The 115,343-nt window shown below is 70.0% G+C and carries 87 protein-coding genes (1 of these 87 running past the window's edge); 45 read left to right on the forward strand and 42 right to left on the reverse strand.

Annotation, left to right across the window (positions count from 1 at the left end; translation table 11 throughout):
• Positions 1-118: 118 nt before the first annotated feature.
• Positions 119-1,087 carry a selenoneine biosynthesis selenosugar synthase SenB gene (gene senB / locus HLB44_RS31995; protein WP_173133205.1) on the reverse strand — a complete coding sequence of 323 codons (969 nt, stop codon included), beginning with the start codon at positions 1,085-1,087 and terminating at the stop codon, positions 119-121.
• A gap of 30 nt (positions 1,088-1,117) precedes the next feature.
• On the opposite strand from senB, the gene senA reads away from it, so the two are divergent.
• The gene (gene senA / locus HLB44_RS32000) at positions 1,118-2,299 is read left to right on the forward strand and encodes a selenoneine synthase SenA (protein WP_173133208.1); all 1,182 of its coding nucleotides are present in this window, start codon (positions 1,118-1,120) and stop codon (positions 2,297-2,299) included.
• On the opposite strand, the gene HLB44_RS32005 is transcribed toward senA, so the two are convergent.
• On the reverse strand, positions 2,293-2,847 hold the full coding sequence (locus HLB44_RS32005) for a hypothetical protein (protein WP_173133211.1): 555 nt from the start codon (positions 2,845-2,847) through the stop codon (positions 2,293-2,295). The genes senA and HLB44_RS32005 overlap by 7 nt on opposite strands.
• A 69-nt stretch (positions 2,848-2,916) precedes the next feature.
• A complete protein-coding gene (locus HLB44_RS32010) occupies positions 2,917-3,702 on the reverse strand; it encodes a sterol desaturase family protein (protein ID WP_173133214.1) in 786 nt (261 codons plus the stop codon).
• 155 nt (positions 3,703-3,857) lie between these two features.
• On the opposite strand from HLB44_RS32010, the gene HLB44_RS32015 reads away from it, so the two are divergent.
• The 7 genes from HLB44_RS32015 (at position 3,858) to HLB44_RS32045 (ending at position 9,721) form a co-directional block, all read left to right on the forward strand.
• Positions 3,858-4,919 carry a helix-turn-helix domain-containing protein gene (locus tag HLB44_RS32015; RefSeq protein ID WP_173133217.1) on the forward strand — a complete coding sequence of 354 codons (1,062 nt, stop codon included), beginning with the start codon at positions 3,858-3,860 and terminating at the stop codon, positions 4,917-4,919.
• Positions 4,920-4,987: 68 nt separating this feature from the next.
• Positions 4,988-5,641 carry an ArsR/SmtB family transcription factor gene (locus HLB44_RS32020; RefSeq protein WP_173133221.1) on the forward strand — a complete coding sequence of 218 codons (654 nt, stop codon included), beginning with the start codon at positions 4,988-4,990 and terminating at the stop codon, positions 5,639-5,641.
• A gap of 16 nt (positions 5,642-5,657) precedes the next feature.
• On the forward strand, positions 5,658-6,413 hold the full coding sequence (locus HLB44_RS32025; RefSeq protein WP_173133224.1) for an MBL fold metallo-hydrolase: 756 nt from the start codon (positions 5,658-5,660) through the stop codon (positions 6,411-6,413).
• 4 nt (positions 6,414-6,417) lie between these two features.
• Positions 6,418-7,701, forward strand: a complete 1,284-nt coding sequence (locus HLB44_RS32030) for an MFS transporter (protein ID WP_173133227.1) — start codon at positions 6,418-6,420, stop codon at positions 7,699-7,701.
• A gap of 60 nt (positions 7,702-7,761) precedes the next feature.
• Positions 7,762-8,256, forward strand: coding sequence for an aminotransferase class V-fold PLP-dependent enzyme (locus HLB44_RS32035; protein WP_173133230.1), 495 nt, complete (start codon positions 7,762-7,764; stop codon positions 8,254-8,256).
• Between the two features lie 193 nt (positions 8,257-8,449).
• Complete coding sequence (locus HLB44_RS32040; protein WP_173133244.1) at positions 8,450-9,247, forward strand: PEP-CTERM sorting domain-containing protein; 798 nt, start codon at positions 8,450-8,452, stop codon at positions 9,245-9,247.
• Positions 9,248-9,373: 126 nt separating this feature from the next.
• The gene (locus tag HLB44_RS32045; RefSeq protein ID WP_173133247.1) at positions 9,374-9,721 is read left to right on the forward strand and encodes a hypothetical protein; all 348 of its coding nucleotides are present in this window, start codon (positions 9,374-9,376) and stop codon (positions 9,719-9,721) included.
• A gap of 30 nt (positions 9,722-9,751) precedes the next feature.
• Here HLB44_RS32045 and HLB44_RS32050 read toward each other — a convergent pair whose 3' ends face one another.
• Genes HLB44_RS32050 through HLB44_RS32065 form a run of 4 tightly spaced genes read right to left on the reverse strand, consistent with a single transcriptional unit; the run spans position 9,752 to position 16,066 of the window.
• Positions 9,752-10,327 carry a TetR/AcrR family transcriptional regulator gene (locus HLB44_RS32050; protein WP_173133250.1) on the reverse strand — a complete coding sequence of 192 codons (576 nt, stop codon included), beginning with the start codon at positions 10,325-10,327 and terminating at the stop codon, positions 9,752-9,754.
• An 11-nt stretch (positions 10,328-10,338) separates the two neighbouring features.
• Positions 10,339-13,431 carry an efflux RND transporter permease subunit gene (locus HLB44_RS32055; RefSeq protein WP_173133253.1) on the reverse strand — a complete coding sequence of 1,031 codons (3,093 nt, stop codon included), beginning with the start codon at positions 13,429-13,431 and terminating at the stop codon, positions 10,339-10,341.
• Complete coding sequence (locus tag HLB44_RS32060; protein WP_173133256.1) at positions 13,428-14,573, reverse strand: efflux RND transporter periplasmic adaptor subunit; 1,146 nt, start codon at positions 14,571-14,573, stop codon at positions 13,428-13,430. Before HLB44_RS32060 ends, HLB44_RS32055 begins: the two co-directional genes overlap by 4 nt.
• Positions 14,570-16,066, reverse strand: coding sequence for an efflux transporter outer membrane subunit (locus HLB44_RS32065; RefSeq protein ID WP_173133259.1), 1,497 nt, complete (start codon positions 16,064-16,066; stop codon positions 14,570-14,572). Before HLB44_RS32065 ends, HLB44_RS32060 begins: the two co-directional genes overlap by 4 nt.
• A 151-nt stretch (positions 16,067-16,217) precedes the next feature.
• On the opposite strand from HLB44_RS32065, the gene HLB44_RS32070 reads away from it, so the two are divergent.
• Positions 16,218-16,790 (forward strand): TetR/AcrR family transcriptional regulator, encoded by a 573-nt coding sequence (locus HLB44_RS32070; RefSeq protein WP_246312592.1) that lies wholly within the window; start codon positions 16,218-16,220, stop codon positions 16,788-16,790.
• Between the two features lie 66 nt (positions 16,791-16,856).
• Here HLB44_RS32070 and HLB44_RS32075 read toward each other — a convergent pair whose 3' ends face one another.
• The 9 genes from HLB44_RS32075 to HLB44_RS32115 form a co-directional block, all read right to left on the reverse strand.
• Complete coding sequence (locus tag HLB44_RS32075) at positions 16,857-17,624, reverse strand: enoyl-CoA hydratase (protein WP_173133265.1); 768 nt, start codon at positions 17,622-17,624, stop codon at positions 16,857-16,859.
• Between the two features lie 30 nt (positions 17,625-17,654).
• Positions 17,655-18,662, reverse strand: a complete 1,008-nt coding sequence (locus HLB44_RS32080) for an NAD(P)H-dependent flavin oxidoreductase (RefSeq protein WP_173133268.1) — start codon at positions 18,660-18,662, stop codon at positions 17,655-17,657.
• A gap of 20 nt (positions 18,663-18,682) precedes the next feature.
• Entirely contained in the window at positions 18,683-19,414 is a 732-nt protein-coding gene (locus HLB44_RS32085) for an SDR family oxidoreductase (protein WP_173133271.1), read from the reverse strand.
• Positions 19,415-19,494: 80 nt separating this feature from the next.
• Positions 19,495-20,568, reverse strand: a complete 1,074-nt coding sequence (locus tag HLB44_RS32090; RefSeq protein ID WP_173133274.1) for an AMP-binding protein — start codon at positions 20,566-20,568, stop codon at positions 19,495-19,497.
• 1 nt (position 20,569) lies between these two features.
• Positions 20,570-21,763 carry an ABC transporter substrate-binding protein gene (locus HLB44_RS32095; protein ID WP_173133277.1) on the reverse strand — a complete coding sequence of 398 codons (1,194 nt, stop codon included), beginning with the start codon at positions 21,761-21,763 and terminating at the stop codon, positions 20,570-20,572.
• Positions 21,760-22,509, reverse strand: a complete 750-nt coding sequence (locus HLB44_RS32100; RefSeq protein ID WP_173133279.1) for an ABC transporter ATP-binding protein — start codon at positions 22,507-22,509, stop codon at positions 21,760-21,762. Before HLB44_RS32100 ends, HLB44_RS32095 begins: the two co-directional genes overlap by 4 nt.
• Before the next feature lie 2 nt (positions 22,510-22,511).
• Positions 22,512-23,357: an ABC transporter ATP-binding protein gene (locus HLB44_RS32105; RefSeq protein WP_246312593.1), complete on the reverse strand. Its 846-nt coding sequence runs from the start codon at positions 23,355-23,357 to the stop codon at positions 22,512-22,514.
• Complete coding sequence (locus HLB44_RS32110) at positions 23,354-24,424, reverse strand: branched-chain amino acid ABC transporter permease (RefSeq protein ID WP_173133282.1); 1,071 nt, start codon at positions 24,422-24,424, stop codon at positions 23,354-23,356. The genes HLB44_RS32105 and HLB44_RS32110 overlap by 4 nt, the downstream gene beginning before the upstream one ends.
• Before the next feature lie 3 nt (positions 24,425-24,427).
• Positions 24,428-25,315, reverse strand: a complete 888-nt coding sequence (locus HLB44_RS32115) for a branched-chain amino acid ABC transporter permease (protein WP_173133285.1) — start codon at positions 25,313-25,315, stop codon at positions 24,428-24,430.
• A 145-nt stretch (positions 25,316-25,460) separates the two neighbouring features.
• On the opposite strand from HLB44_RS32115, the gene HLB44_RS32120 reads away from it, so the two are divergent.
• Positions 25,461-27,089: a 3-(methylthio)propionyl-CoA ligase gene (locus HLB44_RS32120; RefSeq protein ID WP_173133289.1), complete on the forward strand. Its 1,629-nt coding sequence runs from the start codon at positions 25,461-25,463 to the stop codon at positions 27,087-27,089.
• A gap of 51 nt (positions 27,090-27,140) precedes the next feature.
• On the opposite strand, the gene HLB44_RS32125 is transcribed toward HLB44_RS32120, so the two are convergent.
• Positions 27,141-27,959, reverse strand: coding sequence for an acyl-CoA thioesterase (locus HLB44_RS32125; protein ID WP_173133292.1), 819 nt, complete (start codon positions 27,957-27,959; stop codon positions 27,141-27,143).
• 217 nt (positions 27,960-28,176) lie between these two features.
• Between HLB44_RS32125 and HLB44_RS32130 the strand changes: the two genes are divergently transcribed.
• The 5 genes from HLB44_RS32130 (at position 28,177) to HLB44_RS32150 (ending at position 32,839) form a co-directional block, all read left to right on the forward strand.
• Positions 28,177-29,358, forward strand: a complete 1,182-nt coding sequence (locus HLB44_RS32130) for a thiolase family protein (protein ID WP_173133294.1) — start codon at positions 28,177-28,179, stop codon at positions 29,356-29,358.
• Between the two features lie 67 nt (positions 29,359-29,425).
• Complete coding sequence (locus HLB44_RS32135) at positions 29,426-30,091, forward strand: gamma-glutamylcyclotransferase (protein ID WP_173133296.1); 666 nt, start codon at positions 29,426-29,428, stop codon at positions 30,089-30,091.
• A 113-nt stretch (positions 30,092-30,204) separates the two neighbouring features.
• Entirely contained in the window at positions 30,205-31,986 is a 1,782-nt protein-coding gene (locus tag HLB44_RS32140; protein ID WP_173133298.1) for an acyl-CoA dehydrogenase C-terminal domain-containing protein, read from the forward strand.
• Positions 31,983-32,204 carry a hypothetical protein gene (locus HLB44_RS32145; protein WP_173133300.1) on the forward strand — a complete coding sequence of 74 codons (222 nt, stop codon included), beginning with the start codon at positions 31,983-31,985 and terminating at the stop codon, positions 32,202-32,204. The genes HLB44_RS32140 and HLB44_RS32145 overlap by 4 nt, the downstream gene beginning before the upstream one ends.
• Before the next feature lie 68 nt (positions 32,205-32,272).
• The gene (locus tag HLB44_RS32150; RefSeq protein WP_173133302.1) at positions 32,273-32,839 is read left to right on the forward strand and encodes a TetR/AcrR family transcriptional regulator; all 567 of its coding nucleotides are present in this window, start codon (positions 32,273-32,275) and stop codon (positions 32,837-32,839) included.
• 90 nt (positions 32,840-32,929) lie between these two features.
• Here HLB44_RS32150 and HLB44_RS32155 read toward each other — a convergent pair whose 3' ends face one another.
• From HLB44_RS32155 to HLB44_RS32165, 3 genes are read right to left on the reverse strand one after another with little or no spacing between them, the layout of a single operon-like run.
• Complete coding sequence (locus HLB44_RS32155) at positions 32,930-33,319, reverse strand: molybdopterin dinucleotide binding domain-containing protein (protein ID WP_173133304.1); 390 nt, start codon at positions 33,317-33,319, stop codon at positions 32,930-32,932.
• 14 nt (positions 33,320-33,333) lie between these two features.
• Entirely contained in the window at positions 33,334-34,518 is a 1,185-nt protein-coding gene (locus tag HLB44_RS32160) for an acetyl-CoA C-acyltransferase (RefSeq protein ID WP_173133306.1), read from the reverse strand.
• Positions 34,515-35,105 carry a 2-hydroxychromene-2-carboxylate isomerase gene (locus HLB44_RS32165; RefSeq protein ID WP_173133308.1) on the reverse strand — a complete coding sequence of 197 codons (591 nt, stop codon included), beginning with the start codon at positions 35,103-35,105 and terminating at the stop codon, positions 34,515-34,517. The genes HLB44_RS32160 and HLB44_RS32165 overlap by 4 nt, the downstream gene beginning before the upstream one ends.
• 104 nt (positions 35,106-35,209) lie before the next feature.
• Here HLB44_RS32165 and HLB44_RS32170 point away from each other — a divergent pair, with 104 nt between their 5' ends.
• Entirely contained in the window at positions 35,210-35,689 is a 480-nt protein-coding gene (locus tag HLB44_RS32170) for a MarR family winged helix-turn-helix transcriptional regulator (RefSeq protein ID WP_173133310.1), read from the forward strand.
• Between the two features lie 445 nt (positions 35,690-36,134).
• On the opposite strand, the gene HLB44_RS32175 is transcribed toward HLB44_RS32170, so the two are convergent.
• From HLB44_RS32175 to HLB44_RS32215, 9 genes are all read right to left on the reverse strand, one after another.
• Complete coding sequence (locus tag HLB44_RS32175) at positions 36,135-36,533, reverse strand: hypothetical protein (protein WP_173133312.1); 399 nt, start codon at positions 36,531-36,533, stop codon at positions 36,135-36,137.
• A 310-nt stretch (positions 36,534-36,843) separates the two neighbouring features.
• Positions 36,844-39,177 carry a TonB-dependent receptor plug domain-containing protein gene (locus tag HLB44_RS32180; protein ID WP_173133314.1) on the reverse strand — a complete coding sequence of 778 codons (2,334 nt, stop codon included), beginning with the start codon at positions 39,175-39,177 and terminating at the stop codon, positions 36,844-36,846.
• Positions 39,178-39,182: 5 nt separating this feature from the next.
• On the reverse strand, positions 39,183-41,135 hold the full coding sequence (locus HLB44_RS32185) for a sialate O-acetylesterase (RefSeq protein WP_173133316.1): 1,953 nt from the start codon (positions 41,133-41,135) through the stop codon (positions 39,183-39,185).
• Entirely contained in the window at positions 41,132-44,113 is a 2,982-nt protein-coding gene (locus HLB44_RS32190; RefSeq protein WP_173133318.1) for a glycoside hydrolase family 31 protein, read from the reverse strand. Before HLB44_RS32190 ends, HLB44_RS32185 begins: the two co-directional genes overlap by 4 nt.
• On the reverse strand, positions 44,113-45,546 hold the full coding sequence (locus tag HLB44_RS32195) for a glycoside hydrolase family 27 protein (RefSeq protein WP_217283892.1): 1,434 nt from the start codon (positions 45,544-45,546) through the stop codon (positions 44,113-44,115). Before HLB44_RS32195 ends, HLB44_RS32190 begins: the two co-directional genes overlap by 1 nt.
• A gap of 29 nt (positions 45,547-45,575) precedes the next feature.
• Positions 45,576-47,522 carry a glycoside hydrolase family 97 protein gene (locus HLB44_RS32200; protein WP_217283893.1) on the reverse strand — a complete coding sequence of 649 codons (1,947 nt, stop codon included), beginning with the start codon at positions 47,520-47,522 and terminating at the stop codon, positions 45,576-45,578.
• A 2-nt stretch (positions 47,523-47,524) separates the two neighbouring features.
• Positions 47,525-49,435 (reverse strand): beta-L-arabinofuranosidase domain-containing protein, encoded by a 1,911-nt coding sequence (locus HLB44_RS32205; RefSeq protein ID WP_173133320.1) that lies wholly within the window; start codon positions 49,433-49,435, stop codon positions 47,525-47,527.
• Between the two features lie 58 nt (positions 49,436-49,493).
• The gene (locus tag HLB44_RS32210; protein ID WP_173133322.1) at positions 49,494-50,750 is read right to left on the reverse strand and encodes a glycoside hydrolase family 27 protein; all 1,257 of its coding nucleotides are present in this window, start codon (positions 50,748-50,750) and stop codon (positions 49,494-49,496) included.
• Between the two features lie 185 nt (positions 50,751-50,935).
• The gene (locus tag HLB44_RS32215) at positions 50,936-52,054 is read right to left on the reverse strand and encodes a LacI family DNA-binding transcriptional regulator (RefSeq protein WP_343051690.1); all 1,119 of its coding nucleotides are present in this window, start codon (positions 52,052-52,054) and stop codon (positions 50,936-50,938) included.
• A 168-nt stretch (positions 52,055-52,222) separates the two neighbouring features.
• Between HLB44_RS32215 and HLB44_RS32220 the strand changes: the two genes are divergently transcribed.
• Both HLB44_RS32220 and HLB44_RS32225 read left to right on the forward strand, forming a co-directional pair.
• Positions 52,223-53,392: an ROK family transcriptional regulator gene (locus HLB44_RS32220; protein WP_173133328.1), complete on the forward strand. Its 1,170-nt coding sequence runs from the start codon at positions 52,223-52,225 to the stop codon at positions 53,390-53,392.
• Between the two features lie 5 nt (positions 53,393-53,397).
• Positions 53,398-54,486, forward strand: a complete 1,089-nt coding sequence (locus HLB44_RS32225; RefSeq protein ID WP_217283894.1) for a LacI family DNA-binding transcriptional regulator — start codon at positions 53,398-53,400, stop codon at positions 54,484-54,486.
• Positions 54,487-54,511: 25 nt separating this feature from the next.
• Here the strand turns inward: HLB44_RS32225 and HLB44_RS32230 are convergent, their stop codons facing one another.
• The 9 genes from HLB44_RS32230 to HLB44_RS32275 form a co-directional block, all read right to left on the reverse strand.
• Entirely contained in the window at positions 54,512-54,811 is a 300-nt protein-coding gene (locus HLB44_RS32230; RefSeq protein ID WP_173133331.1) for a hypothetical protein, read from the reverse strand.
• A gap of 195 nt (positions 54,812-55,006) precedes the next feature.
• On the reverse strand, positions 55,007-55,822 hold the full coding sequence (locus HLB44_RS32235) for an alpha/beta hydrolase (RefSeq protein WP_173133334.1): 816 nt from the start codon (positions 55,820-55,822) through the stop codon (positions 55,007-55,009).
• Positions 55,819-57,153, reverse strand: a complete 1,335-nt coding sequence (locus HLB44_RS32240; RefSeq protein ID WP_173133337.1) for an MFS transporter — start codon at positions 57,151-57,153, stop codon at positions 55,819-55,821. Before HLB44_RS32240 ends, HLB44_RS32235 begins: the two co-directional genes overlap by 4 nt.
• A gap of 8 nt (positions 57,154-57,161) precedes the next feature.
• On the reverse strand, positions 57,162-58,952 hold the full coding sequence (locus tag HLB44_RS32245; protein WP_173133340.1) for a glycoside hydrolase family 9 protein: 1,791 nt from the start codon (positions 58,950-58,952) through the stop codon (positions 57,162-57,164).
• Between the two features lie 26 nt (positions 58,953-58,978).
• Positions 58,979-59,743 carry a polysaccharide deacetylase family protein gene (locus tag HLB44_RS32250; protein ID WP_173133343.1) on the reverse strand — a complete coding sequence of 255 codons (765 nt, stop codon included), beginning with the start codon at positions 59,741-59,743 and terminating at the stop codon, positions 58,979-58,981.
• Positions 59,740-61,782 carry a glycoside hydrolase family 2 protein gene (locus HLB44_RS32255; RefSeq protein WP_173133347.1) on the reverse strand — a complete coding sequence of 681 codons (2,043 nt, stop codon included), beginning with the start codon at positions 61,780-61,782 and terminating at the stop codon, positions 59,740-59,742. Before HLB44_RS32255 ends, HLB44_RS32250 begins: the two co-directional genes overlap by 4 nt.
• Complete coding sequence (locus HLB44_RS32260; protein WP_246312594.1) at positions 61,779-64,835, reverse strand: glycoside hydrolase family 2 TIM barrel-domain containing protein; 3,057 nt, start codon at positions 64,833-64,835, stop codon at positions 61,779-61,781. The genes HLB44_RS32255 and HLB44_RS32260 overlap by 4 nt, the downstream gene beginning before the upstream one ends.
• Before the next feature lie 2 nt (positions 64,836-64,837).
• Entirely contained in the window at positions 64,838-67,114 is a 2,277-nt protein-coding gene (gene yicI, locus HLB44_RS32270) for an alpha-xylosidase (protein WP_173133363.1), read from the reverse strand.
• An 86-nt stretch (positions 67,115-67,200) separates the two neighbouring features.
• On the reverse strand, positions 67,201-69,483 hold the full coding sequence (locus tag HLB44_RS32275) for a beta propeller repeat protein (RefSeq protein WP_173133365.1): 2,283 nt from the start codon (positions 69,481-69,483) through the stop codon (positions 67,201-67,203).
• A gap of 320 nt (positions 69,484-69,803) precedes the next feature.
• Between HLB44_RS32275 and HLB44_RS32280 the strand changes: the two genes are divergently transcribed.
• The 7 genes from HLB44_RS32280 to HLB44_RS32310 all read left to right on the forward strand — a co-directional run bounded on the left by HLB44_RS32280 (position 69,804) and on the right by HLB44_RS32310 (position 81,167).
• Entirely contained in the window at positions 69,804-71,222 is a 1,419-nt protein-coding gene (locus HLB44_RS32280; protein WP_173133367.1) for a hypothetical protein, read from the forward strand.
• Between the two features lie 50 nt (positions 71,223-71,272).
• Positions 71,273-74,395: a TonB-dependent receptor gene (locus tag HLB44_RS32285; RefSeq protein ID WP_173133369.1), complete on the forward strand. Its 3,123-nt coding sequence runs from the start codon at positions 71,273-71,275 to the stop codon at positions 74,393-74,395.
• A 5-nt stretch (positions 74,396-74,400) separates the two neighbouring features.
• Positions 74,401-75,876 (forward strand): tryptophan 7-halogenase, encoded by a 1,476-nt coding sequence (locus HLB44_RS32290; RefSeq protein ID WP_173133370.1) that lies wholly within the window; start codon positions 74,401-74,403, stop codon positions 75,874-75,876.
• Between the two features lie 60 nt (positions 75,877-75,936).
• Positions 75,937-78,108, forward strand: coding sequence for a glycoside hydrolase family 9 protein (locus tag HLB44_RS32295; protein ID WP_173133372.1), 2,172 nt, complete (start codon positions 75,937-75,939; stop codon positions 78,106-78,108).
• 88 nt (positions 78,109-78,196) lie between these two features.
• Positions 78,197-79,219, forward strand: coding sequence for a D-xylose ABC transporter substrate-binding protein (xylF, locus tag HLB44_RS32300; protein ID WP_173133374.1), 1,023 nt, complete (start codon positions 78,197-78,199; stop codon positions 79,217-79,219).
• Entirely contained in the window at positions 79,219-80,400 is a 1,182-nt protein-coding gene (locus HLB44_RS32305; RefSeq protein ID WP_173133377.1) for a sugar ABC transporter permease, read from the forward strand. Before xylF ends, HLB44_RS32305 begins: the two co-directional genes overlap by 1 nt.
• The gene (locus HLB44_RS32310) at positions 80,397-81,167 is read left to right on the forward strand and encodes an ATP-binding cassette domain-containing protein (RefSeq protein WP_173133380.1); all 771 of its coding nucleotides are present in this window, start codon (positions 80,397-80,399) and stop codon (positions 81,165-81,167) included. Before HLB44_RS32305 ends, HLB44_RS32310 begins: the two co-directional genes overlap by 4 nt.
• Before the next feature lie 6 nt (positions 81,168-81,173).
• Here the strand turns inward: HLB44_RS32310 and HLB44_RS32315 are convergent, their stop codons facing one another.
• From HLB44_RS32315 to HLB44_RS32325, 3 genes are read right to left on the reverse strand one after another with little or no spacing between them, the layout of a single operon-like run.
• Positions 81,174-82,037, reverse strand: coding sequence for a ThuA domain-containing protein (locus HLB44_RS32315; RefSeq protein ID WP_173133383.1), 864 nt, complete (start codon positions 82,035-82,037; stop codon positions 81,174-81,176).
• Positions 82,038-82,069: 32 nt separating this feature from the next.
• Positions 82,070-83,659, reverse strand: coding sequence for a GH39 family glycosyl hydrolase (locus HLB44_RS32320; protein WP_217283895.1), 1,590 nt, complete (start codon positions 83,657-83,659; stop codon positions 82,070-82,072).
• Between the two features lie 31 nt (positions 83,660-83,690).
• Positions 83,691-83,960: a hypothetical protein gene (locus tag HLB44_RS32325; RefSeq protein ID WP_173133386.1), complete on the reverse strand. Its 270-nt coding sequence runs from the start codon at positions 83,958-83,960 to the stop codon at positions 83,691-83,693.
• Positions 83,961-84,133: 173 nt separating this feature from the next.
• On the opposite strand from HLB44_RS32325, the gene HLB44_RS32330 reads away from it, so the two are divergent.
• From HLB44_RS32330 to HLB44_RS32350, 5 genes are all read left to right on the forward strand, one after another.
• A complete protein-coding gene (locus tag HLB44_RS32330) occupies positions 84,134-85,720 on the forward strand; it encodes an ATP-binding cassette domain-containing protein (protein WP_173133552.1) in 1,587 nt (528 codons plus the stop codon).
• Entirely contained in the window at positions 85,717-86,700 is a 984-nt protein-coding gene (locus tag HLB44_RS32335) for an ABC transporter permease (protein ID WP_173133389.1), read from the forward strand. Before HLB44_RS32330 ends, HLB44_RS32335 begins: the two co-directional genes overlap by 4 nt.
• A gap of 66 nt (positions 86,701-86,766) precedes the next feature.
• Positions 86,767-87,717: an ABC transporter substrate-binding protein gene (locus HLB44_RS32340; RefSeq protein WP_173133392.1), complete on the forward strand. Its 951-nt coding sequence runs from the start codon at positions 86,767-86,769 to the stop codon at positions 87,715-87,717.
• A gap of 67 nt (positions 87,718-87,784) precedes the next feature.
• On the forward strand, positions 87,785-88,798 hold the full coding sequence (locus tag HLB44_RS32345; protein ID WP_173133395.1) for an aldo/keto reductase: 1,014 nt from the start codon (positions 87,785-87,787) through the stop codon (positions 88,796-88,798).
• Complete coding sequence (locus HLB44_RS32350; protein ID WP_173133399.1) at positions 88,795-89,685, forward strand: amidohydrolase family protein; 891 nt, start codon at positions 88,795-88,797, stop codon at positions 89,683-89,685. The genes HLB44_RS32345 and HLB44_RS32350 overlap by 4 nt, the downstream gene beginning before the upstream one ends.
• A gap of 108 nt (positions 89,686-89,793) precedes the next feature.
• Here the strand turns inward: HLB44_RS32350 and HLB44_RS32355 are convergent, their stop codons facing one another.
• Complete coding sequence (locus tag HLB44_RS32355) at positions 89,794-91,332, reverse strand: tryptophan halogenase family protein (protein WP_173133402.1); 1,539 nt, start codon at positions 91,330-91,332, stop codon at positions 89,794-89,796.
• A 222-nt stretch (positions 91,333-91,554) separates the two neighbouring features.
• On the opposite strand from HLB44_RS32355, the gene HLB44_RS32360 reads away from it, so the two are divergent.
• The 15 genes from HLB44_RS32360 to HLB44_RS32430 all read left to right on the forward strand — a co-directional run.
• Positions 91,555-92,790 (forward strand): ROK family transcriptional regulator, encoded by a 1,236-nt coding sequence (locus tag HLB44_RS32360; protein ID WP_173133405.1) that lies wholly within the window; start codon positions 91,555-91,557, stop codon positions 92,788-92,790.
• A gap of 35 nt (positions 92,791-92,825) precedes the next feature.
• Entirely contained in the window at positions 92,826-94,286 is a 1,461-nt protein-coding gene (gene xylB, locus HLB44_RS32365) for a xylulokinase (protein WP_173133555.1), read from the forward strand.
• A complete protein-coding gene (gene xylA / locus HLB44_RS32370) occupies positions 94,283-95,602 on the forward strand; it encodes a xylose isomerase (protein ID WP_173133408.1) in 1,320 nt (439 codons plus the stop codon). Before xylB ends, xylA begins: the two co-directional genes overlap by 4 nt.
• A gap of 152 nt (positions 95,603-95,754) precedes the next feature.
• Positions 95,755-98,814, forward strand: a complete 3,060-nt coding sequence (locus HLB44_RS32375; RefSeq protein ID WP_173133411.1) for a TonB-dependent receptor — start codon at positions 95,755-95,757, stop codon at positions 98,812-98,814.
• Entirely contained in the window at positions 98,814-100,487 is a 1,674-nt protein-coding gene (locus HLB44_RS32380) for a DUF5597 domain-containing protein (protein ID WP_173133414.1), read from the forward strand. Before HLB44_RS32375 ends, HLB44_RS32380 begins: the two co-directional genes overlap by 1 nt.
• A gap of 9 nt (positions 100,488-100,496) precedes the next feature.
• A complete protein-coding gene (locus HLB44_RS32385) occupies positions 100,497-101,849 on the forward strand; it encodes a GDSL-type esterase/lipase family protein (protein ID WP_173133417.1) in 1,353 nt (450 codons plus the stop codon).
• Positions 101,849-103,207, forward strand: a complete 1,359-nt coding sequence (locus HLB44_RS32390; protein ID WP_173133420.1) for a GH1 family beta-glucosidase — start codon at positions 101,849-101,851, stop codon at positions 103,205-103,207. Before HLB44_RS32385 ends, HLB44_RS32390 begins: the two co-directional genes overlap by 1 nt.
• A 12-nt stretch (positions 103,208-103,219) precedes the next feature.
• Positions 103,220-104,305, forward strand: a complete 1,086-nt coding sequence (locus HLB44_RS32395) for a LacI family DNA-binding transcriptional regulator (protein WP_217283897.1) — start codon at positions 103,220-103,222, stop codon at positions 104,303-104,305.
• 49 nt (positions 104,306-104,354) lie between these two features.
• Complete coding sequence (locus tag HLB44_RS32400; RefSeq protein WP_173133423.1) at positions 104,355-105,737, forward strand: MFS transporter; 1,383 nt, start codon at positions 104,355-104,357, stop codon at positions 105,735-105,737.
• 83 nt (positions 105,738-105,820) lie between these two features.
• On the forward strand, positions 105,821-108,292 hold the full coding sequence (locus HLB44_RS37630; protein WP_173133426.1) for a glycoside hydrolase family 95 protein: 2,472 nt from the start codon (positions 105,821-105,823) through the stop codon (positions 108,290-108,292).
• A gap of 41 nt (positions 108,293-108,333) precedes the next feature.
• On the forward strand, positions 108,334-109,920 hold the full coding sequence (locus HLB44_RS32410) for a family 43 glycosylhydrolase (protein ID WP_246312595.1): 1,587 nt from the start codon (positions 108,334-108,336) through the stop codon (positions 109,918-109,920).
• 191 nt (positions 109,921-110,111) lie between these two features.
• On the forward strand, positions 110,112-111,653 hold the full coding sequence (locus HLB44_RS32415) for an alpha-N-arabinofuranosidase (protein WP_173133432.1): 1,542 nt from the start codon (positions 110,112-110,114) through the stop codon (positions 111,651-111,653).
• A 73-nt stretch (positions 111,654-111,726) separates the two neighbouring features.
• Positions 111,727-113,367, forward strand: a complete 1,641-nt coding sequence (locus HLB44_RS32420) for a glycoside hydrolase family 5 protein (RefSeq protein ID WP_173133435.1) — start codon at positions 111,727-111,729, stop codon at positions 113,365-113,367.
• Positions 113,368-113,378: 11 nt separating this feature from the next.
• Positions 113,379-114,941, forward strand: a complete 1,563-nt coding sequence (locus HLB44_RS32425; protein ID WP_173133439.1) for an alpha-L-fucosidase — start codon at positions 113,379-113,381, stop codon at positions 114,939-114,941.
• 25 nt (positions 114,942-114,966) lie between these two features.
• Positions 114,967-115,343 carry the 5' end (the start) of a glycoside hydrolase family 2 protein gene (locus HLB44_RS32430; RefSeq protein WP_173133442.1) on the forward strand. The gene runs 2,212 nt beyond the window's last position, so 377 of the gene's 2,589 nt are visible here — the first part of the coding sequence; the start codon lies at positions 114,967-114,969; the stop codon falls past the right edge of the window.

Consider the following 115,343-nt stretch of genomic DNA (forward strand, 5'->3'; position numbering starts at 1 on the left):
GTCACGCGCTCGATCTGATCAAGCAGATCCGGCCGTAGACAGAAACGCGAACCCAGATCTCACGCCAAGTGCCTGTGGCACAAGAACAAACTCGTTCGGCGGGTGCTGGAACTTCGGCCTAGCTTCCGGCCGCCAGCATGTCCGCCACGAGGCGCTGCACGGCAGCGGCTTCCCTTTCCGGCGCGAAGTCCTGCGCCCGCTCGGCGCACTGTCGGCGAAGCCGCGCGGCCCAGGCCGCATCCGCCTGAAATCGACGCAGTGCCGCCGCGAGGGTCTGCGCGTCGCCTGCTGGGAAATAGCCCTCATAGTCCTCGCCCAGCAGGCCCACGTTGCCATCGATGCGGCTGGCGATCACGGGCAGGCCGGCGCGCACGGCTTCGATGACCACATGCGCGCCGCCCTCCAGGCGGCTCATGTGCACGAGCGCCGTGGCACCGGCGATCGCGCTCAGCGTTTGATCGTGCGACAGGCCTCCCAACCACCGGTAATGCGGACAGTCGGACATCGTCTGCCGTGCGGCGTCGGCCAAGCCTGGGTCGAGCGCCGCTCCGATGTGGTCGATGTGCACTCGCTCTTTCGGGTCCAGCGACCGAGCAGCTTCCATCAGCGTCAGCGGGTCCTTCTCTGCGCGCAGATGTCCGACCGCGACGAACACCGGTGGCCGGTCGCCGGCGACCGCCGCGGGCACGCCGAGCGGTGCGGATTGCACGATCACCCGGGCCTTGGCACGTTGCGCTCCGCTCAGGCGCATCAGCCCCAGCGGCTGCAGGACGATGAGGTGGTCTGCAAGGTCGAGCGACCGCTGAGCTTGTGGGGACGTGGCGATGTCGCGATAGAGATCGGTGCCCGTGAGCACCAGTGCAATGGGCCCTCCGGGCCGGGCAGCACGGAAGCGCTCGATCGACGGCGCGGACTTCCGCGCATGCAGCGCAATCAGCGCATCGGCTGGCTCATCCACCCACTGCTGCGTCACGCTGGCCTGCACGGCGGGTTGCAGAAAGTCCCGCCATCTGGCGGCCGTGTACCAGTTGCCGTTGTTGTCGGCAGCGGCGGCCGGTGAGACGATGATCACGCCAGGTCGGACCATGGAGCGATCTTGTCACGTGTTAGCGAAGCGATGAACGCACGTCGCCTTGCCGGGCCTGCGCTGGCCGCTGCGTTGCGCGACAGCCGGCAGCGGCTGCGGCGCCTCGTCGACGATCTCGACGAGTCGCAGTGGCGCATCCCACACCAGGCGGGTATCAATCCGATCGCCTGGGAGCTCGGTCACGTCGCGTGGTTTGCCGAGTTCTGGACCCAGCGCGGCCCGCACCTCGTTGGCAGCGACGGCTTCGTACACGCCGCGCGGCCCGCCCGAATCGCCGGTCCCGACGAGACCTTCGATTCGGCACGATTGCCTCATGCGCAGCGGTGGGACCTTCCCACGCCAGAGCGCGCCGAGCTGTTCGCGCGCCTCGAGGCTCAGCTCGCCGAAACGATCGCCGCGATGCCCACGGGTGACAGCGACGCCGCGCTGTACTTCCACCGCCTCGCGCTGCTGCATGAGGACATGCATGCCGAGGCGTTCTGCTGGCTGCGGGCGACGCTGGGCTACCCGGCGCCGGAAGGTGCGCGTTTGCGAGCATTGCGTGGCGAGGGAGTGATCCGCCTTGACCGAGCAAGCACGTCCCTGGGCTACGTGGCGGACGAAGCGGGTTTCGCGTTCGACAACGAGCGACCCTCGATGGCCGTGCAGCTGGAGCCTTTCGAGATCGACAGCCGTTGCGTGACGGCGGGTGAGTTCTGTCGGTTCGTGAACGCGGGTGGCTACGACGATCCCGACCACTGGCCCGGTGATGCCGGTCTCTGGCGCCGCCAAGCGGCGCGCTCGCATCCGGCTCGCTGGCGGCTGGCAGCGCCAGGCGGCGAATGGCAGCAGCGATGGTTCGACCGCTGGTCGCCGCTCGATCCGAATCAGCCGGTGGTCCACGTCAGTGCCTACGAAGCGCAGGCCTACTGTCGCTGGGTCGGCCGGCGGCTTCCCACGGCGGCCGAGTGGGGGCACGCGGCGGCGACGCTGCCGGCTGACGCCTTCGACTGGGGCGACAGCGTCTGGGAGTGGACGGCTTCCCCCTTCCTGCCGTATCCAGGCTTCGTCGTTGGGCCCTACAAGGACTATTCGGCGCCGTGGTTCGGCGATCACCGCGAACTGCGAGGCGGCGCGTTCGCGACCCACCCACGCCTGCAGGATCGGCGCTACCGAAACTTCTTCCGTCCCGAGCGCTGCGACATCTTCGCGGGATTCCGAACGGCTCACTGAGCAGGCCGCATCCGCTTCAGCTGCGTGCGGCTGTAAACCTGGAAGGGCTTGCCCGGCGGCGCCAGCTCGAAAGTCTCGACGAACTCGTCGTCGCCGGTGAACTCGTAGGTCTCGCGCGCCTTCCAGGCGTTGTTGAAGTTCTCGAAGACCTCGCTCTCGAACACCAGCAGCGCGGCGCCCGGCTCGGACACCTGGCGGTAGGTATTGACGAAACCCTCGATGTGGAAGTGCCGCAGCACCAGCACCTTGCGCGCCTTGTCGTGGCTGAACATGCCGGTGTGCTCGTGCACTTCTCCTGCCTTGTTGCGCTCCTGCGGCGGGTAGGTCGACATGTTCGTCTCGTGGACGAAGCGGCCGCGCAGCACCTGGGCGTAGCGCCGCGACACGCTGGCCGTGCCGGCCTGGCCCTCGGTCGTACCCACCCAGTCGCCGAGCAGTCGCTGGATCGGCCGCCAAGGGTCGGCCGGCCGGTCCTGCGCCTGGCCGCACAGCGGCAACGCGGCGAGGACACAGGCCAGCGACAGGACGAGCAGGCGTAGCAGCTTCATCGTGCAGTCCCCGGGATGGCGTCGGTGAACGCCAGTATGCGGCGCGCCTGCCGGTCTGCAGCCGGCGCATCACATGCCGGCCCGGCGAAGCCACTCATCAAGCCGCTGGCGGTATTCGGGATGCTCCGTGCCGCCCAGGCGGTCCCACCACGTGAAGTACAGCCCCCGGTTGAAGCGGCCGTCGGCATGGTGCATGTCGTGATGCAGCGTCGTCGTCAGCCAGCGTCCCCACCAGCCGGCGAGCCAGGCGCGCGGCATCAGGTCGACGCCGGCATGTCCGAGCACGTTGCGCACGATCATGTGCACCAGGAAGATGCCGATCACCGACGGATGCAACGGCAGCACGGTCAACACGAGCGGCAGGAACACCGCCTGGACCACGGCCTCGGCCGGCGCGAAGCTGTAGGCCGCCCACGGCGTCGGCGCCACCGATTGATGGTGGGTGCGATGGGCCCAGCGGAACACCCGGCGCTGGTGCAGCAGCCGGTGGGTCCAATAGAACCAGGCGTCGTGCAGCACGATCAACGCGGCGAGGCTTGCGATCAGGTAGGGCCAGCCATGGTCAGCAACGTCCTGGTACATGCGCAGCACGCCCGCCTGGACGCCGGCGACCATCAGCGCGCCGACGACCGAGAAGATCAGCACCGTGGACATCGAGAACAGGAACTCGCGGCGCGGCTGGCCGGCCGCGGGTTCGCGCGTGCTCACCCGGCGGCTGGCCACCCAGTCGGCGGGCAGCAGCACCAGCACCCCGGCCAGCGTGGCGGCCGGCAACAGATAGCGCAGGAAGTCGACCAGCAGGATGCCCATCAGGGCATCGAGGCCGAACGCGTGAGTGAGGCAGACGGCAGGCATCGCAGTGCTTTCGTTGATGAGATGCCTGCACCCTAGGAACGGGCGCGCCGCACGTCGCGCCGGTTTGCTGCAGAAGCACGCCGTTTGTTGAAATCGCGCAGGCATTGCAGGATTCGGCAAGACTGCGAAGCGCCGCATCAACCATCGTCCGCCCGATGCCGATTGCCCCTGTCCTCGTCCTGCGTGCGCTCGCCATCGGCGTGGCGCTGGCACTCGCAGTCGCGCTGCTGCGGGCGCCGGCGCGGGCGCGCCGGGTCCTGCTGCCCTTGCTGCTCTGCGTGATGGCCTACCTCTTGCGCGCGGCGCCGGAAATGGCGCAGGCCCCTGTTGCCGTGCTGCTGCCCCTGTCGATCGGTGCGCTGGGCTTTCCGGTGGCGTTCTGGTGGCTGGTGCGCAACGGGTTCGAGGACAAGGCGGATGTGCCGCCGCTGGCCTGGGTGGCCGCCGGGTCGTTGCTGCTCACGGGGCTGATGCGGACGTCGCTGCTGCCGGGGGCTGCGCAAGCGGTGCCGAAGCTGGTCGCCGCGGGTTTCGTGCTGCTGGCCCTGTGGCGGCTGTGGGCCACGCGCAGCGGGGACCTGGTGGCGAGCCGGCGCAAGCTGCGCGGCTGGCTGCTCGGCTACATCGGGCTTCATGGCCTGGCGGTGCTGATGGTCGAGCTTCAACTGCAAGGCACGGCGGCACCGGCGTGGCTGGATAGTCTCAACGTCGCGGTGATCCTGGCCGGCTTGCTGGTCGGCGCGGCCTGCCTGACCGGGGCCGATACGCGCGCGCTCGACACCTTGTTCGGCACAGAGGCCTCAGCGCAGGACAAGCCGGCGCCCGCCATGGAACCGCGGGCCGAGGCCGATGGGACGGATGCGCACCTCCTGCAGCGCCTGGAGCAGCTGATGACGGTGGACTGCCTCTACCGCGATCCCGAGCTGACGCTGGCCGGCCTCGCCCAGCGCCTGGGGCTGCCCGAGTACCGGCTGCGCGAGCTGATCAATCGCCAACTGGGCTACCGCAACTTCGCAGCCTTCATCAACGAACATCGCCTGCTCGAAGTCGAGCAACGCCTCGCCGATCCGGCCTGCGACCGCCGTCCGATCCTGACGCTGGCGCTGGAGGCCGGCTTCGGCTCGATCGGGCCTTTCAACCGCAGCTTCAAGGATCGGCAGGGCATCACGCCACGCGCATTCCGCGAGCAGCGCAGGGCGGCACCGCAGACCGATTGAGCAGCGCGGCGCGATGCCGCCGCAAGGTGTGCTTGCGCAAACGATCTAATGATCGTTAGACTATCGGCATGAGAGAAATCAAGGACCGGCTGTACGAACAGGTCGCGCGCATCGGAAAGGCCGTGGCGAGCCCGAAGCGCCTGGAGCTGATCGAGCTGCTGTGTCAGGGCGAGAAGAGCGTCGAGCTGCTGGCGGCGCAGGCGGAGATCAGCGTCAAGCTGGCCAGCGCCCACCTGCGCGAGCTGCGCCTGGCGCGCCTGGTCGATACCCGCAAGGCCGGCAAGTACGTGGTCTACCGCCTGGCCAGCGACAGCGTGGCCGACCTGTGGGTCTCGCTGCGGGCGCAGGCCGAAGAGCGCCTGGTGGAGCTGCAGGTCGCGCTGTCGGACCTGGTGTCGCAAGGCGGCGAGCTCGAAGGCATCGATCGCAAGACCATGCTGAAGAAGGCGGCCGCCGGCGAGCTGCTGGTGCTGGATGTCCGGCCGGCCGAGGAATACGCCGTCGCCCACCTGCCGCATGCGCGCTCGCTGCCGGTGGACGAGCTGAAGAAGCGCCTCGCCGAGCTGCCGAAGGACATGCCGCTGGTCGCCTATTGCCGCGGCCCGTTCTGCCTGATGGCCAAGAGCGCGGTGGACCTGCTGCGCAAGCGCGGCTACCAGGCCTTTCATCTGAGCGATGGGGTCGCCGAATGGCGCGCCCGGGGCCTGCCCGTCACTACCTGAGCTCGAGGAGATAACGATGTTCTTCCGACAACGCGCGGCCGAGCACGCCACGCTGTCCTACCTGTTCGGCTGCGCCGGCATCGGCAAGGCCGTGGCCGTCGACGTGGTGGCCGGAGACGAGGACTGGTTCGTCGCTGAGGCGGCGCGCATCGGCGTGCCGATCTCGTACGTCATCGACACCCACGTGCATGCCGACCACCACTCCGGCGGCCTCGCGCTGGCGCGCCGCACCGGCGCGCCGTATGCGCTGCACGAGAGCAACCGCGGCCGCGTCGGCTTCGAATTCATGCCGCTGGCCGACGGCCAGCGCCTCGATGTCGGCAACGTCGTGGTCGACGTGCTGCACACCCCTGGCCACACCCCCGACAGCGTGTGCCTGCTGGTGCGCGACCTGCGCCGCGGCGACGAGCCCTGGTTCGTGATCACCGGCGACACGCTGTTCGTCGGCGCTGTCGGCCGGCCGGACCTGGCCGGGCACGAACGCGAGATGGCGGCCCAGCTGCACGACAGTCTGCACGCCAGGCTGCTGCAGCTGCCCGTGGACCTCGAGATCTACCCGGGCCACCAGCCCGGCAGCGCTTGCGGTGCCGGCCTGTCGGGCAAGCCCGCATCGACGATCGGCTTCGAGCGGCGGTTCAACCCGATGCTCAAGTTGCCGCGCGATGTCTTCATCGAAGCGCTTGTCGCCGACATCCCGCCGAAGCAGCCCGGCAGCGATGACATCGTCGCCGCCAACCTGCGCGGCGCGCTGCCTGCAGCCGCGGCGGCTTGAGACCATGCAGTTCGGCCTGCGCGCCAACCTCGGCCAGGTGCTGCAGCAGTTGCTGCAGGTGCTGCTGGTCGGCATGACGATCGGCATGATGCGCAACGTCGTGCCGGCGCGGGCCGAGTCCGAGTTCGGCGTGCCGCGCGGCTCGTTCATGCTGCTGGTGGCGTTCGTCGTCGCCTTCGGCTTCGGCAAGGGCGCGATGAACTTCGTCGCCGGCCGGCTGGCCGAGCGCATCGGCCGCCGCCGCGTGCTGCTGATCGGCTGGCTGGTGGCGCTGCCGATCCCGGTGCTCGTGTACTTCGCGCCGTCGTGGTCCTGGATCGTCGCGGCGACGGTGCTTCTGGGCATCAACCAGGGCCTGACCTGGTCGATGACGCAGACCGCCAAGCTCGACCTCACGCGCGCCGACCAGCGCGGCCTGGTGATCGGCTTGAACGAGTTTGCGGGCTACGTCGGCATGGCGATCGCCGCGGTGGTGACGGGTTACGCAGCGGCGCTGATGGGCCCGCGCGAGAGCCTGCTGTGGTTCGGCGCGGCGGTGATCGGACTGGCCACGCTGCTGAGCTGGCTGGTCGTGGCCGAGACCCTGCCGTGGGCGCAGGCCGAGGTGAAGGCTCCCGCGGCCACGACATCGCTGCGGCCACGTTATCCGAAAGGCGTCAGCCCGCGGCCGGGCACGGCCGAGGTATTCGCGCTGATGAGCTGGAAGGACCGTCGCATGGCCGCGCTGTGCCAGGCCGGCATGGTCGAGAAGTTCGTCGACGCGCTGGTCTGGGCCTTCTGGCCGGTCTACCTGCACCAGCGGGGCGTGAGCCTGGCGGGCATCGGGTGGATCGTCGGCCTCTATGGCTTCACCTGGGGCGGCGCGCAGTTCTTCACCGGCCGGCTCTCCGATCACATCGGGCGTCATCGCCTCAATGCGGCCGGCATGGGGGTGTGCGGCGCCGGCGTGGCGCTGCTGCCGCTGGGCAGCGGCATGGGGTGGTGGGGCGCATCGGCGGCGGTGGCCGGCCTCGGCATGGCGATGCTGTATCCCAACCTGAGCGCCGCGGTGGCCGACATTGCCCACCCGAACTGGCGCGCATCGGCGATCGGCATCTACCGCTTCTGGCGCGACCTGGGCTACGGCATCGGGGCGCTCGGGCTGGGTGCAGCGGCTGCCGTCGGTGGGCAGATCGAAACCGCGTTCTGGTTCGTCGCGGCGGCGATGTTGCTGTCGGGCGCGGCGCTCCACCACTGGGGCGAAGAGACACATCCGCGACTGAACCCGGCGCAGCCGGCACACCCATGAACCGACCGATCTACCTGGACCACAACGCGACCACGCCCGTGCACCCGGACGTGCTCGTATGTGCGCAAGGGCACGTCGATAGCGTCCATACTGCACGGCGCCGACCAGGAGCGCGGCCTGCGCCCGGGAACCGAGAACGTGGCGCTGATCGTGGCGCTGGGCGCCGCGGCCAGGTTGGCGCAGGAAGCGCTGCCCGGACTGACCGACACGCTGCTGCAGCGCCGCGATCGATTGCATCGGCTGCTCGCCGATGCCATCCCCAGCCTGCAGCTGAACGGGCACCCGGACCATCGGCTGCCCAACACCTTGCACCTGTCCTTTCCCGGCGTCAGCGGTCGCGCACTGCTGCAGGAAGCGGCCGGGGTGGCCGCGTCGCTGGGTTCGGCGTGCCACTCGGCGAGCGATGCCGTCAGCGGCGTGCTGGCGGCGATGCAGGTCGATGCCGCCCATGCGGCCGGATCGGTGCGCCTCTCGGTCGGGCGCGCGACCTCCGAGGATGAGGTCGCGCACGCGGCCGCTGCGCTCGTGCAAGCCTGGCGGCAGCTCGCGGCGTAACCGGGCGCGGCTTGTCCGCACGCAGCACATGAACTGTCGGTCCACTTGACACCTCGGCCTGCCCCACCCGCCGCCGGCGCGGACCATTGCGCTGCTTCCTTCCTCTGTGGAGCCTGGTGCCGTTCGTTCATGGAGCGCAACTTGCTTGGTATCGGCCGCACATCGTCGATGCACTACGGGAGCCGTCATGGGGTTGTCAACACTGCACTCGCGTATCGCGGCCTGCCTCCTGGCCGGGATCGGGGTTCTGTTCTCCACCAGCCCCGCGTCGGCGGCGGCCGTCTACACGAGCTCCGCACGGTCGACCTTCACGCTCATTGCCCCGCCGGGGTTCACCGTCACCGATCATCTCCCGTCGACGAGCACGGTGGCCACGGGCACCGCCACGGCGGCTGTGACCAAGCACCTGCGCTCCGCAGACGGCATTCATCCGGCCACGGTCGACGCCGGGGTCACGGGCTCGGCAACATACCCGCCCGATTCGTCCTCCATGGCGGCCGTGCAGAGCGGCCATCACTTCATCGTGCCGCGCGTCGATGCCGACGGCCCGCTGCCGACGGTCGAGATTGACTTCATCTACGAGATCTTCTGGGAAACCGACCTCTCGATCACGAGGCCCGGCTTCGAATTTGCCTCCGGCGGAGCGTATTTCGCCCTCAGCGGATTTCGTGACGGGATCACAGAGCTGACCCTCGATGCCGGTTTCCCTGGAAGCATCGTCACCGGTACGTTCCCGGACGGATCCGACGGATGGGAGTTCAACCCGAAGTACGTCGAGTTCGATGGCTCACCCGTGCACGAGAGCCACTCCCTCACGATCACCGGCACGATCACCGTGTTCTCAGGCAGGTTCGGCGCCTTCAGCGTGATCACCGACGCGGCCGGCAGCGCGGTGTCGATTCCCGAGCCTTCCACTGCCTGGCTGCTGATTGCCGCGCTTCCCCTGTTCTGGCGAGCGAGACGTTCCGCGGGCGCGGTGCGGAACCGTTAGTCGGATCTGCCAGCGCCTGCGCCGGAAAACCTGTCGACGTCAACACCGGCACGTTGCTAGCCCCCCCATCGCGATCTTCCGGCCACCATTCGCGCCGGCACGTTTCGCGATGACCTGTACTACCGGTTGAAGGTCATCAGTCTGAAGATCCCGACGCTGCGCGAACGACAGGGTGACATCCTGCCGCTGGCCGAATCGCTGCTCGACAAGCATGCCGCCGAATCCGGCCGCAGCGCGCCGCGATTGCTGCTCGACGTGCGGCACTCCTCCGCCGCCCCGATCAACCCAACTCCCGCACCAATGCCTGCGGTCGCGCCCGTGACGATGGCCACGGGTCGCTGTGTCTGTTCTATCGACATTTCGATTTCACTTTCCATTGAAGTTTGGCTGGGGGCGGACTCGCGCCGTCGTGCAAACTGCGACTGGAGAGCCGCGTATCAAGCGCGATATGAGGAACGTCATATTCGAGGCTGAGCGAGGACCAGATCTGAGGACCGGCGCCGCTCAACCGCCGGTCAGACCCTTGAATGCCGCGTCCAGCATCGATTGCGAGAGACTCGGATCGTCGACGGCGCGCGCCAGCACGAGGGCGCCCACCATCGTGGCCGTGGTCGCGAATGCGTGCTCTCGACAGCCGGGCTGGCCCAGGATGGGGGAGTGGCGCCCCACCAGGTCAATCAATTGCTTGATGCGGCGCGTAGCCGCATGCCGAACTTCCGGGGCCTGACGGGGAATCTCCGAGCCCAGAGCGGCAATCGGACAGCCGGTTTCAGCGGATTCGAGATGCGTCCTGGAAACGTAGGTCTTCACCAAGGTGCGAAAGGCCTCTTTAGGCCCCGCCGATGCAGCGCGTTGTTCCAGCGCCGCCACGCTTTCGGCGCCCGCCCGATCCGCGGCTTCGGCCAGCATCGCCTCGCGAGAGTCAAAGTGGGCGTAGAAGCCGCCGTGCGTCAGGCCGGCCTCTTTCATGATGCCGGCAATTGCCGCACCGTCATAGCCACTGCGCCGGATGGCGCGGGCAGCAGCTTCGAGGATTCGCTCATGGGAAACCTCCTTGCGGCTTGGCGTTGTCCTTCTCATGTTTGCTGGCCTCAGACGATGGCCGCGGTCGGCGCGGTGGCCGGCGTCGGCGCGGGGCTTTCGCGCCGGACGCGAAACCAGGTGGCGTACAGCGCCGGCACGAAAACGAGGGTCAGCGCCGTGGCCACGACGAGGCCGCCCATGATCGAGATGGCCATCGGTCCCCAGAAGACGCTGCGTGTCAGCGGGATCATCGCCAGCACCGCGGCGGCCGCCGTCAGCACCACGGGGCGCGATCGCCGCACGGTGGCATCGACGATGGCAACCCACGGTGCGACGCCGCGCGCAATGTCCTGATCGATCTGGTCGACGAGGATGATCGAGTTGCGCATGATCATTCCGCCCAGCGCAATCACGCCCAGCAGCGCGACGAAGCCGAACGGCGCCTGGAACAGCAGCAGCGCCGGCACCACGCCGATCAGTGCCAGCGGGCCGGTCAGGAACACCATGGCCAGCCGCGAAAAGCTCTGCAGCTGGATCATCAGCAGCGTCAGCATCACCGCGAACATGGCCGGGAACACCGCGAACAGCGCCTGGTTGGCCTTGTCGCTCTCCTCGATGGCGCCGCCTTCCTCGATGCGGTAACCCGAGGGCAGGTTGTCGACGATGGATTGCAGCGACGGCCGAATCTGCGCCGTGGCGTCCGGCCCCTGCACGCCGTCGACGACGTCGCTGCGCACGGTGAGCGCCATGTCGCGGTTGCGCCGCCACAGCACCGGCTCCTCGAAGCCGGGCTCCACGCGCGCGACCTGGGACAGCGGCACGGTCACGCCGCTGCGCGTGAACAGCTGCAGGTCGCCCAGGCCGATGCTTTTGCGCTCGTCGGGCGTGGCCCGCACGATCACATCCACGAGCTCCTCGCCGCGGCGGATCTGCGTCACGTGGGCGCCGTCCAGCGTGGTCTGCACGAGGCCCTGGATGTCGGCGGTGGACAGGCCCAGGAGCCGAGCCTTGTCCTGGTCGACGTGGACCTGTACCGAGCGAACCTGCTCGTTCCAGTCCAACTGGGTGTCACGCACCAGCGGGCTCTGGCGCACGGCGTCACGCACCCGGTAGGCGATCTCCCGTACCCGGGCCTTGTCGGGGCCGATGACGCGGAACTGGACCGGGAAGCCCACCGGCGGGCCGAACTCGAGACGCAGCACGCGCGCCTTGACGTCGGGCAGGACTTCGTCCCGGTCGAACAGGCCCATCAGCCGCGCACGTACCCGTTCCCGCTCTTCGATGCCCGCCGTCTTGATGACGAACTGCGCGAACCCCGGGTTGGGTAGTTCCGGCTGCACCGACAGGTAGAAGCGCGGTGTGCCCGCACCGGTGTAGGCGGTGAAGAACTCGATGTCCGGGTCCTTCGCCAGCAGCACCTCGAGCCGCTTGACCTGGCGCTCGGTGGCGGCGAACGACGCACCCTCGCGCAGCCGCAGTTCGACCAGCAGCTCCGGCCGCGATGCCGTGGGGAAGAACTGCTGCTGGACCATCAGCATGCCGGCGCCCGCGATGCCGAAGGCCAGCACGGTCGCGCCCAGCACCCAGGCGCGGTGCTGTACCGCCCCGTCGATGAGGGCGCGCAGCCGGCGGTAGAGGGGCCGGTCGTAGACATCGTGGTGCATGCTGGCCGCCAGGTTCTTCGGCAGCAGCAGGACGCCGAGATAAGGCGTGAAGACAACGGCCACCACCCACGACAGGATGAGCGCCAGCCCCACGACCCAGAAAATGCCGCCCGCGTACTCGCCGGCGATCGACTTCGCAAAACCCACCGGCATGAACCCTGCGGCCGTGACCAGTGTGCCGCTCAGCATCGGAAACGCCGTGGACGTGTAGGCATATGAGGCGGCACGCAGGCGGTCCCAACCCTCCTCGAGCTTCACCACCATCATCTCCACAGCGATGATGGCGTCGTCGACCAACAGGCCCAGCGCGATGATCAATGCGCCCAGCGAAATGCGGTCCAGGTTCCAGCCGGCGGCGACCATCACGGCCGCCACCAGCCCGAGCACCAGCGGCACCGAAGCGGCCACCACGATGCCGGTGCGCCAGCCCAGGAACAGAAAGGACACCGCCAGCACGATCGCCAGCGCTTCCAGGAACGAGCGCTCGAACTCCCAGACTGACTCCGCCACCACGCGCGGCTGATCCGCGTACTGCTGGATCTCCACGCCGGCCGGCAGCTCCTGCCGCACTTGCGCGAGCCGCTGTTCGAGCGCGCGCCCGAGGTCCAGCACGTTGCCTTCGCGCTGCATGGTCACGCCGATGGCCAGCACCGGCACGCCGTTGTGGCGGATGGTCAAGCTCGGCGGCTCCTCGGTGCCGGAGCGCACGGTGGCGATGTCCGCCAGTCGCAGCAGTTGGCCGCCCACTTCGAGCGTCACGTTGGCGACGTCCGCGGCACTGCGCAGTCCACCGTCCACCCGCACCTGGACACGGTCGTGCGTGGCGTCGGCCGAACCGGCCGGGGCCACCAGGTTCTGGCGCGCCAGCGCGTCGAACACCGCCGTGGGCGGGATGCCGAGTGCGGCCAGCCGCCGGGTGGACAGCTCCACGAACACGCGCTCGGCCTGCTTGCCCAGCACGTCGACCTTCGCGACGCCAGCCACGCCCTGGATGCGCCGCTTCACGTCTTCGGTAACGACCAACAGCTCGGCCATCGACAGCCCGGGCGCGCTCACCGCGTAGAGCACGCTGTAGATGTCATTGAACTCGTCATTGAAGAACGGCCCGCGCACGCCGTCGGGGAACTCCTGCCGCGCGTCGCCGATCTTCTTGCGCGCCTGGTACCAGGCGTTCTCCAGGTCCGCCTTGCTGGTACCGCCCTTCATCCACAGCGTGATGCCGCCGTAACCCTGGCGAGCAAAGCTTCGCACGTACTCGAAGTGCTCCAGCTCCTGCAGCCTGCGCTCGATGCGGTTGAGCACCTGGTCCTGCACGTCCTGTGCCGTGGCGCCGGGCCACACGACGATGGCCGTCATCGTCGGGGCGGTGAAGTTGGGATCCTCCAGGCGCCCCAGCCGGCTGAAAGAGATGCCGCCGACGATGAGCGTCACGATGATCAGGAACAGCACCATCGGCTGATGCGTGACCGCCCATTCCGAGAGGTTGAAGCGCTTCATGAGCGGCTCTTGGCGACGCGGGTGGGCCCGCCGTCGGGCGTGCGTTCTGGCGTGCGTTCGATGGCGCGCACGGTGATGCCGGCATCGAGCTTCTGTGCACCGACGCTGACCACGCGGCTGCCCGCGGCCAGGCCGGTGACGTGCACCGAGGCGTCGTCGATGGCCACCACCTGGACGGGTGTGAAGACCAGGCCCGTCTCCTTGCCGTCCAACACCCACACGCCTGCCGATCCGCTGGCCTTCACCAGCGCGGTGACCGGCAGCACCGCGGCCGCCGGCCCGGCGGGTTGTCTAGACAGGTTCAACTGCATGGTGCTGCCCAGGGGCAGGTCGGCGACCAGGGCGCGCGATTCCGGGGCCGCGGCGTAGCGCACGCGGAAGGTCCGGCCCTGCGCGCTGGCCACGGGAGAGAGCTCACGCAGCACCAGCCGCAGTGAAGAATTCGTGTCGCGCCAGGGCGTGGCCGTGGCCACGAGCGTGCGCACACGGCCCACCCACTCCTCCGGAAGCTCAGCGACGATCTCGCGCTCGCCCTCTCGGGCCAACGACAGCACGGTCTGGCCTTCGGCCACCACCTGGCCACGCTCGAAGCGCAGCGCGGTGATCACGCCGGCATAGGGCGCCACCAGCGTGGTGTAGCTATGCCGATTGCGTGCCAGGTCGAGGTGGCGGCGCGCCTGCTCCAGCCGGGCCGCGGCCGCGTCGGCGCGCGCCTTCTGGCGCTCGTGGTCGGCACTGCCCACCGAACCGTCGGCCAGCAGGCGGCGCAAGCGCGCCTCGTCCGACGCGGCCTGCTGCGCGTCGACCGACGCCGCCTGCGCCTGGTCGGCAGCGGCACTCATGGCCAACTGGTGGTCGGCCGGATCCAGTCGCGCGAGTGCCTGGCCGGCCTTCACGACGTCGCCGACCTCGACCAGCCGGTCCACCACCTTGCCGCCAGTGCGGAAACCCAAGTCGGTTTCGACACGGGCTCGGATGACCGCGGTGAACGAGCGCGTTTGCGAGGACGCGGTATCGACCACCGTGGTCACGAAGACCGGCTTGACGATGGGGGCAGGGGCGGGAGGTTCGCTGCAAGCGGTCAGCAGGACGCCGGCGGCGGCGATGGCCAGGAGGGAGACGGCGGGAAAAGTCCTGTTCACTGGGGCGTCCTCTCGGCAAGGGAAGTCATGGCAGTGCCGGCTCGGGCCGGCGCGAAGCCGCCGCCCAGCGCCTTGTAGAGCTGCACGTCGGCCAGCACCTGCTGAAGGCGGCTGTCCGACAGCGCGAGTTCGCTGGACAGCACCGATCGCTGCACGTCCAGCAGCACCAGCAGGTCGATCTGCCCTTCACGCTGCAGCGAGTGCGCGCGCTGCAGCGAGCGGCGGCGGTGGTCGACGGTGCTGGCCAGCGCAGCGGCGCGCTCGGCCTCCTGGGCGCGCACGAGCAGGCTGTCCTCGACCTCCTGCACGGCGACCAGCACGGCCTTCTGCCAGACCAGCAACGCCTCCTCGGCCCGCGCCGACTGCGCGCGGATGCCGGCGTCGATGCGGCCGGCGTTGAAGACCGGCGCGGCAAACGCCAGCGCAACGTTCGAGAAGTGCACCGGCGCGAGATCCAGCGCGTTCAGGCGCAGATCCTGGCGGCCGAGCAGGGCGCTCAGGAAGAGCTTGGGCCACCATTGCGCTCGCGCCTCGGCGCCGCGCAGCGTCTCGGCCGCGACGCGCGCCTCGGCAGCGATCAGGTCGGGCCGGCGCCTCAGGAGTTCGCTGGGCTGGCCGGTGCCGATCTCGCGCGCGGCAGGCCATGCAAACCCTGCGTTATCACCGACGACGCGCGCCGACGGGCTGCGGCCCAACAGCACGGCCAGCCGCGTCTGCGAGATGCCGGCCAGCATCCGCAGCGGCGGCAGCTGCGCGTCGAGCGCATCGGCCTCGGCGCGCGCGCGGTCCAGGTCGAAGGCGCTGGCCTCGCCTTCGCGCAGGCGGCTGCCGACGCGAACTGCCGTCTCGCGCTGGGCCGCGGCGAGGTCTTGCACGATGCGCAGTCGCTGCTCGGCGCCACGCAGCAAGAAGTACTGCCGCGCCACCTCGCTGGCCACCAGCAGCCGTGCGCCTTCCACACCGGCCGCTGCGGCGGCGGCTTCGGCCTGCGCCGCGTCGCGCGCCGCACGCACGCCACCCGCCAGGTCGATCTCCCAGGCCACGTCGACGCCGGCGCGCAGTGCACGTGTGTCGGGCATGCCTTGCTTGACCGGTGAGGGAAGTCCGCTGTCGCTGCGCGAGGCCGACGCCTGCACGCCCACGGTGGGCCACAGACGAGAACCCTGGGCATCGCTGCCCGCGCGCGCCTGCGCGACGCGTTGCAGGGCGATTGCCACATCCTGGTTGGCGATCAAGGACTGCTCGACCAGTGTTGTCAGCGTCGGATCGTCGTAGCCGGCCCACCACGCGCCATCAGAGACTTGGACGGCAGCGGCTGCGGGACCGGCTTGCGCGAATGCCGCGGCCAGCGGCACCGAGGCCGCCGGAGGCTGTATCGGCGGCGCCGCGCAGGCAGACAAGATGGCCAGCGCCGTGGTGGCCGCCGCGAGGCAGATGGGCCGGGCGCCGGAGTGGGGATCGCGGTGTACGGCGGGCGGGATGAAGGGCTTCATATACTGTACTTGAGCGTCCACTAAGTGTAGTGGAACATAATGGACTGTCAAGTACAGAAAGCAGCCGATGCCCCCAACCGAGGACGATGTCGCGCCCCTGCCGCCGCCCCGGCGCGGCCGACCGCGCGACCCCGAGCGCTGCCGGCGCATCATGGAAGCGGCGCGCAGCCACTTCTATGCGCATGGTCTGGAGCGGGCCAGCGTCGATGCCATCGCCGCCGAAGCCGGCGTCTCGAAGATGACCATCTACAGCCACTTCGCTTCGAAGGAGGGCCTGTTCGAGGCGGTGGTTCGCGAACGCACCGATCGCGTGATGGGCGGGCTGGCCGGCGTCGAAGCGCTGGACCCGGAGCAGCCGCAGAAGGCGCTGCTGGCCATCGGAGAGCAGTTCCTCACGCTGGCGCGTGAGGAGCAAACGCTGGGGAAATTTCGCTCGCTCTACGGCGCCGCCGCGACGCAGCGCGAGGCGTGCCTTGCTTTCTACAGGCAGGGAGCCGACAGGCTGATCAGCGACCTGGCCGCTTATCTGCGCCGCGCTCATGCGCAGGGCACGCTGCAGGTACGGCACCCGCGTCAGGCGGCAGACTTGTTCCTGTCGATGTTCCTTGGCGATGGCCACATCCGCGGGCTGCTGATGCTCGACATGCCCGATGCGCGGGAGAACAGGGCGCTGCTGCGGGAGGCGGTGCGGGTGTTCATCGCGGCCTACGCCAGGGTCACGTGAAGGCGCGGGGCGCGGTCGGAAGTCGATCCCCCCCGCGCCGGTGTTCGGGATGGCAATGCCTGCGTCTCACTGACGCGACCCATCTGGTGGCCGGCGCCGAGCGAATGCCGTGAATGCCTCGCGCGCCTCCGAACTCTGCAGCCGTCGTGCGAAGACTTCGTTCTCCCGCTCCATTCGCGCCACGAGCGTTTCGGGGTCCCGCATGAGCTTCTTGGTGGCAAGCAATGCACCGGCCGGCTGCTTGGCAATACGGTCCGCGACTTGTCGCGCCTCCTCGTGAAGCGCCTGCAATGGCACGCACCGACTTGCGAGTCCCCAGGCCACGGCCTCGGTCGCACGGACAGGCTCGCCGAGCGCAAACATCTTGAACGCGCGAAGGTGGCCTACGAGAGCGGGCATCAACTGGCTGGACCCGGCCTCCGGCACCAAGGCCAGGTTCACGAACGGAGTCATGAGCACTGCGTTCTCCGCGAGGAGGACGTAGTCGCAGTGAAGGAGCATCGTCGTGCCCACGCCGACCGCGTGACCTTGTACCGCCGCCACCAACGGTCGAGTTGCCGTGACCAACGCACGAAGGAATCGCAGAACCTGCGGCTCCTTGGGGCCGGAACCGGCTGCTTGGGCAGCGAACTCCGCAATGTCGTTGCCTGCCGTGAACGTCTCACCGAGCGCGCGGAACACGATCACCCGAATCGAGGGATCGCTCTCCGCGCCTTCGATCGCGTCGGCCAGCGCGGCGTACATGTCGTTCGACAAGGCGTTCTTCTTGTCGACTCTGGCCAAGGTGAGGGTCAGAACGCCCGCCCTCAGATCCGTCTGCACATGCTCGCTCATCGCTCTTCTGCTCCGTAGTGGCCGTGCATGTCAGGCAAGGAGTTCGGCTTCGCGTTGCGCGTGCGGCTCCAGCATCTCGGCCATGCGCGAGCGGATGATCCGGCGCGCGTCGGCCATGATGCGGTCGATCAGCTCTTTCACGCTCGGGATGTCGTGAATGAGGCCGGCGACCATGCCGCAGCTCCAGGCGCCGGCGTCCATCTCGCCGCCGACCATCACCTTGGGGTAGACGCCGGCCACCTGCTCGTAGACATCGGAGATCTGCAGCGCCTCGCCTTTCTCGCGCTCGATCTCCAGCAGCCTGTCGACCCCCGCGTTCTTCAGCACGCGCTCGGTGTTGCGAAGAGGGCGCATCACCAGGCGCGTGTCGAGCTCGGTGGCCTCGACGATGGCCCGCTTGACGTTCTCGTGCACGGGTGCCTCCTTGGTAGCGACGAACCGCGTACCCATGTTGATGCCGTCGGCGCCCAGTGCGAGCGCTGCCACGAGGCTGCGCGCGTCGGCCATGCCGCCCGAGGCGACGAACGGGATCGACAACTCGTCGGCCGCCCGCGGCAGCAGGATCATGTTCGGGATGTCGTCCTCGCCGGGATGGCCGCCGCACTCGAAGCCGTCGACGCTGACGGCGTCGCAGCCGATCTGCTGCGCCTTCAGTGCGTGCCGTACGGAGGTGCATTTGTGGATGACCTTGATGCCGGCGGCCTTCAGCCCGGGCATGTACGCCTGCGGGCTGCGCCCCGCCGTCTCGACGATGCGCACCCCGCCTTCGGCGATCGCCTGGATGTACTCGGCATACGGGGGCTCCGAGAAGGTCGGCAGGAAGGTGAGGTTCACGCCGATCGGCTGGTCGGTCATCGAGCGGCAGCGCGAGATCTCCCGGGCCAGCAGCTCGGGCGTCTTTTGCGTCAGGGCCGTGATGATGCCGAGCCCTCCGGCGTTGGAGACGGCGGCCGCCAGCTCGGCGAAGCCGACGTAGTGCATGCCGCCCTGGATGATCGGGTGGCGGATGCCGAACAGCTTTGTGATGCGGGTTTGCATTTGGTCTTGGTCCTTGTCGTTCAGAAGCGTTCCATGTAGGGCCGCAGGTCGAGCTCGTGGGTCCAGGCGTCGCGCGGTTGCGTGTGCAGGTACCAGTAGTTCTCGGCGATGTGATCGGGGTCGAGGATGCCGTCCTGGTCCTTCAGCGCGTAGCGCTCGGGGAAGCTGGTGCGGATGAATTCGGTGTCGATCGCGCCGTCGACAACGATGTGCCCGACGTGGATGTTCTTCGGACCGAGCTCGCGCGCCATCGACTGCGCCAGCGCGCGCAGCGCGTGCTTGGCGCCGGCGAATGCCGCGAAGTTGGCCGCGCCGCGCAGGCCCGCCGTTGCGCCGGTGAAGAGGATCGTGCCCCGGCCGCGCGCGACCATGCGCCGCGCGACCTCTCGTGCGTTGAGGAAGCCCGAGAGGCAAGCCATCTCCCAGATCTTGAAGTACTTGCGCGCCGTTTCCTCGAGGATGCTGCACGGCACGTTGGCGCCGATGTTGAAGACGAGGACCTCGATCGGGCCGATCTCCGACTCGATCTTCTCGATCAGCGCCACCACTTCCTCTTCCTTGCGCGCATCCGAGCCGAAGCCTTGGGCGGTGCCACCTGCGTTGCGGATCTGCTCGAGCAGCGGCTCGAGCTTGGCGGCCTCGCGGCGCGTCACGCAGGCCACGTAGCCCTCCTTCGCGAAGCGTCGCGCGATGGCGCCTCCGGTGGCGTCGCCGGCGCCGATGACGAGCGCCACCTTCTTTGTCGATTCCATGGATTGCATCTCCTTTAATAAACGATCGTTCATTCACAATACGACGACGAGCGACGCCTGTCAAGCGCGCCCGTGTGGTGTCAGGCGGCAGGGCGCGACAGCAGCGGTATGTCGAGTGCGCGGTACCACGCGGCCACGTGCGACTCGACGTCGCCCGGGACGACGATGGCCATGCGCATGCGCTGCAGCCCGAGCGAGCGGCTCACACGGCGCAGCAGGGCACGCCTCCACCAGCCGCGGCGCGTGGCGGCCAGGGCGCGGGCGTACGAGCGCCTTGCCCGCGGCGGCGCGTCGTTCATCGCCTGCTCCACCCGGTCGTGCAAGCGCGCCCAGAAGCGTGCCGGCGCGCGCACCATGTGCGGCGCCGCCTCGGCCAGGTCGTTGAACACGGTCGACGAGCTCTCCGGAAAGTGCACCAGGACGCCGAGGGCCAGCATCGCCGCCAGCACGGCCACGCGCTCGCCGACCTGCATCAGCGGCTCGAAGGACAACACGTGGTCGCCGGAATCGAGCTTCATCCACTCGAGCGCCGACCACAACCGCACGAGCAGCTCGCCCTGGGTCACCGGCACCGCCGTTCCAGCGCCCGGCGCGAACAGTGCGATCGCGTCGTCCCGACCTTGGTCGATCCGCTCGTCGAAAAGGCGAGGGTGCTCGCGCGCGAGCCGAGTGCCGCTCGCGAGCCAGTCGTCGTAACGCACGATGCGGTCGTGCTCCGCCGCATGAAGGCCGTGCGACTCGAACGCGACCACCTGGCGCAACTGGAGGTCCGCGGCGTCGCTGCTGCGCACCTTGGCCAGTTGTTCGACCGTGTCGACAAAGACGATGCGCGCCGCGCTGCGCTGCAGCGCCAGCCCGGCCTCGGCCGCCGTCGCATGCGGCTCGATGCCGTGCACGATGCCGCCGAGGGCCTGCGCCGCGAGCTCGACGACCAGCCACTCGGGGCGGTTCTCGGCGAGCACGGCCACCACGTCGCCGGGACCCACGCCGGCGGCGGACATGGCCATCGCGATGGCGCGGGCATCCTCGAAGAACTGCCGCCACGACACCGTCGACCAGATGCCGCGCTGCTTGTAGCGCATCGCGGCGCGATCGCCTTGCTCGGCGCAGCGCTTCCGCCACAACTGCGGCAGGGTCGAAAAGTCGCGCGCCATGTCAGGACACGCCCTTGCTCGGATCGAGCACCGGCGAGCGCGGCACCCAGACACCCTCGACGACCTGCTCGACGCGCGTCCATTCCGGGCCGATGTGGTTGTCGACGAAGCGCTGGGTGTCGTAGGACGCCAGGCCCTTGAAGCTCGACGTCTGCAGCGCCTTGACGAGCTTGTCGGTCGTGACGTCCCGTCCGGCCCGGGTCAGCTCCTGCACGAACCAGCTCGCGTAGTCGTAGAAGGCCACCGAGATGTCGTCCGGCTCGCTGCCGAAGCGCTTGCGGTAGCTGTCGTAGAAGGACTTGAGCGCACCGGTGGCGTGTCGCGGCAAGGTGATGCCCCAGGTGCCGCAGCCGTACATCCCCTCCACGGCCTGCTTGCCGAGCGCGACCGTCAGCCCGGCCCGCCCGGGGCTGGCCGTGAGCACGTTGACGCCGGCGAGGCCGAGCTTCTTCACCTCCGCCGCGACGGCGATGGTCTCGCGGGTGGTCGTGGCGGTGACGATCAGGTCGGCCTTGGCTGCCTGCATGCGCGACACCTGCGACGACAGGTCGATGTCGCCGACCTTGTAGCTCGCTTCGGCCACCAGCGGCAGATTGCGCGCGGCGAGCGCGGCCTTGACGCCACGGGTCACCAGGTCGCCGAACGCGCCTTCCTGGTAGACGATGCCGACGCGGCGGCTGCCCAGATGCTCCACCGCCCAGCGCACGGCGGCGGAGGTCGTCGAGTCATAGTGCAGGTTGGTCGTGAACAGCAGCGGCGTGGTGCCTGCGGCCTGGCGCACGAGGGCGGAGGCGGCATAGGGCCCGAACGTGACCACACCCGCGTCGGCGACCTTCTTCGCCGTGGCCACGCACGGCCCGGAGCCGAACGGGCACAGCATCGCGAAGATCTCGTCCTTGCGCAGCAGCTTGTCGACCGCGCGCACGGCCTGCGGCGGCTGGCTGGCGTTGTCCTCGATCACCAGCCGGAGCTTGCGGCCGTGGATGCCGCCGGCGTCGTTCGCCTCGTCGATGCGCATCTGGATGCCGTTGCGGATGAACGGCATCGCGACCGCCACGGGTCCGGACAGGTCGAGATGCGTACCGAGCACGATCTCCTTGTCGGAGACGCCGGCGGCGAGCGAGCGGGAACTCCACACCGCAGGGGCGGCGATGGCGGCAGTGGCCTTGAGGATCGAGCGGCGGTTCAGGCTCATGCGAGTCTCCGTGGCGAGGTGGGCGGCGACGAAGCGCCGAGGTAGAAGTCCTTGATGTCGGCGCGCTGGCGCAGCGCCTCGCAGGAGGCCGAGGCGGCGACGCGTCCGAGCTCGAGCACGTAGCCGTGGTCGGCGGTGTTCAGCGCGATGGAAGCGTTCTGCTCGACCACGAGCACGGCGATGCCGGCCTGCTCCCGGATGCGCCTGACGATGGCGAACACTTCCTTGGTGAACAGCGGCGACAGCCCGAGCGACGGCTCATCGAGCAGCAGCAGGCGCGGCTTGGCCATGTAGGCACGGCCGATGGCCAGCATCTGCTGCTCGCCACCGGAGAGCTGCCCGGCCGGTTGCCGATGGCGCTCCTGCAGGCGCGGGAACCACTCGTAGATCTGGTCGACGTCGCGCCGCACCGCGGGGTCACTGCGGCGGGCGAAGGCGCCCATCGCGAGGTTCTCCGACACGCTGAGGAACGGAAAGACCTGCCGCCCCTCGGGCACGAGGACGACGCCACTGCGGCAGACGGCATCGGCATCGAGGCCGCCGATCTCCTCGCCGTCGAGCCGGATGCTGCCCTTGTGCGGCGACACCACCCCGGCGATGGTGTTGAGCAGCGTCGTCTTGCCGGCACCGTTGGCGCCGAGCACCGTCACGATCTGGCCCGCGTGCACCTCCAGGCCGACGCCGTGGAGGGCTCGCACCGGGCCGTACCAGGTCTCGACGTCGCGCACTGACAGCAGCGTGGTCATGCTCAGGTTCCCAGGTAGGCGGTGATGACGCGCGGGTCCGACTGCACCTCGGCCGGCGTGCCGATCGTCAGCACGCGGCCCTGGTCCATCACGATCGCGCGCGTGGCGACCGACGACACCAGCGACATGTCGTGCTCGACCATCACCACGGTGATGCCGAGCTCGGCCCGGATGTCGTCGATCCAGCCGGCGAGCTGGCGGGTCTCCTCGGGGTTGAGGCCCGAGGCCGGCTCGTCGAGCAGCAGCAGGCGCGGTTCGGCGGCGAGCGCGCGGCCGAGCTCGACCACCTTGCGGATGCCATAGGGCAGCTCGCCCACCGGACGATGGCGCAAGGGGGCGAGATCGAGCAGGCGCACGACGTTCTCGACCCGCGCGCGGGTTTGTGCCTCCGCGCGCCGCACGGACGGCAGGTTCAGCATCTGCGCCAGCAGGCTGCCGTGCCCGGCGCGATGGCGGCCGAGCAGCAGGTTCTCGAGCACTGTCGCGCCATCGAACAGCTCGATGTTCTGGAACGTGCGGGCGATGCCGTGCCGCACGACGTCGTGCCGCGCCACGCGCGTGATGTCGCGGCCGTCGAAGTGGATGCTGCCCATCGTCGGGTCGAACACGCGCGTGATCAGGTTCAGCACCGAGGTCTTGCCGGCGCCGTTGGGTCCGATGATGGCGAGGACTTCGCCGGGCTCGATCGTGAAGCTCACGTCGCGCACCGCCTGCACGCCGCCGAACGCGAGGCCGATCGAGCGGACCTCGAAGAATGCGGGGACCGCCGGGGACGCCGCAAGGGACGCTGCCGCGGTGACGGCCCGCGGCGCGATGGCGATGCTGCTCATGGCCAGGCGCGTGCTCATCGATTGCGCTCCGATTGCATGTAGACCTTGTTGCGGTGGCTGGCGGAGGCCGTCACGAGTGGGTACTGCGCGAGCCACTTGCGCAGCCGCATCCAGCGCCCGTTCAGACCCGTCGGCTCGAGCAGGACGAAGAAGGTCAGCACGCCGCCGTAGATGAAGAGCTCGAGTCCGAGCTGCGAACCGAGCCGAGCCGGCAGCATTGGCTTGAGCAGCGAGATGAAGGAGGGCAGCAGCGCGATCAGGATCGCGCCGAGGATCGCGCCGCGGAGGCTGCCCAGCCCGCCAATGAACACCATCAGCACCAGCTGCAGCGACAGCGCCAGGCCGAACGTCTCCGGCGTGATGTATTGCGTGTAGTGCGACAGCAGGGCGCCCGCGATGCCGCAGATGGCCGCCGACAGGCCGAAGGCGAGGATCTTCGCGCGCGCCACGCGGATGCCCAGCGCTTGCGCCGCGGCCTCCGAGTCGCGCAGACCGACGAACGCACGGCCGGTGGCCGAGCGCATCAGGTTCAGCAGCACGAGAAGCACCGCAGTGAGCACGGCCAGGCACAGGAAGTAGAACGGCACGGTGCCGCCGAGGCCGAATCCGAACAGCGTTGGCTCCGGCACCGCCAGGCCGTTGTGCCCGCCGGTGACGCCCTTCCAGCGGCCCAGCGCGTGCTCGGTGATGATGGAGAACGCGAGCGTCACCATCGCCAGGTGCAGACCGGACACGCGTATCGCCGGAACGCCGATGGCCAGCCCGGCCAGCGCCGAGGCGACCGCTGCGCCGGCCAGGGACAGCGGAAGCGGCCATCCTGATGCCAGCAGCAGGGTGTGTACGTAGGCGCCGATGGCTACGAAAGCCGCCTGGCCGAGCGATACCTGCCCGGTGAAACCCGTGAGCGTCATGAGGCCCAGGCTCGCGACGCACATGATGAAGACGAAGCTCAGCTCGCCGACGTAGAAGGCCGGCAACACGAAGGGCAGCGCGGCGAGCACGAGGGCGAGTGCGCCGTAGGCGCCGCGCTGCGCCGGTGTGCGCAGGAGTCGGCGCGCCTGGTCGTAATCCGTTTCGTAGGCCATGGCTCAGACCCTCCGCCCGTGCGCGTCGCCGAAGAGGCCCCGCGGTCGCAGCACGAGGGCGCCGATGAGCACGAGATAGGCCATCACGTCCTTGAATCCGTCGGCAAGGTAGACGCCGGCGAACTGCTCGACCAGGCCGATGACCAGCCCGCCGGCGATCGCGCCCGGGGCGCTGCCGAACCCGCCGAGCACGAGCGCGGCCAGCGCCTTGAGCATGACGGTCCACAGGCTCAGGTCCACCAGCGAAATCGGCGCGAGCAGGAGGCCGCACAGCGCGGCGATGGCGCCGGACAGGGCCCACACCAGGGAGTTCAGGCGTTTCACGCGCACGCCGCACAAGTAGGCGGCGAGCTGGTTCTGCGCGCTCGCGTGAACGGCGATGCCGAGCGCCGTGTGACGCAGGAACACGTACAGCAGCAGCGTCACCGCGAGCGCGGCACCGACGATGACCAGACTGAGGCTGGAAAGCACCACGCCGGCGACCTCCGTCGAGCGGTCGGTCCACGGCGTCGCATAGGTGCGCGATTCGGGGCCGAACGACATGCTCACCGCGCCGCGGATCATGAAGCCGATGCCGATCGTCAGCATGATCCCGGCGAACTGCGGCTGGCCGACGATGCGCCGCATGACCCCGGCCTCGAGTGCCCAGCACAGCACGGCCACGAGGGCCATCACGCAGGGCAGCGCGAGCCAGAACGACATGCCGGCCCGGGTGATCAGCCCCCAGGCGACGAATGCCGAGAGCATGACGACGTCGCCATGAGCGAAGTTCATGACCTCCGTGGCCTTGTAGCCCAGGACCAGTCCGAGGGCGACCAGACCGTAGATCGCACCGCTGGCCATGCCCTGGGCGGCCAGCTGCGCTGCCTGTGTCAGAAGGGGGTCCATCATGAAAAAACGATCGTTAGGTGAACGAGACTTGAATATAGGTCGCCGATGTCGAGGCGATACCCGAGAGTTCCCGTGTTGACAGCGGCCGGAACGTGGATTAGCGTCCGTTCAGCAAACGATCGTTATCTAACCAACGGAGACCCGCATGCTCGGATCGATCCAGAACCACCCGCTCCTGATCTCGTCGCTGATCACCTTTGCAGAGCGCCACCATGGCGACGGCGAGGTTGTCTCGCGCCGGGTGGAGGGCGACATCCATCGCAGCAGCTGGAGCGACGTCGCCCGGCGCTCACGCCAGGTGGCGCGCGCGCTGGATGCGCTGGGGCTGCAGTTCTCCGATCGTGTCGCGACCCTGGCCTGGAACGGCTACCGGCACCTGGAGCTGTACTTCGGCGTCTCGGGGTCGGGGCGGGTGCTGCACACCATCAACCCGAGGCTGCCGGCCGACCAGATCGCCTGGATCGCGAACCACGCGGAAGACCGGGTCCTGTGCTTCGACGTGAGCTTCCTGCCACTGGTCCAGGCCATCCATTCGAAGTGCGAAACGATCCAGCACTACGTCGCGCTGTGCGATGACGCCAACCTCCCCGCCGACAGCGGCCTGCCCAACCTGGTGAGCTACGAGCGCTGGATCGGCCGCGAGCCGACCGACTACGACTGGCCAACATTCGACGAGAACGCAGCGTCGAGCATGTGCTACACGAGCGGCACGACCGGGCACCCGAAGGCCGCCCTCTACAGCCATCGGTCCACGATCCTGCATGCGTATGCCGGTGCCGTGCCCGACGTGCTGGATCTGTCCGCGGCCGACTGCATCCTGCCCGTGGTGCCGATGTTCCATGTCAACGCCTGGGGCATCCCCTACGGCGCCGCGCTGACCGGCTGCAAGCTGGTGCTGCCGGGTCCGGCGATGGACGGCAAGTCCATCCACGCGCTGATCGAGACCGAGCAGGTGACCTGTGCGGCCGGCGTGCCGACGATCTGGCAGATGCTGCTGACCCATGTCGATGCGAACAAGCTGAGCTTCTCGACCCTGCGGCGCACGGTGATCGGCGGCGCGGCATGCCCGCCGGCGATGCTCGAGGCGTTTGCGAGACATCACGTCGAGGTGCGGCACGCCTGGGGCATGACCGAGACCAGCCCGATCGGTACGTTGGGCGCGCTCAAGCGCAAGCACATGGGCCTGCCGCCCGAAGAGCGCGCCGGCGTGCTCCTCAAGCAAGGCCGGGCCGTGTTTGGCGTCGACATGCGCATCGTCAGCACCGACGGCCGTGAGGCGGCCTGGGACGGCAAGACCTTCGGCGACCTGCAGGTTCGCGGCCACTGGGTGATCCAGGACTACTTCAAGCACGAAGGGCGCAGCCCGCTCGACGACGGGTGGTTCCGCACCGGCGACGTGGCGACCATCGACCCCGACGGCTACATGCAGATCACCGACCGCACCAAGGACGTCATCAAGTCCGGCGGCGAGTGGATCAGCTCCATCGGCGTCGAGAACATCGCGATGTCGCATCCGGCGATCCAGATCGCCGCCTGCATCGGCGTGCCCCATCCGAAGTGGGACGAGCGGCCGATCATCGTGGCCGTCAGGCGGCCGGGCATGGATTTGAGCGCGGCCGAGCTGATCGGCTTCTACGAAGGCAAGGTCGCGAAGTGGCAGACCCCCGACGACGCCGTCTTCGTCGACGCCATTCCGCTGGGCCCGACGGGCAAGATGCTCAAGAGCAAGCTGCGCGAGATGCTTCGCGACTATGCGCTGCCGGCGTCAGCGTAGCGGGCCGAGCGACATCCTGATCTGCTCGGCAACGATGCCGAGCATGATTCGCTACTCTCGGTAGTAGACCATCTGGTGCGTGCTCGCCAGCAGCCGCTGCTGGTCGTCCCAGAGTTGCGCGGACTGATCGAAGTAGCCGTCGCGGAAATTCTGCGCGCGGGCGACCCCGAGCAACGGTCGATCGCCCAGTGCGATCAGCATTTGCGCGTCGGCGTGGAAGTAGATCGTCAGCGTGACCGTGCCGATCGGCACCCACAGTCGGCGACGGATGAAGATTCGCGGCATGAAGGTGTCGCACAAAGCCGTCAGCGACGCATAGTCCAGCGGGCGCGGCGGGTCGTCGCGTACCCAGAGGCAACTCGTCGAGCTCGCCGCTTCGCCGCCGTCCCAGTCGCTCGGCATCTCGCCGGCCATCGTGCGCATCTCGTAGCGGCTCACCCAGGGCGGGCGGCCGGCGGAAGTTGCGCGTGCCAGCAGATCGAACGGCACGACCGGGGGCGGCGGCTCGGCCTCGGGCCGCGACCAGGTCGGGCGGCGCTTCGCAAAGACGGCGGTCGCCGTCGCGACCACGTCCCCGGACTGCGTTGCGACGATCGACCAGTGCTGCGTCGAGCGGTTGGTGCGCACGGGGTGGGCTGCGATCTCGTACACCCCGTCGGCGATCGCGCTGGCGAAGTTGATCGTGAATGCGACCGGATCCCCGAGGCGCGCCGGGTGCCGGAGCACGGACTGCATCAACGCCGCCGCGATCACGCCGCCGAAGGGACCGACCATGTTCGCGTACTGCGCGCTGGTGCCCGCGGCGAACCGTCCGTCGCCGAGGTCGTCGAGAGCGATCGCGCGATCGAATGGGTGCTCGGCTTCGGTCATGGGGATGTGTTCGTTAGCTTAACGATCTATCAGTATAGAGCCGCTGACCGGGACGTCACCAGCGAGTGGCCCTCTTGACAGACGTGCAGGTTCTTGATTACTGTTCGTTCACCAAACGGTCGTTGTCCAATATCGGGACTGGCATGCCGCACCTGAAGGGCATCCGTGCCTGGTGACTCTCCCCCCCCACCCCTTTCAAGCCACCGGAGGCCTTGCCATGAGCCAAGACATCGTCATCTGTTCCCCCGTCCGCACCGCCATCGCCAGCTTCGGCGGCTCGCTCAAGGGCACAACCGCCGCGGCGTTGGGCGCGCATGTGATCACGGCCGCCGTGCGCCGCGCCAAGCTCGACCCGGTCCGGGTCGACACCGTCGTGATGGGCAACGTCATTCAGGCCGGCAACGGCATGAACGTCGCTCGGCAGGCCGCGGTCAGCGGCGGCCTGCCGGTCAGCGTGCCGGCGATGACAGTGAACCGCGTCTGCGGCTCGGGCGCGCAGGCGATCGCGACAGCCTACGCCGAGATCGCGGCCGGGCTGGCTCGCGTCGCGATCGCCGGCGGCATGGAGAACATGGACCGGGCGCCCTACCTGCTGCCCGGCATGCGCTTCGGCGCGCGACTGGGTCACGCCGAAGCCATCGATGCGCTGCTGACGGACGGGCTGCACGACGCCTTCTCCGGCAAGCACTCGGGCTGGCACACCGAGGACCTTGTGGCCAAGTTCGATATCAGCCGCGAGGCGCAGGATGCGTTCGCGGCGCAGACGCAGCAGCGGTTTGCGGCGGCGCAGGCGGCGGGGCACTTCCAGGCCGAGATCGAGCCGTTCACGATCAAGACAGCGAAGGGCAGCGTGAGCTTCTCTGCGGACGAGTCGCCGCGCCCTGACACGACCGTGCAGACGCTGGCCCGGCTGAAGCCTGCGTTCCGTCCGGACGGCACGATCACGGCGGGCAACGCGCCCGGCCTCAACGGCGGTGCTGCCGCGATGGTGGTATGCGATGCCGCTGCGGCGCGCGACCTGCAGCTCCAGCCGATGCTTGCGATCCGCGGCGTCGGCGTCGCGGCGGTCGAGCCCGGGTTCTTCGGCCTCGGCCCGTTGCCGGCGATCCGGCAGGCGCTGGAGCGCGCCGGCTGGAAGGTGGGCGACGTCGACCGCTACGAAGTCAACGAGGCGTTCGCGGCGATCGCGATTGCCGTGCGCGACGAGCTGAAGATCGATCCGGCCCGGTTCAATGTCGACGGCGGCGCGATTGCGCACGGGCACCCGATCGGGGCGACCGGCGCCATCCTCGTCACCAAGGTCGCACATGCGCTGCAGCGCACCGGCGAGAAGCGGGCCGTCGTGTCGCTGTGCATCGGCGGCGGCCAGGGCATCGCGCTGTGCCTGGAGCGGGTCTGAAGCCGCCATGAGCCCGCCGGGCCGCCCCAAGGGCGAATACCGGAGGGCACAGCCCGAAGGTACCCCAATGAGCACACTCGTGCTGACCCGGGAGCGGCTGCGCGAGACGCCGCTCGACACGCTTTTCGCCGGCCTGCCCCCGGGCTACCGCATCCGCAGCGAAGCGGAGCTGCGCTCGTCGCTCGAGGGCGTGCTCGAAGCTCACGATCGCGGCACGGATGTCCACGTGTTCGGGTACGGGTCGCTGATGTGGAACCCGGCGTTCGAGTTCAGCGATGCGGCTCGGGCACGGGTGCTCGGCTGGCATCGGCGCTTCTGCCTTCGCCTCGTCATCGCGCGCGGGACACCGTCGGTGCCGGGGGCCATGCTCGCACTCGACCGCGGCGGCTCGTGTGACGGCATGCTGTTCCGCATCCCGGCCGCCAAGGCATTTGCAGAGTTGCAGCTGCTGTGGAAGCGCGAGATGGCGACCGGGGCCTACGAGGCGAGGTGGATGGCCGTGCGGGCAGGCGAGCGACCGGTGCGCGCACTGACCTTCGTTGTCAACCGCGCGCATGAGCGCTACATCGGCGGCCTGCCGATCGAGCAGGTCGCCCACATGATCTGCACGGGCCAAGGCGCGCTCGGAACCAATCGCGCCTATTTCGAGGACATGCTGCGCTCGCTGGCCGCGATGGGTGTGAGAGACGCCGGCATGGAGCGGCTGCGACGCGCCATCCTGGCGCGAAGCTAGACAGCCGCGTCCGCTGTCTGAACCTTCTTCGCATCGCCGACGCGACTCCCGGTTGACACGCCGCATGGGTCGACCTATATTGTCTTTACTAAACGATCGTTAGCGAATAAACCATGAGCCAGTACAAGACCCCGCTGCGCGACTTCCAGTTCGTGCTGCACGAGTTGCTCGAGACCTCCGCAGTGATGCAGTCCTGCGGCCGCGACGAGTTCGACCGCGACACGATCGACCAGGTGCTGTCGGCCGCCGGACAGTTCGGCGAGGAGGTCATCTCGCCGCTGAACGCCCGCGGCGACGAGGAGGGCTGCACGCTGCGCGACGGCGTCGTCACGACGCCGTCGGGCTTCCGCGAGGCGTACCAGCAATACATCGAGAACGGTTGGAGCGCGCTCGGCTGCAGCACCGAGCACGGCGGCTCCGCGTTCCCCACGGTGGTGGAGAACGCGGTCAGCGAGATCTTCGGCGCGGCCAACATGGCATTGACCTCGTACCCCGGCATGTCGAATGCCACCTACGTCAACCTACGCGCCAACGGATCGCCGGAACTCAAGGCCATGTACCTGCCCAAGCTGGCATCCGGGCAATGGGCCGGCACCATGTGCCTGACCGAGCCGCACGCCGGCACGGATCTGGGCCTGCTGCGAACGCGTGCCGAGTGGCAGGCCGACGGCAGCTATCGAATCACCGGCTCGAAGATCTTCATCTCCGGCGGCGAGCACGACCTTACCGAGAACATCGTGCATCTCGTGCTGGCCCGGCTGCCTGATGCGCCGACGGGAGTGAAGGGCATCTCGCTGTTCCTGGTGCCCAAGGAGATCCCGAACGCCGACGGCACCCTCGGCCGGCGCAACGCCGTCGTGTGCGGGTCCATCGAGCACAAGATGGGCATCCACGGCAACTCCACGTGCACGATGAACTTCGATGGGGCGACCGGCTGGCTCGTGGGCGATGCGCACAAGGGCCTGGCCGGCATGTTCGTGCAGATGAACCACCTCCGGCTGGGCGTGGGCATCACCGCCATCGGCGTGATGGAGGCGGCCTGGCAGAAGTCGCTGCGCTACGCCAACGAGCGCGTGCAGGGCCGCGCGCCGGGATCCGGCACGGTGTCGGGGGCGGACCCGATCCTGCTGCACGCCGATGTGCGCCGCATGCTGCTGACGCAGAAGGCGTCCGTCGAAGGCCTGCGGGCGCTGGCGCTGTGGGCCTCCCAGCTGATCGACCTGAGCCACGCGCATCCCGACGCCGAACGGCGCCGCGACGCGGGCGCGCTGCTCGCGCTGCTGACGCCCGTGGTCAAGGCCATGGCCAGCGATACCGCACTCGAGTCGACGCTCACGGCGATGCAGGTGCTCGGCGGGCACGGCTACGTGCGCGACAACGGCGTTGAGCAGCACGTGCGCGACGTGCGCATCGTCGGGCTCTACGAGGGCACGAACGGGGTGCAGGCAATGGACCTGCTCGGCCGCAAGGTACTGGCCGACGGCGGGCTGCGCATGGCCGGCTTCATCGAGCATGTCTCCAGGCAGGCAGAGGCCCAGCGGGACCAGCCGGGCCTGCAGGAGTTCGCCGCACCCGTGGTCGAGCTGGCACAGCGCCTCGCGGCGGTGACATCGGAACTGGTGGAGCTGTCGACGGGCGACGTGCATGCCGCCGGCGCGGCCAGCGTGCCGTACCTGCGGCTGGTGGGTCACCTGGCGCTGTCGCACGTGTGGTTGCGCGCGGTGCAGGTGGCGCTGCCGAAGAGCGGCTCGGGCGACCCCTTCTACGCTTCGAAGGTCGCCACGGCACGCTTCTACTTGCGCCGCATGATGCCGCAGTGCCTGGCGCTGTGCGAGGAGATCCGCGCCGGTGCTGCGCCCGTGATGGACCCGTCGATCCTGTTGAGCACGCCATGATCGCCCATGACTTCGTTGCCCGTCCCGTCGCGCTGTGGGCGCTGCAGTTCCCCTCGCTGCGCGCCGATGCCGGCGCCTACGTCTTCCCCTGCGACGAGCAGGGCAACGTGCCGCTGCACGACCTCGGCCGCCGGGCCCTGCTGGACTACCTCTTCGCGAGGCACATGGTGGGCCGCACGCTCGCTCGGCCGCGCCTGCTCGCCGTTGCGCAACACTGAACGATCGAAAGGGTAACGATCGTTTGTCTATGGCATACTGTGCGCCGTAGACCTCACGAAGGAACCCCATGCGCTACTCGGCCACCCACAAGCAGGAAACGCGCGAGAAGCTCATCAACACGAGCCGCGAGATCGCGAAGAAGGACGGGTTCGGCGGCACCGGCGTGGATGCCTTCATGAAGGCCATCGGCCTGACCGGCGGCGCCTTCTACACGCATTTCGAGTCGAAGGCGGAGCTGTTCGCCGAGTTGGTCGAGCACGAGCTCGAGTTCAGCACCGAGATGCTCGCCGGCGACGAGGACGCGCCGGCGGACCACGTGGCGCGCAAGCTCCGCAGCTACCTGAGCAGCGCGCACGCGCTGCACCCCGAAACCGGCTGCGTGCTGCCGACACTCGGCCCGGAGATCGCGCGCGCGTCACCCGAGGTCAAGGCCCGGGTGGAGAAATCGCTCAAGCGGCTGCGCGACGCATGGTCCGAGCGGCTGGACGATGACGACGCCGGTTGGGCGCTGCTCGCGCAGTGCGTGGGCGCCTTGATCCTGGCGCGTGTGGTCGAGAGCGAGCGCACCCGGCGCGAAATCCTCGGCGCGAGCCGCCGCTTTCTCGAACGGGCAGAGAAGGCGCCGCGGAAGTAGCACGGCGATCAGCGGGGCCAACCCGAACGTGCAGCTGCTCGCGTCTTCCACGCCGAGCTCGTTGCGCCACGAACGCCCGCTCGAACGCTCTCATGGCAGCGTTTCGACGGTGCCCACTGCTGCGCCGGGCGCGGCTGCGGAAAGGCGCACGGGCACGACCTTGTGAAACGGCGTGTCTGCGATCGGGTCGCGGTGCGCTGCGTCCGTGAGCCAGTTCAGCGCGGGTCCGCGAAGCACGCGCCGCCCGTCTCGTCCGGATGCGACTGGCCATAGCCGTGAGGAAGGATGAAGTGGCCGCGGCGCATCGAGGCGTTTGCATGGGCGCGAACGACAAGGCGGCGCGCGCCGGCTCTCGACCACCACGCATCCATGGTCGGCAATGCCGAGGTCCGCCAGGTCCTGCGGGTGGACGTACATGGCGCCGTCGGGGTCGGCGCGCTTGGCGGCCGGGTCACGCAGGATCTGGTTCGCGTTCTGCAACCGCCGTTGTCGACCTAGGCTACTTCGAACAGCCCGGCCGCGCCCATGCCGCCGCCGATGCACATCGTGACGACCACGTAGCGGGCGTTGCGGCGCTTGCCTTCGATCAGCGCGTGGCCCACCAGGCGCGAGCCAGTCATGCCGTAGGGATGGCCGATCGAGATGCCGCCGCCATTGACGTTGAGCTTGGCGGGGTCGATGCCCAGTTGATCTCGGCAATGGACGACCTGGCAGGCGTAGGCCTCGTTGAGCTCCCACAGGCCGATGTCGTCGATCTTCAGCCCGTGCGTCTTCAGCAGCTTGGGGACTGCGAACACCGGGCCGATGCCCATCTCCTCGGGCGGGCAGCCGCTCACGGCGATGCCCCGGTAGATGCCCAGCGGCCTGAGCCCGCGCCGCTCGGCCACCGCACGCTCGACCAGCACGCAGGCGCTGGCGCCGTCCGAGAGCTGGCTCGCGTTGCCCGCCGTGACGACGCCGCCGTCGATGACGGGCTTGAGGCTGGTCAGGCCTTCGATGGTCGTATCCGGGCGGTTGCCTTCGTCGCGCGCGAGCGTGACTTCGCGGTACGAGAGCGCGCCGGTGACCTTGTCCGCTACGGCCATGGTCGCCGTGATCGGCACGATCTCGGCATCGAACAGCTTCCTTTCCTGGGCGCGGGCGGTGCGGCGCTGGGCCTCGAGGGAGTATTCGTCCTGCACCTCTCGTGAGATGCCGTACTTGCGCGAGACGAACTCGGCCGTCTGCAGCATCGGCATGTAGGTGTGTTCGACCCGGGCAACCAGCTTCGGGTCGGCCTGTTCGCTCACCAGTTTGAAGTAGGGGCCCTGCACTGCGGAGATGTTCTCCTGGCCGCCGCCGATGGTGACGTCCATGCCGTCGACGATGATCTGCTTGGCCGCGATGGCCACCGCCATCAGGCCCGAGGCGCACTGGCGGTCGACGGTCTGTCCGGGCACCGACAGCGGCAGTCCGGCGGCAAGGGCGGACAGCCGGCCGATGTTCATGCCCGACGTGCCGCCGGGCATGGAGGTGCCGATGACCACGTCGTCGACTTCCGCGGGCTCGATGCCTGCGCGCGCCACGGCGTGTCCGAGCACATGGCCCATCATCGTGGGCGACTTGATGTTGTTCAGCGAGCCGCGAAAGGCGCGGCCGATGCCCGTGCGGGCGGTGGAGACGATGACGGCTTCTCTCACGCGAGCTTCTCCTTGATCAGGTCGAGACGGTCCTGGCCGAAGAACATCTCGTCGCCGACGAAGGTGGTGGGCGCCCCGAAGACGCCGCGGCGTACCGCTTCTTCCGTGGTGGCGCGCAGAGCCGCCTTCACGTCAGGGGCGTTGACGAGCGCGTCCACCTCGGCCGGCGGAAAACCTGCGTCCGCGAGCACCTGGCTGGTCAACTGCGCGTCGTTGAGGTCCAGCGGCTCGATCCACAACGCCTTGAAGGCGGCCGCGAGGAAGTCCTGCAAGCGCTGGGGCATGCGCAACTGAACACCGGTAGCCACGCGCATGAGGTGCAGCGTGATGATCGGGAAGTACGGATTGATCACGAGTGGCACGCCGTAGCGCTTCGCGTAGCGCAGGTAATCCATGTTCACGTAGCGGCCCTTGGCGGGAACGGTCACCGGCGACGCATTGCCGGTCGCCTGGAACACGCCGCCGAGCAGCATCGGCCGATAGACGAGCGTCGCGCCCGCATCGGCACAGATCTTCGGCAACTGCGTCCAGGCCAGGTACGACGCGGGACTGCCGACGTCGAAGAAGAATTCCACGGTCTTGCTCATAGGGTTGGCCTCCATTAAACGAGCGTTTACCAAACGAAGACTATGCTATGGTGTGGCCGATGTCAACGGGATCGACACCTTGCGACTCGGAAATGCACTGCGCCATGGAAGACACCAGCACACGCTGCCCCTATCGGGAACTTCGGGACCTCACGCGTTCGATCGGCCAGGTCTACGAGTCTTCATTCGCCGAGGCCGGGCTGACCGCGACTCAGCACTCGCTGCTTTCGGAGATCAAGCGGCTGCGGGCGGCGCGCAACGTGGATCTGGCGCGCGCCATCGGCCTGGACCCCTCCACGCTCAGCCGCAATCTCAAGCCGCTGCTGGCGGAGGGCTGGGTGAGGATCGAGGAGGGCGAAGACGCGCGAAGCCATCGCGTGGTCCTGACCGAGAGCGGGATGGAGCGGCATGCTCTAGGCCAGCGCCAATGGAAGATTGCGAAGGCGAAGGTGCTCCAGGTGCTGGGTCTGCATCGTGTAGAGCGGCTCTGCGGCCTGGCCCAGGAGTGCCGTTCCGCGCTTACCCTCTTGTCGCCCCGCGGTGGCCCGCCAGCCGCGCCGAGTAGAGGCCGAAGCGGACCGTGATAGACACTTTTGGTCCGGGCACGAATGTGGTCCGGCCCATTGCCGGGCATGGTGGATCTTTGGCTCAGGCGTTGCTCAGGCGGCGGGCTTGCGTCATTCCGCGCCGGGGGTCAGCGTTCCTCCTTTCGCACGAAAGGAGCCACCTCATGTCGACGACCCGCACCCCCGGCATCACGATCGATGCCGATGGCCGCTTCTTCATCGACAAGCGCTATCGCGGCGTGCGCATCGGCATGCGAGTCGGGCCTGTCACGCAGGAGCAGGCAGAGCAGCGCCTGCGAAGAGAGATGGCGCAGGTCGACCTTGCCCTGGCCAATCCTTCACGACCGAGGTTCGCCGACTGTGCCGCGCGCTACCTGCTGCAGTCGCAAGGCCTGCGCAGCCTCGAAGCGATCCGCATCCACGCGCGCCAGCTCGATCCTTATATCGGGCACCTGGAGCCGCATCAGATCCACGACGAGACGCTCGCGCCGTTCGTTAGCGCGCGCATTGCGAGCGGTGCCTGCGCGACGACGATCAACCGCAGCCTGGAGGTGGTGCGGACGATCCTGCACCGTGCGGCGCGCCCGTATCGCGACGAGAAGGGGCGCCCGTGGTTGGACGCACTGCCGCCGCTCATCACGATGCTGCCGGAGTGCAGGCGGCCGCCGTACCCGATCACGTGGGATGAGCAAGATCGGCTCTTCCCCAAGCTGCCGGCGCACTTGGCGCGCATGGCGCTGTTCGCGGTCAACACCGGCTTGCGCAACAGCAACGTGTGCGGGCTGCGCCGGCGTTGGGAAGTCCCTGTTCCGGAGATCGGCCGCAGCGTCTTCGTGATCCCCGTCGAGGCCATGAAGGCCAAGCGTGCACACATGGTCATCCTCAACGACGCGGCGTGGCCGGTCAGCGGTCCGATACGTTCAGCTGAACGTGTCGACGGCGATCGGCTGGCGGCGCGCGTCGAACTTCACGGTGATCGCGTCTCGGACTCGGCCACCGCCGGGCACCTTTGCCGCCTGTTTGTGAAGGCCGGGATCGACGTGTTCCTCTCCATGCCGATGTCCCCGGAAACGCTTCGGGCCCACCTCGGAAAGGAACTCGGTTTGCGATGGATCGCGCCAAGCGAGGGTGCAAGGTGCACTTCAACGCGAGCGACGCGACGGAAGGCTACTTCAGAGTTTCAGCTCCAGCCGCAGTTGCAGGTTGACATGGCTGGGACCGCCGCTGATGTGGCGCGTTCGCTCAGCGGCCAGCGGTCCGCGTCCGTCGGGGTCGAAGTCGCTGAAGCTCTCGTTGGCGTGGTCACGTGGCAGCAGGTTGTGGGCCATCAGGCGCAGGCCCGCCGCAGGGCTGAAGGTCCACAGCGCGAACATGTCCCACTGGCGCTTGGCGGTCGCGCGTGTGGTCTCGTCGGCAGCCCATCGGGTCAGCGTCGACGGCACCCAGTTGAGGTTGCCACCCAGCGTCAGCGGAATGCCGCGCAGGCGGTAGTCGGCGCCCAGGTTGCCGGTGGCCTTGCTCTGCTGGTCCAGCCGGTTGTCGGGCCCGGGCACGCTGTCGACCCGGCTGCGCAACAGCGCCAGGTTGGCGCGCATCTCGACGGGCGCGGAGCCGGCGATCAGCTGATCGAGCCTGAACTTGCTCTCCAGCTCGATGCCCTGCGCGGTGGCGCTGCCGATGTTGCGCGAGCGGCGCACATAACGTGGGAACGGGCTCCAGTGGACGGTGTTCTCGAGCTCGACCGTGCTGCGCATCAGGTCCTTGATGCGGCGATGGAACAGGTTGGCGCTGAGCAGGCCGCCACCCTGCAGGTAACGCTCGAAAGCCAGGTCGATGCCGGTCGCCAGCTCGGGTTCGAGGCTGGGGTTGCCGGCGTTGTCGGGGCTGCTCTCGCCGTTGCTGCCGGTCGCCGGGTCGTAGAGCCGGTTGATGCTGGGCCGGCCGATCAGCGACCCCGTGCCGGGCGCGCGCCAGCTTCGTGTCAGGCTCAACCGCACCTGGTCGCGCACGCTGGGGTCGGGCTTCCACAGCAGGTGGACCAGCGGTGTCATCACGCTGTTGCGGCTTTGCGGGCGCTGGCCCCGGCCGTCGTCGCCGCGCGTCGCGATGCCTTCCCAACGCAGGCCGGCGTGGAAGGACCAGTGTTTGTCAGGCGCCCACTCGTCTTGTGCATAGGCCGCCACGCGTAGGGTGCTGGCCGCGAAGTCTTCGCCCGCATCGGCCAGCGCCGGGTCGGGCACGCCACCGATCAGGGTGGTCCGGGTGTCGTTGCGCCGGGCGCCTTCGGCTTCCATGCCCAGCACCAGGTTGTGTTCCGAGCCATCGCCGCCCAGCATGCGGCTGCCCTTGGCGTTGAGCTGCAGACCCTTCTCCCGTGAACTGCTGCGGTCCTGCTGCGACCGGAGCTCGCTGTGGTCCGCCCTGAACTCCTGGCGGGCGTTGGCATGGCGCGATCGAGAGCTGCGCAAGGTGCCGCCGACCTCGACGCGCCAGTCGGCCAGGCGCTGGCGAACCTGCAGCTGCAGGCGTGGGCCGAAGAAGCGGTAGTCACCGTAGCCGTGGCCAGACTCGGCGTGTTCCGGGCCGGCGCGCTTGTGGCGCTGGTCGATCTCGAAGCGGTAGCGGTGCTCACCCTGGTTGGCGAACAGACCGGGCGAAACGACCAGCGAATCGCCGTCGCCGCCCAGCCGCCATTGCAGCCGCGCGCCGAGGTTCAGCCCTCGGTTCGCGCCCGCATCGTGGCTGCGCGAACCGCGGTCCTCGAGCAGCTCACCCGTGGCGATGTTCGTCACCTGCGTCTCGCTGAAGCTCTCGCCCCGGCGCCGGTTCGCAAACAGCCCGGCCGACAGCGTGTAGGTCAGGTCGCCGGCGCTGTCGTTGTGCGACCAGGCGCTGCCCAGCGACGGTTCACCGTTCGACACGCCCGTCCCGATGCGCCAGTCGTTGAGGCGCTTGCGGAACCCTTCACGGGTGATGATGTTGATCGTCCCGGCGATCGCCTGGGCGCCGGTTTCGGCGGTCGGCGCGCGCAGGATCTCGATGCGCTCGATCTGCTCCGGCGTCAGGCTGTCCAGGCTGAAGCCGGGCGGCAGCCGCTGGCCGTCGATCAACAGTTGCGTGAAGCCGCTGCCCAGCCCGCGCAGCTGCGGCGGGCCGCCGCGCCCGGGCGCGCCGGGCGTCGTGACGCCGGGCAGTCGGCGCAGCACCTCGCCGACCGTGGCATCGCCGAACTTGTCGATCTCTTCGCGGCCGATGACGATCTTCGCCGCCGTCGACTGGCGCCGCTGCTCCGTGTCGGTGCTGCGGCCGCCGATGACCTCGACGCGTTGTTGGCCGGCTGCAGGTGCCGATGCGGCCGAGGCCGCGGGCGTCGACGCCGCGGAGGCAGCGGGCGCTGCGGTGGCGGCGGCGCGGAGGGGTGGTGGGGTCTGCACTTGTGCCGCCACCATCGTCGCCAGCGCCATCGACGGTGCGAGCACGAGGCACAAGCACACAGGCCAGCGCATCGACTTCAGCGCCCGTAGCGCCGCCCGGCCGACTCCAGCGGCCAGTCGTCGGTGCGCAGCGGTGGCAGCGGCAGGCCGTCGCCGCCGACGATGTTGGCGTCGCTGGGGTTGTTGACCCAGGCATAACGCGCCGCCACCGGCATCGGCACGGCGGGGCTGTGCAGCACGATGCGGTCGCCGTCGAAGCGGGCTTGCGCCGGCAGCCAGCGGCGGTCGGCGCCAGCCAGGAGGAAGCCGCGCAGCGGCTCGCCGGCGCGGGCGGTGCGCAGGCCGCCCGCGGTGGCGCCGAAGCGCAGCTGCAGTTCGCTGCCGCTCACTTCGTGACCTAGCAGGCGCGGGCCGCCGGCCGGTGCGGCGCGCAGGCCCTGCTCGTGCAGGGCCAGCGCAGCCAGCCGGTGACCGAGGGTGCGCTTGTCGCGTGGATGGATGTCGACCTCGTCGCCGACGTCGATGGCGGCGGCCATGCCGGTGTGCGGCAGCGCCAGCGCCGCGGCCTGGCTCTCGCGCAGTTCGGGCCAGCCGCCGGCCCCGGGCACGTTGTCGGCCAGCCGCAGAAAGGAGGCGAGCTGGACGAAGAAGAACGGCAGCTTCGGATCGCCGAACTGGCCGCGCCAGTCCTGGATCAGGCGCTTGAAGCCGCCGGCATACGCTTCGGCGCGCCCGACATTGGTCTCGCCCTGGTACCAGAGCACGCCGCGCACCGACAGGCCGTGCAGCGGGGCGATCAGGCCGTTGTGGGCGAGGACCGGTGCATCGTTGGCGCTCGGCTGAGCGGGGGCCGCGATCTGCTCGACGCGCGCGCGCCAGGCGCCGGTCAGCGGGACGGCGCCGGCCGCGGTGTCCAGCCGCATCGAGGCCGCATCGCCGTGGAAGCCGCCACCGCCGCCCGTGTCGGTGACGCGCACCGCGATCCAGTTGGCGCCCACGCGCAGCAGGCCGGGGGGCAGGGCATAGCGGCGCGGCTGCTCCCATCCGCACTGGCCGCCGACCCGCTGGCCATTGACCCAGGTCTCGTCGCAATCGTCCACCTTCGCCAGGTGCAGCTCGGCCGCGCCGACCGCCTGCGCGGTGGTCAGCTCCACCCGCTTGCGCATCCAGACGACACCGTCGAGGTTGGCCAGGCCCTGGCCCTCCCACTCGTGCAGCGCCTGAAGCGTGGGCCAGTCGGCGTCGATCTCGCCGGCGGCGGACCAGCCGCCCGGATCGACGCCGTCCAGCGGCAGGCCGGGTTGCCATGCGGCCACGCGGCCGCGCAGGTGCTCGCGCAGGGCGGCGCCGAATGTCGCGTTGTCGGCCGGCAGCGCACGCACCGCGGGCGCCAGGTCGGGATCCTGCAGCGCCGCGTCGCGGCGCACCCAGGTCTCGAGCATCGAGCCGCCCCAGGCGGTGTTGATGAGGCCGATCGGCACGCCTTGCACCGCCTGCATCTGCCGCGCGAAGTGGTAGCCGACGGCGCTGAACTCGCCGACGCGGCCGGGCTCGGCCACGACCCAGGGCGCGGGTGCGATGTCCGCCTCGGGACGCACGCTGGCACGCAGTGGCACGCGCAGGTGGCGCAGCTGCGCACTCTGAGGCGATCCGATCTCTTGCGGGCCGGTGTCGGTCTGCGCCAGCGGCCACTCCATGTTGGACTGGCCGCCGAGCAGCCAGACGTCGCCGATCAGCACGTCGCGCAGCTCGATGACCTGGTCGCCCTTGACCCGCAGGCGGTGCGGACCGCCGGCCGGCAGCGGGGCAAGCTGCGCGTGCCAGCGGCCGTCGGCGCCGACACGGGTGCCGGCCCGGCGGCCGCCCAGTTCGACCGTTAGCGTCTGGCCCGGGGTGGCCTGGCCCCACAGACGCAGCGGGCGGTCTCGCTGAAGCACCATGTGCTCGCCGAACACAGGGGACAGGCGCACTTCGGCGTGGGCAGTGGCGGCCAGCAGGCTGAGCAGCAGGGGCAGGGCAGTCTTCTTCATCGGGTCGGGTCTGAGGGGTCGAAGCGCAGCGTCGTTGCGCGGCCCTGGTAGTTCACGGTATGGGTCTGTTCAGACCGGCCGGGCGGTGCCATCAGACGCACGCGCAGCTCGCGCCGCGTCACCATGCCGGGATAGCGCCCGTGGCGCGGGCCGATGTGCAGCGTGCGGCGCGCATCGTCCCAGCGCAGGGCGGTGGTGGCGCGCTCGCCGCGTTCGTAGGCGTAGGTCTCGCCGTCGTCCTCGTAGAGCGTGAAGCCGCCGTCGGCACCGGGGTAGACGCGGATCTCCCAGGGCGCCTCCGGGCTCTGGCCGGTGTGCTCCACCACCGGGCCCAGGGGCACGATCGCGCCGGCGCGCACGAACAGCGGGAATTCGTCCAGCGCATAGTCGCGCTCGGTGCTGCGGCCGCCGGCGTGACGCTCGCCGGTCCAGAAGTCGAACCAGTCGTGGCCGGCAGGCAGCAGCGTCGCCTGGCGTTTGTCGAGCTGGCGCTGCGTCCTGGCCAGGTCTCGTTGCTGGCTGGGCGTGCGCCAGGCCAGGCGCAGCACCCGGTTGCCGCCCGCTTGATAGAAGTCGATGCGCAGCTTCAGCGTCTGGCCTTCGCGCAGCGTGAGGCGGTGGCTGGTGAAGCGCGCGCCGCCGATGGCCCAATCGTCGACGACGAGTTTGTCGTCCAGCCACAGGCGGAAGCCGTCGTCACCCTCGACGCCGATCTCGTGCTCGCCCCCTTCGCTGGCGGTGATCTCGCCGGTCCAGCGCGCCGAGAAGCGGTTCAGGCCGCTGAGGCCGGGCGGGAGGCTGCCGAGCGGCGGGTCGGGCCAGTGGTGGTCGACCACCGTGTCGATGGTGCGGCTGGCGGGCTTGTCGAAATCGATGCCCTCGAAGTACTCGAGCACCAGTCCGCGTTGCCCGTCGGGCGTGCGCAACTGGGTCGCCGGCACCGTGGCCGGCGGCGGCAGCACCGGGTGGAACATCGGCCGCGTGATCGGCTGCACCAGGAAGGCCGGGCCGAACATGTAGGTGTCGTCGACCTTTCGCAGTGCGGCCTGGTCGGGGAAGTCCATCGCCAGGCCACGCATCATCGTGTAGCCCTCGTGCGTACAGCGCCAGGCCAGGCCGTAGAGGTAAGGCAGCAGCTGCATGCGCAGGTGCGCCGCGCGCAGCAGCGAACCGTACATCGCCGGGTCCAGCGTCTTGAAGAGATAGGGCTCGCGATCGATCGAAGTGCCGTGGATGCGGTAGACCGGGTTGAAGATGCCGAACTGGTTCCAGCGCGCGTAGAGCTCGCGGTAGGCCGGGTTGCGCTGCCCGTCCGGGAAGTTGACGAAGAAGCCGCCGGTGTCCTGCGTCCAGTACGGCAGGCCGGCCATCGAGACGTTCAGGCCGCCGGCGATCTGCGCGCGCAGCGTGGCCCAGGACGCCGTGGTGTCGCCGGACCACGGCAGCGCGGCATATCGCTGCTGCCCGGCCCAGGCCGAGCGGGTGAGCGTGAGCGCGCGCTTGCCGCCCGGGCCGGCGGCGCGCTGGCCTTCGTAGACGCCGCGGGTCGTCACCAGGCTGTAGACGTTGAGGTAGCGCGTGGTGTCGCCCATCGCGGTGACGCCCAGGGCCTTGATGTCGGCCTCGACTTCCCGCGGGTCCCACGCGGCGCCGCCCACCTCCACTTCGGTGCCGTCCATCCACAGCGCATCGACGCCGACGTCGAGCAGGCCCTGCTTGACGTGCTTGAAGTAGATGCGGCGGCCTTCGGCGCTGAAGGCGTCGTAGATGCGCGCGCGCTTGGAGATCCAGTGCAGCGGCTCGAAGCGCAGGCCCTTCGCATCGAGCTCGCGGGCCAGCGCGGTGTCGTTGCCGACGCCCGGCCAGATCGACGCCATCAGCTTGACCTTGAGCTTGTCGTGCAGTTCGCGCGTCATGGCGGCGGGATCGGGGAAGCGTTCGGCGTCCCAGACCATGCCGCTCCACTTGCCGTCCCATTCGCGACCATTCGGCCCGTCCTGCTCGCCGCCCCAGTACTGCCAGTCCTGCACGATGTAGTCGAGCGGGAAGCGTTCGGCGCGGAAGCGCCGCACCACCTCCAGCAGCTGCTGCTGCGTCTGATAGCGCTCCTTGCTCATGAACAGGCCGAAGGCGGCCTTCGGGAACATCGGCGCGGCGCCGGTGAGCTGGCGATAACCCCGGATGACCGCGTCCATGTCGGCGCCGGCCACCAGGTAGTAGTCGGCGCCGGCCGGCGCGCTTTCGGCGCGGAAGGTGGCGCCGTCGGGCCGGTCGCTGAAGCTCATCTTCGAGTACACGTCCCACAGCAGGCCCCAGCGCCGCGTGGAGACCATGAACGGCACGACGATGCCGATGTTGGTCTGCACCAGCAGCACGTCGCGGCCGCGGTAGTCCATGTAGGGCTGGTCGTACTGGCCCAGGCCGTACAGCGATTCGTCGGGCGTCAGCGTGAAGGTCTGCGTCAGCGCGTAGCTCAGGCTGCCGGCGATCTCGACGCGCTGCAGCTCGGTCGGCGCCTGGCCGCGCTCGCGCGTCAGCAGGCGGCCGTCGGCGCCGAAGAAGGCCAGCGCGCCGCTGCGCTTGTCCACCGTCACCCGCACCGCGGGCCCGGCGATGGTCAGCGTGTCGGCGCTGTCGCTGACCTCGCAGGCGACGGCCTTCGGGCGGACCACCACCACCAGGCTGGGCTGGGTGGTGTGCGCCTCGCCCAGGTGGGCCGCCACGCGCACCAGGCCGGCGCCGTAGAACAGCACGCTCTTGGTCAGGTCGCCCGACCGGAACTGCACGCCCTCGGCCACGCGCCGCCAGGCGAAACCACCCGGCGTGGGCCCCATGCGCAGGGCCCGCAACTGCCCGGCGCCATCCAGGGCGGAAGGCAGCGCCGTCGCCGCATCGGCCGGCAACGCCAGGGGGCCGGCCGAGGCGCAAGCCAGTGCGCCGATGAAGTCGCGGCGTTTCAGTTCAATGGGCTTCGTCATCAGGCCTTGTCCTTGTGAAGTGGCGCCGCACCGCAGCGCACCAGCCGCGCACCGTGCGGCGGCACGGTGAGCGCGCGGGTGCCGCCAGGCAGGTCGGCGCGCGCCCAGCAGTCGCGGCGCGCGTCGGGCAGCCAGCCGGGCAGCGGCGCATGCCACGGCGCCTCGCCCGTGTTGAGCCATGCCGCCCAGGTGCCCTGCGGGCCGTGACAGACGAAGCGGTGGCCGTGGGCGCTGCTGTGCCATTCGCGCGCGCCGGGCACGCGCAGCAGCGCCAGCACTTCGGGGTTGGTGACCACCCGCAGCGTCCAGTCGTCGAGCCGGCGCAGGTCGTTGCCCAGGATCAGCGGGCTGCGCGCGCAGGTCCATGCGGTGAGCATCAGCAGCTGCTCGTCGCGGGTGAATCGGGTCTCGCGCTCGCCGCGGGCCGGCGGTTCGCCATCGAAGTTGCGCAGGCCGATCCTGCCCACCGGCAGCATGTCGGCGTCGGGCCAGGCGCCGGCGCGCGCGTGCGGCGCCCACTTCACCAGGTTCGCCAGGTTGTCGCGCAGTTGCGGCCAGGTGTCCCAGAAGTCGTTGCACACGCGCCACTGGTTGGCGTGAGCCTGCAGGTGCGCCGCCTGCTCCAGCAGCGACGGGCCGGGCGACAGGCTCAGCACCATGGGCCGGCCGGTGGCGTCGATGGAACGGCGGATCAGGGCCACCTCTTTCGCGTGATAGGACGGCGCGGCGATGTCGTCGACCTTGACGAAGTCCACGCCCCATTCGGCGAGCTGCGCGAACCATGCGCGGTACCAGTCGAAGGCGCCCGGGTGCTCCGGGTTGACGCCGCACATGTCGGTGTTCCAGGCGCAGGTGGAACCCGGGTTGGCCGCCTCGTGGCAGCGGAAGGTGCTGCCTGCGATGGGCAGTTCCAGCCCGACCGCCTGGCGCGGGATGCCGCGCATCAGGTGCACGCCGAAGCGCAGCCCGAGGCGGTGCACCTGCGCGGCCAGCGGTGCGAAGCCGCGGCCGCCGGCGGCGCTGGGAAAGCGGTTCGGCGCCGGCTGCGGGCGGCCATGCGCATCCAGCAGCAGCGGCGCGAAGGGCCGGTACCACGACGAGGTGGCACCCGCCTCGTACCACTGGATGTCGACGGTGGCGGTGTCGTAGCCGAAGGGCAGCAGGCGCTCGGCCAGGATGCGCGCGTTGTCCAGGTACTCCGCTTCGGTGACGCTGGCGCCGAAGGCGTCCCAGCTGTTCCAGCCCATCGGCGGCGTCGGCGCCCAGGCGTGGAAAGGCAGCCCCGGCTCGGCCGCAGCGGTGGTCGTGGTCGAGACCGCGGTGGCAGCCGCCGTGGGCAGGCCGGCCATCGCGGCGAGCCCGCCGCCGACCACGGCACGCACGAAGCCGCGGCGGCCGGGTTCGTCAGGGGGCTTGGCAGCAGGGGTGTCCATCGGCGATGCGGTGCAGGTCATGTCGCGGATCACGGGGCGGACCGCGCGTCAGGCCGCGGCAGCGGCTCCAGCACCACCGCGGCGCCGCCGGCGGACGCCAGGCGCAGCGTCAGCACGTCGCCGCGCTTCACGGTGCGCACGCTGCGCCGGAGCTCGCGCGCGACCTCGCCGTCTTCCCACACGGTGGCCCGGTAGGCGCCCGGGGGCAGGAAATTCAGCGGCACGCGCTGCGTGCGCGCCTCGTCGCCGGTCATCGCGCCGACGTACCAGGCCTGGCCATGGCGCCGCGCGAGCACGATGTCGCGGCCGGGCTCGCCGTCGAGGAAGCGCGTCTCGTCCCAGGCCGTGGGCACGCGGCGGATGAAGTCGAAGCCGGGCTCGCCGTGGTAGTTCGAAGGGTCGTCGGAGACCATCTGCAGCGGGCTGTCGTAGACCACGTACATCGCCAGCGCCTGGCCGCGCGTGGTCTGCGTCTGCGGCATCACGGCGCGCACCTCGAAGGCCGAGGCCGTGGCATTGCGGAAGCCGCCGGGCGTGTAGTCCATCGGCCCCACGAGCATGCGCGTGTACGGCAGCATCAGGTTGTGCTGCGGCGTGATGCGCTTATCCATCTTGTTCCACTCTGCGCCGAGCACGCCTTCCTGCGTGATGTAGTTCGGGTAGGTGCGCTGCAGGCCGGCGGGGACGTAGGCGCCGTGCAGGTCGAGCAGCATCCGGCGCCTGGCGGTGGCCTCGGCAACGCGCTGGTAGAAGGCGACCATGTCCTGGTCGTCGCGGTTCATGAAGTCGACCTTGATGCCCTTGATGCCCCAGCGCGCATAGGTGTCGAGCACCTCGTCCATGCGCGGCGCCAGGTGTTCCCAGTGCACCCACAGCAGCAGGCCCACGCCCTTGTCGGCGGCGTAGCGCACCAGCGCTGGCATGTCGATGCCGTCGGCCGCGCGCGTGATGTCGGTGCCGGGCAGCGCGTCGCAGCAAGGGCCGGTGCCGAAGGCCCAGCCGGCATCCATCAGGTGGTAGGGGAAGCCGGATTCGGCGGCGAAGTGAATGAAGCGCTTGTACGCGGCCAGGTCGGGCTTGACGCCCTCGAGCGGACCCGACCACCAGTCCCACGAGGTCTTGCCGGGCTTGACCCAGGAGAAGTCCTGTTGCGGCGGCGGGTTGAGGTGGCCGACCAGGTGCGACTCGATCAGCTCGCCGGCACGGTCGGCCATCATCACGGCGCGCCAGGCGGTCCTGAGGCCGCCGGTCGAGACGAAGGCCGGGCCCGGGCGCTTGGGTACCGCGGACAGCTGCACCCGCAGCGCCGATCCTTCGCGGCGGAACGAAGCGCCGGTGTAGCCCTCGAGGTGGGCCTGGGTGATGGCGTAGTGGGTGCGGCCCGCGGGCGTGGCGCAGACCACCGGCACGTCGTAGGCGGCGTCGGTCTTGAGCTGCGAGATGCGCAGGCGTTCGAAGTTCAGCTCGTGCGCGCCGTAGTCGGTCGGCGTGACCAGGCACGACGGGTCGCCCGCCGGCACGAAGGCCGTGCGCTCGCCGCGCAGCTTCACCGGGGCCGCGTCTTCCAGGCGGTAGCGGAACGCGACGCCATCGTCGTAGGCGCGCGCGTCGATGAGCAGCCGCCGCCCGCCGCCGGCTTCACGGAAGGCGAGGGTGGCGCCGCGGTAGTGGTCGCGCGCGCTGGAGGCCTTGGTGGCGACCAGCGGGATGCTGCGGTTCACCGTCGCGTCCTCGCGCGTCTCCAGCTTCAGCGCACCGAAGGCCGGCGCGCCGTCGAGCTCCAGCCCCAGCGGCGAGGTGGCGATCACGGTTTCGCCGCGCCGCACGATGCTGAAGCTGCTGCCGTCGTCGGCGATGTGCAGCGCGGTGCGTCCGTCGGGCGACGCGATCACGGCGTCGGCGGCTCGGGCCGGGGCCATGGTCAGCGCCGACAAGGCGCAGACCGCGAGGATCGTTTGCAGGTGCTTGTGGTTCATGCTCAGGCGAGTTGCCAGTAGAGGCTGTAGCGTTCGTGCGCGATGCGGTGGAAGGGGGCGAGGTCGATCTCGCGACCGGGCGCGGTGGTGCGGAACTGCAGCGGCGCGCCGGTGGGGCGCACGGCGTCCCGCAGCGAACGGCCTTGCAGCGCGAGCCGAGGCAGGGCCGTGTGCCCGGACGCCAGCACCCCGCCGTAGGCGTATTCGCTGGCGACGAGGTCGGCGCCCGGCTGCAGGCCCTCGGTTCCCAGGCGGGCGGCCAGCACCAGCGGGCCGACCATCACGGCCGCGATGTCGCTCGCGCCGGGCAGCGCCTGCAGGTGCAGGCGCATCGGCAGCGTGACGTCGAGCACGTCGCCCGGACGCCAGAGGCGGTCCAGCTCGACATAGCGGCCGGGCTCGGTGCGCTCGACCAGCGGTCGCCCGTTCAGTTTGATCGTCAGGTGCTGGCACCAGGCGGGGTGGCGCAGGCGCAGCGCGAAGCGCACCGGCGTGCCGGCCTCGATCGCCAGGCGGGTTCCGGCCTCGTCGGGGAAGCGCGTCGTCTGGCGCAGGCGCACGCCATTCTCGGCCCAGTCCAGCGTCGAGGCGATGAACCCGTTGACGTACAGCGCTCGAGCGTCCTCGGCGTCCTGGAAATAGATCGAATCGCCCAGCTTGGCGAAGCTCTCCATGCCGGTGCCGGTGCAGCACCAGAACGAGCGCTCGGGCGTGCCGTACAGCTTGGGATAGCCCGGGCGCGTGGCCTGGAAGTAGGTGACCATGCCGGAGAGCGGGTCCTGCGACGCCAGGATGCCGTTGAGCAGCGCGCGTTCGTAGTAGTCGGCGTAGGCCACCGAGGGCTCGGCGGTGAACAGCGCGCGCGTCAGCCGCAGCATGTTGTGGGTGCAGCAGGTCTCCATCGTTTTCGCCGAGCCGAGCCGCTGGGGCGCCTCGGCCGGCGGGAAGAAGTGCTCGCCCTCGCCGTTGCCGCCGGTGGCGAACGAACGCTGGTGCACGACGTTGCCCCAGAAGTAGCGCGCCGCTTTCGCGTAGCGCGTTTCGCCGGTCGTCTCGGCGAGGCGGGCGAAGCCGATCACCTTGGGGATCTGGGTGTTCGAGTGCAGGCCGTCCAGCGTGTCCCTGCCTTCGGCCAGCGGCTCGAGCAGGGCCCGGTGGTCGAAGCGCTGCGCCAGGTGCAGGTAGCGCGCCTCGCCGGTGAGCCCGTGCAGGTCGGCGAGCACCTCGTTCATGCCGCCGAACTCGATGCCGAGCATCTGCTGGAAGCGTTCGTCGCCGATGCCTTGCGTCGCATCCACCATCCAGTCCGCCAGGCGCGTCAGCACGGGCTGCGCGCGGGGATGGCCGGCATGCACGTGGGCATCGCGCAAGCCCGCCAGGATCTTGTGCATCGTGTACCAGGGCACGCCGGTCACCGGCCGGCCCGCGATCACGTTGCGCAGTTGCGCGTCGCCGTCGGCGAAGGCGCAGACGAGGCCGCTGCGGGCCGCCTGCTGGCAGGCGTGCAGTTCGTCGACGACATGGGCCACGCGCCGGCGGAAGGCCCCCTGGCCGGTGGAGACCCACATCATCGAGCACGCGCTCAGGTAGTGGCCCAGCGTGTGCCCCGGGCAAAGGTCTCCCGATTCCCAGCCGCGGTAGCGCGCGGCCTTCGGCGCCAGCCCGGCGTTGCTGCGGAAGCCGTGCAGCAGCCGGTCGACGTTGAGCGAGAGCAGGTAGCGCTCGTCGAGCGCGCGGGCGTCGTCGAAGGGCCCCGGCAGCAGGCGCACGCGCGACAGCGGCAACGGCCGCGCACCGCCACCGCCACCGCCACCGCGGACGGGCGCTGCGGCGGCGGCCTGCGCGCCGGGTGCGATGGCCGCGAGCAGCGGTGCCGCCGCAGCGCCGGCGAGCAGCCGGCGGCGGTCGGTCACGCGACGACCCCCTGCGACGGCCTCATCGACTGCCTCATCCACTGCCTCAGGGCCGCGTTCACAGATCGGGGGTGATGCGGACCATGATCACGCCGTGCGACGCGACGGTGCCGCCGTAGCTGCCGCGCACGGCGTTCGTGACCTGCTTGGACCACAGGTCCTTGACCTTGGCCTTGAGGCCGGCCGGCAGGTTGAGCTGGTCCCAGGCCACCTTCATCTGCGCCGGTGCCTTGCCGCGGTTGAACAGCACCACCGCGTGCTCGCCGCCCTTGAGCGGCCGCGCCCAGATCTCGAGCTCGCCTTCCTTCCAGATGCGCCGCGCCTGCTGGCCGAGAGCGTCCTGGTCGACGGCGATGACATCGGCGTTGGTCAGGATGCGCCGCGTGTCCGCGTCCATCTTCGACAGGTCGTTGCCGGCGATCAACGGCGCCGCCAGCATCGCCCACAACGAGAAGTGCGACTCGTACTCGGTGCTCGTCATGCCGCCGTTGCCCACCTCCAGCATGTCGGGGTCGTTCCAGGCGTTGGGGCTCGAATGGCGCCAGCGCTCGGCCTGCAGGTCGAGGATGTTGACCATGCCGATCGACCAGTCCTTCTTGCCTTCCCAGGCGTCGAAGATGTCGCCGGTGGTGCGCCACAGGTGGCCGACCGCGGGCGCCCAGCGCTCGGGCTGGTTGACGCCCCACTCGCAGATCGACAGCACGATGTCGCGGCCCGACTCGCGCAGCGCCTTGGCCATGATGGTGTAGGCGGCCTCGGCGTTGCGCGGGCCGGTGTGGCACCAGTCGTACTTCAGGTAGTCGACGCCCCACCTGGCGTACTGGCGCGCATCCTGGAACTCGTGGCCGGCGCTGCCGGGGCGGCCGCCGCAGGTCAGCGCACCGGCGTCGGAGTACAGGCCGAACTTCAGCCCCTTCGCGTGCACGTAGTCGGCCAGCGCCTTGATTCCGCTCGGAAAGCGCTCCGGGTCGGCCACGATGTTGCCGTCGGCATCGCGGCTCTTCTGCCAGCAGTCGTCGATGACGATGTAGCGGTAGCCGGCGTCCTTCATGCCCGAGGCGGCCATCGCGTCGGCCTGCTGGCGCACCAGCGCCTCGTTGATGTTGCAGCCGAACTTGTTCCACGAGTTCCAGCCCATCGGCGGCGTGGGCGCCAGCAGGGGCTTGGGGACCTCGAGCTTCAGCGTCTCGTGCCCGAAGGCCGGCGCCGTGCAGGCGGCGAGCAGGGCCGCGGCCGCAGCCAGCGACGGCAGGGCGGCCCAGGGCTTGGCGAGGGCCGGACCCGGTGCGTCGGTGCGGATCGGGCGGGAGGGCATGGTGGTGGACATCGATATGAATGAGAGAAGGGTGGCCGGCGGCAACCTGGCGAGGACCGCCAGCGTTTGATGTGCCGCTAAATCAGTTGGGATGATAGTTCGGCTATCGCATTAACTATTCAAGGAAAACACCTATCCGGTGCATCGGCCGCGACGACCGCCCCAAGACGCGTCGACCCGCGTCCTCAGGCGATGGCCAGCCGGGTCCGCCGTGGTGCGGCCAGTGTTGCGCCCGGCACGACCTCGGTGGGCAGGACGATGTCGAACGGCCCGGGGTAGGGCTCGCCCCGGCGCAGTGCCTCGATGCGCTGCATCAGCAGCTCGACGGCGCGCCGTCCCATCTCGTGCAGCGGCTGGCGTACCGTCGCCATCTGCGCCGCGCGGGCCATCAGGGTGTGGTCGTAGCCGATGACGGAGATGTCGTCGGGCACGCGCAGCCCCCGCGAACGCAAGGTCTCGATGCAACCGAAGGCGATGGCGTCGTTGCCGCCGAACACCGCCTGGGGCAGCGGCCGGCCATGGTGACGCTGCAGCCAGGCCCGCATCGCCTCGCGGCCGCCCTCGACATCGAGCGGCGCGCGAACCACGTGGCCGGGCGCAGGCTTGACACCCGCTTCGGCGTGAGCGCGCAGGTAGCCTTCGACGCGCTGATTCGCCCCCAGGTATTCGGACGGGCCGCCGACATGTAGGATCCGACGGTGCCCCATCGCGAGCAACTGGCGCACCATCTCGTGGGCGCCGGCCTCGTCGTCCGACATGATGTTCACCACGGCGCTCAGCGGACGGTCGGCCTGCACCGACACCATCGCCGTGTGCCGCGGCAGCCATGCCGAGCCGTCGTCCTGCAGGCGCGGACCGAGCAGGATCAGGCCATCGACGCGGCCGTCGCACAGGGCCGGGATGCGGGCCGGCGCTTCGCCCCAGTCGCCCAGCGCGAAGACGGCCGGCGCCTGCCCGGCGGCCGTGGCACCCTGGATGACCCCGCTGAACACCTCGAGGAAGTACAGGTTCGGCTCCTCGCCCAGGAAGTTGGCGACGAAGCCGATGACATTCGTGCGCTGGTTCGCGAGCGCGCGCGCTGTGGCGTTGGGCCGGTAGCGCAACTGCTGCGCCGCGGACAGCACGCGTTCGCGCGTCTCCGCCGACACGCGCGCCGAGCTTCGGCCACTCCGGTTGAGCGCCGACGAGGCCGCCATTTCCGACACGCCTGCTGCACGGGCGACGTCGCGAAGCGTCGGCGCGTCGCGGCGGCGCCGCGTGCTCTGCGGTGTCGGGGGAGGCGGCTTCGACTTCGAAGTGGGCACGGATGCTCGGGGCGGGCGTCCGCCACGGGCGGGCGGCGCACTCTAGCATCGGCCTTCGCCAGGAGTCCGTTACGCTTGCCGGATCGAAGCGGGTCGGAGGGGCGCACATTGATAGTCGACAAGACCGAGGCTGCGGGCCACCAGCAGTTGCTCAAGAGCATCAACCGGATGGCCCTCGTCCGGCATCTGTGCACGCACCCCGGCCTGTCGCGGGCCGATCTGGCGGGGGCGGTGCAGCTGACGAAATCGACCATCAGCATGCTGGTGCGCGAGCTGATCGACGAAGGGTGGATGGTCGAACACGAGGTGGTCGCCACCGGCGATCTCGGGCGACGGCCGACGCCGCTGTTCGTCGACCCCGGGCGCCTGGTGCTGCTGGGGGCGGAAGTCGGCATCGATGGCGTGCGCGCGGTGATCACCTCGCTGACCGGCGAGGTGCTGGCGCAGGCGCGCTCGGGCTACGGCGGCGCCCGCAGCGCGAAGGCCAGCATCGGCGTGCTGGCGGCCACGATGCTGAAGGTCGCCGGCCGGCTCGACGGCGCCAGGCAGCGGGTCATCGGCATCGGCGTCGGCCTTCCGGGCGGCGTCGACGAAGCCAGCGGCATCCTGCATTTCGCGCCGAACCTGAGCTGGCGGGACGTGCCGGTCGGCGAGCTGCTGGCCGAGAAGCTGGCGGGCTCGGCGCTGGCCCGCGTGCCGCTGTTCCTGCAGAACGAGGCGGACGTCGCGGCCATCGGCGAGATGGAGTTCAACCCGGCGGAGTTCATCGATCCGCTGGTGTACGTCAGCCTGAACCAGGGCGTCGGTGCCGGCGTGATCGTCGGCGACCGGCTGCTGCGGGGCCGGCACGGCTTCGCGGGCGAGGTCGGCCACATCGTGCTGCAGGTCGGCGGTCCGGTGTGTTCGTGCGGGCGCCGCGGTTGTGCCGAGGCCTTGATCGCCCCGCGCGCGATGCTGCCCGGTCAGGATGAGGACGATCCGCTGGCCGAAGTCCAGCGGCGCCTGCAGGCCGGTGAAGCGCAGATGCAGCGCGCGGTGAAGAAGGCAGGCAACCACCTCGGCGTGCTGCTGCAGAACCTGGCCGCGGCGTACGACCCAGGCTGCATCGTGCTGGGCGGGGCGGTGATCGATCTGGGTGAGGCTTTCGTGCAGCCGGCGATGCGCACGCTGAACGACTACGCGCAGGCGGCCGGGCTCTCGCCGCCGCCGGTGCGCATGTCGCGCTTCGGTGCGGATGCCGTGGCCGTGGGCGCTGCGGCGCTGGCGCGCCACCGGATCACGCGGCCGCTGATCGGACCGATGCCCGTCGTCGCGCGCGACGCGGTCGCTGGCGCCTGAAAGACGTGGCCACCGCGCTCAAGATTCGCAGGTCCAGCCAGGCCGCGACGCTGGCGGACGTCGGCCGCGAAGCCGGCGTCTCGGCGATGGCGGCGTCGGCCGTGCTCAACGCGGCGAAGACCTCCACGCGGATCTCGGACGAGACGCGTGCACGAGTGCTCGCCGCCGCCGAGAAGCTGCGCTACCGGCCGAACGCCACCGCGCGCGGGCTGGCGCACCGGCGCATGAACACGCTGGGCGTTGCCGCGACGCTGGTGGGCGACGAGCCGAACCAGTACTTTCTCGAAGTCTTCAACGGCATCATCCAGCGGGCAGCCGCGAGCGGACAGACCGCCACCGTCTTTACGCTGGGCGACTGGGACGAAGCGGCGCGGCGCATCCCCGACTTCTGCGACGGCCGCATCGACGGCCTGATCCTGCTGGCGCCGCTGCTCGAGCCGGATGCCACGCCGTGGCTGCCCGAACACACGCCGATCGTCTCGGTGCACGCGAACCATGCGATCGCCGGCGTCGTCAACCTGGAGTCCGACGAGGAAACCGGCGCCTTCGAGATGACCCGCCGGCTGCTGGCGATGGGTCACCGGCGCATCCTGCACGTGGGCGGGCCGCCAGGCGCGCTCGGCGCCGAGCGGCGAGCGCGCGGTTACCTGCGCGCCCACGCCGAGGCCGGTCTTGCGCCGCCGGCGGACCATCTGCTGCGCGGGGCCTACAGCGTCGAGGCGGGGCGCGACGCGCTGGAGTCCTGGCTGTGCCGGCACCGCGGCCAACCGCTGCCCGACGTGGTATTCGCCGCCAGCGATGCGATCGGGCTCGGCTGCACGGAACGGCTGCTCGCCCGCGGCCTGCACGTGCCCGACGACATCTCGGTGGTCGGCTTCGACGACACCGTGCTGGCCCGCACCGCCCGCATGGCCACCGTGCGCCAGCCGCTGCGCGAGCTTGGCGCGAAGGCGGTCGACGTGTTGCTTGCACGCATTGACGCGCGGGTGCAGGACCGCGCGTACAGCGGCCCGCGCAACATCGTGCTGCCGACCGAAGTCGTGGTCCGCGCGACCCTGGCGGCGCCCCGCAAGGCGCGGCTGTCCATCGCCTGAGCTGCCGGCACCCTGCCGATCGGGCCTAGCGGTGACGCTGCGGCGGCGCGTGGGGCTCCATGCCGGCGGCGAGTGCGTCGGTGATCGCGGCGATGTCGCTGGCGATGTCGGCGATGGCCACGAGTGCCTCGCTCAGCAACGCCCCGGCAGGCCGCAGCAGGGGGTCCGCGTGCATCTGCACCAGCGCCGGACGCAGGTCGTCGCACAGCGACTGCAGACGCTCGCCCTGCACCGCGACGGCCGCCAGCCCGGCCACCATCTGCTGAACTGCCCGCTCAGGACGTACTTGCCCTGTCGGGCGGGTCGAGTTGATTGCACCATCCATCAGCGCTCTCCAGTCGGAACTGCATCAGGCGAATGATCGCTCCGATCAGAACTGATCGAACACTGAATTTGTGAGAACTTTCGGGCTGATCCGGTTTGCGCTGCACTGCCCAGGCAGCCACGGTGGGGAAGGTGCCCGTCGATTTCGACGCGTCACGCGGCCCTGGGTGGTGGCGGGGAGGCCATCATCAGGCGCTCACTGTCGATCCAGCCAGGCGCGGTAGGCGTCGAACCAGTGGTCGCTGGTGGCGTCCTGCGTGCGCAGGCCGAAGCCGTGGCCGCCGCGTTCGTACAGGTGCAGCTCGGCGCGCTGGCCGGCCCGCCGCCAATCGTCGAGGATGTCCGGATGGCGGCGGTCGAACAGCGGGTCGTCCGCGGCCTGGGCCAGGAACAGCGGGGGCACCGGCGACCGAGGCACGGTGCCGGCGAAGCCGCCGTAGATCAGCGCCAGGCTGTCGGGCATGTCCGCGGGCGCGGCCTGCGCCACGAGCGCGCGGCCGCATCGCGCGCCGGCCGAGAAGCCCAGCACGCCCAGGCGCGCCGGGTCGAAGGCGAAGTCGGCGGCGTGCGTGCGCAGCCAGCGCATCGCCGTGCGGGTGTCGTCGACGGCCGGGCCGTGGGCGGCGAGGTCGCCGTCGGCAGCGACCTGCTCGGCCAGGCGTTGCCAGGCCAGGGGCAGCGCGCGCTGGAAGGCGCGGTCGTCGACGTCCGTCGGCTGGGTCCGGTAGACGAGCACGAAGGCGGCATAACCGGCCTCGGCCAGGCGCTGGGCGACGGGCAGCCCTTCGTTGTCGACGGCGACGAAGAGGAAGCCGCCGCCCGGCACGACCAGGACGGCGCGGCCGTTGCCGCGACCCACGGGCGGAAGCACCGGCAGCAGCGCCGCGGCGCCCACATTGCGCAGTACCGCTTCGCGTTCCAGCTGCGTGCACTGCCATGCGCTCGCTTCAGGCGCCATCTGGATCGCCGCCGGCAGCGCCATCGGCAGCGACGGCGACGCCGGGGTCTTCATGCGCGGGTCGGCGTCGCCGGGTCGGCTGCGTGCGGGAACGGCGCCAGCCACGCCAGGATCACCGGCGGCACCGAGAACAGCAGCACCAGGCCGAAGAAGGTGGCGTAGTCGTGGCCGACCGCACTCCACACCCAGCCGCTGACGGTGCCGGTGGACCACTTGGTCAGCGCCATCACGCCCGTGGCCATCGCGTAGTGCGCCATGCGGAAGGGGCCCGGAGCCACCTGCTGCATCATGTACAGCATGTGGCCGACCGAGCCCATGCCGAAGCCGAACTTCTCGGCCGCGACGATCGCGCCGATCCACAGGGGGTCCGTGGGCAGCGACGTGGCCAGGTAGAAGTAGGTCAGGTGCGGCACGTTCAGCACCAGCGCGAGCACGAAGAACGAGCGCGGCAGCGTGCGCCGCGCCACCAGGAACCCGCCCAGGAAGGCACCCGCGATGAAGGCGATCGTGCCCACCGTGCCGTTGATGTGGCCGAGTGCCGCATTGTCCATCCCCAGCCCGCCGGCCGTGCGCGGGTCGAGCAGGAACAGCGGCCCGAACTTCTCGATGAAGCCTTCGCCGAAACGGTAGAAGAAGATGACGGCCAGCATCATCCAGATGTGCGGCTTGGCGAAGAAGCTGGCCCAGGCCTCGCGCATCGTGGCGACGCTGCCGGCGCCGGCGCGGCTCGCCGTCGCGGGCGGCCCGCCTGGCGGCAGCACGCGCAAGTGCCACAGGCCGAACGCCGCCATCGTGGCAGCGGCCATCGACACCACGATCATCCAGCACTGCACCCAGGGCAACCCCTGGTGCTCGTGCAGCCAGCCGGTCAGCGAGACCAGCAGCCCCGAGCCGATCACCGCGCCCAGGTTCCAGCACATGCCCTGCAGGCCCGAGTAGCGCGCCTGGTCCTTCAGCGAGACGGTGCTCATGAACACACCGTCGGCGCAGGTGTCCTGCGTGGCGCTGGCGAAGCCGGTGATCCAGAAGAACGCGAGCGAAAGCCGGAAGAAGCCCTCCAGCGGCAGGCAGAAGGCCACCAGCCCGAGCGAGGCCGCCATCACGAACTGCATCGTGATGACCCACCAGCGCTTGGTCCGATGCGCCTCCAGCAGCGGTGCCCACAGCGGCTTCAGCACCCACGGCAGGTACATCTGCGAGGTGTAGAGCGCGATGTCCTCGTTGGGCACGCCGAGGTTCTTGTAGATGATCGCGGCGACGACGCCGACCATCACGTTGGGCAGGCCCATCGCGAGGTACAGCGTGGGCACCCAGGCGAGCGGGTGGCGCCGGCGCGCGGCGCCGAAGGCCGTGACGGTCGGGGTGGTCGGGGCGGTGGTGTCCATCGGGCTGCTCATGGCTTGGCCGCCGGCGTCAGGGCCTGCAGCGCCGCCGAGACGTAGACCAGCGGCGCGTTCCAGTTGATGGCCACTTCATTCGTCGTGTAGCTGCAGAAGCGGTCCAGCCAGGCCTTGGCCGCGGCTTTCGAGGGATAGGACATCGGCTTGCAGTCGTCCGAGTCCTCGTGCCGTGGCCCGCCGACGATGAAGCCCGGCACCGGGTCGGTCACGCCGTCGGCGCCCGACGGTCGGTGGTGCGGTTCGCGTGGCGAGCGTTCACCGAAGCCGGTGACCATCGAGAAGCCGGTGGGGTGGCGGCCGAGCACGAAGTCGAGCGCGGCCTGCGCGGCATCGAGCTGTCGGCGGTCGCCGCTCACCCGATAGCCCTGGATGAGCATCAGCGCCTGGTTCAGCGCCACCGCATTGCTGCCCCAGTAGAAGTCGTCGCGCTGCATCGCGACGCGGTACGCCGACGCCTGCCACTGCGCGGCGAGCTTGCCGGCCAGCGTGGTGATCTGCCGCGCGATCTCGGCCCGGTCGGCCGCGGGCGTGAGGCGCTCGCGGTGGTGCGCCAGCGTGATCCAGGCCAGGCTGCCGACGTCGCCCCAGCCGGGCACGCCGGCCGGCGGGGCCTGGGCTTTCAACGCGGCCAGGTAGGCATCGTCGCGCGTCGTGACGTACAGCTCGGCCGCGGCCCAGGCGAATTCGTCGCCGAGCTTGCGGTCGTCGTAGCCGCCGGTGTGGATGTCGGCCGGCTGCTGGTAGACGACGGCCGGATGCGCCTGCGCCCAGCCCCATGCCGCCTTGGACGCGGCCAGCAGGCGTGCCGACAGGCCCGGTCGCTGCGCCTCGAAGGCCACGAAGACGCGGCTGGCCTGCGCCGCCACCGCGGCGAAGTCCAGCGTCGCGGCGGTGGACTTCATCACGACGTAGCGCTCGTTCTTCGGCACGTGCGGCATCACGACGCCGTCGAAGCCCTTGTCGGTGAGCTTGTGATAGACGCCGCCGTCGGCCGGATCCTGCATCGCGAGCATCCACTCGAGGTTCCACAGCACCTCGTCGAGCAGGTCGGGCAGCGCGTTGCCGCTTTCTGGGATGTTCAGGCGCTGATGCGCGAAGTGAGCGGGAAAGTGTTCCCACGCGGCGAGCAGCGTGTACGTCGTGATGCCCGAATTGACGATGTACTTGTTGTAGTCGCCGGCGTCGTACCAGCCCTTGGGCGCGCTGATCACCGTGCCCGCGGGGCGGCCCGGTCCGGCGGCCGAGGCATGCACCAGCACGCGGGTGTCGGGGTGGCCGGCCGGCCGGGCCCAGGGGCCGGCGTGTTCGGTCTTCAACTCGATGCCGGCGCGGTTGAAGAAGAAGGCCCGCAGCGCGGCCGCGTTCACCGGCTCGTAGGCCCGCGCGCCGATCACGAAGCGTGCCGACTCGGGCAGGTCCGCGACGTGCAGGCGGTACTCGCCCGGCGTGCGCAAGCTCGAGAAGTCGGCCAGTCGGAGCGACTCCTGTGCCGGCTCCCAGTGCGCGGACGGCGTCAGGCGGCCGCTGAAGACCTCGCGCCCGGTGGAGGCGTCGATGACGTCGAATCGCTCTGCGGCCCCGGCGGGCACCACGGCCCATTTGGCCGCCCCCGGCAGGAAGCCGACCTGGTTGACCTGGATGGTGCTCGAGGCGGCAGCCGTGGTGGCCGGGAGCGCTGCCGCGCCGGGCGCGTTCGCCGTGCTGCAGGCCTGCAGGATGAGGGCCAGGGTGGCGGCGGCGGCGGCGGCGGCTTGCACGGGGTTGCGGTGGTGTCGGGTCGGCATGGGGATGGGAGAAACGTTGGCCGGGCTCAGCGCTCGGCCCATTGCAGGTGCACCACGCGCCAGCCGTCGTCCTTCAGGCGGCGCAGCAGCAGCGGCAGCGCCGCGGCGGTCTGGTCCTGCGCGTCGTGCAGCAGCACGATGCCGCCGCCCCGCTCGCGCAGGCGGGTGATGAGGCGGTCGGCGAGCATGGCCGGCGTCTGGCCGGGCACCCAGTCCTCGATGCCCACGTCCACCGACATCACCGTGATCCGCTCCTCGCGCAGGCGCTCGCGCAGGGCCGCGGATTCGCTGAGGAAGGGAAAGCGCCAGGCCGGCGCCTCGCCGCCCAGCACGTCGCGATGGGCTTCGCGCATCGCCTGCAGGTCGGCGCGCTGGTCGGACGGCGCCAGGTCGGCGAAGTTCACATGCCGGAAGCCGTGCATGGCCACGGTGTGGCCCTGGGCCTGCACCTGGCGTGCCAGCGCGGCGTGACGCCGCTGCGGTTCGCCGTTCATGAAGAAGGTGGCCTGGACGCACTCGGCCTGGAGAGCGTGCAGCACCTGCGGCGTGGTCTCGGGCCGCGGGCCGTCGTCGAACGTGAGCACCACCTCGCGCGGGACCAGCGGCAGCGGGCCGTGCTGCACGCGGCCGTAGGCGGCGCCCTCGCGCGGCAGCACCAAAGTGCGGTGGGTGCCGAGCGCCGTGGCCTCGCAATCCGTCGTGACTGGCGGCGACGACGCGACGGGTCCGGCACAGCCGGCCAGCGCCAGCAGCAGCGCCGGCACCGCGCGGGCGAACCGTCCTGCGGTCATGGCGTGACCTCCCACTCGACGCGGTCGCCGGCACCGTGGTCGCCACGCACGGCGATCTGCTGCCGTCCCGGCGCCAGCACCACGCCGGGCCAAGTCGCGATGCGGTTCACCACCGCGGCCGTGCCCACCGCTCGGCCGCTCACTTCCAGCGTCAGGCGGCGTGCATTGCTGTAGGCCTTGAGCGTCACCGCGCCGGCCGGACGCGGGCTGAAGCGGCGGCTCGCGATGTGCACCATCGGCGTCTTCGACCAGTGCGCCTGGTAGAGAAAGTACGCGTCCTTGCGGTACCGTCGGTCGTAGGTGACCAGGCCCTTGTCGTTGATGCCGTTGGCGTCGCCCTCGTGGCGGCCGGCCGACGCATGGTCGAAGCCGAGCCAGACGAAGCTGCCCCAGAAGAAGGGCCGGCGCGAGATCTCGGCCGCATAGGTCTCGTGGAACAGCGCCTGGTACTGCTCCGGGTGCCAGCGCCCGCCGGGCTCGGGGCGCTGCGGCGGGTCCTGCTGCTGCAGCACGCTGGCGCCGGCGCCGTACTCGCCGAGGCCGATCGGCTTGGCCGGAAGCTTCGCGCGCAGGCGGTCGGCCCACGGACCGATGTCGGCGAACTGGCCGTCGTACCAGCCCCAGTAGCGGTTGTACGACGCGAGGTCGGTCTGCAGCGCCATCGGATGATCGTCCGGCGCGCAGCAGTGGGCGTAGCTGGTCAGGCGCGAGGGGTCTTCCTGCTTGGCCAGCGCGTGCAGCTCGGCCAGCAGGCGGGTGATCGGCTCGTCGGCGCGGTAGACCTCGTTGCCGACGCCCCAGACCGCCACCGAGGCATGGTGGCGGTTCTGCCGTACCAGCTCGCGCAGCTGCTGGTGCAGGTTGTCGCGGAAGGCGGGCGTCTCCTGCATCTGCGCGTTCAGCGGGATCTCGGTCCACAGCACCAGGCCCAGCTCGTCGGCGCGCTCGTAGGCGCGCGGCGGATGCTGGTAGTGCACCAGGCGCAGCGCGGTCAGGCCCATCTCCTTCAGGATGCGCAGGTCCTCGTCGACCTCGGCATCGCCCACCGCCACGCCGCGGCCGGGCCGGCCGGCGTGGAAGTAGTTGACGCCGACCAGCGGGTAGGGCCGGCCGTTGAGCAGGAAGCCGCGCTGCGGATCGACGTCGAACCGGCGCAGGCCGATCGGCAGCTGCACGCTGTCGGCGACGCGCCGGCCATCCAGCAGCTCGACCTGCAGGCGGTACAGGTGCGGGTCGTGCACGCCCTGCCACAGGCGCGGCTTGGGCACGTGCAGCAGCACGCTGGCGCGGTGCGGCGCCGTGGCGGCGAGCTGCACCGGCTGGTGCTGGCGCAGCACGACCTGGCCTTCACCATCGCGCAAGGTGAGCTGCAGCGCACGTGCGGCGGCGGCGCCGTGGTTGCGCAGGTCGACATGCACTCTCAGCCGCGCCGCGGCGGCGACCAGCGCTTCGGTGTCCACCGTCACGCCCGGGCTGCCGTGGTCCAGCAGCTCGATGTGCGCGGCATCGGTCTCGATCAGGCGCACCGGCCGCACCAGGCCACCGAAGACGGTGAAGTCGCCGCCCAGCGGCGCCACGTGCTTCAGGGCGCCGTTGTCCACCCGCACGGCCACCAGGTTGCGGCCAGGCTTCAGCAGCGGCGTGATGTCGATCCGAAAGCGCGCGTAGCCGCCTTCGTGACGGCCGGCCAGGCGGCCGTTGACCCACACGTCGGCGGCCAGCGTGGCGCCGTCGAATTCGAGGAACCGGCGCCGGCCGGGCGTCGCGCTGACGGGCCGGTCGATGGTTCGGCGGTACCAGCCGGCACCGCGGTGGTAGGGGCCCCCGACCTCGCCGTCGGGCGCGTTCCAGGTGTGCGGCAGCGTCACGCGCTGCCAGGCGTCGTCGTCAAGTGTCAGCTCGGCCGCGCCCGCCACGTCGGCGCGGTGGAAACGCCAGGGGCCGTCCAGCAAGGCGGCGGTGCGCATGGCGCAGGCCGCATTGGCCGCCAGCAGGCCTGCGCCGAGCAGGGCCGCGCGCACGACCGGAAGCCACTTCATGGCGATCCGACCTCGGCGAACACGCGGCCGGTCAGGCCGGAGGGCTGGCCCGCCTGTGCGCGCACCAGCACGGTCAGCGTGCGCCAGCCCGAGCCGGCGACGATCGGCACGGTGAGCGGGCTCGCCTCGAAGGCGGTCTTCTCGCCCAGCTTCACGCCGTCGGCCCACACCTCGGCCTGGCCCACGATCTCGCGGAACACCAGGCGGCCGCGGCCGTCGTTGCGGTCGGCGCGCAGCTTGAGGTTGGCACGGTAGGCGCGCCAGGGCCCGGCCTCGGGTGTCTGCCTGATCGGCGGCGTGCCCCAGCCCCAGCTGTTCATGTCGTTGCCCGCCAGCACCTGGTTCGGGTCGGGACGCTCGGCCTGCGGCGCCGAGATGCGCCAGCCGTCGACCCGGGTGATCGCCTCGGCCACCGGCACCGCAGCGACCGGCGCGGCCTGCTGCACCGGCAGCACGAGCTCGGCGCCTTGCAGCCCCGGCGCACTGGCGCGCAAAGTGAGCGTGCCCTGGCTGTCGCGCCGGCTCTGCAGGATCACCTGCGCCAGGCCGTTGAACAGCGAGCGTTCGGGCGCCTTCGACGACTCGTGCGAGTTCGGGTCGCCGTTGCCCACGCCGATGAGCCGGCCCGCGCCCGCCACCTCGAAGCGCACCGGGAGGTTCGCGGTGGGCACGGCGCGGCCCTGCGCGTCGACGGCGCTGACCACGACCGCGATGGCGTCGCGGCCGTCGCCGGCCAGCGCGGCCCGGCCTGCGGCGCCGGTCAGGTCGGGCATCGCGCGGTCGGGGATCAGCACCAGGCGCACCGGCTCGCCGGTGGTCTCCACCCCGTCACGGCCGAGCTCGCGGCCGGCCTGGGCGCCGCTGCCCAGCGCCACCGCCTCGAGCTTGCCGGGCGCGTAGGGCACCTGGAAGCTGACCATGTCGATCGGGTCCACGTCCTGCTCGCCGACGGCCTGGCCGTTCAGCAGCAGCCGCACCCGCGGCGCATTGCTGGCGACCATCACCTTCACCGGCCGGCCTTCGCGGCCGGCCCAGTTCCAGTGCGGCAGCACCTTCACCACTGTGCGGTCCTTCACCCAGTGCGCGCGGCGGACGTGGAACGCCGCCTTCGGCGCGCCGGTCAGGTCGATCGCGCCGAAGAAGGTGCTGGCGCTCGGCCACTCGAAGGGCGTGGGCTCGCCGTGGTAGTCGATGCCGCTCCAGACGAAGGCGCCGGCGAGGAACGGTCGCTTGGCGATCTGCTTCCACGACTCGCGATGCGTCGCGCCCCACGACGAGGGCTCCTCGTCGTAGCCGGCCAGCACCTGCGCCTGCGGGTCGCTGGCCCAGGCGCCGCGCGTCATGAAGGCCGAGGTGTCCTCGCTGCTCAGCAGCGGCCGGCCGGGGTGCTCGCGGTGGTAGCGGTCGTAGGCCCAGATCTGGTAGTTGATGCCCACCACGTCCAGCGCCTGGGCGGCGTTGCGCTCGGCGAAGAGGCCGTCGTGCATGCCTGCCGTCACGGGCCGCGTCGGGTCCAGGCGCTTGATGCTGGCCACCAGGCGCCGCGCCATCTCCAGGCCTTGCTCGGTGCTCTGCAGCGGCTCCTCGTTGAAGATCGACCACAGCATGACGCTCGGGCGATTGCGGTCGCGCCGCACCAGCCACTCGAGCTGGGCCGTGACCTCCGCGCTGGCGCTGAAGTTGCGGTTCTCGTTCATCACCAGAAGGCCCAGGCGGTCGGTGAGGTCCATCACCTCGGGTGCCACGGCGTTGTGGGCGAAGCGGATTGCGTTGACGCCCATCTCCTTCAGCCGCCGCAGCCGGAATTCCCAGATCGCAGCGGGCACCGCCACGCCGACGCCGGCGTGGTCCTGGTGGATGCAGACGCCGTGCAGCTTCAGCGGCTGGCCGTTGAGGAAGAAGCCGCGCTCGGCGTCGAAGCGGATCGTGCGGAAGCCGGTGTGCAACTCGGCGCGGTCGAGCTCATTGGACAACCTTCGGGTTGCGCCCTCCGGTGTTCGCCCTTCGGGCGGCCGGGCGGGCTCATTGGACAACCTTCGGGCTGCGCCCTCCGGTGTTCGCCCTTCGGGCGGCCGGGCGGGCTCACGGGCCGGGGCGGCCGCGGCGCCGCGCAGCACCGCCTCGACCTTGTACAGGCGCGGATCGCTCACCGACCACAGCTGCGGCCGCGGCACGGCCAGTTCCAGCGTCGCCGTCTGCGTGGCCAGCGCAGCCACGCGCACGCGCTGGCTGCCGCGGGCCACGGTGGCGCCGGCGGGGTCGATCAGGCGCACCTGCAGCACCGCCTCGCGCGCGCCGCGGTCCGCGCTGCGCACGTCCACCGCCACCGGCACGGTCCAGCGGCCGTTCTTCAGCACCGGGTTGGCATGCACGCCGTCGGTGGCGATGTGCAGGGCATCCCGCTTGAGCAGCCAGGCGTGGCGGTAGATGCCGGCGCCTTCGTACCACCAGCCTTCCTGCGCCTGCGCATCGACGCGCACGGCAATGCTGTTGACGTCCTCGCCATAACGCACGAAAGGCGTGACATCGATGCTGCGGCCGTTGTAGCCGGAGAAGTTGCGGTCGACGACGATGCCGTTGACCCACACCGTGCTGTGCGTGGCGATGCCGTCGAACTGCACCTCGATGTGGCGGCCGCGGTCCGATTCCGGCAGCTGGAAGTTGCGCCGGTACCAGCCGAAGCCGCGCGCACGGTAGCCCTGCGAGGCGTTCTCGTTGCGGTCGAGCGGGTTCTCGATCGCCCAGTCGTGCGGCAGGTCCAGCTTTCGCCAGCTCGAGTCGTCGAAGTCGGGCGCGGCGGCGCCCACGGCGCCGCCGGCCTTGGCCTGGTGGTAGCTGGCGCCGTGGCCCTTCACCGGCGGCGCGGGCACGTCGCCGTGTTGGAACAGCCAGCCGGTGTCGAGCGACAGGCGCTCGCGCTCGGCCGCCAGCGCGGGCCCGGCCGCGCCGAGCAGCAGCACGGTGATGCCGAGCAGCGATCCGAGCGTTGACAGGACTCGCAGGGCGCGCCACGGCAGCACCGTGGCGCCCGCGCGAGAGGCCGGCTGCCGCATCGTCAGACGTCCAGGCTGGCGGTGTCGCCGCCGGCCTGCACGGGACCCCGCCGGCCGTCGACCTCGATGCGCCAGTCGTGCAGCCGGCCCTCGCTGATCACCGCGGTGTACTGCCTGCCTTCGCGCCGCACCTCGCCGCGCGCGGCGATGCCGCCGTCCACCGTCGGCACGGTGAAGCCGGCGCGGGCGCCGTCGGCCAACTCGAACACGCGCAGCACCACCCCGCGGGCGTAGTCGTAGTCGGGCCGCTGGTCGTCGGCGCCCCAAGGCAGCACGGTGTTCGGCGCGACGTACAGCGGCAGGCTCATGTGGCCGTGCGTCTCGCGCAGCCAGCGGCCGCCGGCGCGTTTCTCGCCGCTGAGCAGGTCGGTCCAGGTGCCGGCGCCCGGCAGGTAGAAGTCGACCTCGCCGCTGTCGGTGAACACCGGCGCCACCAGCAGCGACTCGCCGAGCTTGTACTGGCGGTCCAGCGGCGCGCAGGCCGGGTCGTCGGGATGCTCGACCACCATCGCGCGCATCAGCGGCACGCCGGTCTCGGTGGCCTCGATCGCCTTCGCGTAGAGGTAGGGCATCAGCCGGTGCTTCAGCTGCGTGAACGCGCGCAGCACATCGCAGCTTTCCTCGTCCACCAGCCACGGCACGCGGTAAAAGCTGCTGCCGTGCAGCCGGCTGTGCGAGGACAGCAGGCCGAACTGGATCCAGCGCTTGTAGACGGCCGGCGGCGGCTTGCCCTCGAAGCCGCCGATGTCGTGGCTCCAGAAGGCGAAGCCGCAGCTCGTCAGCGACAGGCCGCCGCGCAGGCTTTCGGCCATCGACTCGAAGTTGCTCCAGCAGTCGCCGCCCCAGTGCACCGGGTAGCGCTGGCCGCTGGCGTAGGTGGAGCGGGCGAAGACGACGGCCTCGTCGGGGCCGCGTACTTCACGCAGCAGCTCGAAGACCGCCTCGTTGTACTTCAGCGCGTAGAGGTTGTGCATCTCCACCGGGTCGGAGCCGTCGTGGTAGACGACGCCCTCGCTCGGGATGCGCTCGCCGAAATCGGTCTTGAAGCAGTCGACGCCCATCGCCAGCAGCCGGCGCAGGTGGCCCTGGTACCAGGCCACTGCCGCCGGGTTGGTGAAGTCGACGATCGCCATGCCCGGCTGCCACAGGTCGGTCTGCCAGGTCAGGCCGTTGGGCCTCTTGAGGAAGTAGCCCGCCTGCACGCCTTCGGCGAACAGCGGCGACTTCTGCGCGATGTACGGGTTGATCCAGAGGCTGATCTTCAGCCCCTTGGCATGCAGGCGCGCGAGCATGCCTTCGGGATCGGGGAAGCCGCGCGGATCCCACTGGAAGTCGCACCACTGGAATTCGCGCATCCAGAAGCAGTCGAAGTGGAACACCGACAGCGGCAGCTCGCGGCGCGCCATCTCGTCGATGAAGTGCGTGGCGGTGGCTTCGTCGTACTGCGTCGTGAACGACGTGGTGAGCCACAGGCCGAAGGTCCACGCCGGCGGCAGCGGCGCCCGCCCGGTGAGGGCCGTGAGACGCTGCAGCACGTGCTTCGGCGTCGGGCCGGCGATCACGCAGTAGTCCAGGCTCTCGCCCGCGCGGCTGAACTGCACGCGGGTGGTCTTCTCCGAGGCCACCTCGAACGACACCGGGCCGGCCTCGTTGACCAGCACGCCATAGCCGCGGCTGCTCAAGTAGAAGGGCACGCTCTTGTAGGCCTGCTCGCAGGCGGTGCCGCCGTCCTTGTTGGTGTTCTCGACCACCTGGCCGTTCTTGACCCACGGCGTGAAGCGCTCGCCGAGGCCGTAGACGTTCTCGCCCACCTGCAGCGTCAGCTGCTCGTGCAGGAAGTTGCCCTTGTCGCCCCACTGCAGGTAGCCCAGGCCGCGCCAGTCGCTGCGTGTCAGCACGCGGTCGCCTTCGCGGAAGCTCAGCCGCCAGCCCTCGCCCTTGTGGACGTCGACGCTGATCGCGCCGCTGGTGAGGGTGGCGCGGTGCTCGTCCTGTTCGATGTGCACCGCCGGCCGGCCGGCGCCCGGCATCGGCACGTGCAGGCGCGGCGGCTCGGAGTCGACGTAGTGCGCGACGCTGACGCGCAGCACGCCCTCGGCCGGCGAGCTGAGGGTGACCGTGAGCACCGGGCCGGCGAGCGTGTCGCCGCGGTGCTTGATCGGGCGCGTCGTCGCCAGCACGACGAGCCGGTCGTCGAAGGCCTGGATGTCGTAGGCCTCGACCGCGTAGTGCGCTGCCAGCCCGGGCTGCAGCAGCCATTGTCCGTCAGTGAATTTCACGTGTAATTTAACAATAAATCAGCGGTTTGGAATGGTACACCGGCGCGATGAGCTTGGGTGCACGTCTTGGTGGCCGATGAGCGGCTTCAGCGCGCGGCGGCGGGGCGGCCGGCCACCACGCCGCGCCCATGCGGGGCGATATAGAGCACGCCGTGTTCGCGCGCGTCGCCGGCCATGGACAGCAGCCGGCCGTAGCGGTGGCGATCGTCGTTGATGCGCACGAAGCGCTCGCCGCCGTCGTCGGAACGGAACAGGCCTTCGACGGCGCCGCCATCCTGGTGCACGCGCCCCCACAGGTACAGGCTGTGGGGATGGGCCGCGCCGGCCGCGCCGCGCCCGAGTGCCACCATCCATGCTTCGTCGACGGCCGCGATCGTGCGCGGCGCCAGCCCGGGGCCGGGTCGGTGCAGCAGCCGGTCGTGCAGTGCCAGCCACAGCGCGCCTTCGGCGCCCGGTGCGCTGATCAGCTGCGAGAAGTCGTCACGCCGCAGCCGCGGCAGCTCGGTCAGCAAGGGCTCGAAGTGCCGGCCGCCGTCGTTGCTGACGAGCACGCGGCCGCCGTCGCGGTCGTGGACGTAGAAGACGCCGTCGGCGGCGCGGTCGGCCACCGGCGGCAGCACCTCGTCGCCGACCTGGGGCCAGCCACGGCACGGCAACCAGCTCAGGCCGCGGTCGTGCGTGCACACCGCCTCGCCCCGTTGCGCGAAGACGAAGGCCGATCCGCGCGCGGAGACCGCAATGCGGCCGGTATGGCCGCGGCCTGCGATCGGCGGCGTCGCGAAGGACTGCCAGCGTCGGCCGCCGTCGTCCGACCAGTGGCCGCGCGCCGGGCGGTCGCCGGTGCGCACGATGATCGCGGGCGCGAGCTCGGCGAAGTCGATCGAGCGGTTGGTCTCCTTCGTCGGCGTGAAGAAGCCGCTGCCGAGCGGACGCGCGGGATCGCTCCATGCCCCGCCGGCCACGTCGCCGACCGCGGCGAGCAGGCGGGCGCCGGCCGCGGGGCTGCGGATCTCCAGCGTCGCGGTCTCCTCGAGGTTGCTCACGGTGAAGACCCACGGCACCGGGCCGCCCTGCGCGGCCGCTCCGAGCCGGCGCGTCTGCCACACGCCGTAGCCGGTACCGTACAGCGCGCGGTCGCGGTCGAACGGGTCGATGCGCACCGCCGAGGTCCAGTGGCCGAGGTTGCGCTCGCTGCGCATGTAGTCCTGCAACCAGGGATGGCCGCCGGCCTCGTGACGCGAGTGCGGGCCGAGCGCGGTCCATTGCGCGCCGCCGTCGTCGGACAGGAAGATCTCGTCGCCTTCGCCATGTCGCTCGATCGTGGAGACCACGAGCCGGCCGTGCGGTCCGATGTCCAGCCCCGCGTAGCCGAAGCCGCGCCGACCGGGTCCCGGGCCTGCTGCCGGGCGTTCCGGCGTGATCTCGCTCCAGCGCCCGTCGGTGTCGCGCTTCCACACGCTGCCGGTGCGCGCGTAGCTTGGATTGCAGGCGACGGCCGCCTCGCCGAGCGCGAAGCTGACGTAGAGCGCACCGTCCGGCCCGAAGGCCGCCTGCTGCGGCGCCTGGCGCGGGGTGGCGGCCACGCGCTCGAAGCTCTGGCCGAAGTCGTGCGAGACATACAGCCCCGGCTGGTCGTGGCTGCCCGCGTACAGCGTGCCGCAGGCGTTGCCGGGAGTGCCGCTGGCCGGATCGAGCAGCACGCAGGACACATGACGCGCCGCGAGGCCGGCGGGGCGGAAGCTGCGGCCGCGGTCGGTGCTCTTGAACAGCCCGTCGCGCGAGCTGCCCAGCCACAGCACGCGACCATCGTGCGGGTCCACCTGCAGCCGCTCGCCGGAGCCGCGGCCGGGCGAATTGCCGCCGAGGTGAATGCCGAGCTCATGCACCTGCCAGCTCGCGCCGCGGTCGGTCGAGCTCAGCAGCGCGCCGCGGCGCACGCGCTCGTCCAGGTACAGGCCGCAGGCGGCGTAGAGCCGGTCGGGGTCGTTGACGTCCACGGCCAGGCTCAGCACGCCCATCAGGTCGGCATCGGCCTTCGACAGGTGATCGAGCAGCGGCACCCAGGCCTGGGCCGCGTCATTGAAGCGATAGGCCCCGCCGATGTCGGTGCGCAGGTACAGCAGGCCGCGCTCGCGAGGGTGGAACAGGAAGCCGGTGACGAAGCCGCCGGCGCCGAAGGGCACGCTGTGCCATTGGTAGCTTGCGGCAGTGGGCACCTTCGGCTCCAGGGCGGCCATGGGCGCTTCCGGCGCCGGGGCCGAGTGGACCACCGCCCCGCCTGCGGCGCATGCGGCGCCCAGCAGCAGCCGCCGCCGCGGCAGCAGCGGCGCCATGGCGATGGCAGGGGCGGCGGGTTCCGGCCGGGTCAAGGCGTGTGCTCCTCGGGGTGGTTCGTGTGATGGCGGGACGCCGCAGTGGCGCAGTCTTTCCGCTGCGCACGTGCGGTTGGCTCCGGATTGTTAGTTCGAGCGGGGAACGAAAGATAAGCGCGTCAACCTGGTCGGCGACTAGGTGTTTGCCATGTATTCATTCCTTCGTCGATCGAACTATGCTGCTTCGAAAGTGATTTATGGGCAAATCAAGTGCCGAGCAGAGGCGACGAGCTGCCTGCGCGGACGCCCGAGCTTGATGTGGACGGCGACGCTGCGGGCCCGGCAGCTCGGTGCGTCACGAGAAAAGGAGAATGACCGTGAGACAAGAGCTTCGGCCGGGGCGCATGACCCTGGTATCCATCGCCTGCGGCGTGCTGCTGGCGGCCTGTGGTGGCGGTGGCGGCGGCAGCAGCGGCGGCGAAGGCCGGCTGCAGCTCATCACCTTCGACTACCCCGGTGGCGGCACGCTGCTGTCGCCGCCGCAGAAGCTCAAGGCCACGACCACCTCGGGGCTGCCGGTCTCGTACCAGTCGACCACACCCACGATCTGCACGGTCACCGGTGATCAGATGACGCTGCTGACGACGGGCGAATGCCGCATCGTCGCCAGCCAGGAAGGCGGCACCAGCGCCGATGGCGTCAAGTGGGCGAAGGCGGAAGACGTCAGCCAGTTGTTCAACGTGCTCAAGCGCAGCCAGACCATCGCGATCGACGCACCGGACTACGTGCTGAGCAGCCAGACCAGCGACATCACGCTGAAGGCGAAGGCCAGTTCGGGGCTGCCGGTCACGCTCTCCGGCGGCACGCCGGGCGTGTGCACGCTCGAAGGCGACAAGCTTCGCGTGCTCGGCAAAGGCTCGTGCGCAGTGATCGCCACGCAGGCCGGCGATGCCAACCACAACGAGGGCCGGGCCGCCGGCTTCATCGCGGTCGACCCGCTGATCGTGGCCGACGGCATCCTCGGGGCCGGACAGGGCTCTTCGAGTTCGCTGACTACCAAGCAGGGCGGCGCGGTCAGCGCCAATCCCTGGTCGAGCATCGTCGGCGGCGGCTGGGAGTGGTGCGGCAACAGCGACGACACCTGCTTCCGCGCGGTGTCGGCCGACCAGCGCGTGTTCACCTCGGCGCTGCACATCCCGAAGTCGAAGTGGACGCCGGGCGGCTGGCATGCCAGCTCGAACACCATCGACATCTTCGCGCCCGGGCTCAGCGGCTTCGACAGCGCCGGCGACACCACCGGCGGGCTGCAGGTGACCACCGAGACCGCGTTGGCGATCAACCTCGGCGTCAACGAGGGCCTGTTGAAGGCGAAGAAGCCGGTGGTGGTGCAGCTCGACCTCGGCAAGCGCAACAACGGCTGCAACGTGAGCGTGAGCACCTTGCTCTGGCCGATTGCCCAGGTGGGAAGCTACGGCCTCCCGCTCGGCAACTTCGCGGTGACCGAGGCCTGCGGGATCGCCGGCGTCAGCACCGCCTCGCTCGACAACGACGTTCGCACGCTGCCGAATCCCTGGGGCACCGGGCCGTCGGACATCGTGGCCGCGTTGGCGGCCTACCAGGCGGCGCTCGACAAGTTCAAGCCGGCCCGCGATTCGGCCGTGCAGCTGATCAAGTCGTCCAACGTCGTGCGCGTGCGGCTGCGGCTGATGGACATCAACAGCGACACGTCAGCGGCTTCGGATGGCGACTTCTACGCCTCCGACCTGTCGGTCATCGGCGCGATCACCATCCAGTAACGCCCGAAGAGATCGTCATAGCGCCTGCCCAAAGAAAGTAGAGACGAGACATGAGACAACCCAAGCGGACCGCGATCTCCCTGGCCGTGGCCCACATCGCCCTGTTCGGCGGCACCGGCCTGGCGTACGCGCAAACGGCGACGCCGAAGCCCGGAGCGAATCCGACGACCGTGGTGGTCACCGGCCAGCGCCAGGCGCTTCAGACCGCCCAGAAGATCAAGCAGGAGGCCGAGGAGATCGTCGACTCGGTCGTCGCCGAAGAGGCGGGCAAGCTGCCCGACCGCTCGATCACCGAAGTGCTGCAGCGCGTCGTGGGCGTCACCGTGCAACGCCAGCGCACGATCGACATCGACGCCACGCACTACTCGGAAGAGGGCTCGGGCATCAAGGTGCGTGGCCTGTCCTGGGGCGCGTCGAACCTCAATAGCCGCGAGATCTTCTCCGCCGGCTGGCCGGGCCGTGACCTGAGCTGGGGGGCGGTGCCCACCGAGCTGATGTCCGGCGTGGACGTGTACAAGAACCCGTCGGCCGAGCAGATCGAAGGCGGCGTCAGCGGCCTGGTGAACCTGCGCACGGCGCTGCCCTTCGACTACAAGGGCACCAAGAGCTACGTCTCCTTCGGCAGCACCTACGAGCAGACGACGAAGAAGTCATCGCCATCCTTGTCGGGCCTGTACTCGACGCAATGGGAAGCCGAATCCGGTCGCTGGGGCGTGCTGGTCGACCTGAGCATGAACAACTCCACCTACGCGTCGGAGTCGGTCGATCTGGGTGCCTACTTCCCGCGCACCGATGTGGTCCCCGGCCGGACCGCCTGGGTGCCGGACGGGGCGAGCTGGTCCAACAACGTCGGCAAGTCCGACCGTGTCGGCTTCTACGGTGCGCTGCAGTGGAAGAAGAACGACATGCAGTCGTCGCTGACCTACTTCCTGACGAAGGGGCGCGAGCGTGACACCGGCGCGGGCATGTACCGCAGCCTGTCGCAGTTCGAGACGCCTTACGGCTCGGTGATCGACAACCCGGTGGTCGACGACCGCGGCGTGCTGGTGGCGGGCCACTACCGCTATCCCGTCGGCGGCCTGGGTGCGAATCGTTGGGCAGAGGGTGGCCTGGGCATGGGAACGACCCGTTCCTACAACGAGCACAAGACCAACACCGCCGAGTTGGCCTGGAACTTCAAATGGAACATCAACGACCGCTGGTCGCTGCAGAACGACCTGCAATGGGTGCGCTCGAAGTTCGACACCATCGGCCGCGAGATCCAGCTCGGCACCTTCGTGCCGAGCATGGACCTGTCGGTGCCGGGCAGCGGACCGTTGCGCATCGACTTCGACCAGAAGGCGCGTGACTTCCTGGCGGACCCCGGCAACTACTACTGGAACGTCATCCAGCCCAAGCAGTTCCGCGGTGACGCGGACATGGTTGCCTGGAAGGTCGATGCCAAGTTCAAGTTCGAGGACCCGGTGCTGCGCGACCTGCGCTTCGGCTACCGCGCCAGCCACAAGGCCTCGGAGCGCCAGGCCGCGGTCTTCGCCGGCGACACGGGCAGCACCGGGTGGAAGTCGATCGCCGAGCCGTGGGCCGTCACGACCACGCAGGTGCCTGGCCAGCTTCCCAACCAGGCCGACTACGGGTGGCAGCGCGGCGGCAGCCTCGCCTACCTGAACGACCCGCGCTACCAGTTGCCGACCGAGGTCTACGCCTTCAACAACTTCCACGCCGGCCAGTTCGGTCAGCTTCCGAACGTGGTGTTCCCGACGGTCGCCCTGACCGGGGACTACCCGGCCGCCTACGCCAAGCTGGTCGGGGACGTGCGGTACCAGCAATGCCTGGACGGCGTGCGCGACAAGGGTTCGGGCACCTGCGATCCGCAGAGCTTCTCCTTCGACCCCACGCTGCAGTACGGCCTCAATCCGAACATGACCAGCCGGCACACCGAGACCACGCAGGCGGTCTACGGCAACCTGCGCTTTGGCTTCGACGAGTGGAAGGTGCCGGTGGAGGGCAACGTCGGCGTGCGCGTGGTCTACAGCAAGGCGGTGGCCCATGGCTACACGGTCTTCACGCCCAACTATTCGAGCACGACGCCGCCCGACCTGCCGCGCTTCGGCCCGATCAACGAGAAGGTCGACGTGTCTGACAGCCACGTCGACGTGCTGCCGTCGATGAACCTGAAGTTCAACCTGAGCGGCGACAACAAGCTGATCAGCCGCATCGCCGTGGCACGCAGCATGTACCGCCCGGGCTTCAACCAGCTGCAGGAATCGATCAAGCTCGAGCAGAAGCACAACAGCGCCACCAACCAGGTCACCTACACCGGCGAGAACACCGGCAACGCGAGGCTCAAGCCACTGAAGGCCGACAACGTCGACCTCTCGCTCGAGTGGTACCCGCGCAACGGGCAGGCCCTCACTGCCGTCGCGTTCTACAAGGACGTGAAGGACATCATCTACGACAGTGCCTACACGCGCACCTTCACCAGCCTGGCCGGCAACGAGCAGACCTTCGTGATCACCGGTCCGCAGAACGCGGCCCGCGGCAAGGTGGCCGGTCTCGAGCTGGCCGCCGAGACCTACCTCGACCACTTCGACGCGCTGAAGGACAAGCTGCCGACCTGGGCCAAGGGCATCGGCTTCTCGGCCAACTACACCTACATCGACAGCAAGAAGGAGCTGTACAAGACCTCCGGGCTGATCTACTGCCCGGCCAGCAGTGCGATCGGCACCGACCCGGTGAAGCTGTCCGGTTGTGACACGAACGGCGTGCCGTTCGGCGACATGCCGCTTGAAGGCCTGGCCAAGCACGCCGCCAACTTCGCGTTGCGCTACGACCGCGACGGGTTCTCGGCGCGGCTGGCGTACAACTGGAACAGCCGTTCGCTGAAGAGCGTCGGCACCTTCGGGAACCGCGAGAACAATGGCACCAGCGCCGACCCGGCACGTGCGGGCGCAAGGGACGCTTGGTGGGGCCTGCCGCTGTGGCAGGAGGCCTACGGCCAGTGGGACGGCGGCATGTCGTACGCCTTCACCGACAAGTTCTCGCTGTCGCTCAACATCTCCAACCTGAACAACGTGCAGGTACGCGAGACGCGGCAGCAGACCCCTGGCGACATGGGCAAGGTCTGGAAGTACCCGGGCCGCAGCTACTACCTCAGCGGCCGCTACGAGTTCTGACGACCGTGGCCCCGCGCTTCGATCGCATCGTCGTCCTCGGCGGCGGCAGCGCCGGCTGGATGACCGCCACCGCCATCGCCACCGGCTTGCGTGGGCGCAGCTCGGTGGAGGTGGTGGAGTCCGAGGAGATCGGCATCATCGGCGTCGGCGAGGCCACGTTCCCGTCGATCCGCGAGTACAACCGCCTCGTCGGCATCGACGAGCGCGAGTTCCTGCGCGCCACCAACGGCACCTACAAGCTCGGCATCCAGTTCTGCGACTGGCTCGCACGCGGGCGCGACTACTTCCACACCTTCGGCCACTTCGGCAACCTGTCCGGCTCGCAGACGCTGTGGGGGCAGCACCGGCGCGTCGGCCTCACCGAGCCGCTCGGCCTGCAATGCGTGCCGACGGTGATGGCGATGAACGGCCGCTTCGCGCTGCCGGACGAGAAGGACCCGCAGTTCAAGTACGCCTACCACTTCGATGCGGTGCAGTACGCGGCCTTCCTGCGCAAGCTCGCGATCGAGCGCGGCGCACGCCACACCACGGGCCGCATCGTCGACGTGGTGCGCCGCGCCGATGGCGGCGTCGCTGCGCTGGTGCTGGCCGATGGCCGGCGCATCGAGGGGGACCTGTTCATCGACTGCTCGGGCTTCGGCTCGCTGCTGCTGGGCCGCACGCTCGACGAACCCTTCGTCGACTTCAGCCATTGGCTGCCGGTCGACAGCGCCTGGGCCTGCCCCTGCGAGCGCAGCGGCGAGGCGCTGACGCCGTACACCCGCGCGACAGCGCTCGAAGGCGGCTGGGCCTGGCGCATCCCGCTGCAAAGCCGCACCGGCCACGGCCACGTCTTCAGCAGCCGCTTCATCGACGCCGAGCGCGCGCGCGAGCAACTGCTGGCGCAACTGGACGGCCCGCCCGTGGCCGAGCCGCGGCTGCTGCGCTTCACCACCGGCCACCGGCGCCGCTTCTGGGTGCACAACGTGGTGGCGGTCGGCCTGTCGTCCGGCTTCCTGGAGCCGCTGGAGTCCACCAGCATCTACCTGATCCAGGACGGCATCGGCCGGCTGATGACGCTGCTGACCGGCGGGCGGCCGCTGGTCGATGCAGACCGCGAGGACTTCAACGAAGGCGTGGCGCGGCGCTTCGCGCGCATCCGCGACTTCATCGTCCTGCACTACTGCCTCACGCGCCGGCGCGACAGCGCGCTGTGGCGCCACGTCGCGAGCATGGAGCTGCCCGAGACGCTGGCGTTCAAGCTGGACGCCTGGCGCCGGCACGGCATGCTGCACCAGGCCGACGAGGAAGGCTTCGACGCCACCAGCTGGCTCGCCGTGCTGGCCGGCATGGACCACTGGCCCGAGCGCGACGACCCGGTGTACGCCGAGGTTCCGTACGAGCGGGCCGTGCGCGCGCTGCAGTCGCGGCGCCACGGCATCGCCGCGATGGTGGAGCGCCTGCCCGCGCATCACCGCACGCTGCAGCACGTGGTCGGATAACGCCGATCGTCAACGACATCCCCATGCCGGAGTGACCGGCGCTTTCCAACGGAGACAACGATGAAGTACATGTCGTGCGTGCTGCTTTCGCTGGCGGCACTGGGCGCACCTGCGGGAGCGCAAACGTGCCAGCCCAGCGCCGTCACCCCCTACCTCAACCTCAATGGCACCAACAGCTGGGCCGTGAAGGCCTCGGCGTCGCTGAACACCGGTTCCACCGTCGTTCTCGGGCCGCAGCCGGTCAGCGGCAGCTGGTCGTGGAGCGGCTGCGGTGCCTCGGGCTCGTCGCGCGAGCAGACCCTCAAGCTCACCGCGAGCTGCACGGCCACGGCCACCTACACCAACAGCTGTGGCGCCCGGACGGTCCAGGCGTACACCTTCACCGTCTGGCCGGCCCTGGCGGCCAACGCCGGCAAGTACATCATGGTCGATCAGTTCGGCTACCTGCCGACCATGAAGAAGGTGGCGGTGCTGCGCTGGCCGCGGGTGGGCTACGACAGCAGCGAGTTCTACTGGCCGGGCCGCCTGCAGGTCGTGAACTCGGCCACCGGCGCGGTCGTGTACGACTGGTGGCCCCAGGAGTGGAAGAACCGGCAGATCGACGAGTCGTCGGGCGACCAGGCCTGGACCTTCGACTTCAGCCAGGTCACCACGCCGGGGACCTACGAGATCGTCGACGTCGACCGCAACCAGCGCTCCGCGCGCTTCGAGATCGGCGACAACGTCTACCGCAACGTGCTGGTGCAGGCGGTGCGGACCTTCTTCTACCAGCGTGCGGGCCAGGCCAAGAACGCGGCACAAGCCGGCGTCGGCTGGGCCGACGGGGCCAGTCATCTGAAGCCTGGACAGGACACGCAGGCGCGGCGCTTCCTCGACAAGAACAATGCCGCCACGGCGCGCGACCTGCGCGGCGGCTGGTACGACGCGGGCGACCTCAACAAGTACACGAGCTGGGCGGCCGGCTATGTCGACGACCTGCTCGATGCCTACGTCCAGAACCCGACGGTGTGGACCGACGACTTCAACCTGCCCGAGTCGTACAACGGCATCCCGGACCTGCTGGACGAGGCGAAGTGGGGCATGGACTGGCTGGTGCGCATGCAGAACGCCGACGGCTCGCTGCTGTCGATCGTCGGCCTGGCCGGCGCCAGCCCGCCGTCGGCCGCCACCGATCCGAGTTATTACGGCGATGCGAGCACGTCGGCCACGCTGGCCGCGGCGGCAGCCTTTGCGCACGGCGCCAAGGTCTTCGGCAGTCTGAACAGCACGGCGATGAAGACCTACGCCGCGGACCTGCAGGCGCGTGCCATCCGCGCGTGGAACTGGGCGTCGGCCAATCCCGGCGTCGTCTTCTACAACAACGACGCGTCGCGCGGCACTGCCGGCCTGGGCGCGGGCCAGCAGGAGACGGACGACGCGGGTCGGGCGCGGATGAAGCTGTACGCGGCCATCCAGCTGTACGCGGCCACCGGCGATGCCGCCTACCGCAACCATGTCGATGCCAACTACACCAGCGAGCCGATGTTCGCGCAGTGGTACGTGTCGGCCTACAACGCGGGCAGCGCGCGCGCGCTGCTCTACTACGCCTCGTTGTCCGGCGCCACCGCCAGCGTGGCCGGCAACATCCGCACCCGCTTCCTCGACATGTGGGGCCGCTCCGACTACGGCGGCTGGGGCGCCGTCGATTCGCAGAAGGACCCGTACCGCGCCTACATCGAGGGCTACCCCTGGGGCAGCAACAGCACCAAGGCCAACGCCGGCACGCTGTTCGCCGAGGAGAGCTACTACGGCATCAGCCGCCATTCAGCCGACGAGGTGGCCGCTGCGGCGGCCGGCTACCTGCACTACTTGCACGGCGTGAACCCGTTCGGCAAGGTGTATCTGACCAACATGACGAGCTTCGGCGCCGAGCGCTCGGTGAACCAGATCTTCCACAGCTGGTTCGCCGACGGCAGCGCGTTGTGGGACAGCGCGGAGACCTCCACCTACGGTCCCGCGCCCGGCATCCTGGTGGGCGGCCCGAACCACGGGCAGTGGGACTGGGACAGTCGCTGCCCCGGCATCTCGCCCAAGTGCGGATCGAGCCGTCCGGCGCCGCCGTACGGGCAGCCGCCACAGAAGTCCTACCTCGACTTCAACGACGGCTGGCCGCTGCAGTCGTGGCCGATCAGCGAGAACTCCAACGGCTACCAGTCGGCGTACATCCGCCTGCTCGCCCGGTTCGTGAAGTGATCGGCGCGGCGCGCCCTTGACCGGCGGCGATGCCCGGCTCACGCTGCGCACCGGGCGCGCCCCTTCAACCCCAAGCAGGAGAACGACCATGAAGACCACCACCCGCTACTTGCTGGCCGCCGCGCTCGCCGGCCTGGCCCTCGGCGCCCAGGCCCAGACCGTCGGCGTCAGCTGGTCCAACTTCCAGGAAGAGCGCTGGAAGACCGACGAGAAGGCCATCAAGGACGAGCTGGCCAAGGCCGGCGCCACCTACGCCAGCGCCGATGCCGGCGGCTCGCCGGAGAAGCAGCTGGGCGACATCGACAGCCTGATCGCCAAGGGCGCGAAGGTGCTGATCGTGCTGGCGATGGACAAGGACGCCATCCAGCCGGCCATCGCCAAGGCCAAGGCGCGCAACATCCCGGTCATCGCCTACGACCGCCTGATCGAGGCGCCCGGCGTCTTCTACATCACCTTCGACAACCAGGAGGTGGGCCGCATGCAGGCGCGCGGCGTGTTCGCCGTGAAGCCCAAGGGCCAGTACGTCATGATCAAGGGCTCGCCGACCGACCCCAACGCCGACTTCCTGCGCGCCGGCCAGCAGGAGGTGCTGGAGGCGGCGATCAAGAAGGGCGACGTGAAGATCGTCGGCGAGGAGTACACCGAAGGCTGGAAGCCCGAGGTGGCGCAGCGCAACATGGAGCAGATCCTGACGCGCGCCGGCGGCAAGGTGGATGCCGTGGTCGCGAGCAACGACGGCACCGCCGGCGGCGTGATCGCGGCGCTGTCCGCGCGCGGCCTGAAGGGCGTGGCGGTGTCGGGCCAGGACGGCGACCGTGCCGCGCTGAACCGCGTCGCGCTGGGCACGCAGACGGTGTCGGTGTGGAAGGACGCGCGCGACCTCGGCCGCGAAGCCGCCAAGGCGGCGCTGCAGATGGCCGCGGCCAAGCCGGTGGCCGGCGCCACCAAGTGGTCCGGCGGCGAGAAGAAGCTGACGATGGACGCGATGTTCCTGAAGGCTGTGCCGATCACGCGCGCCAACCTCGACGTCGTCATCAAGGCCGGGCACATCGGCAAGGCCGAGCTGTGCAAGGGCGTCAATGCGGCGGATCCGCCGGCCGCCTGCAAGTGATGCTGAGCCGATTGCAGCTCAGCGCGCTCGACCTCCGGCTGGCCATCATGGCCGCGGTGCTGGGCGTGCTGGGTCTGGCATTTCACGCGCTGACGGGGCAGTTCCTGACGCCGGAGAACCTCTACAACATCGCGCAGCAGACGGCGGTGGTCGGCATCATGGCCGCGGCGATGGCGCTGGTGATCGTCGCGCGGCACATCGACCTGTCGGTGGGCTCGGCGCTGGGGCTGGTGGGCGTGCTGATCGCCTTCCTGATGTACACCAAGGGCTGGCATCCGGTGCCCGCCTGCCTGGCCGGGCTGGCGGTGGCACTGCTGGTCGGCGTGTACCAGGGCTGGCTGGTGGCGGGGCTGGGCGTGGCCTCGTTCGTGGTGACGCTCGGCGGCTTGATGTCGCTGCGCGGCGCAGCCTTCCTCGTCGCTTCCGGCAAGACGCAGCCGATCACAGACCCGTGGTTCCTGATGCTCGGCGGCGGGCTCGACGGCGCGATCGGGCCGCTGCCCAGCCTGGTGCTCGCGGGGCTGCTGTCGCTGTGGCTCGTCGCGCGGACGGCGCAGCGGCGGCACCAGCAGCGGGCGCATGGCGTGCTGCCGCGGCCGCTCTGGTTCGACGTCATCGCCAACGGCCTCTTCTGCGCCGCAGCCCTCGGCTTCGCCCTCGCCATGGGCGCCTACCGCATCGGCGACAAGCCGCAGGGGCAGGGCATCCCGGTGCCGGTGCTGATCTGGGCGGTGGTCGTCGGCGCGGTCTCGTTCCTCGTCAACCGCACGCGCTTCGGGCGTTATGTGTATGCCATCGGCGGCAACCCGGAAGCGGCGCTGCTGGTGGGCATTCCGGTGCGCCGGGTGATGCTGCAACTCTTCATGCTGCTGGCGGTGCTGGTCACCGTCGCGGCAATCGTCGCGGTGGCGCGGCTGAACGCCGGCACCAATTCGCTGGGCACGAACCAGGAGCTCTACGTCATCGCCGCGGCGGTGATCGGGGGCGTCGCGCTGTCGGGCGGCAGCGGCACGGTGCTGGGCACGGTACTGGGCGCGCTGATCATCCAGTTCCTCGAGGGCGGGCTGCTGCTGCTGGACGTGGACATCGGTTGGCGCATGGTGATCGTCGGCCAGGTGCTGATCGTGGCCGTCGTCTTCGACGTGCTGTTCCGGCGCGCGACCGGGGAGCGTGTCGCATGAGCGTTCCCTTGGTATCGATGCGCGGCATCGACAAGGCCTTCGGCGGGGTGCAGGCGGTGCAGGGCGCGAGCCTGGCCGTGCACCCCGGCGAGGTGCTGGCGCTGCTGGGCCACAACGGCGCCGGCAAGTCCACGCTGATGAAGATCCTGGCCGGCGCCTATGGCCATGACGCGGGCGAAATCCGCGTCGACGGCCGGCCGGTGCACATCCGCACGCCGGTGCAGGCGCAGGCGCTGGGCATCGAGACCATCTACCAGACGCTGGCGCTGGCCGACAACCTCGACGCGGTGACCAACCTCTTCCTCGGCCGCGAGCTCCGCACGCGCTGGGGCACGCTGGACGACTACGCGATGGAGGCCGCTGCGCGGGCGGTGTTCAGGAAGCTCAACCCGAACTTCCAGAATATCCGCGTGCCGGTGCGCGCGCTGTCCGGCGGGCAGCGGCAGGTGGTGGCGATCTCGCGGGCGCTGTACTTCAACGCCCGCGTGCTGATCATGGACGAGCCCTGCGCCGCGCTCGGACCGGAGGAGACGCGCATGGTGCACGACCTCGTGCGCACGCTGCAGGCCCAGGACGTGGGCATCCTGCTGATCTCGCACGACATGCCCGACGTCTTCGCGCTCAGCGACCGCCTGTGCGTGATGAAGAACGGCTGCACCATCGGCACCTATCGCACGAAGGACGTGGACGAGGAAGCGGTGCTTGGCATGATCATCGCCGGCCGGCTGCCCGAGGGCGTGGCGCCGTGCATGCGGCTCGATGCCTAGGGCCTGTTAACGCAAGACCCACGCGATGCCGCCGGCCAGGTGCTGCTGGAAGGCGGGCAGCTCCCACACCGATTCGTTGTGGCCCAGTGCCGTGTAGAAGACGCGGCCGCGGCCGAACGGCTTGCACCACGACAGGCCGTGGTAACCGGGCTCGCCGCTGTGCGGGTGCCGGTCCAGCGCCAGCAGTGGCTGCACGGTTTCGCGCCGGTGGTTCTGCAGCAGATAGATCTCCTCCAGCAGGCCGCCGAGGTTCCAGCGCGCGCCGAAGTGGCGCGTGGCGGGGTGCTCGGGCGCGAGGTTGACGGCTTCGATGTGCACCTGATCGCGGTGGTGATGGAACTCGCCGCCCAGCATGTCGATGTAGGGCCGGAAGCCGTGCAGCGTGTCGCTGGCGCTGTGCACGCCGACGAAGGCGCCGCCGGCCCTCACCCACGCGATCAATGCCTCGGGGTCGGGCAGCGGCAGCTCGCCGGTGGTGTTGACGAACGCGACCACGTCGTAGCGCGACAGCGACGCGGCAGCGAGCTTGTCTGCCAGCACGACGCGCACGCGGTCGGCGTAGGCGACGCGCTCGTTAGCGTGTTGCGCATGCTGCGCTGCCGTGGCGTCGGCGCGCGGCTCGGGCGGCGGGGTCGCGGCTGCCAGTTCGACGGTGAACGAGCCGGCGGCGGCGCCGAGCTGCGCGATCACCCGCTCGGCCGTCTCGATCGAGCTGTGGCGCCAGCCCATCGTCGTGGTGACCAGCAGCAGCCGCTTGGCGGAGGCCGGCGCGGGACGGCCCGGCGGTTCCGCCGCGAAGGCCGAGGGCAGGGCAGCACCGAGCAGCGCCGCCGAGAGCAGCCGTCGCAGCCATCGCAGCCATCCCGTCACGGCACCTCCTCGGCGGGTCCGCGGCGCCAGGGTCACTTCGCAGGCTCGAGCGTCACCAGCACCACGTCGTTGCTGCGCATGCGCAGCTTCCACGGCAGCTCGCCCTTGGCGCCCACCTTGACCACCTTGTCGAGTTCGGGCTTGTCGGTCGTCAGGCCCTGCAGCGTGCGCAGCTGCTCGGCGCTCAGCTGCTTGGGCGAACCCATCTCGAGGTAGGCGGTGTGCGCGTCGTTGGCCTGGTAGCCGGTGCGGCGCACCTGCAGCCGGTAGCTGCCCGGCGCCAGGTGCTTCAGATTCAGCTGCACCGGCGGCGCGTCCACGGCCGGCAGCGGCTTGCCGAAGTAAACGCCGTTGCTGGTGGGCTGCTCGCGCTGCTGCGCGTCCCACACCAGCACGGCGGTCTTCCTGCCGTCGGCCGCGGCCAGCACGGCGGGGTCGTCGCTCGGGATCTCCAGCCCGCGCATCGCGTTGAGGTACTTGTACGCGAACCACGCCGGCTTGCGCACGCCGTCCCGCGTCATCAGCCCGAAGCCGCCGTGGAAGGGCGCGTCGGGCGGCCCCGGCTCCTCGAACAGGTCGCTGTAGGTCCAGTAGCTCATCGCCTGCGCATGGCCGCGCGTGCCGCGCAGCTTGGTAAGGATCCACGACGCGCTGACGTAGCTGTCGTGCACCTTGTCGCGCGGGTTGTAGCTGGTGCTCCACTCGGTGATGTACAGCGGCAGCCCGGGGAAGGCCGAGGCTTCGATCTCGCGCCGGTTGCGCTTGATGTCGCCGATGATGGACTCGGGGTTGGGCGAAAGCTTGCGGTCCGACTTGCCGTACTCGTCGAGGAAGCCCTCGTCGACACCGTAGGTATGGGTGGTGACGAAGTCCACCGGTACGCCGTTCGCCTTGCAGTACGCCAGCAGCTCGGGCACCCAGGCTGCGCCCGCGGTCGACGGACCGCCCACGCGCAGCGCGGGGTCGATCTTCTTGATCGCGCGCGCGGTGGCCGCGTACAACTCGAAATAGGCCTTCTGGTCCGCCTTCTCCCAGAAGCCGTCCAGGTTGGGCTCGTTCCACACCTCGAACGGCCAGCGCCGCACCTCGTCGGCGCCGTAGCGCTGGATCAGGTGGCGCACGAAGGCGTCAATCAGCTCGACCCAGGGGCCGGGCTGCGGATGCGAGGTGTTGCCCTTCCAGTAGAAGATCGTCTGCTTCGAGGTCTTCATCGCGTCCGGCGTGAAGCCCAGCTCGACGAAGGGCTTGATGCCGCGGGCGAGCAGCGCGTCGTAGAGCTGGTCGATGGCGCGGAAGTCGAACACCAGCTTGCCGTCGACCTGGCGCACGGTGCCCAGCTCGTCATGGAAGATGTCGTGGAAGCGCACGTAGCGGAAACCGAGCTCGTCCACCGCGGTCTTCAGCTGCGCGAGGTTCTCGGGGCGGCGCGTGGTGCCGGGATAGTCGGCGCCGACCGACAGGTCGAAGAAGCGGTCGACCGGCGCCGTGGCGCGGATGCGGTCCAGCGCCACCTGGCGCGCGGGCGGTTCCGCCGCCGTGGCGGCGCCGAGGCCGAGCATCAGCACCGCGGAGGCCAGCGGCCGCAACAAGGGAAGGGGAAACGAGGGCAATGACGTTGTCATGAGGTCGGGAGGCAAGGGATCGGCAGATGCGTCAGGCAGCGACCTGCACGACGATCGGGAACGCGTAGTCGCGCCCGCGCAGCGCACGGGCGAAGAGGTAGTCGTTGCGCGCCTGGGCGCTGAGCAGGTCGATCTCGACCTGGCCGCTCGGGTTGCATGGAAAAGCCAGCAGCCGCCGGCCCGCCGCGCGCGGCAGGAACTGCAGCTGCGCCGCGGTGGCGGTGTCCGCCGGTGGTTGGGGCCGGTCGGCGTCCGCCTGTGGCGGCGCCGCCGAGGGACCATGCCGTGTACTGCGTTGCATGGGAAGAGGAAGGGGCAAGGAAAGACAGGCTGAAGAGTGCCGTCGCCGGACCGGCTTGTCGGTAGGTGTTTCCACCTGATTGGTTCGGGCATCGATCGAATTAGTATGCCGGGCATCCAGATCGACGGGGCGACCGTTCCCGCCCGCCGCACCATCCCTTGCCCTTGTCGTCCGTGACCGCCAGCTCGCCCTTGCCTGATCGCGCGGCCGCGCCGGCCCTGTTGCGGCTGTCCGGCATTCGAAAGGCCTTCGGCGGCGTCTGCGCGCTCGAGGGCGTGGACCTGGAGGTGCGCGCCGGCGAGGTGCATGCCGTTTGCGGCGAGAACGGCGCTGGCAAGTCCACGCTGATGAAGATCATGAGCGGGGTCTACCAGCCCGATGCCGGCAGCATCCACTGCCGCGGCCAGCCGGTGCGCTTCGCCTCCACCCGGGCTGCCGCGGCACGCGGGGTGGTGATGATCCACCAGGAGCTGAACCTGATCCCGCACCTCACGGTGGCGGAGAACATCTACCTGGCGAGAGAGCCGCGGCGCGGCTGGTTCATCGACCGCCGGCGCCAGCGCGCCGATGCGCAGCGCTGCCTCGACCGGCTGGGCGCCGCGATATCGCCCGAAGCGCTCGTCCACACGCTGCCGGTGGCGCAGCAGCAGATGGTGGAGATCGCCAAGGCGCTGTCGATGGACGCCGACGTGCTGATCATGGACGAGCCGACGTCCTCGCTCACCGAGGCCGAGACGCGACAGCTGTTCGAGGTGATGCGCGAGCTGCGCCGCGGCGGCGTGGGCATCGTCTACATCTCGCACCGGCTCGACGAGATGGCGCAGATCGTCGACCGCGTGACGGTGCTGCGCGACGGCCGGCAGGTCGCCACCGGCGCCTTCGCCGACACGACGGTGGATGCGATCGTCGCGCAGATGGTCGGTCGCGCGCTCGACGAGAAGTTCCCGCCCCGGCGCAGCGTGCCGCGCAGCGAGGTGCTGCTCGAGGTGCACGCGCTGCAGCGCCGCCCCGCCTTCGGTCCGGTGAGCTTCGAGCTGCGCCGCGGCGAGATCCTCGGCTTCGCGGGCCTGATGGGCGCCGGCCGCACCGAGGTCGCGCGCGCGATCTTCGGCGCCGACCCCAAGGACGGCGGCCGCATCCGCCTGCACGGGCAGGACCTGGTCATTCACTCGCCGATCGACGCCATCGGCCACGGCATCGCCTACGTCTGCGAGGACCGGAAGGCCCACGGCCTGGCGCTGGAGATGAGCGTGGGCGAGAACATCACGCTGGCCAACCTGGCGGCCGTGTGCGGCCCAGGCGGCTTCATCCGCTTCGGCGCCGAGCAGCAGACCGCGCGCGACTACATCGAGGCGCTCGGCATCCGCACCCCCGGGCCGCAGCAGCGGGCGCGCCTGCTGTCCGGCGGTAACCAGCAGAAGGTGGTCATCGCCAAGTGGCTGTTCCGCCAGGCGCGCGTGATCATCTTCGACGAGCCGACGCGTGGCATCGACGTCGGCGCCAAGGTCGCGATCTACGAGCTGATGGACCGGCTGGCCGCCGAGGGCATTGGCGTCATCCTCATCAGCTCCGAGCTGCCCGAGATCCTCGGCCTGACCGACCGCGTGGCGGTGTTCCACGCCGGGCGCATCGCCGCGGTGCTGCCGACGCGCCGCACCTCCCAGGAAGACATCCTGCTTCACGCCTCGGGCCTCGACAGGGTCCGCGCAGCGCAGTCCTCGCACGAGGACCTGTCCGCACTGGCGGCGGTGGCGCCATGAACGACCGCCGCCAGGACTGGATCCAGAAGTTCGGCGCGCTCGCCGGCCTGCTGCTGCTGGTGATCGCGTTCTCGCTGACGAGCGAGGCCTTCTTCAGCGTCGGCAATGCGATGACGGTGTCGCTGCAGGTCACCTCGATCGCCCTGCTCGGCGTCGGCGCCACCTACGTCATCATCGCCGGCGGCATCGATCTGTCGGTGGGCTCGGTGCTGGCGCTGGCAGGCGTGCTGGCCGCGATGGCGGCCAAGGCCGGCGTGCCGGTGCCGCTGGCCATGGCGCTGGGCGTGCTGGCCGGCGCGGTGTGCGGCGCGGCCAACGGCCTGCTCGTCACGCGGGCGAAGCTGCCGCCCTTCATCGCGACGCTGGGCATGATGCTGGTGGCGCGCGGCATCGCGCTGCAGATCACCGGCGCGCGCGCGGTCTCGGGGCTGGGGGAATCCTTCGGCGCGCTCGGCAACGGCTCGCTCTGGCGCGTCGAGCGCATCGATGCACAGGGCTTCCCGGACGTCGTGTTCCCCGGCATCCCGTACCCAGTGCTGCTGATGGTCGCGATCGCGATCGTGGCGGCCGTGGTGCTGACGCGCACGCGGCTCGGCCGGCACATCCATGCCGTGGGCTCCAACGCCGAAGCCGCGCGGCTATCGGGCGTGAATACCAGCCGCGTCGTGCAGTTCACCTACATCGTGTCCGGCGCGCTCGCGGGCCTGACCGGCTGCGTGCTGATGTCGCGCCTGGTGACCGCGCAGCCCAACGAGGGCGTGATGTACGAGCTCGACGCGATCGCCGCGTCGGTCATCGGCGGCACCTCGCTGATCGGCGGCGTGGGCACGATGTCGGGCACGGTGATCGGCTCGTTCGTGATCGGCATCCTTCGCAACGGCTTGAACATGAACGGCGTCTCGGCGTTGACGCAGCAAATCATCATCGGCCTGGTCATCCTGCTCACGGTGTGGATCGACCAGTGGCGACACCGGCGATGAAGGACGCGGCCCTCGCGCCGCCTGATTGCAGCCGCGGTTTCAGCCGCCCACATCCAGGAGACCGAAATGAAGCAGATCCTTGCCCCGTTGCGCAGCCTCGTCGGCCTCGCGGTCGTCGGCCTCGCGTCCGCTGCGGCCCAGGCCGGCGAGATCGCGGTGATCGTCAAGACCACCAATTCCACGTTCTGGCAGAACGTCAACAAGGGCGCCGACGCCGCGATCAAGACGGTGACGGGCCACACGATGACCTTCTCCGGTCCGGCGTCGGAATCGGCCATCGCGGACCAGGTCAGCATGGTCGAGAACGCGGTCAACCGCAAGGTCGCGGGCATCGTGCTGGCGCCCTCCGACCCGGATGCGCTGGTGCCGGCGATCAAGAAGGCCTGGGAGGCCCGGATTCCGGTGGTGCTGATCGATTCGATGGTGTCGGACGCCGGCAAGCCCTACTACCAGTCCTTCCTGGCCACCGACAACCGGCTCGCCGGTGAGCTGTGCGCGAAGCAGCTGATTGCCAAGGTCGGCACGACCGGCAAGATCGCCGTGATGTCCTACGTCGCGGGCGCGGGTTCCGAGCTCGGCCGCGTCGGGGGCTTTCGCGACTACATCGCGAAGCACTCGAAGCTGCAGATCGTCGGGCCGTTCTACTCGCAGTCGCAGATGGCGACCGCGCTGAACCAGACGACCGACGTGCTGGCCTCGAATCCCGACCTGAAGGGCCTGTTCGGCGCCAACGAGCCGACCGCCGTGGGCATGGGCCGCGCGCTGGTGCAGTCCGGCAAGGCCGGCAAGGTCGTTGCCGTCGGCTTCGACGGCAACGAAGACCTGCAGAAGTTCGTCAAGGACGGCACGCTGGAAGCCATCGCGGTGCAGGGCTCGTACCAGATGGGTCACCTGGGCGTGAAGACGGTGGCGGAAGCGATGGCCGGCAAGAAGGTCGCGAAGTTCGTCGACACCGGCGCGGTGATGGTCGGCAAGGGCAACATCGACAAGCCTGAAGCGAAGAACGTCCTGTACTGATGCACGCCCGGACCGCACGCCCTGCTGGCGCGAACGCCGGCCGCCTTCGTCGGTGGTGCCGCTCACGATGAAGGTCAGCGACCGGCGCGCGGTGGCCGGCGGCCGGCTGCAGCTCACCCGCTTCGGGCTCGGCTGCGCGCCGCTGGCCGGCCTGTACGAGCCTGCATCCGAGGCCGAGGCTCGGGCCGTGCTGCAGGCCGCGTGGGACGCTGGCCTGCGCAGCTTCGACACCGCGCCGTACTACGGCTACACCGCGAGCGAGCACCGTGTCGGGCGCTTCCTGCGCGAACAGCCGCGCGAGGACTTCGTGCTGAGCACCAAGGTGGGCCGGCTGATGCGGCCCGATGCCGGCGTGCCGGCGTTGGACAACGGCTGGGCCGAGCCGCTGCCGTTCCGGCCGCAATTCGACTACGGCTACGACGCCGTGATGCGCTCGTTCGAGGACAGCCTGCAGCGCCTGGGCCTCGCACGCATCGACATCCTGCTGGTGCACGACATCGGCCGCCTGACCCACGGCGACGCGCACGCCAGGCACTGGCAGGCCCTGACGCGCGGTGGCGGTTTCCGCGCGCTCGAGACGCTGCGGCGCGAGGGCCGCATCGCCGCTTTCGGCCTGGGCGTGAACGAGGCCGCCGTGGTGCACGACAGCCTGCAGGAGGCGCAACTCGACTGCGTGCTGCTCGCCGGCCGCTACACCTTGCTGGAGCAGGGCGCGCTGTCGCTGCTGGACGAGTGCGCGCGTCGCGGCACGGCGCTGATCGTCGGCGGCCCGTTCAACTCCGGCCTGCTCGCGGGCAACGGCAAGTTCGACTATGCCGAGGCGCCGCCGGCGCTGCTGGCGCGCGCCGACGCCCTGCGCCGCACCTGCGCCGAGTTCGACGTGCCGTTGCAGACGGCGGCGCTGCAGTTCCCGCTGGCGCACCCGGCGGTCGCCTCCTGCGTCGCCGGCATGCGCGATGCGCGGCAGGTCGCGCAGAACACCGCATGGTTCGAGCAGCCGATTCCGGCCGCGCTGTGGACAGCGCTGCGCGCGCGCGGGCTGCTTGCAGAGGCCGCGCCGTGTCCTGGGGACGCCCGATGAGCCGGACGCCGCGCATCGACGCCCATCAGCACTTCTGGCGCCTGGCCGATCGCGCCGGTCACTGGCCCCCGCCAGCGCTGGGGGCGATCCACCGCGACTTCACGCCCGGGGACTTCGAGCCGCTGCGCCGAGCCGCCGGCATCGACGGCACGGTGGTCGTGCAGTCGATGCCCAGCGAACAAGAGACGCGGCAGTTGCTCGGCCTGCCCGACCGGCACGATTTCATCCTGGGTGTCGTCGGCTGGGTCGACCTCAAGGCACCGGAAGCGCCGCAGCGCATCGCGGCGCTCGCCGCGCACCCGAAGCTCAAGGGCCTGCGTCCGATGTTGCAGGACCTGGACGACGACGCCTGGATCGCCGATGCGGCCGTCGACCCCTCGGCGCGCGCGATGTGCGCGCACGGCCTGGTCTTCGATGCGCTGGTTCTCACGCGGCACCTCGGCGCGCTCGATGCCTTCGCCGCGCGCCACCCCGGGCTCGCGATCGTCATCGACCATGGCGCCAAGCCGCCGATCGCCCGCGGCGAGATCGAGCCGTGGCGCCGCGCGCTCGCGCCACTCGCCGCGCGGCCGAACGTGCACTGCAAGGTGTCGGGCCTGCTGACCGAAGCCGGCGAACACCGCAGCGCGCAGGCGCTGCAGCCCTACGTACAGGCGCTGTGGACGCTGTTCGGAGCCGCGCGGCTGCTGTGGGGCAGCGACTGGCCGGTGCTGCGCCTGGCCGCCGACTACGGCGCCTGGCTCGACATGTGCGAGCTGCTGTTCTCGACCATCGCGCCGGAACTTGGCGACTCGCAGCGCGCCGCACTGTTCGGCGGCCATGCCCAGCGTCTCTACAGGCTCCACGACCAGGCCGGCCACGACCGTGGTCCCGGCTGCATGCGGTGATGGCCCCCCACTTGAGAGATCGGAGCGTCTTCCACGTCGATTGATCAGCCCGCGGCGCCTTGAGATGACCGGCAACGCCGACGATGCGCTGGGTGGGCGAGTCAGCCTTCAGGCGGTCGCCGCCTCGCGCTCCAATGCTGCGAGCACACGCGCGACGAAGTCGCCGTGCGTGGGCATCGTCTCGGCCGTGCCGGCGATGGCCGCGTGCACGCGGCCGAAGTGATCGCGCAGGGCCTGCTCTTCCAGCAGCTCCACGCCGGGTTCACACGCCGTCGGCATCAAGCCGTGGCCGAGGTAGAGCGAGATCCACGAGTCCTGGAGGAAGCTGTCCGGATCGAGGATCGCCACGCGGCCGCTGCTTCGGTACAGCTCGATCTGGTGCTGCAGCGTCTCGGGAATCGGCATCGCCGCGCAATAGCGCCAGAACGGGCTGTCGTCGCGCTGCGTGAGCTTGTAGTGCAGGATGATGAAGTCGCGGATCGACTCGTACTGCCGCGCCATGCGGCGGTTGAACTCGGCCGCGAGGGAAGGTTGGCAGTCCCGGCGCGGCAACAGCTCGATCAGGCGGCCGACACCGTCCACGATCAGCTGGATGCTGGTCGACTCCAGCGGCTCCAGGAAGCCCGAGGACAGGCCGACTGCGACGACGTTCTTCACCCAGGCTTCGCGCCGCCGGCCGGTGGTGAAGCGCAGCTGCCGCGGGGCATCCTGCGCCTGGCCGTCCAGCCCGGCCAGCAGCACGCGCGAGGCTTCCTCGTCCGAGGTATAGGCATTGCAGTAGACATGGCCGTTCCCGGTGCGGTGCTGCAGCGGAATGCGCCAGGTCCAGCCCGCGGGCTTCGCGGCCGAGACGGTGTAGGGCGTCAGCGGCTCGACCCGGGCGCACGGCACCGCCTGCGCGCTGTTGACCGGCAGCCAGCGGCTCCAGTCCTCGAACGGGCTCTTCATGGCCCCATCGATCAGCAGCCCGCGGAAGCCCGAGCAGTCGATGAACAGGTCGCCGTCGATGCGGCGCCCGTCGCGCAGGCGCACCGCGGCGACGAAGCCGTCCTCGGGCCGCTGCTCGACGTCGACGATGGTGCCCTCGATGCGCTGCGCGCCGTGCGCGATCGCGAAGTCGCGTAGGTAGGCGGCGTAGAGGCCGGCGTCGAAGTGGAAGGCGAAGGAGTAGGCGTTCGACGGCGACGGCTGTTCGCCCTGCGGCGTCCGGAAGCGGTTGAGCCGGGCCATCACCGTCGCCGTGGACCATTCCTCGTGCGAAGGCATTCCGCCGGCCTGCCGCAGCCGCAGCCAGTAGCTCCACGCCGGGCGGTTCGCGATCGGCGGGCCGAAGTTGCCGAAGCCGTGGAAGAAGCGGTTGCCGAGGCGGCCCCAATCCTTGAACTCGATGCCCAGCTTGAACGTGGCCTGGGTCCGACGGATGAAGTCGGCGCCGTCGATGCCCAGCGTCTCGTTGTAGGCGCGGATCGGCGGCAAGGTGGCCTCGCCGACACCGATGGTGCCGATCTCCGGCGACTCGACCAGCACCACTTCGCAACGGTGGCCTCCGTCGCCGTGGCGAAAGAGCTTGGCCAATGGCGCCGCGGCCATCCAGCCGGCGGTGCCGCCGCCGACGATCACGATCTTGCGCAGGGGTTGTGCTTGCATGGCAGACGACTCGATGGGATCCACGGGGACAGGGGCAACGAATGCGGGACGCGGCGGGCGCATCGTGGCCTTGGGGCCTGCGCTGTCCGCGGCAGGGCCCCGGCCGCAACATTGAAGCCCGGAACCTGCACTGTCGGTAGGTGTTTCCCCCGTCTTTATTAGTTTGTCGAGCGAACTATGATGCCGTCATGACAAGAATACTGGCGACCAGGAGCGTGCGTCTTGCTCGTTGATCTATCGGAAGCGGCCGGCCACCAGCAGTTGCTCAAGGGCATCAACCGGATGGCGCTGGTGCGCCACCTGTGCGCCAACCCCGGGCGCTCGCGGGCCGACCTGGCGGTCGATGTGCAGCTGACCAAGTCCACGGTCAGCATGCTGGTGCGCGAGCTGATCGACGAGGGTTGGCTGATCGAGCGCGAGGTGGTTGCTACCGGCGAGCTCGGCCGGCGCCCGACGCCGCTGTACGTCGACCCGTCACGGCTCGTGCTCGTCGGCGCCGAAGTGGGCATCGAGGGCGCGCGGGTCGTGGTCACCGCACTCACCGGCGAGGTGCTGTCCCGGGCGCGCCTGGGCTATGGCGCCGCGCGCGGCGCGAAGGCCTGCCTCGCCGTGCTGGGGAGCGCGATGCTGAAGGCTTGCAAGCAGCTCGACGCGCAAACGCAGCGCGTCATCGGCATCGGCGTCGGCCTGCCCGGCGGCGTCGACGAGGTCAGCGGCTTCCTGCACTTCGCGCCCAACCTGCACTGGCGCGACGTCCCGGTGGGCGACCTGATGGCGGAGAAGCTCGCCGGTTCGGCGCTGGCCGGCGTGCCGTTGTTCCTGCAGAACGAGGCGGATGTCGCGGCGATCGGCGAGATGGAGTTCAACCCCGGCGAGGCGGTGGATCCGCTGCTGTACGTCAGCGTGAACCAGGGCGTCGGCGCGGGCGTGATCGTCGGCGACCGGCTGCTGATGGGCCGGCGCGGCTTCGCGGGCGAGGTCGGCCACATCGTGTTGCAGGTCGGCGGGCCCGCATGTTCCTGCGGCCGTCACGGCTGCGCCGAGGCCTTGATCGGCGCCCGTGCGATGTTGCCGGACTCGGGCGACGACGATCCGCTGGCCGAGGTGCAGCGGCGGCTGGCCGTCGGCGATGTCCAGACCCAGCGCGCGGTCAAGAAGGCCGGCAGCTACCTCGGTGTGCTGCTGCAGAACCTGGCCGCGGCCTACGACCCCGGCTGCATCGTGCTGGGCGGCGCGGCGATCGAGTTGGGCGATGCCTTCGTGCAGCCGGCGCTGCGCACGCTGAACGATTACGCCGAAGCCGCCAGCTTGTCGCCACCGCCGGTGCGCATGTCGCGCTTCGGCGCCGACGCCGTGGCCGTCGGTGCGGCTGCGCTGGCGCGCTACCGTCTCACGCGGCCCTTGATCGCGCCGGCGTATGCGGCTGCGCGCGGGGCCGCGAAGCAGGAGGCGGCATGACGGACCCGAGCCCTCTTCGTTCGGGGCCCGGCGACATGTTCCTCGGCATCGACCTCGGCACTTCCGAAGTCAAGCTGCTGCTGCTGGACGGGCAGGGGGGCATTGTCGGCACGGCCGGCGCGCCGCTGCCGCTGTCGCGGCCGCAGCCGCTGTGGTCGGAGCAGGACCCGGCCGATTGGTGGCGCGCCGCCGAGGCCGCCGTGGCCATGCTGCGCGCTGCGCATCCGGCCGCATTCGCCCGCGTGCGCGGCATCGGTCTGTCGGGCCAGATGCACGGCGCCGTGCTGCTGGGTGCGCACGACGAGGTGCTGCGCCCGGCCATCCTGTGGAACGACGGCCGCAGCCATGCGGAGTGCGACGAGCTGACCCTCGCCGCGCCGTCGCTGCACCAGGTGGCCGGCAACCTGGCCATGCCCGGCTTCACCGCGCCGAAGCTGCTGTGGGTGCGACGCCACGAGCCGGCAGTCTTCGCCGCCACGCGCACGGTGCTGCTGCCCAAGGACTACCTGCGGCTGCTGCTCACGGGCGAGAAGGTCAGCGACCCGTCCGATGCGGCCGGCACGCTGTGGCTGGACGTCGCCCGGCGCGACTGGTCCGACGAACTGCTCGCCGCCTGCGGCCTGCAGCGCGCGCAGATGCCGCGCATCGTCGAGGGCAGCGAGCCCTCGGGCGTGCTGCGGCCCGACATCGCACGGGCCTGGGGTCTAGGCGATGAAGTGATCGTGGCCGGCGGCGCCGGGGACAACGCGGCGAGTGCCGTCGGCGTCGGGGCGGTGGCGCCAGGCGACGGCTTCATCTCGCTGGGGACCTCGGGCGTGCTGTTCGTCGTCAACGACCGCTTCCTGCCGAACCCGGCATCGGCCGTGCATGCGTTCTGCCATGCCGTGCCGGGCCTGTGGCACCAGATGAGCGTGATGCTCTCGGCCGCCAGCTGCCTGCGCTGGTTCACGTTGCTCGCGGGCGCTGCCGACGAGGCGCACCTGCTGCGGGAGGTGGCCGCGCTGCAGGCCGCCGAGCGCGACGCCGCACCGCTTTTCCTGCCCTACCTGGCCGGCGAGCGCACCCCGCACAACAACCCGTTCGCCACCGGCACGCTGCACGGCCTGCGCCATGACACCTGCCGTGGGGCCTGCGGTTATGCCGTGCTCGAGGGCGTGGCCTTCGGCCTGGCCGACGGGCTGCAGGCGCTGCGCAGCACCGGCACGCAGGTGCAGCGGCTGTCGCTGGTGGGCGGCGGCTCGCGCAGCCCGCTGTGGGCGCAGCTCATCGCCGATGCACTCGGCGTTGAGATCGTCGTCCATGCCGGCGCCGAGGCCGGCGCGGCACTCGGTGCGGCCCGCTTGGGGCAGATCGCCTGCGGCCTGGGCAGCCTTGCATCCTGCACGCGACCTGACGTCGCGGCCAGCCATCGTCCCGATCCGGAGCGCCATGTAGCGCTGCAGGAAAGGCTTCAATCGTTTCGCCGAATTTATCGACAAATCACGCCACTTTCATGACGAGCTACTTCCAAGCCATTGATCCGGTTCGATTCCGGGGCCCCGGCAGCGACGACCCGCTGTCCTATCGCCACTACGACAAGGACCGCGTGGTCCTCGGCAAGCGCATGGAGGACCACCTGCGCTTCGCGGTGTGCTACTGGCACTCCTTCTGCTGGACCGGGCTCGATCCCTTCGGCGGCCAGACCTTCGAGCGCCCGTGGTTCCAGGGCGGCTCGCCGATGGAGCTGGCGGCCGTGAAGGCCGACGCCGCGTTCGAGCTCTTCAGCAAGCTCGGCGTGCCGTACTACACCTTCCACGACCGTGACGTCGCGCCGGAAGGCACCACGCCGCGCGAGAGCCGCGACAACTTCCTGCGCATGGTCGACGTGCTGGCGGCGCACCAGCAGCGCAGCGGCGTGAAGCTGCTGTGGGGCACGGCGAACCTGTTCAGTCACCGCCGCTACATGGCCGGCGCGGCGACGAACCCGGACCCCGCGGTGTTCGCGCAGGCCGCGATCCAGGTGCGCGACGCACTGGAGGCGACGAAACGCCTGGGCGGCGAGAACTACGTGCTGTGGGGCGGCCGCGAAGGCTACGAGACGCTGCTGAACACGCGCGTCGGACAGGAGCTGGACCAGATGGGCCGCTTCCTGAGCATGGTGGTCGAGCACAAGCACAAGATCGGCTTTGAGGGTGCCATCCTCATCGAGCCCAAGCCGCGCGAACCTTCCAAGCACCAGTACGACTTCGACGTCGCGACGGTCTACGGCTTCCTGGTGCGCTACGGCCTCGAGAAGGAGGTCAAGGTCAACATCGAGGCCAACCACGCGACGCTGTCGGGCCACAGCTTCGAGCACGAGATCGCGATGGCCTCGGCGCTGGGCATCCTCGGCAGCATCGACATGAACCGCGGTGATCCGCAGCTCGGCTGGGACACCGACCAGTTCCCGAACAACCTGCCCGAGACGGCCCTGGCGCTGTACCACATCCTGCAGGCCGGCGGCCTCGGCTCGGGCGGCCTGAACTTCGACGCCAAGGTGCGCCGGCAGTCGCTCGACGCCGAGGACCTGTTCCACGGCCACGTCGGCGCGATGGACCTGTGCGCCCGTGCGCTGCTGCTGGCCGAGAAGCTGGTGCAGGACGGCCGCCTGGCGCAAGCCGTGGACGCTCGTTATGCGGGTTGGCACTCGGCCGAGGCGCAGGAGGTGCTGAACGGCCGCGTGACGCTGGCCGAACTGGCCGACCGCGCGCTCACGGCCAACGCCGACACCGCACCCGTCTCCGGACGCCAGGAGGCGCTGGAGAACCTGTTCAACCGGCTCTGCGAGGGCTGAAGAGCATGCACGCCGCACACCACGAGCCGATCGGCCGATGTTGACGCTGGGCCGCGATCACGGCGGCACACCGGCGCACGAGGCCCTCAGCGGCCATTGAAGCAGTAGCCCCAGGGGTGGGGTGAGTTCGAAACCTTCAGAAAGACTACGACATGAGACAAGTTCGACGGACGGCGTTGTCGATCGCCGCAGCCCAGGTTGCTCTCTTCTGGGCGCACGGCGCGCTGGCGCAGACGCCCACCGCACCGCAGCCCGCGGCCTCGGCACCGGCTGGCGCCAAACCCAGGGAAGAAGCACCGGCGACCATCGTCGTGCAAGGCCGGCGCGCCGCGCTGGCGTCGTCTCAGAAGATCAAGCAGGACGCTGACGAGGTCGTCGATTCGATCGTCGCCGACGAGATCGGCAAGCTGCCGGACCGCTCGGTCACCGAAGTGCTGCAGCGCGTCGTCGGCGTGACGATCGACCGCACGATGGCCCGCAAGGATCCGGAGCACTACTCGGTCGAAGGCTCCGGCGTGAACATCCGTGGCCTGAGCTTCGTACGCTCGGAGCTGAACGGCCGCGACACCTTCTCGGCCAATGGCGGCCGCGCGCTGAACTTCGAGGACGTGCCGCCCGAGCTGATGTCCGGCGTCGACATCTACAAGAATCCCTCGGCCGTGCAGATCGAAGGCGCCATCGGTGGCCTGGTGAACCTGCGCACGGCGATGCCGCTCGATTTCGCGGGTGCCAAGGCCTCGATGTCGCTGCAGGGCACTTACTCGGAAGCACAGCGCAAGTGGAGCCCGTCAGGGTCGGGCCTGGTCTCGAACCGCTGGAACACCGACTTCGGCCAGTTCGGCGCGCTGCTGAGCCTGGCGCATTCGGTCAGCAACACCCGCACCGACTACTACCAGGTCGAGCCGTACTTCAAGATCGATCCGGACGGCGCCGGCCCGCTGGAGCGCAACTACTGGGTGCCCAAGGGCGCGCAATGGCGCACGCTGGAATTCGAGCGCACGCGTGATGGCCTGTACGGCGCGCTGCAGTGGAAGCGCGACAACGTCGAGTCGTCGCTGACGTACTTCAAGTCGAAGTACAAGATGCACTGGGACGAGAACGCGATCTTCGCGCAGTCCGATGCGTGGAACATCGCCGTCGATGGCGGCGTCTACAACGCCAACAACGCGCTGCAGCAAGGCACCCTGCGCGAAGCGGTGATGCGCGATGGCGGCATCAGCTTCGGCGCCGACACGCGTTACCAGGACCGCGACTCCAGCACGCAGGACCTGGGCTGGAACCTGCGCTGGAAGCTCAACGACCGCTGGACCGTCAGCACCGACCTGCAGCTCGTGCGTTCGAAGACCCAGTCCTTCGACTCGACGGTGGCCACCGGCCTGCTGATGCCCAAGGAGAACCTGGACCTCTCCGGCTCGATCCCGCGCCTGCGCTTCGACAGCAGCGACCTCGCAGCCTTCAACGATCCGTCCAAATACTTCTGGGCGTTCACGATGGACCATCGTGACAGGAGCAAGGCCGAATCCAAGTCGTGGCGCACCGACGCGAAGTACAGCTTCGACCATCCGGTGCTGAACGATCTGCAGTTCGGCATTCGCCTGGCCGATCGCGAGGCGACCACGCTGAACTCGATGAACCCGGCCAAGGCCGCCTACAACTGGGCCGCGATCACGCAGCCGTGGATGCGCGGTTGGTACCTGGACAACCTGGCGCGCCTGAGCGACCCGCGCTTCAGCGACGGCACCTACCTGCACCAGTTCAACAACTTCTTCGGCGGCAAGTTCTCGGTACCCGGGTTGTACATGCCGACCGTGGCGATGGCACAGGGCTACCCCGACAGCTACGCGAAGCTGCACACCTACTCACGGCAGATGTGCGCCGAGAAGAACGGCGGCAACATCGACGCCTGCAACTCGTTCTGGACGCCCAGCACCTTCGGCGTCGATCCCGCCGGCACCAACGACCAGGAGGAACGCACGCAGGCCGCCTACGCGCAGCTGCGCTTCGGCTTCGACGACTTGAAGTACCCGGTCGATGGCAACCTCGGCGTGCGCGTGGTGCGCACGAAGATGTCGTCCGCCGGCTACCTGACCTTCAACATCGACGGCGGGCTGTTCCCGCAGCCGGGCCAGGTGCTCGGCGGCGTGCCGGTGCCGGCGCTGTCGCCGTTCGCCGCGCCGATCACCTTCTCGCAGACCTACACCGATACGCTGCCCAGCCTGAACCTGAAGATGAAGGTGTCGCCGGAGCTGCAGTTCCGCCTCGGCCTCGCGAAGGCGATCGCCCGCCCGGACTTCGCCGACATGCAGGCCTACTCGACGATGACGATGTCGGCGGCGCAGAAGCACTCCGAAGGCGACGTGCTGGTGATCGACCGGCTGTCCTTCACCGGCAGGGCCAACGGCAACCCGGCGCTCAAGCCGGTGAGGTCGACCCAGCTCGACCTGACCGGCGAGTGGTACTTCAGCAAGAACGGCTCGTTGACGGTGGCGCTGTTCAACAAGGACCTGAAGGACGTGATCGTCAACCAGACGACCACGGCGCAGCTGGCCGATGCATCCGGCACGCTGCACGACTTCACCGTCACGTCGCCGGTCAACGGTGCCAAGGGCCATGCGCGCGGCATCGAAGTCGCCTTCCAGCGCTACTTCGACATGCTGCCGGGCTGGCTCGCGGGCATCGGCGTGCAGGCGAACTACACCTACATCGACAGCCAGACCAAGCCCTACAACTCGGTCTACAGCCCGACCTGCAGCGGCACCGCCACCGAAGGCATCGAGAGCCTGAATCGCAACATCAACGGTTGCGACACCGATGGCCGCAGCTTCGGCAACCTGCCGCTGCAGAACCTCTCGCGCCACAACTACAACCTGGCGGTGCTGTACGACCAGGGCTCGCTGTCGGCACGGCTGGCCTACAGCTGGCGGTCGAAGTACCTGCAGGGCGTCAACGTCAACGGCACGAACGGCACCGACGGGCGCGACGACAGCGGCGCCGCGGTGGCTTGGGCGCTGCCGACCTGGAATGACGACTACGGCCAGCTCGACGGCGGCGTGACCTACCGGTTCAACGACCAGCTGAGTTTCAGCCTGGAAGGCTCGAACCTCACGAACCGCATCAACCGGCAGCTGATGCAGCAGAACATCGGCATGATGACGCGTGCGGTGCACTACACCGGCCGTCGCTACACGCTGCAAGCCAGCTACACGTTCTGATGGGCGCGTTCTTCCATGCCGTGATCGGCCTGGCGGTAGCCACCGCGACCACGCTGGCGGGGCCACCCGCCGGCGCGACGCCGGCGGGCGGTTCCGCCGGCGTCGCGCCGCACCTGGTGCAGCGCGACGGCCGCCATGCCCTGATGGTGGACGGCGCGCCCTTCCTGATACTGGGCGCCCAGGTCCACAACTCGAGCAACTACCCCCAGGCGCTGGACAAGGTCTGGCCGGCGGTGAAGGACATCCAAGCCAACACCTTGGAAGTGCCGATCTCGTGGGAGCAGGTCGAGCCGGTCGAGGGCCGCTTCGACTTCAGCTTCGTCGACACGCTGGTGCGCGAGGCGCGGCAGAACAAGGTTCGCCTTGTGCTGCTGTGGTTCGGCACCTGGAAGAACACCAGCCCGCAGTACACCCCGGCGTGGGTGAAGCTGGACAACCGGCGCTTTCCGCGCATGGTCGACCAGCAGGGCAAGAACAGCTACTGCCTGTCGCCCTTCGGCGAACACACGCTGGCTGCCGACAAGAAGGCCTTCGTGGCCTTCATGTCGCACCTGAAGAAGATCGACGAGCAGCAGCGCACGGTGATCATGGTGCAGGTGCAGAACGAGGTCGGCACCTTCGGCCTGGTGCGCGACTTCGGCCCGAAGGCGCAGGCCGCCTTCGAGCGCGAGGTTCCCGCGGCCGTGCTGGCGCGCAAAAAGCCGCCGGTGCCGGGCGCCGCGTCGGGCGCGTGGCGCGTCGTCTATGGTGATTACGCCGACGAGTACTTCCATGCCTGGGCCATCGCCAGCTACATCGAGCAGATCGCCCGCGCGGGCCGCGCGGTGTACGACCTGCCGATGGTCGTGAACAATGCGCTGCGCGACCCGCTGGAGCCGATCGCGCCGTGGAAGAGCAACTTCGCCAGCGGCGGGCCGACCTACGATGTCATCGACATCTACAAGGCCGCCGCCCCCAGCATCGACATCGTCGGCCCGGACATCTACCACCCCGAGTCGGCGAAGGTCAGCGCGCACCTGGGCCAGTTCCAGCGTCCGGACAACGCGCTGTTCGTGCCCGAGCTTGGCAATGCCGCGCCTTACGCGCGTTACGTCTACCAGATCCTCGGCCGCGGCGCGATCGGTGTCGCGCCTTTCGGCATCGACTACTTCGACTACGCCAACTTCCCGCTCGGCGCGAAGAGCAGCGACAAGGCGATGGTCGAACCCTTCGCGCGCATCTACGCCGCGTTCGCGCCGATGCAGCGGCAATGGGCCCGCTGGGCCTTCGAGGGCCGCACCTACGGCGTCGCCAAGGGCGACGACCTGCGTGACCAGACCGTCGCGATGAAGGGCTGGAAGGCGCAGGTGAGCTTCGACCAGTGGATGTTCGGCGAGCGCGAGTGGCCGGGCAATGCCAAGGAGCAGCCTCCGCATGCGAAGCAGCCGAACGGCGGCGTCGCGATCGCGCAGATCGCCGACGACGAGTTCGTGCTCGTCGGGCAGTTCGCCCGCGTGCGGCTGGACGATGCCGAAGGCAGCGGCCGGGCGCAGCTCGTCAGCGCCGAGCAGGGCCGGTTCGACGAGCGCGGCCGCTGGGTGATGGAGCGGCGCTGGAACGGCGACCAGGTGGACTGGGGCCTGAACTTCACCGGGAACCCCGTGGTCCTGAAGGTGAAGATGGGACGCTACTGAGCCATGGCCATGACACGCACGAGCGCGCTGGTGAGCGCTTCGTTCATCGCCTGGGCCGGCGCCGCCACCGCGCAGCCCGCCACCGACCTTGTCCTGCTGCCGGCCCCGGCGAACGCCTGGCGCACCGTCGTCGGCCACTGGGAGCATCGCGTCGAGCTGGCCGGCGGCGGTGTCGGCCACTGGGAGACGCGGCCCGAGCTGGCCGGCGTCAGTGCCGTGGTGCCGCAACCCACGGGCGCAGGCGCAGCCCAGGCCTATGTCGGCGGCAGCGCGCTCGGCCCCGAGGGCGCTCGCACGGCCTTGTCGCTGGAGTGGAAGGACGTCTGGATGTCGACCCTGCGCCTGGAAAGCCGTACACCGCTGGACCTGCGACCCTACGCCGGCGGCGCGCTGACGATGGACCTGCACGTCGACGAACTGGCCCAGGGCGGGCTGCGCGTGAAGGTAGCCTGCGGCGAGAGCTGCGAGCGCAGCGTGTCGTTGCTGGAGCCGGCGCGCGCGATCGCCGGCAAGGGCTGGCAGCGAGTGTCGCTGCCGCTGAGTTGCTTCCAGCGCGAAGGCGGCGACTTCTCGCGCGTGAGCCTGCCTTTCGCGCTCGAAGGCGGCGGCCGCGGCCGCGTCAGCGTGGCCAACCTGCGGCTCACCCGCGCCGCCGCGCCGGCGACGCTGAATTGCGCCGACTACCGCACCGAATCGGTCACGCCCGCGATGCTGGCCGAGTCGTGGTCGCTGGACTGGTGGCGGCCCCGCCACGAGCAGAAGCGGCAGGAAGCGCGTGAGCGCATCGGCGCCGGCCAGCCGCCGCAGCTGGTCTTCATCGGCGACTCCATCACCCAGGGCTGGGAGAACGAAGGGCGCGAGGTCTGGGCCGCTCATTTCGCCCGCTACCACGCCCTGAACCTCGGCTTCGGCGGCGATCGCACCGAGAACGTGCTGTGGCGCTTGCAGAACGGCGCGCTCGACGGCCTGGCGCCGAAGACGGTGGTGCTGATGATCGGCACCAACAACACCGGCCACCGCGCCGAGAACCCGGAAACCACGGCCGCCGGCATCCGACGCCTGCTCGACGAGATCCGGCAACGCCTGCCCCAGTCCCAGGTGCTGTTGCTGGCGGTGTTCCCGCGCGAGGAACAGCCCAGTGGCCATCTGCGCCGCATCAATGACCGGGTGAACGAGCTCATCGGCCGCTTTGCCGACGGCCGCCATGTGCACTTCGCCAACCTCAACACGGTCTTCACCCAGCCCGACGGCACGCTGTCGCGCGCGGTGATGCCCGATCTGCTGCACCTGTCTCCGCATGGCTACGCCCTTTGGCATCACGCCATGGCCCCGGTGCTTTCTCCGCTGCTGAACCGACCCTGATGAACCCCTTGACCTATGCCTCGCCGTTCCCATCCACCTTCGTCTTCGGTGCCGCCGCCGCGGCCGCGCAGATCGAGGGTGCCGCTTTCAAGGACGGCAAGGGTCCCTCGATCTGGGACACCTTCGCCCGCACGCCGGGCAAGGTGGCCGGCGGCGACACGCTCGACGTCGCCTGCGACCACTACCACCGCTTCGACGAAGACTTCGCGCTGATGGCCTCGCTCGGCATCCGGCACTACCGGCTGTCGATCGCCTGGCCGCGCATCTTCCCCGATGGCGACGGCGCGGTGAACCAGGCCGGCCTCGACTTCTACCGCCGCGTCTTCGCCAGCATGGCGCGCCATGGCATCACGCCGTGGGTCACGCTGTTCCACTGGGACCTGCCGCAGGCGCTGGAAGACCGCGGCGGCTGGACCGCGCGGGCCACTGTCGAGTCTTTTGCGCGTTATGCAGACACTGTCGTCAAGGCGTTCGCCGGCGACGTGCGGCACTGGATCACGCTCAACGAGATCCGCTGCTTCACGTGGCTGGCCTACGGCATCGGCAACAAGGCGCCCGGCCGGCGCGAAAGCGATGCGATCGTCAACCAGACCATCCACCATGCGCTGCTCGCCCACGGCCATGCGGTGCGCGCGGTGCGCGAGTTCGGTGGACCGCAGGCGCGCGTGGGCCTGACGGACAACTGCGACGTCAGCGTGCCGGTGACCGAGACAGCGGCCGACATCGCCGCCGCCGAGGCCTGGTTCGAGGACAAGAACGCCCACATCCTCGGCGCGATCCACGGCGGCGGCTACTCGAAGGCCTACCTGGAGCGTGTGGGCGATGCCGCCCCGAAGGTGCAGGCCGGCGACTTCGACCTCATCAGCCTGCCCACCGACTTCCTCGGCCTGAACGTCTACACCGCGACCTACGTGCGCGCCGGCCGCGACGGCGCGCGGTACGAGGCGCTGGCCCTGCCGGCCAACTACCCGCGCGCCGACAGCCCGTGGCTGAACCTCGTGCCGCAGGCGATGTACTGGGCGCCGCGCATGTGCCACGCGCTCTACGGCCACCGCTCGATCTACATCACCGAGAACGGCTGCGGCTACAACCACGAGCCGGTGCAGGGCGGCGAGGTCATCGACCTGCATCGGCGCGATTACCTGCGCGGCCACCTGCGCGAGATGCACCGCGCGATCGCCGACGGCGTGCCGGTGGACGGCTACTTCCTGTGGTCCTTCATCGACAACTTCGAGTGGGAGGACGGCTACGAGCGCCGCTTCGGCATCGTGCACTGCGACTTCGAGACGCAGGTGCGCACGCCCAAGCTGTCCGCGCGCTACTACGCCGACGTGATCCGCACGCGCTGCATCGTCTAGGCTGCGAAAGACGTGGCCACCGTCCTGAAGCCCCGCAAGTCCCGCGCCGCCACGCTGGCGGACGTGGGCCGCGAGGCCGGCGTCTCGGCGATGGCCGCGTCGGCCGTGCTCAACTCGGCGAAGACCTCCACCCGCATCTCCGACGACACACGGGCGCGCGTGCTGGCCGCCGCCGAGCAGCTGCGCTACCGGCCCAACGCCACCGCGCGCGGGCTGGCGCACCGGCGCATGAACACGCTGGGCGTGGCCGCCACGCTGGTCGGCGACGAGCCGAACCAGTATTTTCTCGAAGTCTTCAACGGCATCGTCCGCGGCGCCGCCGAGGCCGGGCAGACCACCACGGTCTTCACGCTCGGCAGCTGGGACGACGCGCGCGAGCGCATTCCCGCTTTCTGCGACGGTCGCATCGATGGGCTGGTGATGCTGGCGCCGCTGTTGCCGTCCGACGCCGCCGACTGGCTGCCCGAGCACACGCCGATGGTCTCGGTGCACGCGAACGACGCGATCGCCGGCGTGGTCAACCTCGAGTCCGACGAAGAGGCCGGTGCCTTCGAGATGGTCAGCCGCCTGATCCAGCGCGGCCATCGGCGCATCCTGCACGTGGCGGGTCCCGAGGGCGCCCTCGGGGCCGAGCGGCGCGTGCACGGCTACCGGCGCGCGCATGCGGCCGCGGGCTTCCTGCCGCCGCCGGACCACGTGCTGCGCGCCGGCTTCGGTGCCGAGGACGCCCGCCGCGCCCTGGAAGCCTGGTTGCGGCGGCACCGCGGCGACGAACTGCCGGAGGTGGTCTTCGCCGTCAGCGATGCCGCGGCGCTGGGCTGCATCGATGCCTTGTTGGCCCGCGGCCTGCGCGTGCCGGCCGATCTGTCCGTGACGGGATTCGACGACAGCGTGCTCGCGCGCGCGGCCCGGCTGGCCACGGTGCGCCAGCCGCTGCGCGACCTGGGGCGCCGCGCGGTCGAGGTGCTGGTCGAGCGCATCGACGCCCGGTCGCGTGAAGCGACGCCGCGCCGCACGAAGAACATCGTCCTGCCCACCGAACTCGTTCACGGCGCCACGCTTGCCGCGCCGCGCGCCCATTCCCTGCTGATTGCCTGAGACCGCCCCGATGCTGATGCCCGCCACCACCCGCACCGACCGGGTCCCCATGAGCCAGAAGGCCGGCTACGGCCTGGGCTCCTTCCTCGACATGTGGGGGCACTGGCTCTACTCGTCGTTCGCCTATTCGGTCTTCAACATCTTCCTCGGCGTCGCGCCTGGGCTCATCTCGACGGCGATGATGCTCAAGACGCTGATGGACGCGGCGTCCGACGCCGCGTTCGGTTGGCTGTCGGACAACACGCGCACGCGCTGGGGACGGCGGCGGCCGTTCATGCTCGTGGGCGGCGTGCTCGCCGGGATCGGGCTGCCGCTGCTGTTCGCCGTCGGCCGCGACTGGACCCAGACGCAGTACTTCATCTTCATGCTGGTGTCGCTGTTGATCTACGCGCCGGTGATGAGCTGCTTCAACATGCCCTGGGTCAGCCTCGGCGCGGAAATGACGCCCGACTACCACGAACGCACCGTCGTCTTCCAGGTCAAGAACGCGATCCAGAAGCTGCCCGAGCTGGGGCTGTTCGTGGCCGTGCAGTTCGCGACGCTGTCGATCTTCAACGGCTCCAACGGCAAGCCGGACGTCCTGCAGGGCGCCCAGGTCTACACAGCGATCCTCGGTGCGATCATGGTGGCGGTGTCGATCGCGATGTTCCTGCTGGTGCGGGAGCGCTACTACGAGAAAGTGGTGGTCACGCAGACCGCCAAGGTGCCGTTCCGCGACACGCTGTACCGCACACTGCGCAACAAGCCCTTCCGCACCCTGCTGTCGGCGATGATGGCCTACGGCATGGCCACCGCGATGGTCGGCACGCTCGGTTTCTACCTGACCGTCTACTACGTCTGCAAGGGTGACCTGGCGCTGGGCGGGCGCTGGAACTCCGCGATGGGCCTGTCGGGCATGGCGTTCGGCTTTGCCGGCATCTTCTTCTTCGGCGCCATTGCCAAGCGCTTCGGCAAGCGGGTCGGCATGATGGCGGTGCTGTCCGGCGCCATCGCCGCCTTCATCGGCGACTGGTTCTTCTACAACCCGGACTATCCGGTGCTGCAGCTCCTGGCCTCTGGCTGCGTGGCCTTCACCGGCGCCGGCTTCTGGACCATCTACGGCTCGATGCTCGCCGACGTCGTCGACCACGACGAACTGCAGACGGAGCAGCGCCGCGAGGGCTCGTTCTCGGCCTGCCAGTCATGGATCTCGCGCGCCGGCATGGCGCTCGGCAGCGGTGCCTCGGGCTGGATCCTGCAGTTCACTGGCTTCGATTCCCAGATCCAGGGGCCGCAGGACGAGAACGTCATCCTGGTGATGCGGCTGCTGATGTCCGGCGTGCCGGTGGTCGGCCTGTTGATCGCGCTGGTCCTCGTCTCGCGCTTCAAGCTCGACGAGGCGCGCGTGCACGAGATCCGGCTGCAGCTCGAAGCGCGTCGCGGCACGGTATGAGCGGCCGGACCGATCGGCGGCGCCGACGCCTGCGAAGTGCCGCGGCGTGACGGTCGGCGACCGCTGAACAACGACACTTCGCGATGAACCCCTTCGACACCACGCGCCGCGGCTTCGTCGCGAGCGCCGCGCTCGGCTCCACGCTGCTGTCGGCGCTGCCGGCCTGGGCGAGCAGCGGCGCAGCCAGGGTCGCCGATGATGCGCTGAGCCTCTGGTACGACCAGCCCGCCGGCCCCTGGATCGAGGCGCTGCCGGTGGGCAACGCCCGCCTGGGCGCAATGGTCTTCGGCCGCCCGGCACAGGAGCGGCTCCAGCTCAACATCGACACGCTCTACGGCGGCGGCCCGTATGTGCAGGACAACCCCGCCTTTCGCGAAGCGCTGCCCAAGGTCCGACAGCTGATCGAGCAGGCACGCTGGAAGGAAGCCAACGAGCTGGTGTCGGCGTCGCTGATGGGCAAGCCGCTGAAGCAGATGCCCTTCAGCAGCGCCGGCGACCTGATGCTCGACTTCCCCGGCGTCAGCGGCGCGGCGCGCTACCGCCGCAGCCTCGACCTCGACAGCGCCGTCGCCGTCACGAGCTTCATCGACGGCGGCGGCCGCCACCAGCGCGAGGCCTTCTGCAGCGTGCCCGATCAGGTGGCTGTGATCCGCCTCGAACTCGCAGGCGAAGGCACCATCGACCTCGACCTCGGCTATCGCCACGCCGACTACCAGCCCTACGGCGGCTTCGGCGACACGAAGCACGACGCACACGGCGTCGTCTACGTCGGTGCGCCCTGGAACCACCGCGAGTCGCTCAACGCCGAGAAGCGTCCCGGCTCACTGTCGATCCGCGCCGACGGCAGCGACGCGCTGCTGATCGAAGGTCGCAATGTCGCGGCCTTCGGCATTCCCGGCCAGCTGCGCTACGCGCTGCGCGTGCAGGCGGTGGGCGACGGCCGCATCGAGGCCGGCGGCGACCGGCTGCGCGTGCGCGGCGCGCGCCGGCTGACGCTGCTGATCGCGGGCGATACCAGCTACGTCAACTACCAGGATGTGAGCGGCGACCCCGTGGCCGCGGTGCGCCAGCGCACCGCCGCGGCGGCGCGCAAGCCGTACGACAAGCTGCGCGCCGACCACGTCCGCAGCCACCGCGCGCTGTTCCGCCGCCTGCACATCGACCTCGGCGGCCACGAGGCCGATGCGAAGCCCACGCACGCCCGCATCGCCGGCGTGCCGCGCGCGCCCGATGCGGCGCTGGCCGCGCTGTACGTGCAATATGCGCGTTATCTGCTCTTGTCGTGCTCGCGGCCCGGCAGCCAGCCCGCCAACCTGCAGGGTGTGTGGAACGAGGTCCTGCACCCGCCCTGGGAAGGCAAGTACACGATCAACATCAACACCGAGATGAACTACTGGCCTGCCGGGCCGGCGAATCTCGGCGAGTGCGTCGAGCCGCTGCTGAAGATGGTGGAGGACCTCGCGGTCACCGGCGCGCGCACCGCGCGCAACAGCTACGGCGCGCGCGGCTGGGTCACGCACCACAACACCGACCTGTGGCGCGCCACCGCGCCGCTGGACGGCCCGCTGTGGGGCATGTGGCCCACCGGCGGCGCATGGCTGTGCACGACGCTGTGGGAGTACTACCGCTACCAGCCCAGCCCCGCGCTGTTGCGCCGGCTGGCGCCGCTGCTGAAGGGCGCCTCACTGTTCTTCCTGGACACGCTGGTCGAGGACCCAAAGGGCCGCGGCCTCGTCACGTCGCCGTCGATCTCGCCCGAGAACGAGCATCACCCCCAGGTCGCGCTGTGCGCCGGCCCGGCGATGGACAGCCAGATCCTGCGCGACCTGTTCGACGCGACGCTCGAGGCGCAGTCCACGCTGGGCGATGCCGACCCCACGTTCGCCGAGGCCCTGCGCAGGGCGCGCGCGCGCCTGCCGGCCGACCGCATCGGTGCGCAGGGCCAGTTGCAGGAGTGGCTCGAAGACTGGGACGCGATCGCGGCCGATCAACAGCACCGCCATGTCTCGCACCTGTACGCGGTCTATCCGAGCGGCCAGGTCAACGTGCGCGACACGCCGGGACTGGTGCAGGCGGCGCGCGTGACGCTGAACGCCCGCGGCGACGAGAGCACCGGCTGGGCCACCGCGTGGCGGCTGGCGCTGTGGGCGCGGCTGGGCGACGGCGAGCGCGCCTACAAGATCCTGCAGGGCCTGCTGGGGCCGCAGCGCACCTACCCGAACATGTTCGACGCCCACCCACCGTTCCAGATCGACGGCAACTTCGGCGGCGCGGCCGGCATCCTGGAGATGATCGTGCAGTCCTGGGGCGGCGAGGTGCACCTGCTCGCCGCGCTGCCGCGCGCCTGGCCCCAGGGCCGGCTGCACGGGGTGCGGGCGCACGGCGGGCTGGAACTGGACGTCGATTGGCTGGGCGGGCAGCTCGACCGGTTGCGCCTGCGCGGGCCTGCGCGGGCCGCGGTCGCGCTGCGCTACCGAGGCCAGCTTCTGAAGCTGACGCTCGATGGACGCGGCCGCGCCCGCGTCGCGGCCGCTGACTTCAAGGCGCCGGCATGACGGACCGTCCAACGCTCCCTTCCAGCGCCCGGCGCCGAGCGATGAAAGCCGTGCTCGCCGGAGCGACCGGCGCAGCGGTGGTCCCGGCCACGGCCGCCGCGCCGTCGGCCGCGGCCCGCGCCGCCGCGCCCCGCTTCGGCCGCGGTGTCGAAGGCCAGCGCCAGGCCGACCTTGGCGACGGCACCTACCTCAACCCGATCGTGCCGGGCGACCACCCGGACCCGACGATCCTGAAGGACGGCGCCGACTACTACATGACCTTCTCGTCGTTCCAGTCGACGCCGGGTGCCGTGATCTGGCACTCGCGCGACCTGGTGAACTGGACGCCGATCACTGCCGCACTGCTGAAGCCGATCGGCACCGTCTGGGCGATGGACCTGGTCAAGCATGGCGGCCGCTACTTCCTGTACATCCCGGTGCTGCAGCCGAACCGCATCGCGACCTTCGTCGTGCACGCGGATCACATCCGCGGCCCCTGGAGCGAGCCGATCGACCTGGGCCTGGATGGCTGCATCGACCCCGGCCACATCGTCGGCGAGGACGGCAGGCGCTACCTGTTCGTCAACGGCTTCCGCCGCATCGGCCTCGCCGACGACGGCCTGTCCACCGTGGGCCGGCTCGAGCCTGCGCACACGCCGTGGCAGTACCCGCAGGACTGGGTGGTCGAGATGTTCGCGCCGGAGGGGCCGAAGCTGCTGCGCCGCGGCGACTGGTTCTACATGATCTCCGCGGTCGGCGGCACCAGCGGGCCGCCGACCAGCCACATGGTCACCGTGGCGCGCGCGCGATCGATCCACGGGCCGTGGCAGGACTGCCCCTTCAACCCGATCGTGCGCACGCGAAGCGCCGACGAGCCGTGGTGGTCGCGCGGCCATGCCAGCGTCGTCGAAGGCCCGGCCGGCGACTGGTGGATGGTCTACCACGGCTACGAGAACGGCTTTCGGACGCTGGGCCGGCAGACGCTGCTGGAGCCCATCGAGTGGACGGCCGACGGCTGGCTGCGTGCCAAGGGCGGCACGCTCGACCGCCCCTTGCGCAAGCCGCGGGGCGGCCAGGCCGGACCCGCGGGCCTGGCGCTGTCGGACGACTTCCGCGGCAGCCGCATCGGCCTGCAGTGGAGCTTTTTCGACGCTGCGCCGGACGAGCTCGCGCGCGCTCGCCACGGCGCCGACGGCCTCACGCTGCGCGGCAAGGGCAGCGGCCCGGCCGACTGCTCGCCGCTGACCTGCCTGGTGGGCGAGCGCAGCTACGAGGCGGAGCTGGACTTCGAAGTGAGCGGCCAGGCGGTGGGCGGCCTCGCGCTCTTCTACGACGCGCGCGGCTTCGTCGGCCTCGGCATCGGCGAAGGGCAGCTGCGCACCTGGCAGTACGGCCAGGAGCAGAGCTGGATGCGGCAGCCGGTGAACGGACAGCGGCACCGGCTGAAGGTCACCAACCGCGAGCACATCGTCACCTTCCACCACGCCGCCGGCGACGGTCCTTGGGTCCAGCACCCGTGGCAGATGGAGGTTTCCGGCTTCCATCAGAACGTCTTCGGCGGCTTCCTGAGCCTGCGCATCGCGCTGATCGCGGCCGGGCAGGGCGACGTGCGCCTCACCCGCTTCAGCTACCGCGGCCTCGGCACCTGAGGCCCGGCGCGCGGGTGCGTGCGCGCACGCCGCCTTCGCGCTTCGGTGTTTGCCCGAAGTTCATTGCTTCGACGACCGAACTAACATGGAGCAGCTCGCCGGACGCGGGTGTGTCCTGTCGCCGCAGCGCGATCGTCTCCCGTCCGGGGCGGTGCGGCAGCCCTCATTCAAATGTGTTCAAGGAACGATCGATGTCCCACCCGTGCCTCGATGCAGGCAAGAAACTGGCGCTCGCGGCCGTCATGGCCATGACGATCTCTTCGGCGGTCAACGCCGCCGATCCCGTGCAGGCGCGCCTGACCGTCGACGCCGAACCGGCCGGCCCGCGCATCGAGCCCGGTGTCTACGGCCACTTCGTCGAGCACGCCGGGCGTGGCGTCTACGAAGGCCTGTGGGTCGGCCCCGAATCGTCCATCCCCAACACCCGTGGCTGGCGCAACGACGTGGTCGGCGCGCTGCGCCAGGTCGGCGTGCCGGTGATGCGCTGGCCGGGCGGCTGCTTCGCCGACGACTACGACTGGCGCGACGGCATCGGCGAGCCCGCCAAGCGCCCGGTGCGTCCGAACCGCTGGTGGGGCGGGGTGGAGGACAACCGCGTCGGCACGCACGAGTTCATGGACCTGGCCGAGCAGATCGGCTCGGAGGTCTACATCGCCGCCAACATGGGCTCGATGCCGCCGCGGGCGATGAGCCATTGGCTGGAGTACATGACCGAAGGCGGCAAGACCACGCTGGCCGAGGAGCGCCGCCGCAACGGCCGCGACAAGCCGTGGAAGGTGAAGTACGTGGGCGTCGGCAACGAGAGCTGGGGCTGCGGCGGCAACATGCGCGGCGAATACCAGGCCGACCTGCACAACCAGTACGCCACTTTCCTGCGCGACGTGGTGCGCGTGGCGTCCGGCGACGGCCAGGGCAACGACCCGCTGATCGACGTGCTGATGGAGCGCTCCGGCCCGCATCTGGACGCGCTGACGCTGCACTACTACACGATGCCCGGCGACTGGTCGAAGAAGGGCGACGCCACCGGCTTCGATGCGCAGCAGTGGGCCAAGACGCTGAAGTCGGCGCTCGGCATCGAAGGGCGCATCGCCGCCGTCTCGCGCGTGATGGACAAGCGCGACGACAAGAAGCGCGTGGCGCTCTACGTCGACGAATGGGGCACCTGGTACGACACGCCGGCCGGCGCCAGCGCGCTGTGGCAGCAGAACTCGCTGCGCGACGCGATGGTGGCCGCGCTGTCGTTCAACGTCTTCCACCGCCACACCGCGCGGGTGAAGATGGCCAACATCGCGCAGATGGTGAACGTGCTGCAGGCGCTGGTGCTGACCGAAGGCCCGCGCATGGTGCTGACCCCCACCTACCACGCCTTCGACCTGTACCAGCCGTTCAAGGGCGCCACGCCGCTGAAGGCCACGCTGCAGGCGCCGCCCTTCCGCACCGGCGACGTGGAGCTGCCCTCGGTGGAGGCGAGCGTCGCCCGCGCCGCGGACGGCAGCACGCTGCTGGCGCTGGTGAACCTGGATCCGCAGCGCCCTGCGCGCGTGGCCACCAACCTCAAAGGCACGGCGCAAGGGCGCGTGCTGACCGCCGCGGCCATCGATGCGCACAACACAGTGGCCCGCCCGCAGGCCGTCGTGCCGGCGCCCTACAGCGCCCGCGCCGGTGCCCAGGGCCTGGCACTGGACCTGCCGCCCAAGTCCATCGTCGTCGTCAGCGTGCCGGCCGCGCGCTGACATCCCCTCGCCACCACGCCCGCTTCCGGAGGAGACAACCGTGCCGGGCGTCCTCAACCACGAAAGGTCGACCATGAGAACCTTGCTTGCGGGCCTGATCCTGGGCGCCGCCACCCTTGCCGCGCCCGCGGTGCAGGCGCAAAGCTGCGGCAGCGGCGGCGGTGCCAGCGTCTGCCTGATCGCCAACGGCCTGGCCGACAACATCCAGCTCGGCTGGACCGCGAGCGGCACGATCAAGTCGCTGGAGGTCTACCGCGACACCGATCCGAACCCGGTCGGCCGCAGCCGCATCGCCGTGCTGCCGGCCACGGCCACCAGCTTCACCGACCCCACCGCGGCCACCGGCACGCCGTACTGGTACTGGGTGCGGTTCGCCACCAGCGCCGGCAGCTACAACTCCGGTGCCGCCACCGCCACGCGCGGCACGGCCTGCCTGCCCACGGCGGTCACGCCGCTCGCGCAGGTCGGCGGAACGTGGATGCAGACCGATGCACCGGTGGTTCCCGCCGGCGCAAGCGCCGTGCTCGGCCCGCAGCCCGCCTCGGGCGGTTCGTGGTCGTGGAGCGGCTGCGGCACCGCGGGCACGGCGCGCCTGCAGACGATCACACCGGCGGCCGCTTGCAAGTCCAACGTCGTCTACACCAACAGCTGCGGCGCGAAGACGGCGCTGACCTTCAACGTCGCCGTCGCCGGCGTGATGCGCGACATCACGAGCCTGCAGCTGTCCAGGCTGATGTCGCCGGGCTGGAACGTCGGCAACTCGCTGGACGCGACGCCGAACGAAACCTCCTGGGGCAACCCGCTGATCAACCAGGCGCTGCTGAACGGCGTGAAGGCCGCCGGCTTCAAGAGCGTGCGCATCCCGGTCACCTGGACCACGCACGTCGATGCCAACGACAACATCCAGCCGCAGTGGATGGCGCGCGTGGCCGAGGTCGTCAAGTACGCGCGCAACGCCGGCCTGTACGTGATGATCAACCTGCACCACGAGGGCGGCTGGCTCGACAACGTCACCTACGACCAGCAGCCGGCGAACAACGCCCGCTTCGCCAAGCTGTGGACGCAGATCGCCGAGCACTTCAAGCACCACGACGACTACCTGCTGTTCGCCAGCCTCAACGAGGTGGGCAAGCAGAACGCGCCCTGGGGCGTGCCGCCGCAGCAGGAGTGGACCGATGTGCAGAACGGCTACCACCAGGTCTTCGTGAACGCCGTGCGCGCCACCGGCGGCAACAACGCCCGCCGCCATCTCGTCGTGCAGGGCTACTTCACGAATATCGACACCTCGTTCGACCGCGCGGTGCTGCCCACCGACACGATCGCCAACCGGCTGTTCTTCGAAGTGCACTACTACGACCCGTACAACTTCACCATCAACGGCGACGGCCAGATGTGGCAATGGGGCGCCACGGCCACCAACCCCACCGAGACCTGGGCCGACGAGCCCTGGGTCGATGCGCAGTTCGACAAGATGAAGGCCCGCTTCGTCGACCAGGGCGTGCCGGTGATCGTGGGCGAATACGGGGCCTACCTGAAGCCGAACTACCCGGGCATGGCGCCGTACCGCAAGGCCTGGGCGGAGTACGTCACGCGCTCGATGTCGCAGCGCGGCCTGGTGCCGATGTGGTGGGACACCGGCGAGATGATCGACCGCGTCACCGGTGCGCACAAGCTGCCGGACATGCTCAAAGTGCTCGTCGACAACGCCAAGTGAGCGGGAAGCCCATGACCGGCCTGAGCAAGCGCACCTTCCTGAGCACGCCGCTGCTGGCCGCCGCCGGCCTGGGCGCCGCGCGCGTCGCGCAGGCGCAAGGCTGCGCGCCCGTGGCACCCGGCCCGTACACGCCGCCGCCGCTGGCGTCCGGTCCGTTCACCCCCGCTGCCGAGTCGCTGCGCCAGCCTGCGATCCCGGCGTGGTACCGCGATGCCAAGCTCGGCATCTGGTCGCACTGGGGGCCGCAAGCGGTGCCCAGCCGCGGCGACTGGTACGCCCGCTTCATGTACGTGCCCGGCCACCCGCACTACGAGCACCACGTGAAGACCTATGGCCACCCCTCGGAGGTCGGCTACAAGGACATCATCAAGCGGTGGAAGGCCGAGCGCTTCGAGCCCGAGGCGCTGATGGACCGCTACGTCGCGGCGGGCGCCAAGTACTTCGTCTCGATGGGCGTGCACCACGACAACTTCGACCTGTGGAACTCCAGGCACCACCGCTGGAACGCCACCAAGGTCGGACCGATGCGCGACGTGGTCGGCGACTGGGGGCGCGCCGCGCGCAAGCGCGGGCTTCGCTTCGGCGTCTCGGAGCACCTGGGCGCCAGCCACAACTGGTGGTGGACCAGCCACCAGTGCGACCAGTTCTGGCCCAAGCTGGGCGTGGCCTACGACGGCGCCAAGCCGGAGAACGTCGACCTGTACCACGCGCCGCACGACACCCCGTACCTGAACCGCGGCGGCGACTGGTACACGACGAACCCGAAGTTCCACGAGATCTGGTACCGCCGCATGGTCGACCTGATCGACAGCCACCAGCCGGACCTGCTGTACTCCGACGGCGGCATCCCGTTCGGCGCGGTGGGGCGCTCCGTGGTGGCCCACCTGTACAACACCTCGGTGCGCCGCCACGGCGAGATGCAGGCGGTCTACAACCACAAGGCGCTCGGCTCCGGGGAATTCATCCGCGAGGTCGGTGCGCAGGACGTTGAACGCGGCGTGCTCGAAGGCATCAACCCGCTGCCGTGGCAGACCGACACCTCCAACGGCGACTGGTTCCACTCCGAGCACGATCACTACAAGACGCCGGCGCAGGTACTGACGATGCTGTGCGACATCGTCAGCAAGAACGGCAACATGCTGCTCAACGTGGTCCAGCGGGCCGACGGGACGCTGACGCCCGAGTCGGACCTGCTGATGACGGAGATGGCCGCGTGGATGAAGGTCAACGCCGAGGCGATCCACGGCACGCGGCCGTGGAAGACCCACGGCGAAGGTCCGACCGAGGCCGCCAGCGGCGCCTTCCAGGAGAACACGGCCTATACGCCGCAGGACATCCGCTTCACCACCCGGGGCGATGTGCTGTACGCGCTGACCCTGGGCGAGCCCAAGGGGGCCGTGAGGATCGCCTCGCTGCGCCAAGCTAACGCCCATGATGCGCGTCCCGTGCGCCGGGTCGAGCTGCTGGGGGCCGGGCCGCTGCGGTTCCGCCAGAGCGGCCAGGCACTGGAGGTCGACGTGCCCGAGCGTCTGCCGAGCCGCCATGTCAGTGCCTTGCGCATCGCGCTCGGCTGAAGGCCGACCCCCCACCTCCTCGACGATGAGACCGGTCCTGCGCCTGCTGCTGGCCGTGTGCGCCGGCCTGCTCACGGGCCTCGCGGGTGCGAGCAATCGCACCAGCGAGCCGATCAACCGCGACTGGACCTTCACGCTCGGTGATCCGCCGGGCGCGCAGGCGATCGACCACGACAGCGCCGGCTGGCGCCGCGTCGACCTGCCGCATTCGTTCTCGCAGCCGTACTTCCTGGGCACCGGCTTCTATGTCGGCCACGGCTGGTACCGCAAGGCCTTGCACGTGCCGGCTGCCGCGATCGGCAAGCGCATCACGCTGGAGTTCGACGGCGTGTTCCAGGACGCGGTGATCTGGGTCAACGGGCGGAAGGCGGGGCGCCATGTCGGCGGCTACACCGGCTTCAG

It is taken from the genome of Pseudaquabacterium terrae (assembly GCF_013266755.1).
GTDB classification, from domain to species: Bacteria; Pseudomonadota; Gammaproteobacteria; order Burkholderiales; family Burkholderiaceae_C; genus Pseudaquabacterium; species Pseudaquabacterium terrae.

Excerpts from the sequence above, each read along its gene's own strand:
- HLB44_RS32020 (WP_173133221.1), top strand. The coding sequence starts at position 4,988 with ATGAGAGAAATCAAGGACCGGCTGTACGAACAGGTCGCGCGCATCGGA.
- xylB (WP_173133555.1), top strand. The coding sequence starts at position 92,826 with ATGTTCCTCGGCATCGACCTCGGCACTTCCGAAGTCAAGCTGCTGCTG.
- HLB44_RS32070 (WP_246312592.1), top strand. The coding sequence starts at position 16,218 with ATGGAAGCGGCGCGCAGCCACTTCTATGCGCATGGTCTGGAGCGGGCC.
- HLB44_RS32390 (WP_173133420.1), top strand. The coding sequence starts at position 101,849 with ATGAACCCCTTGACCTATGCCTCGCCGTTCCCATCCACCTTCGTCTTC.
- HLB44_RS32350 (WP_173133399.1), top strand. The coding sequence starts at position 88,795 with ATGAGCCGGACGCCGCGCATCGACGCCCATCAGCACTTCTGGCGCCTG.
- HLB44_RS32025 (WP_173133224.1), top strand. The coding sequence starts at position 5,658 with ATGTTCTTCCGACAACGCGCGGCCGAGCACGCCACGCTGTCCTACCTG.
- HLB44_RS32200 (WP_217283893.1), bottom strand. The coding sequence starts at position 47,522 with ATGAACCACAAGCACCTGCAAACGATCCTCGCGGTCTGCGCCTTGTCG.
- HLB44_RS32400 (WP_173133423.1), top strand. The coding sequence starts at position 104,355 with ATGAGCCAGAAGGCCGGCTACGGCCTGGGCTCCTTCCTCGACATGTGG.
- HLB44_RS32235 (WP_173133334.1), bottom strand. The coding sequence starts at position 55,822 with ATGAAGACCCCGGCGTCGCCGTCGCTGCCGATGGCGCTGCCGGCGGCG.
- HLB44_RS32005 (WP_173133211.1), bottom strand. The coding sequence starts at position 2,847 with ATGAAGCTGCTACGCCTGCTCGTCCTGTCGCTGGCCTGTGTCCTCGCC.
- HLB44_RS32230 (WP_173133331.1), bottom strand. The coding sequence starts at position 54,811 with ATGGATGGTGCAATCAACTCGACCCGCCCGACAGGGCAAGTACGTCCT.
- HLB44_RS32335 (WP_173133389.1), top strand. The coding sequence starts at position 85,717 with ATGAACGACCGCCGCCAGGACTGGATCCAGAAGTTCGGCGCGCTCGCC.
- HLB44_RS32310 (WP_173133380.1), top strand. The coding sequence starts at position 80,397 with ATGAGCGTTCCCTTGGTATCGATGCGCGGCATCGACAAGGCCTTCGGC.
- HLB44_RS32085 (WP_173133271.1), bottom strand. The coding sequence starts at position 19,414 with ATGGAATCGACAAAGAAGGTGGCGCTCGTCATCGGCGCCGGCGACGCC.
- HLB44_RS32150 (WP_173133302.1), top strand. The coding sequence starts at position 32,273 with ATGCGCTACTCGGCCACCCACAAGCAGGAAACGCGCGAGAAGCTCATC.
- HLB44_RS32080 (WP_173133268.1), bottom strand. The coding sequence starts at position 18,662 with ATGCAAACCCGCATCACAAAGCTGTTCGGCATCCGCCACCCGATCATC.
- HLB44_RS32305 (WP_173133377.1), top strand. The coding sequence starts at position 79,219 with ATGCTGAGCCGATTGCAGCTCAGCGCGCTCGACCTCCGGCTGGCCATC.
- xylA (WP_173133408.1), top strand. The coding sequence starts at position 94,283 with ATGACGAGCTACTTCCAAGCCATTGATCCGGTTCGATTCCGGGGCCCC.
- HLB44_RS32240 (WP_173133337.1), bottom strand. The coding sequence starts at position 57,153 with ATGGACACCACCGCCCCGACCACCCCGACCGTCACGGCCTTCGGCGCC.
- HLB44_RS32385 (WP_173133417.1), top strand. The coding sequence starts at position 100,497 with ATGACACGCACGAGCGCGCTGGTGAGCGCTTCGTTCATCGCCTGGGCC.
- HLB44_RS32415 (WP_173133432.1), top strand. The coding sequence starts at position 110,112 with ATGTCCCACCCGTGCCTCGATGCAGGCAAGAAACTGGCGCTCGCGGCC.
- HLB44_RS32255 (WP_173133347.1), bottom strand. The coding sequence starts at position 61,782 with ATGAAGTGGCTTCCGGTCGTGCGCGCGGCCCTGCTCGGCGCAGGCCTG.
- HLB44_RS32145 (WP_173133300.1), top strand. The coding sequence starts at position 31,983 with ATGATCGCCCATGACTTCGTTGCCCGTCCCGTCGCGCTGTGGGCGCTG.
- HLB44_RS32180 (WP_173133314.1), bottom strand. The coding sequence starts at position 39,177 with ATGCGCTGGCCTGTGTGCTTGTGCCTCGTGCTCGCACCGTCGATGGCG.
- HLB44_RS32010 (WP_173133214.1), bottom strand. The coding sequence starts at position 3,702 with ATGCCTGCCGTCTGCCTCACTCACGCGTTCGGCCTCGATGCCCTGATG.
- HLB44_RS32285 (WP_173133369.1), top strand. The coding sequence starts at position 71,273 with ATGAGACAACCCAAGCGGACCGCGATCTCCCTGGCCGTGGCCCACATC.
- xylF (WP_173133374.1), top strand. The coding sequence starts at position 78,197 with ATGAAGACCACCACCCGCTACTTGCTGGCCGCCGCGCTCGCCGGCCTG.
- HLB44_RS32120 (WP_173133289.1), top strand. The coding sequence starts at position 25,461 with ATGCTCGGATCGATCCAGAACCACCCGCTCCTGATCTCGTCGCTGATC.
- HLB44_RS32320 (WP_217283895.1), bottom strand. The coding sequence starts at position 83,659 with ATGACAACGTCATTGCCCTCGTTTCCCCTTCCCTTGTTGCGGCCGCTG.
- HLB44_RS32095 (WP_173133277.1), bottom strand. The coding sequence starts at position 21,763 with ATGAGCCTGAACCGCCGCTCGATCCTCAAGGCCACTGCCGCCATCGCC.
- HLB44_RS32055 (WP_173133253.1), bottom strand. The coding sequence starts at position 13,431 with ATGAAGCGCTTCAACCTCTCGGAATGGGCGGTCACGCATCAGCCGATG.
- HLB44_RS32245 (WP_173133340.1), bottom strand. The coding sequence starts at position 58,952 with ATGCCGACCCGACACCACCGCAACCCCGTGCAAGCCGCCGCCGCCGCC.
- HLB44_RS32410 (WP_246312595.1), top strand. The coding sequence starts at position 108,334 with ATGAAAGCCGTGCTCGCCGGAGCGACCGGCGCAGCGGTGGTCCCGGCC.
- HLB44_RS32210 (WP_173133322.1), bottom strand. The coding sequence starts at position 50,750 with ATGCCCTCCCGCCCGATCCGCACCGACGCACCGGGTCCGGCCCTCGCC.
- HLB44_RS32165 (WP_173133308.1), bottom strand. The coding sequence starts at position 35,105 with ATGAGCAAGACCGTGGAATTCTTCTTCGACGTCGGCAGTCCCGCGTCG.
- HLB44_RS32185 (WP_173133316.1), bottom strand. The coding sequence starts at position 41,135 with ATGAAGAAGACTGCCCTGCCCCTGCTGCTCAGCCTGCTGGCCGCCACT.
- HLB44_RS32100 (WP_173133279.1), bottom strand. The coding sequence starts at position 22,509 with ATGACCACGCTGCTGTCAGTGCGCGACGTCGAGACCTGGTACGGCCCG.
- senB (WP_173133205.1), bottom strand. The coding sequence starts at position 1,087 with ATGGTCCGACCTGGCGTGATCATCGTCTCACCGGCCGCCGCTGCCGAC.
- HLB44_RS32015 (WP_173133217.1), top strand. The coding sequence starts at position 3,858 with ATGCCGATTGCCCCTGTCCTCGTCCTGCGTGCGCTCGCCATCGGCGTG.
- HLB44_RS32345 (WP_173133395.1), top strand. The coding sequence starts at position 87,785 with ATGAAGGTCAGCGACCGGCGCGCGGTGGCCGGCGGCCGGCTGCAGCTC.
- HLB44_RS32420 (WP_173133435.1), top strand. The coding sequence starts at position 111,727 with ATGAGAACCTTGCTTGCGGGCCTGATCCTGGGCGCCGCCACCCTTGCC.
- HLB44_RS32295 (WP_173133372.1), top strand. The coding sequence starts at position 75,937 with ATGAAGTACATGTCGTGCGTGCTGCTTTCGCTGGCGGCACTGGGCGCA.
- HLB44_RS32170 (WP_173133310.1), top strand. The coding sequence starts at position 35,210 with ATGGAAGACACCAGCACACGCTGCCCCTATCGGGAACTTCGGGACCTC.
- HLB44_RS32340 (WP_173133392.1), top strand. The coding sequence starts at position 86,767 with ATGAAGCAGATCCTTGCCCCGTTGCGCAGCCTCGTCGGCCTCGCGGTC.
- HLB44_RS32125 (WP_173133292.1), bottom strand. The coding sequence starts at position 27,959 with ATGACCGAAGCCGAGCACCCATTCGATCGCGCGATCGCTCTCGACGAC.
- HLB44_RS37630 (WP_173133426.1), top strand. The coding sequence starts at position 105,821 with ATGAACCCCTTCGACACCACGCGCCGCGGCTTCGTCGCGAGCGCCGCG.
- HLB44_RS32135 (WP_173133296.1), top strand. The coding sequence starts at position 29,426 with ATGAGCACACTCGTGCTGACCCGGGAGCGGCTGCGCGAGACGCCGCTC.
- senA (WP_173133208.1), top strand. The coding sequence starts at position 1,118 with ATGAACGCACGTCGCCTTGCCGGGCCTGCGCTGGCCGCTGCGTTGCGC.
- HLB44_RS32195 (WP_217283892.1), bottom strand. The coding sequence starts at position 45,546 with ATGGACACCCCTGCTGCCAAGCCCCCTGACGAACCCGGCCGCCGCGGC.
- HLB44_RS32075 (WP_173133265.1), bottom strand. The coding sequence starts at position 17,624 with ATGAGCGAGCATGTGCAGACGGATCTGAGGGCGGGCGTTCTGACCCTC.
- HLB44_RS32260 (WP_246312594.1), bottom strand. The coding sequence starts at position 64,835 with ATGCGGCAGCCGGCCTCTCGCGCGGGCGCCACGGTGCTGCCGTGGCGC.
- HLB44_RS32030 (WP_173133227.1), top strand. The coding sequence starts at position 6,418 with ATGCAGTTCGGCCTGCGCGCCAACCTCGGCCAGGTGCTGCAGCAGTTG.
- HLB44_RS32065 (WP_173133259.1), bottom strand. The coding sequence starts at position 16,066 with ATGAAGCCCTTCATCCCGCCCGCCGTACACCGCGATCCCCACTCCGGC.
- HLB44_RS32110 (WP_173133282.1), bottom strand. The coding sequence starts at position 24,424 with ATGGCCTACGAAACGGATTACGACCAGGCGCGCCGACTCCTGCGCACA.
- HLB44_RS32355 (WP_173133402.1), bottom strand. The coding sequence starts at position 91,332 with ATGCAAGCACAACCCCTGCGCAAGATCGTGATCGTCGGCGGCGGCACC.
- HLB44_RS32375 (WP_173133411.1), top strand. The coding sequence starts at position 95,755 with ATGAGACAAGTTCGACGGACGGCGTTGTCGATCGCCGCAGCCCAGGTT.
- HLB44_RS32190 (WP_173133318.1), bottom strand. The coding sequence starts at position 44,113 with ATGACGAAGCCCATTGAACTGAAACGCCGCGACTTCATCGGCGCACTG.
- HLB44_RS32140 (WP_173133298.1), top strand. The coding sequence starts at position 30,205 with ATGAGCCAGTACAAGACCCCGCTGCGCGACTTCCAGTTCGTGCTGCAC.
- HLB44_RS32250 (WP_173133343.1), bottom strand. The coding sequence starts at position 59,743 with ATGACCGCAGGACGGTTCGCCCGCGCGGTGCCGGCGCTGCTGCTGGCG.
- HLB44_RS32130 (WP_173133294.1), top strand. The coding sequence starts at position 28,177 with ATGAGCCAAGACATCGTCATCTGTTCCCCCGTCCGCACCGCCATCGCC.
- HLB44_RS32220 (WP_173133328.1), top strand. The coding sequence starts at position 52,223 with ATGGCCCTCGTCCGGCATCTGTGCACGCACCCCGGCCTGTCGCGGGCC.
- HLB44_RS32425 (WP_173133439.1), top strand. The coding sequence starts at position 113,379 with ATGACCGGCCTGAGCAAGCGCACCTTCCTGAGCACGCCGCTGCTGGCC.
- HLB44_RS32325 (WP_173133386.1), bottom strand. The coding sequence starts at position 83,960 with ATGCAACGCAGTACACGGCATGGTCCCTCGGCGGCGCCGCCACAGGCG.
- HLB44_RS32105 (WP_246312593.1), bottom strand. The coding sequence starts at position 23,357 with ATGAGCACGCGCCTGGCCATGAGCAGCATCGCCATCGCGCCGCGGGCC.
- HLB44_RS32050 (WP_173133250.1), bottom strand. The coding sequence starts at position 10,327 with ATGAGAAGGACAACGCCAAGCCGCAAGGAGGTTTCCCATGAGCGAATC.
- HLB44_RS32380 (WP_173133414.1), top strand. The coding sequence starts at position 98,814 with ATGGGCGCGTTCTTCCATGCCGTGATCGGCCTGGCGGTAGCCACCGCG.
- HLB44_RS32115 (WP_173133285.1), bottom strand. The coding sequence starts at position 25,315 with ATGATGGACCCCCTTCTGACACAGGCAGCGCAGCTGGCCGCCCAGGGC.
- HLB44_RS32090 (WP_173133274.1), bottom strand. The coding sequence starts at position 20,568 with ATGGCGCGCGACTTTTCGACCCTGCCGCAGTTGTGGCGGAAGCGCTGC.